This is a genomic window from Clostridium sp. CM74B_53 (assembly GCF_036318045.1).
Taxonomy (GTDB): Bacteria; Bacillota; Clostridia; order Lachnospirales; family Lachnospiraceae; genus Pilosibacter.
Genome location: NZ_JAWQDE010000004.1, coordinates 57,672 through 173,014 on the forward strand (window position 1 = coordinate 57,672; position 115,343 = coordinate 173,014).

The window sequence follows — 115,343 nt, forward strand, 5'->3', positions numbered from 1 at the left end:
AAAGGATTCACCTCCCACGATGTCGTGGCGAAAATGAGAGGGATCCTCGGACAGAGAAAGATCGGTCATACAGGGACTCTTGACCCGGCGGCGGAAGGCGTTCTTCCGGTGTGTGCCGGAAAAGGAACAAAACTCTGCGATATGCTGACCGATCATGATAAGACATACCGGGCTGTTCTTCTTCTGGGAACGGAGACGGACACGGAGGATACAACGGGGACAGTGATCGGGACAAAGGACACGTCAGGACTTACAGAAAGTCAGGTCCGTGAGGCAGTCCTCTCCTTTACCGGGGATTATGACCAGGTTCCTCCGATGTATTCGGCGTTAAAAGTCGATGGAAAGAAATTATATGAACTTGCAAGAGAGGGAAAGACCGTGGAGCGGAAGGCGCGCCCGGTAAAGATCTTCGATATTCAGATCGAGACGATGGATCTCCCGGAGGTCACAATGACCGTGTCCTGCTCAAAGGGAACGTATATCCGGACCTTGTGCCATGATATCGGCGCGAAGCTTTCCGTCGGCGGATGCATGAAGGAACTGCTCCGCACGAAAGTGGGGAGATTTGAGATCAAAGACAGCCTGAAGCTGGATGATCTTCAGAAGTTGAAGGAGGAAGGGCGCCTCGGTAAGGTGGTACTTCCGGTGGAGGAAGTCTTTAAAGATCTTCCGGAGATCCGATCGGAGACGGAGGAGCTGGATAAGCTCTTAAAGAACGGAAATCCGTTCCGCAGCCGCGCGGCGAAGAATGTAACAGACGGGGACATGTTCCGCGTTTACCATTCGGATGGAACGTTTATCGGCGTATTTCGGTATGACGCGGAAAAACGGATGTACTATCCGGAGAAAATCTTTCTGGGAGGAAATTGACATGCAGTACATCGCAGAAACCAGAGAGTTTCAGATCAAAGAGAAGACAGTTGTCAGCATCGGAAAGTTTGACGGACTTCACAGAGGTCACCAGAAGCTGATGCACGAGATGCTGAAATGGAAGGAACAGGGATTTAAGATCGCCGTGTTCACGTTCGCGACGCCTCCGTGGACGCTCGTGAAGGGAAAAATGCAGACCATGATCATGACGAACCCGGAGCGCGAGATGCTCCTGGAGCAGGTCGGCGTGGATTATATCGTGGAGTACCCGTTTGACGAGGAAGTCTGCCATATGGCACCGGAACAATTTATCTCCGATATTCTTGTCGGGAGGATGAACGCCGGAGTCATTGTCTCCGGACCGGACTGCCATTTCGGATACAAAGCGGCCGGGGACTGTGCGATGCTGGAGCGGCTTTCCGGAGAGTATGGTTATCGCTATTTTATCGTGGATAAAGAGCGCGATGAGGAAGGAAAGATCATCAGCAGCACCTATATCCGGGAAATGCTGGCGGATGGAAATATCCGGAAGGCGAATGACCTGCTGGGATATTGTTATTTTGTCACCGGAAAAGTGGAGCATGGAAATGCGATCGGGCATACAAAGCTGTATCCGACGGCGAATCTGATCCCGCCGGCTGTGAAGCATCTTCCGAAGTTCGGTGTCTATGTGACGCGGGTGACTGTGGACGGAAAGGTTTACGGAGGCCTTACGAATGTAGGAGCGAAACCGACGATCTCCGGGGATAATCCGATCGGTGTGGAGACATATCTCTATGATTTTTCGGGGGATCTCTACGGAAAAGAGATGAAAGTGGAGCTCCTCGATTTTGTGAGACCGGAGATGAAGTTTGCATCGATCGACGCGCTGAAAGCGCAGCTGGATCATGATATCAGGGAGTGCAGGGAACGCTATCACTCTTTTCAGAAAAGCCAGCTTGGCTGAATACAGATAAAACAGAGTCAGAAAAGGATGCGCCTGGATCTTGAAAGAAAAAAGGCGGCAGAATGACTGGAAAAGTGGAGAAGGAAAATTGGAGTTAGAAAATAAGCCGGATGGCGAGGAAAAAGGAACGTCCGGGCAGAAGCCGACGATGACATATGCGGAATTCAAAGCCCAGAAAGGAAGAAAACGGGGAAGAGACCGCGGACCTGGAATAAATAAGGATCTTGCAGTGAAGATCGCTGCCGTGTGCGGCGGCGTGGTCGTCCTCGTCGGAGCCGTTGGCGGCGGACTTTACTGGCATGAATCTTTAAAATACAAGACATGTTTTCTGCCGGGAACCATCGTTGACGGGATGGATGTGACAGGAAAGACGGCGGCGGAAGTGGAAGACGCGATCATGGAGCAGTTAAAGGGCTACAAACTCACGATCAACGGGCGTGAGGATCTCTCCGAGTCGATCACCGGGGAAGAAGTGGGACTCTACGCGGAGTTTGACGATACCCTGGCGAAGGCGATCGCGGCCCAGAAACCGATGGAGTGGGGAAAATACCGCTTCGGAAAATCCGTGAATGAGGTGAATACGGACGCGCTGATCCGATACAATGATGAGATGCTGGGCGAAGCGGTGGACAGTCTCTCCTGCATGGATAAGGAAAATATGAGAGAACCGCAGGACGCGAAGATCTCTGATTATACGTCCGGGGGCTACACGATCATCAAAGAAGATGAGGGAACGGAGCTTCTGGAGGACAAGGTGAAAGAGGCGGTGGCCGCTGCGGTCATGTCTCTGGCGGAGAGCGTGGATCTGGAGGAACAGGGATGTTATGTGTCTCCGTCCATCACTTCCGAGGACGAGGCGTTAAAGACGGCTTGTGAGACGATGAACAAGTATGTCGGGGCAAGGATCACTTATCAATTCGGTGACAAGTCTGAGACTTTGAGCGGAGATGAGATCCACAACTGGCTGACTGTGAACGGAACGAGTGTCAGAATCAATGAGGGAAAGGCGACTGAGTATGTCAAGAAGCTGGCTGCCTCTTATGATACTGCGTATAAAGCGAAGAGTCTGAAGACATCCTACGGGAAGACGGTTTCCATCACCGGCGGAAGCTACGGTTATAAGATCAATCAGGCGAAGGAGGCAGCGACGCTTGTGAGCCTGATCAAAAACGGGGAACAGACCTCGAGGGAGCCGGAGTATTCCCAGAAGGGCGCGAGCCGGACGGGGAATGATTACGGGAATACATATGTGGAGATCAACCTTACGGCACAGCATCTTTATTTCTACGTGAAGGGAAAGCTGGTGGTCCAGTCGGATTTCGTATCGGGAAATGCGGCGAAGGGCTGGAGTACTCCTGCAGGAGCATATTCGATCACTTATAAGCAGCGGAATGCGACTTTAAAGGGACAGGGATATGCGACACCGGTATCTTACTGGATGCCGTTTAACGGAGGGATCGGTCTTCATGACGCGAACTGGAGAAAGACGTTCGGTGGGACGATCTACAAGACGAACGGTTCTCATGGATGTGTCAATCTGCCGCCGGCGGTCGCAAAGACGATCTACGAGAATATTTCGGCGGGCGATCCGGTCCTGTGCTACCATTTAGACGGTACGGAGAGTGCTTCGACGAGCGGAACGAAGAAGGATGAGACGGCGGCGACTACGGCTGCTGCGACGACGGCAGCACCGGAGACGACAGTAGCGCCGACAACGGCAGCACCGGAGACAACGGCGGCTCCTACAACAGCGGCACCGACTACGGAAGCGCCGACAACGCCTGCGGCGGGCGGTGATCAGGAGAGTGTCGGACCGGGGTTTGCGCCGGAGACGGAAGGGACGACGGAGCAGGAGGTTGGACCGGGATTTTGAGGAGAGTGAAAGCTGGTTGGCGGGAGTACGCGGTGAGCTTCCGGGCTGGGGCGCCCGGGATGCGGGGATGGTTCCTCTAAGCCTGCATGAGAATGCTAAGTGCGGAGAAAAGAGGACACAACTCGCTGCGCTCAGACAAGTGTCCTCTTTCCTCCAACGCATTCTCCTGCGGGCTAAGAGGAACCAGATCCCCGGATCAAGGCGCCCCAGCCCGGAAGCTCACCGCTGGGAATCGTCGGTAAGAGGGGAAGGCGCTTCGCGCTTCCTGGTGGGAGATTACAATTGAAGCTAAAAAGTGATCTAAAGCAATAAAAAGTGATTTACTTTTGCAGACAGGTATGATATACTGTCGGAGTATGCGAAAAGCGCCGACGCTCGGTCTGCGGATAACTCCAACCGGGACCTGGTGATCGGTAAGTTTTAAGAATTTTAAGGAGGAAATCACAATGATTTCAAAGGAAAAGAAAGCAGCTATTATCGCTGAGTATGGCAGAAAACCGGGTGACACAGGTTCACCGGAGGTTCAGATCGCAATTCTTACAGAGAGAATCGCTGAGCTCACAGAGCATTTAAAAGTTAACCCGAAAGATCATCACTCCAGACGTGGTCTTCTTATGATGGTTGGTCAGAGACGTGGTCTTCTTGCATACCTGAAGAAGAAAGATCTTGAAGGATACCGTGCTCTTATTGAGAAGTTAGGCATCAGAAAGTAATAGCAAACTTATGGGTGGAGCGCATGTTTTTCGTGTACTCCACCTTTGTGTTATCTAAGTAAACAAAATATTGGCAGAAGAAACGTCCGAGACCGCTAAAGTGTGCATGAGAAACATCGGAAAAATCCTGCTGCAGTGCAGGGGCATGGAGTGCCCATGGATTGTAACTCGTGTCCAGTTTAGTAGTTTCGGATGGATGTCCGGCAGGTCCCGGCCTGTTGACGGACAGATCCATTTCGGCTTCTTCTGTCGCAAATGAATGAAAAGGAGACGAAGCCATGTTTAAGAGTTTTTCCATGGAACTTGCAGGACGTACCCTCACTGTTGAGGTTGGCCGTGTTGCAAAGCAGGCAAATGGTGCAGCTTTCATGCACTACGGCGATACTGTTGTTCTTTCTACCGCAACAGCATCTGACAAGCCGAGAGACGGGATCGATTTCTTCCCGTTAAGCGTAGAATATGAAGAAAAATTATACTCCGTAGGAAAAATCCCGGGCGGATTCACAAAGAGAGAGGGAAAGGCATCCGAAAATGCAACCCTTACTTCCCGTGTTATCGACCGTCCGATGCGTCCGTTATTCCCGAAGGACTACAGAAACGACGTAACTCTTGACAACATTGTTATGTCTGTTGACCCGGACTGCAGCCCGGAGCTTACAGCAATGCTCGGTTCTGCGATCGCTACATGCATTTCTGATATCCCGTTCGACGGCCCGTGCGCAATGACACAGGTTGGTTTAATTGACGGTGAGTTCATCATCAACCCGACTTCTGCACAGAAGAAGGTATCTGATCTTGCACTTACTGTTGCTTCCACAAGAGAGAAAGTAATCATGATCGAGGCCGGTGCAAAGGAAGTTCCGGAGCAGACCATGATCGATGCGATCTTCAAGGCACACGAAGTAAACCAGGAGATCATCAAGTTCATCGACCGCATCGTTGCTGAGTGCGGCAAGGAGAAGCACACTTACGAGAGCTGCGCGATCCCGGATGAGCTGTTCGCTGCGATCAAAGAGATCGTTCCGCCGGCTGAGATGGAAGAGGCAGTATTTACAGACGAGAAGCAGAAACGTGAGGAGAACATCCGCCAGATCACAGAGCGTCTCGAAGAGGCATTTGCTGAGAATGAAGAGTGGCTTCCGCTGATCGGACAGGCTGTCTACCAGTATCAGAAGAAGACCGTAAGAAAGATGATCTTAAAAGACCACAAGCGTCCGGATGGCCGCCGCATCGACGAGATCCGCCCGTTAGCTGCTGAGATCGACATCCTTCCGCGTGTACATGGATCCGGTATGTTCACCCGTGGACAGACTCAGATCTTAAATGCCTGCACACTCGCTCCGCTTTCCGAGGCACAGCGTCTTGACGGTCTTGATGAGAATGAGACAACTAAGAGATATATGCACCACTACAACTTCCCGTCCTTCTCCGTAGGCGAGACAAAGCCGTCCAGAGGACCGGGACGCCGTGAGATCGGTCATGGCGCTCTTGCTGAGCGTGCCCTTGTACCGGTACTCCCGAGCGAGGAAGAGTTCCCGTACGCGATCCGTACTGTATCTGAGACAATGGAGTCCAACGGTTCCACATCCCAGGCAAGCATCTGTGCATCTACCCTGTCCCTTATGGCAGCAGGTGTTCCGATCAAGACTATGGTAGCCGGTATCTCCTGCGGTCTTGTAACAGGCGAGACAGACGACGATTACATCGTTCTTACCGATATCCAGGGTCTTGAGGACTTCTTCGGAGACATGGACTTCAAGGTAGGCGGTACTCACGAAGGTATCACAGCGATCCAGATGGATATCAAGATCCACGGTTTAACACGCCCGATCATCGAGGAGGCGATCAGACGCTGCCGTGAAGCAAGACTTTACATCATGGATAACATTATGGCTCCGGTTATCAGCGAGCCGAGAAAGACTCTGTCCAAGTACGCTCCGAAGATCACACAGATCACCATCGATCCGGCTAAGATTGGCGATGTAGTCGGCAAGCAGGGTAAAGTGATCAATAAGATCATCGAGGAGACAGGCGTTAAGATCGACATCACAGATGACGGTGCAGTCAATGTCTGCGGTACTGATCAGGAGATGATCGACAAGGCGATCGCTACGATCAAGAACATCGTGACAGATGTTGAGCCGGGCATGATCTACACAGGTAAGGTTGTCCGCATCATGGAATTCGGTGCATTCGTTGAGCTTGCTCCGAACAAGGATGGTATGGTTCACATCTCCAAGCTTTCTGACAAGCGCGTCGCTAAGGTTGAGGATGTTGTCAACATCGGCGATGAGGTTACGGTAAGAGTCGTTGAGGTTGACCGCATGGGAAGAATCAACCTGACGATGAGACCGGAGGACATGACAGCTGATCTTGAGAAGCTGACTCGTCCGGAGAGACGCGAGAGAAGCGACCGTCCGGAGAAACGTGACGACAGAAGAGGCGGACGCCGCGACGACAGACGTGAGCGTTCTGATAAGAAAGAGGATAACGAGTAATCGAAAACTGGGAAGGTAATGAACAGTTATAGAAGATCACCCGCTATATAAAACATGGGCCGCAGCCTGCAGCGTTTTGCTTTGCAGCCTGCGGCCTGTTTTCGTTTTATAGGAAAGGAGAGTATCATGACATTTACATATCCTGCTGTGTTTACAAAGAAGGAAGACGGAACAGGTTTCCACGCATTTTTCCCGGATCTGGAGATGTGTGAGGCAGATGGCGCTGACTTAGAGGACGCGATCGAGAATGCCCGTGATGCGGCGCAGAACTGGATCAGTGTGGAGCTTGAGGAGTTTGAGGGCGATCTGCCGTTCGCGACTCATGTGGATGATATTGAGCTTGCGGAGAATCAGGTTGCAAAGCAGATCATGGTGAAGATCAAGTTTCTGCCGGACAGCGACTGAGGGAAAAGAACCGGTCGTCTCTGCGCTGAAATGCAGATATGAGGTTATTTTCACGGGCAGGAAGTGCCCGTGGATTGTAACGATGTGAGAGCATCATAATTTCAAGATCCCCGGAATAGGATTGTAACAAAATCCATGATGGGGATCTTATTTTATGTTCAGACGGTTGCCAAAACGCGCGAGAAAGGTGGTTACGGTGCTGGGAGTCCTGATGGTCATTTTGGGCGGGATCGCGGCATTTACTGGATGTCAGTCCGGGGCTTCGGAGGAGAAAAGGGGAGAGGATCTGGAGTTTACGGTCAGCGGGGAGGCGGATATTCCGGCAGCGCTGAAGGAGCTGATCGATAAGAAGAGGGAGAAAGCGTTTAAGCTTACATATGCGGACGGGCAGGAGATGTATATTGTGATCGGTGAGGGACCTCAGAAGGGCGGCGGGTACAGTGTGGCGGTGAAGGCGCTTTATGAGACGGATAATTCGATCGTGATCCGGACGGAGCTTCAGGGGCCGGAGGCCGGGGAGGCGAAGGGGACGGAAGAGTCGTTTCCGGTGTTGATCGTGAGGACGGAGTTTCGGGATAAGCCGGTGGTGTTTCAGTAGGATAGTTTAGCACTTTACTTTAGCGACGAATTCTGTTAAAATACTGGTAATTATTTTGGCGGATCTGCAAGCTGTCCGGAGGGGATTGTGCCGGAACGGGCTGGGTGATCTTTGATGGTTACGGATGAATGACAGAAGGAGAGGAAAAGGATGTTATTGAAGGATATCTGGCTTGATGTTAAGGCGGTGCAGGAGAGGGATCCGGCGGCCAGGAGTGCGCTGGAGGTTCTGTTGTTGTATCAGGGAGTTCATGCGCTGATCTGGCACCGGATCGCTCACTGGTTCTGGACGCATAATATGCGGTTTCTTGGGCGCCTGATCTCTCAGATTGCCAGATTTTTTACTTTGATCGAGATCCATCCGGGGGCAGTTTTAGGACATGGGATCCTGATAGACCATGGATGCGGGATCGTGATCGGGGAGACTACGGTTGTCGGGGATAATTGTACGATCTATCAGGGTGTGACTCTGGGCGGCGTCGGGACCAAGAAGGGAAAGCGCCATCCGACGATCGGAAATAATGTCCTGATCGGAGCCGGAGCGAAGATCCTCGGTGCTTTTGAGGTTGGGGATAATTGTCAGATCGCGGCGAATGCGGTCCTTCTGAAGCCATTGGAGGAGAACAGTACGGCTGCGGGAATTCCGGCGAGGCAGGTGAAGAAGGACGGTCTTCCGGTGAAGGATCCGGCGAAGAAGGTCAATATGGGGCACATCTGTAAGATCCAGGACACGATCGATGAGCTGGAGCGCCGGGTGTGGGAGCTTGAAAAAGAGCTGGAAGAGGCGAAGAAGGAGCTGTAAACAGCAGGTATAAAATGTTAAACGTCATCATACAATTTCCTGAAGCATAAACTGGAAAGGTATGGTGGCGTTTTTATGATGGAACTTTTGAAGAAGCATATCCACATGAATCGTCGCCGGGGGAACGTCACGTCCCAGATGACCCTGGATGACGATTTTAATGTGCCGGATTCCATGGATGATGTGGAGGAGCTGATCATGGAAAACGGGGAGGTAAAGATCGACTCGGTGAAAAATCCCGGTGAGAAGGCGGAGGTGAGTGGAAAGCTGGAGTTTCGGATCCTGTACCGGCGTCCCGGCGGGGAACTCACGGCGCTCGCGGGCAGCATTCCGTTTACGGAGACGGTACATATGCCGGGACTTTCGGAAAATGATTATGTTCAGGCGGGATGGGAGCTGGATGATCTGAACGTGAGTCTCATCAATTCGAGAAAGCTGAATGTCAAGGCACTCGTGACGCTGAACCTCAGGGCGGACGAGATCCGGGACATGGAGGCGGCGTCCGATGCGAAGTTTGACGGTGAGGTCGAGGTGTTAAAGAAGACGCTGACCGTGGCGGCGATCGCTGTGCGGCGGCGGGATACGTTCCGGGTGCGGGAGGTACTTTCAATACCGGGAAATAATCCGGATGCGGAGACTCTTTTGTGGCAGGATATGCGCCTTCAGGATGTGGAGACGAAGCCGCTCGACGGGAAGATCCATATCAACGGAGATCTTCTCGTGTTCGCAGTCTACTCGGCAGGCGGCGGGCAGATGCCGGTGCAGTGTTTTGAGGAGACTGTTCCGTTTTCCGGGGACGTGGAGCTTACGGAGTCGGCGGAGGACATGATCCCGTTTATCACGGTAAAGCTGGTGCACCGGGATCTGGAGCTGCAGCCGGATGCCGACGGGGAGATGCGGGAGATCGCCGTGGACGCGGTCATGGAGCTGGATATCAGGCTCTATGAGGAGGAAGAGGTGGAGCTTTTGAGCGACCTCTATGCGTTGGACCGGGAAGTGATCCCGGAGACAGGCACTGCATGTTTTGATACGCTGGCGGTCCGGAACCAGGCGCGGACAAAGCTCCAGGAGAAGATACAGCTCACCGGGCGACAGAGGATCCTTCAGGTGTGCCATGCTGACGGGGATGTGAAGATCGACGAGGTGCAGATCAGGGAGGACGGGATCCACATGGACGGGGTGCTGGAGGTCCGGCTTCTGTACCTGACGGCGGATGATCAGGCGCCTGTCGGTGCGGCGTCGGAGGTCCTGCCGTTTCATCTGATGGCAGCCGCGGACGGACTGCCGCAGGATGCGGTCTACGAGATCGCGCCGGGGATTTCCGGACTTTCCGCGGTCATGGCAGGCGGGGATGCCGTTGAGGTGAAGGCGCAGATCACGGCGGATGTGCTGGTGCTGACTCCTGTGTGTGTGCAGACTGTGGCAGCGGTGACGGAGGAGCCGCTTGATACAGAGAAGTTAAAGAAGATGCCGGGGATCATCGGATATGTGGTGAAGCCGGGAGATACGCTCTGGAAGATCGCAAGGATGTTCCACACCAGCGTGGAGCGGATCATGGAATTGAATCATCTGACGGACAGCACGATCCGGTCCGGTGACAGGCTGATCCTGGTAAAAACGGTACAGGGCTGAAATTTTTATTTTCCCCGAATGTCTGGTTGCAATTCGGGGAAAATTTTATATAATGGTATGAGTGGGATTTTTGTTACTTTTCGCGGGTAGGAATTTTCTGAACTGAAAATTCCGTATGATACCATTATGGTCGCGGATTTTTTGCGCACGCCGGAAAGAGAAAAGAATTGCTTCCGGAACCTTTCTGATGACGCCGCATAAAATAACAGTATCACAACAGAACAGGGCATCCCGATGCTTTCATATAGATTCCGCAGGCGCTGGCTTTCGGAGGACGGTAATGGATTCCATGGTCCCATTGCCGTTTACATAATATGTAAAAAGACGGAACGCGAAGCATCGGAAGATCGTGCTGCGGTGCGCGGGCAGGGAGTGCCTGGGTACCGGAACCTGAGAAAGAGAGAACGGCAGATGAACTACACATATCTTCTGGAGTGTTCGGACGGAACGCTTTACTGCGGATGGACGAATGATCTGGAAAAGCGGGTGAACGCGCACAATTCCGGGCGCGGCGCAAAATATACGAAACCGCGGCGGCCGGTGCGGCTGGTGTGGTATGAGACGTTCGAGACGAAGGAAGAGGCGATGAGCCGGGAAGCAAAGGTAAAACAGCTTTCCCGGAAACAGAAAGAGGAGCTGGTGGCCCAGGGGCCGAATAACCGGAACACAGGGAGAAAAAATTTATGATTCATACGTTAAAAAAGAAACTGGCAAAGGTACTCTGCGGCGTGCTCGTATTTGCCCAGATGGGGACGATACAGGCGTTCGCGAGACCGGACTGGCCGTCTGATACGGGGATCGAGGCGGAAGCCGGAGCTGTCATGGACGTGGACACGGGAACGATGCTCTTCGGACAGAACAGCCATGTGGAATATTATCCGGCGAGTATCACAAAGATCCTCACGGCGCTTGTAGTGCTGGAGCATGCGGACCTTACCGATACGGTTACTTACTCGGACAAAGCGATGAACTCCGTGGAGGCGGACAGCGGAAATAAGTTAAGCCTCGTGGCTGGCGATACGATGACGGTTGAGGACTGTCTCTATGCGCTGCTTTTGGCGTCCGTGAACCAGGCGGCCAACGCGCTGGCGGAACATGTCGCGGGCAGCATCCCGGATTTCGTGGATATGATGAATGCGAAGATCGCGGAGCTTGGATGCACGGAGAGCCATTTTGCGAATCCGTCAGGACTCAACAATGATGATCAGGTCGTCACTGCGTTCGACATGACAAAGATCGCAGCTGCGGCGTACAGCAATCCGAAGCTTTTAGAGATCAGCTCCGCGAAATCATGGAAGGTCGGTGCGACCACGAACAACCCGGACGGGGTGAGTGTGAGAAATGAGCACCGCCTTGTGATCACGGAGGATACCGAGAGCCCGTACTACTGTCCGGAGGCGGTTGCCGGAAAGACAGGGTATCTTTTAAAAGCGGGAAACACACTCGTTACATACGGAGAGAAGGACGGTAGACGTGTCGTATCTGTTATCTTAAAGGGAAGTCCGAGACAGTATTTTGTAGACGGAAAGAATCTCCTGCAGTTTGGACTGAACCGTTTCCAGAACGTGGACATCGCGGAGAATGAGACAAGATATGTCACAGGCGATGACCAGGTGGATGTCAACGGGACAAGCTATGCACCGTCTGATTTGGCGGTCCAGGCGGGAAAGAAGATCACACTCCCGAAGGATGCGAGCTTTGCGGACGCGGAGCTGAGTCTCGGTGCGGTTCCGGACGGAGCGCCGGAGGGAACGGTCGGCGTCCTGAACTATATTTATAACGAGAGAAAGATCGGATCTGCGTACCTGATGACGAAGGCGGGGGCGGAGGCGCTCGCGGCTGCGGAGGCAGCAGGCGGGACGGAGACCACGGCTGCGGAAGAACCGTCCGAAGAAAGTACGGACGCAGCGGATTCTTCGTCCGACGACGGAAATACCGATGACCAGACAGAGACGGAGACCATGGGAGAAACGGATGTGACGACTGCGGCAGACGGTGAAGACGCGTCGGACCAGGCCGGAAGCGGAGATGTAAGAGCTGCATTCCCGGTGAAGATCGTCCTGATCATTGTGGGGATCCTTGCGGCAGCAGCCCTGATCGGCGGCGGTATCTGGTTCAGGATCCAGAGCAACAAGAAAGAGGCGGAAGCGGAAGCACTCCGGCGTGAAAAGAGAAGGCAGCGTCTCATGGCGGAAGGCGGCGACGCGGAAGCCGAATTTAACCGGCTGCTCGAGGAGAAGCGGAAGCGGGACAAAGAGAGACGGAAACGATAAAAAGACAGGCAGGATCCGGAATATGGATCTTGTGAGGAAAAGCGCCCGGGGTAAGAATCCGGTCATGCATAAGAACAATAATAAAGGAGCAGAGCTTGCTGGCGAAATGCTGGCAGGCTCTGCTTTTTCTGTTTACGCGAACAACGAGCCAAAGCCCGCGCTTGCGCGAGACCTTGGCCGACTGTCGCGATAACAAGGGGAAACTCGCGAAGCGTGTTTTCACTTGTTTCATTTCACAGGAAATGCCGATGGAACTTTCTATGAAACCAGGCAGGATAACCGCCAAAACAGTTCAGAATGACAAAGCAGCCGAAGTCTGCTATACTGAAAAAGGCGCGGTTTTTAGCCGCGCCGGAAATGAAAACAATAGAAATTGGTGTAGTTGGAAAGTTTGTAACTGTTCAGTAGGTCTGCGCATTTACTGCGCTGACCGTAAGAAAACATGGGTTTGAAGGCAAAAATCCCATCGGCGCAGCCGATCTGGAATGGATTTTTGCGTGTAACTTGCCATGCATCCGAAGGGAAGCTCCGGGGGAGGTTCCTGTAGGTGTGAAGGTACTGAACAGTTACGAAAATTTTATGCAGCTGCCACATATCCGTACATCATCATATAGTGGCAGAAGCTTCCGCCCATGACGAAGAGGTGGAAGATCTCGTGGGAGCCGAAGTTTTTGTGCTTTGAGTTGAAGATCGGCAGTTTCAGAGCGTAGATCACGCCGCCGATCGTGTAGATGATCCCGCCGGCGAGGAGCCAGGCGAAAGCGGCAGGAGTCAGGGCTGCGACGATCTGACGGATCGCCATGACGCACACCCAGCCCATCGCGATATAGATCACGGAGGAGAACCACTTCGGGCAGTTGATCCAGAGGGCATTGATGATGATTCCCACGATCGCGATGCCCCAGACGAGGGACAGCATCCGGTATCCGGAACGGTTTCCGAGGACGATGAGGCATACCGGAGTGTAAGTTCCGGCGATCAGGATGAAGATCATCATGTGATCGATCTTTCGGAGAAGTTTATTGACATGCTCCGAGATATCGAAGGTGTGGTAGACCGTACTTGCGGCGTAGAGCAGGATCATACTGACGATGAACACGCTGAGCGCCTTTAAATGCATCGTCCCGGGGACGGATGCGGCTTTTACGAGAAGCGGCGCTGCGGCAGCCATAGCGGCCAGCATTGCGATAAAGTGAGTCAGCGCGCTTCCGGGATCTTTTATTTTCAGTTCCATAATCATTCCTCCAATCATGTGAATGAGTAACCTGTATTAAATACCAGAAACATGACATGTAGTTTTGAAAACTACTTATCATGTTTGAATATACTATACCACTTACGATAAAAATATGCAAGGGGAAATATTTTGATGTTAAAAGTATTATACGAGGATGACGAGATCATCGTCGTCGTAAAGCCGGCGGGAGTGGAATCCCAGGCGGCAAAACGATTCGCGCCGGATATGGTGAGTGAGGTAAAAAAACACCTGGTTATCAACAAATCATGCACACCGGGGAAGGAACCGTATGTGGGAGTTATCCACAGACTGGACAAGCCGGTTTCCGGTGTAATGGTGTACGCGAAGACGAAACGGGCAGCAGCGGCTTTGAGTGAGCAGGTTCAGAGCCATAAGATGAAAAAAATCTACACGGCAGTTGTCTACGGAAAGCCTGTGAATACGGTGGATAACTATGTGGATTATCTGGTGAAAACACCGGACGGGAATTATTCACAGGTTGTGGATAAGGGGATAACCGGAGCAAAGAAGGCGGAGCTCTCCTATGAGGTGTTAAAAACGATCGATGGGGAAGAGAATGGGATGCCCGGAAAAGGGCTGAGTCTCGTAAAAGTTGCATTAAAGACCGGAAGACATCACCAGATCCGTGTGCAGATGGCGTATCATGGAACGCCGCTTTATGGGGATATGAAGTATGGCATGGCGGCAGAAAAAAGAACATCAGCCGGAAATTTTTGCGGACAGAGAGAGTCGATCGCCCTTTGCGCATCATCGCTGACTTTTTTCCATCCGGTGACAAAAAAAGAAATGACGTTTGCGATGGAACCGGCGGGCGGTGTGTTCCAGCTTTTCAGGTGATGTGACCGCCCGGGGAATGCGATTCATGGAAAAAATGGAACAGGGAACCTGTTATCAGCGCGCATAGCAGGCGGATTTTGGACCATACTATGAGCAGTACAAAGGAAGTACAGAACAGAAAACAGGTGATTCCATGGTAAGCCCTGGGAAAGACTGAAGAAATATTTTAACAAGAGCAAGTAAGTCTCACGCTTTTGCTGCGTAAAGTAATAAGCAGTGGCAGGAAACTTGCACTGAGGATCACAGGGCGGGATGCAAAGGATCCCGGTGGATTTTCCTCCCTGTGGTCCTTACGCAAAAAATGACAGATTGTCTTGCAAAATATGCTGTGATACAATGATGAAAACAGGCCAGTGAAAAATATACATATGCAGGAGGATGAAATCCATGACAGAAGATACCTTTACGATCAGAAAAGCAGCTCCGGCCGATCTTCCGAGAATCCATGAAATCTACGCGGCCGCCCGCCAGTTCATGCGTGACCACGGGAATTTCAGCCAGTGGGACGGCGAAGATGCTCCGGAGCGTCTGCTTCCGGGGGATATTGAAGCAGGAAATCTGTACGTTCTCGAGGAAGCAGGCGAGATCCATGCGGCCTTTGCTTTTATCATCGGCGCAGACCCATGCTACGCGCTGATTGAGCAGGGCGAGTGGAAATCCGATGCCCCATACGCCGCGGTACATCGTGTCGCGAGCGACGGAACCCTTCACAATGTCATCGGGCGGATCATGGATTTTGCAAAATCCAACATCTCCCATATCAGGATCGATACCCACGAACATAATAAAGTCATGCAGAAAGCCCTGGAAAAACAGGGATTTGAGAGATGCGGGATCATTTACGTTCCGGATGGAACACCGCGGATCGCGTTTGAGTGGATGAAGTGAGATTGTTCGAAGAGCGCGGGAACAGGAACGATAAAACGTAATGATACCAGGATACCGAGTAGGCCATAGAGCTTAGTCGGTATCTTTTTAATATAATTGTCAACCATATAAAAACAATAGGTTGACAATGCGAAAATTCTGTGATAAGCTCCTTCTCAGTTCTTCTCTGTGATACCACCCGGGATCTGAGGATGGCGGCGGCTGTCCCAGAAGGTATGGGAGAGACGGGAAAAGCATGCGCATGTGCAGAAAGCTGAGACGCTCCGGATCGCTGGAGATTTCAGACATTTCAAGGGAAAATGTTCCGGATTGCCGGGACGTTCATGTATTTGAGGAGGAAATCATTTTGAAGCGTATGAAAACAAAAGACCTTGTGCTGTGCGCGATGTTTGTCGCGCTGATCGCAGTCGGGGCATTTATCAAGGTTCCTGTTCCGGTCGTTCCGTTTACCCTGCAGTTTCTGTTCACTATGCTGGCCGGGCTTCTTCTCGGCCCCGGAAACGGGGCGCTGGCGGTCGTGATCTACATCGTGCTGGGCCTGGCGGGACTCCCAATCTTTACGCAGGGCGGCGGGCCTGGCTACATCTTTCAGCCGAGCTTCGGGTACATCATCGGATTTGCGGCGGCCGCTTATGTGACCGGACGGATCGCGAATGAGAAAAGTCATCCCGGCTACGGACGGCTTCTGGCAGCAAATTTCATCGGCCTTTTTATCGTCTATGCGTTCGGCATGGTCTACTATTATGTGATCAGTAATTTCGTGCTGAACACGCCGATCGGTCTGTGGCCGCTGTTTTTATACTGCTTCTTGCTGGCAGTTCCGGGGGATATCGCGCTGTGCATTCTGGCTGCGGCGATCGGAAAACGGATGATCCCGATGATCAGGGAAGGGAGACTTGGATAAGAGATGAGCAGAAATATTTTTATCACAGGCACGGGAACCGATGTCGGAAAGACGTATGTGACTGGTTTGATCGTGAAAAAGCTGAAGGAGAGCGGAGCGGACGCGGCCTACTATAAGGCGGCAATGAGCGGGAATGAGAGGCGCCCGGACGGCAGTCTGATCCCGGGGGATGCTCTTCAGGTAAAAACAATGTCGGGGATCTGTCAGCCGCTGGAGGAGATGTGTCCGTACGTCTATGAGACGGCAGTCTCCCCGCATCTGGCATCGCGGCTGGAGGGAAATCCGGTCCGGATGGAAACGGTACTGGAAAAGTTCCATGAAGTCTGTGAAAAATACGAATATGTGACCGTGGAGGGAAGCGGCGGGATCCTGTGTCCGCTCTGCTTCGATGAGGCAGATCTCCGCCTCCCGGATGTTGTAAAAGCCTGTGACCTTGGCTGCCTGATCGTTGCGGACGCGGGGCTTGGAACGATCAACGGCGTGGCGCTGACTGCATATTACCTCAAAGAACAGGGGATCGCTTTGAAGGGGATCATTTTAAACCACTACAGACAGGGAGACGTGCTCTGTGAGGACAACCGGAAAATGTGTGAATTTTATACAGGAGTTCCGGTCATCGCCTGTGTGGCGGATGGTGACACGGAACTTTCCATCGGGGCGGAGGAATTGAAGTCCTTATATGACGATGGGAAATCATGCAGCGCGAAACAGGCGGAGCAGGAAACAAAGATGAGATAAGGAGAAGAGAAAAATGATCTGGTATCCATATGAACAATTAAAGACAATGAAGGCACCGTACGAGATCGTGGACGCAAACGGGGTGTACCTGTATACAAAGGATCAGAAAATGATCGATTCCGTTTCCTCTTGGTGGAGCGTGATCCATGGATATAAGAATCCCGTCATCAACCAGGCGATCATCTCCCAGGTGGAAAAGTTTTCCCACGTCATGCTCGGCGGACTGACCCATGAGCCGGCGAGAAAACTTTCGGAAAAGCTGGCATCCTGGCTTCCGGGAGATCTTGACTACTGTTTCTTCTCGGACTCCGGCAGTGTGGCAGTCGAGGTTGCGTTAAAAATGGCGCTTCAGTACTACATGAACCGCGGGGATGAAAGGAGAACGATGATCCTGGCTCTGGAACACGCCTACCATGGAGACACTTTTAAGACGATGGAAGCTGGGGATGATGAAGATTATCATTTCGTGCTGAAGGCGTACGGGGCAAGCCCATATGTCGTCCATATCCCGACGGAGATCACGGCGCTGGAGCAGGCGTTTGAGACATACCATGACCGGCTGAACTGTGTATTGGTGGAGCCGCTCCTCCAGGGAGCCGGAGGCATGCGGATGTATGATGTCTCATTCTTAAAAAAGGCGCGGGAGCTCTGTGACCGGTACGGTGTGCTCCTGATCTTTGATGAGGTGGCGACCGGATTCGGGCGGACCGGAAACCGCTTCGTGGCGGATCTTGTCCTTCCGGACATCCTGGTTCTCGGAAAGGCTCTGACAGGCGGATATATCGGCCATGCCGCTACCGTGGCGAACCGGAAAGTATTTGAAGGCTTTTACGATGACGTTCCGGAACATGCCCTGATGCATGGACCGACCTTCATGGGAAATGCGCTGGCCTGCAGCGCGGCTCTTGCATCGATCGAGCTGTTTGAGACGCAGAATTACATGGAAAAGATCAGAAAGATCGAGGAGATCACACGCCGCGAGATGGCAGGTTTCACAGACCCGAGGATCCGGGAAGTCCGGATCATGGGCGGATGTGTCTGCGTTGAGGTCTACGATCCGGCCGTTCTGAAAGGATATCAGGAGTATGCTTACCAGAGAGGTGTATTCAGCCGTCCATTTTTAAATTACCTCTACGCGATGGTTCCGTATGTGATCAAAGAGGAGGAACTGGTACAGGTCCTTCAGTGCATGAAGGATTGGTTTGCAAGGTAGACATGTGAGGCAGTGCGGCAGTCATGCAAAAAATTCCTGTTAAGATTTACAAAGCAGGGCCCTTATGCTATAATTTATAGTCGCGATGGACTTTTTTGCCGGAAAGCGGGAGTTACATCGAAAAAGTAAAAATTATGTACAGGAAAATTAAAGAAAGGCGAAGAGCCCTGCATGGAAAGGTTCTTCGAACAGGGATTAAAATAAAATGAAGCTTGGGATCGTCGGTCTGCCGAACGTAGGAAAAAGTACCTTATTTAACTCATTGACAAAGGCGGGTGCAGAATCCGCGAACTATCCGTTCTGTACTATCGACCCGAACGTGGGCGTTGTACCGGTACCGGATTTCCGTTTAAAACTTTTAACAGACCTCTATCACTCTGAGAAGACAACACCGGCTGTAATCGAGTTCGTTGATATCGCCGGCCTCGTAAAGGGCGCGTCCAAAGGTGAGGGACTTGGAAACCAGTTTCTTGCAAATATCCGTGAGGTTGACGCGATCGTTCATGTTGTCCGCTGCTTTGAGGACCCGAACGTCATCCATGTAGACGGAAGCGTTGACCCGCTCCGCGACATCGAGACGATCAACCTGGAGCTGATCTTCTCAGATATCGAGCTCATCGACCGCCGGATCGCAAAGATGGGAAAAGGCGCAGCTTCCAACAAGGCACTCGCGAAGGAATTAAATATCTTAAAGGCCGTAAAGGAACATCTTGAGAACGGCAACCTTGCAAAGAGCTTCGAGTGCGAGGACGAGGAGGAGCAGGCATTTGTCGCATCTCTCGACCTTCTCACCTGGAAACCGGTGATCTTCGCAGCGAACGTAGGTGAGGATGATCTCGCAGATGACGGTGCTTCCAACCCGCATGTACAGGCTGTCCGCAAGTTCGCGGCAGAAAACGACAGTGAGGTATTTGTCGTATGTGCCCAGATCGAGGAAGAGATTTCTGAACTCGACGATGATGAGAAGAAGATGTTCTTAGACGACCTCGGATTAAAAGAGTCCGGTCTTGACAAACTGATCGCTGCAAGCTACCGTCTCCTTGGCCTGATCAGCTATCTGACAGCAGGAGAGAAGGAGACACGTGCATGGACCATCAAGGTTGGCACAAAAGCTCCGCAGGCAGCAGGAAAGATCCACTCCGACTTCGAGCGCGGATTCATCAAGGCAGAGGTTGTCAACTACAAGGATCTTTTAGACTGCGGTTCCTACAACGGTGCGAAGGAGAAAGGTCTTGTCCGCATGGAAGGTAAGGATTACGTGATGAAGGATGGAGATGTTGTTCTCTTCCGCTTTAACGTATAATTTTCGGCTGGATGACAGGCTTGTTATAACAGATGGAGTAGCTGCGGAAAGTCCGAAAGCTTCCTGTGCGGATTGCAAGATCACAGGAACTGAACAGTTGTTATAAAGAAATATAAGAAAAGCCATGGAATGCGTATCATGTACGATTCCATGGCTTTTTTTGATCAAAATTTGTCTCAGTCAGATAAAACTCCCACATCTTTTGGATGTTAAGTAACACCAATTTGTCTCAGCTGCGTCCAATCTCCGGCTGAGATAAACACTCCTCGAAGGCGCATATGTCTGGAAGACAATGGGGTGCGCCGATCGAAACGGAGCGCAGAGCGCAATGTTCTGAAAGAAAGTTGTTGACTTTCACTAACTGAAATGGAGAGGAGTCTGTGCTGCCTTCTTCTATCTGTGCATGATCTCCCACACGGTGGAGACATAAAGCCGCAGCCCCGTGAGCAGGGACGACTCATCAAAATTAAAATGATCATTGTGGTGCGGAGCAGCAATATTGGAGCCGATGCACATATAAGCAGCCTTTCCGCCGTGGGACTGGACTTTTGCCATCAGGTAGGTGGCATCCTCAGACCCGGAGAAAGCGGCTTCCTTTACATAATTGGTGATCTCCGGGATTCTCGCGGCTCCGGCCCTGATGAACGGTTCCAGCTCTGCACTGCTGTCGGCACTCGAAGCGCTGCCCATGATCTTTGTATCCACGGAGCAGTCGAACATTTCGGCGGCCCCGTTTACCGCGTTCATCGCCTTTTTCAGGACAAGCTCCTGAATATCGGCGGTCTCCCCGCGTGTCTCAAAGCGGATCATGGCGTCCGCCGGGACCACATTCCGTCCGCTTCCGCCCTGGATCGTTCCGACGTTGATCCGGGATGCGCCTCTGGAGTCCTGGCAGGCGGTGTGCATGGCGAGAGTTGCCGAGCATGCCGCAAGGATTGCATTTTTTCCGTCCTGCGGGGACATTCCAGCATGAGCGGAGACTCCCTTAAATTCGGCATCGACCTTCGTTGTGGAGAGAAATCCTTTTGAGAGGGCGACGAGGGAACCGGTATTCCATCCCATCCCGAGGTGTCCGGTGAGAAGATAGTCCACATCATCGAGGATCCCGCCTTCCGCGATCGACTGTGCGCCGCGGACTCCTTCCTCGGCGGGCTGGAAGATGACTTTGATGGTCCCGCAAAGATCATTTTTGATCTCATTCAACGCGATACAGGTGTGGAGTCCCAGGGATGCGTGTCCATCATGACCGCACGCATGCATGGAGCCGTCATGGATCGAGCAGAATCCGTCTTTCACAGGCTGGCGGTCCGCATCGGTGCTCTCAGTGACATCGTTACAGTCGATATCAAAGCGGAGTGCGAGGACAGGTCCCGGCGTTCCGGTCTCGATCACGGCGCAGAGACCGGTGAAACCGTCCATTTTTTCGATGATTTCCGGGTCGGCGCCCTCTGCAAGCGCCCGGTCGATGGCGCTTTTCCGAACGCTTTCAGACGGGTAAGCCCAGAGATAATCCTTGTTGATGATCTCTTTTCCGTATTTCACCGGGATCCCGTGTTCCTTTAACTTCTTAATAAGAAGCGCGGTGGTGCGGTATTCGAGCCAGCCGGTCTCCGCGTGTCTGTGAAGATCGCGGCGCGTCCGGATCATGGAAGGTTCATATGATTTCAGTGTATCGAGATAGGATTGAATGTCCATGGCTGTTCCTCCTTGTAAGGGATAAATTCAGATGAATGTTTTCGAGTATTGTGGGAGCACGAAGTGCGGAACAATACGGTATCACAAGGGGTCAAAACCTTTTGACCCCAACATCTTATGGTTTCAGTATAAAAACTTATAAAATTGATGTCAATGGAAAGTATAAAATATACCGTAACAGGATTTTGCCGATGCTTCACATTCCGAATCGGCAAAACCCGCGGCCACAACGGTATCATACGGAATTTTCAGTTCAGAAAATTTCTGCCCGCGAAAAGTAACCGGAAAGTTCCACAGGAATCGTCAACTTTTGTCGAATAAACATGAGGAGTGTCTGGCGAATCTGTTTGCTTTTTGCATGTTTTCGGAGTAAAATAAAACTCACCAAAGAAATAAAGGAGAAAAAATACGATATGACAGGAGCAGATGTAAGCTTCGTTCACCTCGGGATCACGATCCCGCATATGGTGAAGAGCTTTTCGATCGGAGGGATCTCCTTCGCATACTACGGGCTGATCATCGGGATCGGTATGATCATGGGACTTCTGGTCGCCCAGTCCGACGCGAAGCGCAGGGGACAGGATCCGGATATTTATGTTGATTTCGCACTCTACGGGATTATCTTTTCCATCATCGGAGCGCGGATCTACTATGTTTTCTTTCAGTGGGGATATTACAAAGACCACCTGCTGGAGATCGTGAATTTAAGGAAAGGCGGACTTGCGATCTACGGGGGAGTGATCGCCGGGATCCTGACGCTGCTCGTATTTACGAAAAAACGCCATCTTTCCTTTTTGTCCATGGCAGACAGCGCCTGCCTCGGACTTGTAACCGGACAGATGATCGGACGATGGGGAAACTTTGTGAACTGCGAGGCCTTTGGCCGTTATACGGACTGTCTGTTTGCCATGCGGCTCAAACGTAGTATCGTGAATGAAAGCATGATCTCACAGAACCTCCTCGACCATCTGATCCTTGACAACGGGATCGAGTACATTCAGGTCCATCCGACGTTCCTCTATGAATCACTGTGGAATTTCGGACTTCTGATGTTTATGCTCTGGTTCCGCAAACGGAAAACGTTCACGGGGGAAATGCTTTGTATCTATCTTGCCGGATACGGGATCGGAAGAACATGGATCGAAGGCTTGCGGACGGATTCTCTCCTGATACCGGGTACCGGGATTGCGGTATCCCAGGCGTTATCTGTTGTGCTGGCGACGGTATCTCTTGTGGTACTGATCTACCACAGGAGAAAAGCGTTCGCCCAGAGAAAGGGAGCAAACTGATATGGAGAGCAGGGAAGAACTGGTAAATCGGATCGAAGAGGCGAGAAAACGCCTGAACGGAAGCATTGATGGAAAAGAGGCATATGATCTGATCTACCGGTATAGTGTGGAGCTTGACCGGCTGATCGAAGAGTATATGGATGCGGGATATTAAAGTCCGCAGTACATAAAAATCGAATATACACCTGATGAAATGAAAAAAGCTGTCCGGATGGGCAGCTTTTTTCATTTCATCAGGAAAATTCCTTTGCTTAGGTGTGAAATCAGTCACAGGCAGAGGGATCCGGCGCAGTTATATCCGGCACATATGGGATCTTTTCTGTGGAAAACTCTGAAAATATCCGGTTTTACACCGTTTCCCCGGCATGTGGATAACTAAAAAAGCGCACCTCCTTTTATACATGAAAAAGTGAAAAATTCCTTGCTATTTTAAAGTAAATGTACTAAGATTACATTAGAAGTGGTGGAAAGTGGATAAAAGTGGTTTAAAATGGTGGATCGGTGGATAAAAAACAGTCGCCGTCCAACGGGGAGAGTCATGTTCATAGGGGAGTACAGTCACACAATCGATGCAAAAGGTCGTCTGATCGTCCCTTCCAAATTCCGTGAGCAGCTGGGCGATGAGTTCGTTGTGACAAAGGGATTGGACGGGTGTCTCTTCGTGTACGAAAATTCCGAATGGAAATCCTTTGAAGAAAAACTCCACGCACTTCCTCTTACGAATGCCAATGCCAGAAAGTTTTCAAGATTTTTCCTGGCAGGAGCCTGCGCCTGCGAGGTGGACAGGCAGGGAAGGATCCTGATCCCTTCTGTTTTAAGAGAATTCGCACATCTGGAAAAAGACGTTGTCTTAGTTGGCGTCGGAAGCCGGATCGAGATCTGGAATAAGGCAGTCTGGAACGAGAAGAATGTCTATGATGACATGGAAGAAATTGCAGAAAATATGGAAGGTCTTGGCATATGATTTTTGAACACAAATCAGTCCTGCTGATGGAGACCGTCGACAGTCTGAACGTAAAACCGGACGGTATTTACGTGGACGGAACACTGGGCGGCGGCGGACATGCATACGAAGTATCGAGGAGACTTGGCGAAAACGGACGCCTGATCGGGATCGATCAGGACGCGGACGCGATCGCGGCTGCGACAGAGCGCCTTCTCCCATTTAAAGATAAAGTGACGATCGTCAGAAGCAACTACAAAAATATCCGGGAAGTGCTCTTTAACCTTGGAATCGAAAAGGTGGACGGCATTTACCTGGATCTTGGCGTGTCTTCCTACCAGTTAGACACGGCGGACCGTGGATTCTCCTACCGGGAGGATGCCCCGTTGGACATGAGAATGGACCAGAGAAACGATAAGACAGCGGCGGACATCGTAAACGGATACAGCGAGATGGAGTTGTATAAGATCATCCGTGATTACGGTGAGGACCGCTTTGCGAAGAATATCGCGAAGCATATCGTGAGAGAGCGGGAGATCCACCCGATCGAGACGACACTGCAGCTCGCGGAGATCATCCGCGGTGCGATCCCTGCAAAGATCCGCGCAGAGGGCGGACATCCGGCAAAACGGACATTCCAGGCGATCCGCATCGAACTGAACCATGAGCTGGATGTGTTGAACGATTCCATTGACACGATGATCGATCTCTTAAATCCGGGTGGACGCCTCTCGATTATTACGTTCCACTCTCTGGAGGACAGGATCGTAAAGACGAGATTCCGGACCAATGAAAATCCATGTATCTGCCCGCCGGACTTCCCGGTGTGCGTGTGCGGAAGAAAGAGCAAAGGCCGTGTCGTGACGAGAAAACCGATCGTCCCGTCGGAAGAGGAACTGGAAGAGAACAGAAGATCAAAGAGCTCGAAGCTTCGTGTGTTTGAGAGAAGCTAGAGAGCATCGCAAAAGAAGAATCCTATATAACTGTGAAGATACTGAGCAGTTACAGCCATTTTTAGAAAGGAAGTGATGGTATGGCAGCAAGGAGACGGAGAAGAGCCCCACAGGCAACCGAATATGTAGAGGGAAATACTGTCCGCAAGATCGAGCGTGCTCCGCAGTATGAGGGGCAGGAAAGAAGAAAGCAGAAGAAACGGAATTCATCCCATACCGTTACAGTTCGGAGAAATCAGGAAAAAGCGCTTCAGATGAATCTTTTTTCCGTATTACTGCTGACAGCGGCTATGATCTGCACGCTGTATATCTGTGTGAGCTATTTAAAGCTCCAGTCTTCCGTGACGGCGAGACTGAATCACATTGAAAGCCTGGAGGAGAGTATTGAAAAGCTGAAAGGGGACAACGACGCCCTTCTTACAAGGATCAACACGTCGGTGGACCTGGATTATGTGTATAAGGTAGCAACAGAGGAGCTGGGAATGGTTTATGCCAATAAGGACCAGGTCCGCTTATACAATAAGACGGAAAGCGAGTATGTAAGACAGTATGAAGACATCCCGGAACGGTAATAATAAAAGAGTTTTTACCATGAGTATGAAAGAAAAGCTGGCGGTTACGGTTCTCGTAACGACGCTGGCTTTGTTTGGTCTTGTCGTTGTTTTATACCGGATGATCAAGGATAAAAACGCAGACTACACCCAGATCGTATTGAACCAGCATTCCTCCTATGACAGCCGGACGATCCCGTACCGCCGCGGTGATATCGTGGACAGAAACGGAACGTATCTGGCGACGAGCGAGAAGGTCTACAACCTGATCCTCGACCCGAATCAGATCAACCAGGATAAGGATAACTATCTGGAGCCGACGGTGTCCGCCCTCTGCGAGGTGTTCGGGTACGACCGGGCGGACCTGATGGCTGTGATCTCCGCAAACGAGAATTCCTACTATGTGCCGTATGAGAAGCAGATCTCTGCGGATAAGAAGGAAGAATTCGAGGCAAAGAAGAAGGAACTGAATGATGCCTACGCAAAGTCGAAGGATGACAGCGGAAAGAAGGTCAAAGGTGTCTGGTTTGAGGATGAGTACCGGAGATTTTACCCGTACAACACGCTGGCCTGCAATGTGATCGGCTTTTCCTATGATAACGGAAAACAGGGAAGCGGCGGGATCGAGCAGTATTACAACGACCAGCTGACAGGAACAAACGGAAGAGAGTACGGCTATCTGGATGATGAGGCCAACATGGAGAAGGTCATCAAGTCCGCCGAGAACGGAAACACGATCGTTTCCACCATCGACGTGAACATCCAGCGCATCGTGGAAAAATATATCGATGAGTGGATGAGCGGGATCGGAAGCAAGACCGCGGCTGTCATCGCCATGGACCCGAGAAACGGCGAGATCCTTGCCATGTCCTCCAACAGGAGATTCGACCTGAATAATCCGAGAGATCTGAGCAGCGCCTACTCCCAGGAGGAGATCGCTGCCATGACGGATGAAGGCAGGATGGATGCCTGGAACCAGATGTGGAGAAACTACTGTGTAAACGATACCTACGAGCCGGGTTCCCCGGCAAAGCCGATGACAGTTGCAGCCGGTCTGGAGGAGGGCGTGATCGGACAAAACGATACATTCCTCTGTGACGGCGGACAGGATGTCGGCGGATACAGGATCAAATGTGTCAGCATCTATGGACACGGGATCCTCACGGTAGAGCAGTCCCTGATGAAATCCTGCAACGATGTCATGATGCAGATCGCGGCAAAACTCGGGATCCAGCGCTTTGCGAAATATCAGAAATTATTCGGTATGGGCCAGAAGACCGGGATCGATCTTCCGGGTGAGGCGTACGGACTGATCTACAATTCCGACAATATGGGACCGACGGACCTTGCGGTAAACTCTTTTGGACAGAGTTATAACTGCACGATGATCCAGATGGCAGCGGCATTCGCCTCTGTCATCAATGGCGGTTCCTACTATGAACCGCATGTGGTAAAACAGATCGTGAATGATCAGGGATCAGTCGTCAGAAAGATCGAGCCGAACCTGGTTCGGGAGACGGTATCCGAGTCCACCAGCGAATTTATCCGTCATGCACTGTTCATGACCGTCGATGACGAGGAAGGAACCGGAAAAGCGGGACGTGTTGCCGGATATAGGGTCGGCGGAAAGACAGGAACAGCGGAGAAGCTTCCGCGTTCTGCACACAACTATCTCGTATCTTTCTGCGGCTTTGCACCGGCGGATGATCCGCAGCTTCTTGTATATGTGGTCATCGATACCCCGAACCTTCCAGGAAAAGAGCAGGCGCACAGTACATTCGCTACAGAGGTTTTCCAGAAGATCATGACGGAGGCTCTTCCTTACCTGAATGTGTTCCCGGATACAGATACCGCAGCGGAGGACGCAAGTCTCGCGGACCAGAGTGAGGGGATCACGAACAACAATGAAGGCGGACTGGAGCCCGGAACAGGAGAGACTGAGGCGGAGACAGAAGCGCCGACGGACGCTGACGGAAATGTGATCCCGCAGGAGACAACACCGCAGGATGAAGTGGTCCCGTTTGATGACGGTCTCGGGCTGCCGGATGATATGCCGGCGGACACTTCCGATGGTTCAGATGCGGGCACAGCGGAAGCCCAGAGCATGGAAGCCGTTCAGGAGACGGAGACTGTGCAGGACGGAGCGGAAGAGACGATGGAGACGACGCAGGCTGCGCAGTAATTCCGGTGAAGACCGGTCAGCTTATGCCTGCTGCATGGAATTACGCAAACGATAAGCCGGAGTCCGCGCAATGCGCAGGGCTCTGGCTGCTGTCACAATAATGGGGAAATGCGCGGAGCGTGTTTTGCCACGTGGGGAGAAGACGATGAACAGAGAGATGGATATGGCAGAGGTTTCCGACGGAAAACTCTATGGCCTGGATGATATGGTGAAGGCGGACTGCGCCGGGTGCGAGGGCTGCCACGCCTGCTGTACCGGGATGGGGACCTCCGTGGTCCTCGATCCTTTTGACGCGTACCGCATGACAGCCGGGACCGGAAAAACGTTTGAGGCGCTTTTGGCGGGACCGCTGGAGTTAAATGTGGTGGACGGGATCATTCTCCCGAACCTTAAAATGAGCGGTGAGGAAGAGACCTGTTCTTTTCTGGACGCAAATGGACGATGCACGATCCATGCGTACCGTCCGGGGATCTGCCGACTGTTTCCTCTCGGAAGGATCTATGAGGACGGCGGATTCCGCTATTTTTTACAGGTCTACGAGTGTGCGAAGGAGACCCGCGCCAAAGTAAAAGTCAGGAAATGGATCGATATGCCGGAGCCAAAGCGCTATGACGCTTTTGTCTGTACCTGGCATTATTTTTTAAAGGATCTGGAGCGCGTGATCGGGAAAGATACGTCCGGACAGGCTGCGAAGACGATCAGCCTGTATCTGATCCGGCAGTTTTACCTGTCTCCTTATAAAAAAGAAGAGGATTTTTATCCGCAGTTTGAGGAGAGACTTACCGGGGCGAAACGGGCTATGGCCGGATTCCTTGCGATGTAGCGGATCGAACGGGAAAGAGGAAAATGCAGACCGGAAGCTGAGAACATGGATTTTTGCGCATGATAAAACGGGAAGTCCCGTATATTAGTTACCAAGACTTTTTATTGAAAGTTTTGGAGATGGCGGAATTTCTGACATATCACAGGAAAAAAATCCTGGTCGTTTTTGTGATCTCGGCGCTCCTGATGACAGGCTTATGTGGACAGCTGGGGTTCCTGATGATCGCAAGATCGGATCATTACAGCAAAATGGCGGATGCGCTCCATGAGCGGGAACGGACCATCAAGGCCTCCAGGGGTGAGATCGTGGACCGGAACGGGACCGTGATCGCGGCGAACCGGACGGTCTGCACGGTGTCCGTGATCCACAATCAGGTGAAGGAGCCGGAGAAAGTGATCCGGGAGCTTGCGCGGATCCTGGATCTTTCCGAGGAGGAAGTCCGGAAAAAAGTGGAAAAGTGGTCTTCCAGGGAGATCATCCGGACGAATGTGGAAAAGTCGGTGGGGGACGAGATCATGAATCTCGGACTTTCCGGCGTAAAAGTCGATGAGGACTACAGGCGCTATTATCCTTACGGAAGTCTCGCATCCAAAGTTCTTGGATTTACAGGGGCGGACAATCAGGGGATCATCGGTCTGGAAGTCATGTACGAGAAATATCTGAAGGGACAGGACGGTCTGATCCTGGCACTCTCAGACGCGAAAGGGACAGAACTTCAAAATGCCGCGGAGGAGCGGGTGGAACCGATCCCCGGAAATACCCTGACCGTGAGTCTGGATGTGAATATCCAGAAGTACGCGGAGCAGGCTGCATACCAGGTCATGGAGAAAAAAGGTGCAAAGGCGGTCTCCATCATCATCATGAATCCTCAGAACGGAGAGATCTACGCGATGGTGAATGCGCCGGAATTTGACCTGAACGACCCGTTTTCATTGAGCGGGGAAAGCAGCGGACTCACAGGGGCAGAGCTTCAGGATGCGCGGAACAAAATGTGGAGGAACCGCTGTATCAACGATACGTATGAGCCGGGATCCACATTTAAGATCATCACAGCCGCTGCCGGACTTGAGGCCGGAGTGGTCCATCTGGACGATAAATTTTCCTGTCCGGGATTCCGGATCGTGGAGGACCGGAAGATCCGCTGCCATAAAGTCGGCGGACATGGTGCGGAGACATTCCTCCAGGGCGCGATGAATTCCTGCAATCCGGTATTCATCGACGTGGGACAGAGACTCGGCGTGGATTCGTTCTACCACTATTTTGAACAGTTCGGACTTCTCGGAAAGACCGGGATCGATCTTCCGGGCGAGGCGGCGACGATCATGCATAAAAAGGAAAATATGGGGTTAGTCGAACTTGCGACGGTTTCCTTCGGTCAGTCTTTCCAGATCACACCCATCCAGCTCATCACGACGGCCTCCTCCATCATAAACGGGGGAAGGTGGATCACACCGCACTTCGCGGTCAGTGCGGAGAGCACGGACGGGATGTTTTACAGGACATTTTCTTACCCGGAAAGGACCGGCGTCGTATCGGGATCCACGAGTGAGACCATGCGCTATATTTTAGAGCAGGTGGTAGCGGAGGGTAGCGGAAAACGAGCAAAGCTCCCGGAATACCGGATCGGCGGAAAGACGGCGACATCCGAAAAGCTCCCGAGAAGCTTAAAGAAGTATATTTCTTCTTTCCTGGGTTTCGCGCCGGCGGATGATCCTCAGGTGATCGCCCTGATCACGATCGATGAGCCGGTGGGGATCTATTACGGCGGCACGATCGCGGCTCCGGTGATCGCGGATATCTTTTCAAATATCCTGCCGTATCTGGATGTGGAAAGAGTGGATCCTGCCGATCCGGAATGAATTTTTGCGCGTGGGCGTGAAGGTACGGAACAGATACAAATTTCGATTGATTATTAAGAGAAAAGGACGTATACTATTTACGCGGCAGACCGGAAAATGTGATGAAAAACAGGCCGGTCCCGCGATATTTACATAGGAAGTATGAGGTGCAACTGGAAATATGAGGTTCAGTATGGTAAATGAGACAATCCTGGCGATCATTATCGCCTTTGCGATCAGCGCGGCGCTCTGCCCGGTGGTGATCCCTTTCCTTCACCGCCTGAAATTCGGGCAGCAGGTCCGCGATGACGGCCCGCAGAGCCATTTAAAGAAACAGGGAACTCCGACAATGGGAGGACTCATTATTCTCACGGCGACCGTGATCACATCCTTATTCTATATCAAGAGCTATCCGAGGATCATTCCGATCCTGTTCGTGACAGTCGGATTCGGGATCATCGGTTTCCTGGACGACTACATCAAAATCGTCATGAAGCGGTCGGAAGGACTGAATCCGATCCAGAAACTCATCGGTCAGTTTATCATTACCGGGATCTTCACCTATTATCTGATGACCTCCGGGGATGTGGGAACAGGAATGCTGATCCCGTTCACCGGCGGATTTGAGAACGGATATTATCTGAATCTCGGCTGGCTGTTTGTCCCGGCGGTATTCTTTATCGTTCTCGGTACAGACAACGGCGTAAACTTTACGGATGGACTCGACGGACTCTGCACGAGCGTGACGATCCTCGTAGCGACCTTCTTTACAGTGGTCGCGATCGGCGAGGACAGCGGGATCAGCCCGATCACCGGTGCGGTAGTCGGAAGTCTGTTGGGATTTTTACTGTTCAACGTATATCCGGCGAAGGTCTTTATGGGAGATACAGGTTCCCTGGCTCTCGGCGGTTTCGTGGCATCCAGCGCGTTTATGATGCAGATGCCGATCTTTATCGCACTTGTCGGTCTGATCTACCTGGTGGAGGTCCTTTCCGTGATCATCCAGGTCACATACTTTAAAAAGACCGGCGGAAAGAGGATCTTCAAGATGGCTCCGATCCACCATCACTTTGAGCTCTGCGGATGGTCCGAGACGAGAGTTGTCGCAGTATTCTCGATCATTACGGCAATCCTTTGCCTGGTTGCCTATCTGGGATTATAAACATATAGGAGGAGAAACCATGTCACAGAAAGTATTAGTTGCAGGAACAGGGATCAGCGGTATTTCCGCAGCAAAACTTCTGCTTGCCCAGGGCGGCGAAGTGATCCTTTATGATGGAAATGAGAAACTTTCCGAAGAAAAACTGAAAGCAAAATTTGACGAAGGCGCGAAAGTGACCATCGTTCTCGGAGAACTGAAAAAGACAGACCTTGCAGGGGTAGAGTTATGCGTGATCAGCCCGGGCATCCCGCTTGAGGCACCGTTCGTTGCGGTGATCGACGAGGCGAAGATCCCGATCTGGAGTGAGATCGAGCTCGCTTACCACTGCTCAAAGGGAAAACTTGCCGCGATCACCGGTACAAACGGAAAGACAACGACGACAGCGCTCACCGGAGAGATCATGAAGAAGTTTTATAAGAGCGTATTCGTAGTAGGAAATATCGGAGATCCGTATACTGCCCACGCACTCGAGACAACTGATGAGTCCGTGACAGTCGCTGAGGTTTCCAGCTTCCAGCTCGAGACGATCATGGACTTCCATCCGAACGTGTCCGCGATCACAAACATCACTCCGGACCACCTGGACCGCCATAAGACGATGGAATGCTATATTCAGGTAAAGGAAGGAATTACAAGAAATCAGACAGAGGAAGATACCTGCGTATTAAACTACGAGGATCCGGTCCTCAGAGAGTTCGGAAAGACCTTAAAGTGCAAGGTCCTCTACTTCAGCAGCAAGGAGAAGCTCGACGAGGGCATCTTCATGGACGGCGATCTCATCATCTACCGTCATGACGGAAAGAGCGAGAAAGTCCTTGACGTCAACGAATTAAATATCATCGGAAGACATAACCATGAGAATGTGATGACAGCTGTTGCGATCGCGATCCGTTTAGGTGTCCCGATGGATATGATCCGCGAGGCGTGCAAGGAATTCAAGGCAGTCGAGCACAGGATTGAGTATGTGAGAGAACGTTTCGGCGTTACTTATTATAACGACTCCAAGGGAACAAACCCGGATGCAGCGATCCAGGCTATCAAGGCGATGCCGGGACCGACACTTCTGATCGCGGGCGGATATGATAAGCATTCCGAGTACGACGAGTGGATCGAGAGTTTTGACGGAAAAGTCCGCTATCTCGTTCTCATCGGTCAGACGAGAGATAAGATCGCTGAGTGCGCGAAGAAACATGGTATCACCGATATCATGTACGCGGAAGATATGCAGGAAGCTGTTCAGGTATGTGCTTCCTACGCAAATGCAGGCGATTATGTGCTGCTCTCCCCGGCATGCGCCAGCTGGGGAATGTTCAAGAACTTTGAGGAGCGTGGACGGATCTTTAAGGAATGCGTCAACGCCCTGTAATGGAGGCTTAGCGTGGCTCGAAAAAAGGTTCGAAAAGCCGGCGGCAGGGCACAGGCACAGAGACAGGCGGTACAGCGCCAGCAGGCAAAACGTCAGCAAATGCAGCGCCAGCAGATGTCCGGAAAGCAGGTGGAGCGCCAGCAGATCGAAAGAGAACGGGCGAAACGCCAGCAGGAAGGACAGCGCCGGGAACAGCTTCTGATGCAGCAGCGCCAGGAAATGCAGGAGAGGCAGGAGATGCTCCGCAGACAGCAGATGCAGATGCGGGGAGAGCCCGAACAGGAAGAGGAAAGACGGAAAAAGAAAGCCCGCCGCTTCTATGATTATGACCTTCTTGTGGTCATCATCTTCCTGACGGCATTCGGACTGATCATGATCTACAGCTCCAGTGCGTACAATGCGCAGGTGAGCGGGCAGCCGTCCACCTACTATATGATACGTCAGGGAGGAATCGCCGTTGTGGGATTCATCATGATGCTCATCATCTCAAAGATCGACTACCACTTTTTTGCGAAGTTTGCCGTTCCGGCAGTGGTCGTATCCTACATCTGCGAATTCCTCGTAACCTTTACTCCGCTGGGAATCGCAGTAAACGGTAAAAAAAGATGGCTGGGAACAAGATCTCTGCGTTTCCAGCCTGCAGAGCTCGTAAAGATCGTGATGATCCTGTTTCTTGCGGTCGTCATCACGAGACTTGGAAAACGGATCAATGAATGGCGCGTGTGGGGAATGCTTGCGGTGCTGCTCGGACCGCTGGCACTCTTTGTCATGCTGAACAACCTGAGTTCCGGTATTATCATCTGCGGGATCGCTTTTGTGATGATGTTTGTCGCATGCAAGAGAAAATGGCCGTTTATATTGGTCGTGGTGGTGCTGATCGTCGTGATCGTATTCGCCCCCCCTGTGGCCATAGCCATGGAGAAAGCGGGAATCCTTCACTCCTACCAGCTGAGCAGAATCCTGGTATGGAAAAATCCGGAGGCATACCCGAAGTCCGGCGGATATCAGGTCTTACAGGGACTTTATGCGATCGGTTCCGGCGGACTTCTCGGAAAGGGGCTCGGACAGAGTATCCAGAAATTAAGTTTCCTTCCGGAGCCGCAGAATGATATGATCTTTGCGGTGATCTGTGAGGAGCTGGGACTTTTCGGCGCGATCGCCGTGATCTTCATGTTCCTCTTCATGCTGTACCGTTTCCTTGTCATTGCGGGAAACGCGCCGGATCTGTTCGGTGCGATGCTGGTGACAGGCGTCCTGGCGCATATCGCGATCCAGGTTGTCTTAAACATCGCCGTTGTTACCAACGTGATCCCGAACACAGGTATCACACTTCCGTTTATCAGTTACGGAGGTACGTCGGTCCTGTTTTTGATGGTGGAAATGGGAATGGTCCTGAGCGTGTCCAACCGGATCCGGCTGGAACAGGCGTAAGCGTCCTGAAAATGTAAGGCGCAGAACAGGAACAAAAAATATTTTTCCGCATATACTGTTTTATAGCGGCATATGCGGGGGAATCGGTTTGCAGGTATATAAAGTTCAGGGGCTCAGGCCTCTGCGTGGAAAAATAAAGATCCAGGGTTCAAAAAATGCAGTACTGCCGATGATGGCGGCGAGTCTCCTCACGGAAGGATGCACCGAGATCCGGAATGTTCCGAGAATCTCGGACGTGTTCCTCATGGCGGAGATCATCAGAGACCTGGGATGCCGGGTGATCTTTGAGGATGATGTTCTTATGATCGATGCCTCAGGGCTTTCGGGGACAGTGATCCCGAAGGAGACAGTGGGGAAGATGAGGTCTTCCAGTCTGCTCTTAGGACCGCTGCTTTCCAGAGGCGGGGAGGTGACGACCTGGTATCCGGGTGGCTGCGTGATCGGAAAACGTCCGATCGATTTTCATCTGGATGTGCTCCGGGCAATGGGAGCAGAGATACTTGATGATGGCGGAATGCTGGTTGCAAAGGCGGAAACGTTTTGCGGAACAACATTCCGTTTTCCATATCCGAGTGTCGGGGCGACGGAGAATGCGGTGATGGCTGCTGTGCTGGCGTCCGGTACGACGAAACTCCTCAACTGTGCGCGGGAGCCGGAGATCGCGGAACTCTGCGGATTTTTGCGGTCCATGGGAGCGAAGATCAGCGGGGAGCGGACCGGGACCATCACGGTGACTGGAGTGGAAAAGCTCTTTCCGACAAACCATGTGACAGCGGGAGACAGGATCTGCGCCGGGACATACCTGGCGGCGGCAGCGGCATCCGGCGGCGAGATCGAGATCACCGGAGTGGAGCCGGTCGTCCTGGTGGAACCGTTAAAGGCACTCCGGAAAATGGGGGCCGGACTCCGGATCTTCGGGGCAGCCGGTCCGAAGGCGAGGATCCGCATGGTGATGGAACGGCGCCCGGCCGGGATCACGATCGATACCGGACCGTATCCGGGATTTCCGACGGATCTGCAGTCAGTCTTTCTCGCGGCGGAGGCGTCGGGAACCGGGGAGAGCCAGATCCGGGAGACCGTATACGAGGCGAGATTCGAGGCGGCGGTGCGTCTTGCGTCTTTTGGAGCCGATGTATCGGTTCACGGAGATACAGCCATAATAAAAGGAAGATATCCGCTTCTTCCCGGAGTTGTCGAGACACCGGATCTTCGCGGCGGAGCAGCGCTTCTCGTCGCAGCTCTGTCGGCAGACGGACTCAGCGTGGTCTCGGACCGGGGACACTTAAAGCGCGGATATGAAGATATCGGAAGAGATCTCAGAATACTGGGAGCGGACATTGAAGAGAATATTCTTTAAGAAAAAGAGATCATGCGGCGGCTGTGTACCGGAAATACTTCCCGGTACAGCAGGCTGCGATCAGGCAGATAACGGGTGAGAGGAATGTTATTTAGAAGAAGAGGACTTGGTTTTGGAAGGCGCGGCTTCGGGATCCATTTCGGGAGAAGGAGCAGCAGCGGTTTTGGAATGTATCATAGGAGAGGCGGAAGAAAGAAGGGGATCATTCTCGGGGTGATTCTGGGAATCCTCATCATTCTTCTCGTCCTCATCTTTTCGGTCCGCATCAAGGATGTGGAAGTGAGCGGCAACAAACAATATACAAAGGAACAGATCGAGTCGCTTTTGTTTGACGGGAAATGGTCGAGAAATTCTGCGTTCTGCTACTATCAGAACCGGTTTAAGGAACATAAGTCCATTCCGTTCATCGAGGAATACAAGATCAATTTCAAGAGTCCCACGAAGGTGGAGGTCGTTGTTTTCGAGAAGAGCGTTGTGGGCTGCGTTTCCTATATGAGCAGCTATATGTACTTTGATAAGGACGGGATCATCGTTGAGAGTTCTTCTGAACAGCTTCCGGGAGTTCCGGTGATCACCGGGCTGGAGTTCGGACATATCGTCCTGCACCAGCCGCTTCCTGTGGCGGATCAGGATATCTTCGGAGAGATCTTAAATCTGACGCAGGTACTGAACGTCAGCGGCATCCAGGTGGACAGGATCAATTACAGCAGCTACAAAGAGGCGGAGCTTGTGATGGGAGATATTACGGTGGAACTCGGGAACTCTGACAGCCTCGACGGAAAGATCGCGGAACTTCATGATATCATGCCGGAACTTTCCGGTCTCTCCGGTACTTTGTATCTGGATACTTACGATGAGACGAATTCCAGCCCGACATACCGTTTCGTGAAGAAAAACTAAAAAAAACCATCAAAAAACCATAAATTAAAGGTTGATATTTTTCAAAAAATCAAATATGATATATGTTAGATTAACTTGGGATTTTTATGCCATGCTAATGAAAATATAATAGATTGATAGATATTAAAGGAGGAGACATTCTTGTTAGAGATTAAGATAAACGAGGCAGAGAATGCCGCAAGAATTCTTGTGATCGGTGTCGGCGGCGCCGGAAATAACGCGGTAAACCGCATGGTAGAAGAAAATATTATGGGCGTGGAGTTTATCGGTATCAACACAGATAAACAGGCGCTTCAGTTCTGTAAAGCTCCGACTGCTATGCAGATCGGTGAGAAGCTCACAAAAGGACTTGGCGCCGGTGCAAAACCGGAGATCGGTGAGAAGGCAGCCGAGGAGAGCCAGGAGGAGATCTCCCAGGCATTAAAGGGAGCCGATATGGTATTCGTTACCTGTGGTATGGGCGGCGGAACCGGTACCGGTGCAGCTCCGGTGATCGCTCAGATCGCGAAAGATATGGGAATTCTGACAGTCGGCGTTGTAACAAAGCCGTTCCGTTTTGAAGCAAGACAGAGAATGAACAACGCGTTAAAGGGAATCGAGAACTTAAAGAACGCAGTTGACACTCTGATCGTAATCCCGAACGACCGTCTCCTTGAGATCGTTGACAGACGGACAACCATGCCGGATGCATTAAAGAAAGCCGATGAGGTCCTTCTTCAGGCTGTACAGGGAATCACAGATCTGATCAACGTTCCGGGTCTTATCAATCTTGACTTCGCAGATGTTCAGACTGTAATGACAGACAAGGGCATCGCACATATCGGTATCGGCAAGGCGAAGGGCGACGAGAAGGCACTCGAGGCTGTAAAACAGGCTGTATCCAGCCCGCTTCTTGAGACAACGATCGAGGGCGCTTCCCACGTGATCATCAACATTTCCGGTGATATCAGCCTGATCGAGGCAAACGAGGCTGCCGGTTATGTTCAGGAGCTCGCAGGTGATGATGCAAACATCATCTTCGGTGCAATGTACGATGAGAACGCAGAGGACGAGGTAACGATCACTGTTATCGCGACAGGTCTTGACGCTCACGGCGCAAACACACCGGTTGAGCGCGCAATGAAGGACTTTACAAACTATAAGACAAAAGTTCCGGCTCAGCAGGCTCCGATCCAGAGAACTGCTCCGACCGTAAAAGTTCCGTCTGAGGCAGCAGCTACAACAGAGTCTGCTCCGAAGTACAATATTCCGACCGGAAACGCACCGGTTTACCGTCCGGCACAGCGCGGCGAGACTCAGATCAACATCCCGGATTTCTTAAAGAACCGCAGATAAGATCCTGAGAATGGACAAGCTGCTTAAAAACAGTAAGGATGAACATATGAGGACCCAGGGAGAGAAATCTTCCCGGGTCTTTTTGGTTTCATAGAAAATTCCGATGGAACTTCCTGTGAAACTAAAAGGCACAGCATGGCTGAGATTTTATACATCACTTCTATAAAAATTCATCGCGGATCCCGACAGGAAAATGTCTGGATCCGCATTCTTTTTTTCCTCTGTTTTCACAGATCCTGCAAATATCAGCGAAAATTTCCAATTTTTACGAAAAAACAGGGAAGAATCTGTTGGAAGAACCCGATGAGTTTCCAGGGTTCGCGTCCCCGCTTTGACAAATTCCGGATAGGAAGACAGGTATACTGTTGGAAAACGATATCAGGATTTCGGGGACGGATGATCGGAACTGAAAATCCTGTCTGACGCAGTATGGGCGGTCTTTGACGGTCCGGAATGCGGAAAGGGGGAATCCCGGTGGAATATGAATGGTACGCCGATCTCTTTTTTCTGGAAGAGGCGTACCGGGATGTCTTGATCCTGTGGCTGGCGGCGGTGCTCGGGAGAAAGAAGATTTCTGTTTTCCGGCTTTTGGCGGCGGGAATTGCAGGCGGACTTTGCGGGACCGCAGTTTCCTGCCTTGAGCTGTCAGGAATCGCAGCACGGATTACGGGAAGAAGCCTGGCGGTCTGGATTTTCTGGGAAAGCGGAAAAGTTCTGATAAACGGTTTTTTGATTATAACGGCTGCGCTTCCCCCAAAAAGAGTGTCCGGATGGAAAAAAGCGTTCTTTCAAAGGGGAAAGGAGCTTGGGCTGCTGGTCTTGTCAGCGGGGATCCTGCAGAGCGGTCTTGCGGTCTTGCGGGAGCGCTGCTTTCTCACCGGGTGGAAAAGTCTTCTGTTTATGGGATTTTTCTGTGCGGGAGTCCGCTTCTTTGCGGAGGCGCTCGTGAAGCGGCCGGTGATCGGAAAAATGAGGTATCAGGTCCGACTTTTCCTGAACGGAAGATCGAAGGAGTTTACCGCGATGGAGGATTCCGGGAACCGTCTCGTGGAACCTGTGACGGGAAAGCCGGTCAGCATTATCGCAGCGGCAGATGCGAAAGAGTTTGGGAGCGAGCCGGCAGGCGTCCTGATGATCCCGTACCGGGCGGTAGGGACAAAAAGCGGAATGCTTCCGGGGATCCTGTTCGACCGGATGGAGATCATGGACGGAGAAAACAGGAGTGTCCGGATTGACAGACCGGTCGTGGCTGTCTCGAAGGAACCGCTGTTTTTCAGAAAAGATTTTACGATGATCCTGCCGGAAAGTCTTTTCACTGATAAGTTATGAAAGGGAGAAAATGAGTATGATCATGAGAATTTCTATGCCAAACCGGTTTCGGTTAAAAAAAGTGATGGGATTCCGGACAATGATCCGGCCGGAGCGCGGGGAAATCCATTATATCGGAGGCGCGGATATCCTCCCGGCACCGCTGTCCTTGAAGGAGGAGACGGAGGCGTTAAATAAGTTTGGAACGGAGGAGGAAAAAGAGGCAAAATCAGAGCTGATCGAACACAATCTCCGTCTGGTCGTTTACATAGCAAAGAAATTTGACAACACGAGCGTCGGGGTCGAAGACCTGATCTCTATCGGGACGATCGGTCTCATCAAGGCGATCAATACGTTCAATCCGACGAAGAATATCAAGCTGGCGACTTACGCGTCCAGATGCATCGAGAATGAGATCCTCATGTATCTCAGGAGAACCAGCAAGATGAAGCTGGAGGTCTCCATCGATGAGCCGTTAAACGTGGACTGGGATGGAAATGAGCTGCTCTTATCGGATATCCTTGGCACCGATGAGGATGTGATCTACAAGGACATGGAGGACGAGGTGGAAAAGGATCTCCTGAAAAATGCGGTGGGCCGGCTGAGTCCGAGAGAGCGGAAGATCGTGGAGCTGCGCTACGGCCTAAAGCGCCAGGACGGGGCGGAGATGACCCAGAAGGAGGTGGCGGATCTCATGGGAATCTCGCAGTCCTATATTTCGCGGCTCGAGAAGAAGATCATGATGAGGTTAAAGAAGGAAATCGTGAAATTTGAGTAGAGCAGAGCGTGTGACGAGTCATATCCGAAATGGTGAAAAAGACAGGTAGGAAATCCGCGGCCAGAACTGTATCATACAGAATTTTCAGTTCAGAAAATTCCTACCATGAAAAGTATCAAATAAAAGAACTGTCTGACTGAAAAATTATCAGCCAGACAGTCCTTTTTGTCTAATGGAAAATTACTCATCATACAGCTTCGCGTACAGCATCTCACACAGCGAATCTGCGTAGGCCTGGTCCGGAATATCGCGGCCGGTGATCAGAAAATCCTGGATCAGCTCGAAGCGCTTGAGACTCAGCTCTTCACCGGAAAGATCCGGATCTTCCATCAAGAGCTGCTCATCGAGTTCTTTTGCGGAATAATTCTTTAAGAACCAGTCGATGATCTCCTGAGTCTCCCGTTTTTCGTCGTCGGCTTCCACTTTTAACTCGGCGGCGCGTTTCCTTGAGGAGACGGCGACGACAAGGCTGGCGACGGCGAGAATGACAAGTGCCCCCTCAAAGATGTATTTCTGGAATCCCTCCATCGGGAGATGGAAGACGCCGAGAAGGCAGAGCGCTGCTCCCACGGCGAGAACCCCGCCGACCAGGAAAAATGCGGATGCGGAGGAGCTCATGTCCTCGTAGCGCTGCCCTTTATCGACGTAGGCATGGACGATCTCGTCAGCCGGCTTCTTTTTGGCGGAAGAGATTTCGTCGGGATCCGCGTCTTCTGTTTTGGCCATCTCACCGGAGAACGGATCCATCTCCTGCGCCATGACGGCAAGCTGTTCTTCTTTTTCTTTCTGTTTCATCGCGTCAGCGACTTCTTTTGATTCCACGAGAGGACCGCCGCAGTCGCTGCAGATCTTGATCCCCTCAACAAATTCCATATCACATTTCGGACAATAAGGCATAACCTTTCCCTCCAGAATTTAAAATAAAGTGCCAAACATGCAAGCATGTTTTTCACTCACTTACTGCTCAAACATATTACGGCTCGCACTTCGTGCTAAGCGCTGCTGCGCAGCTGCCGTAATCGGCTTCGCCGCTCGTGCCAAACATGCAAGCATATTTTTCACTCGCTTACTGCTCAGCATATCATATTTTTGAATATTCGTCCACAGTTTGGGTAGTTTTGGACTTCCATTTATATAGGAAATCGGTTAAAATAAGAAGAAGGTCTGTCTGCGTGGAAGAAAAGAAAAAACGCAGCGGGACAGGGTTACTTTTCAAAGGTAGGAATTTTCTGAATGGAAAAATCCGTATGATATAGTAACGGGCGAAGAGAAACAGAAAGGGGAAATTTTGTATGAAGATCGCAGTTGTTACAGACAGCAACAGCGGGATCACCCAGGCACAGGCAAAAGAGATGGGGATCACGGTCCTGCCGATGCCGTTTATGATAGATGGAGAAACGTATTATGAGGATATTACACTGACCCAGGAGCAGTTTTATCAGAGGCTGAAGGACAATTCCGATATCTCGACCTCACAGCCGACACCGGACTCCATCATGAAACTGTGGGATGAACTGTTAAAAGAGTATGATCAGATCGTCCACATCCCGATGTCCGCCGGACTTTCCGGATCCTGCGCGACTGCAATGATGCTGGCGGGAGAGGACGAGTACGAGGGAAAGGTATTTGTCGTTGATAATCACCGGATCTCCGTGACCCAGTATCAGTCCGTGAAGGACACGATGATGCTGGCAGATATGGGAATGGACGGCGCACAGATCAAAAAGTGCCTGGAGGAGACAGCGGCTGATTCCGTGATCTTTGTCACGGTGGACACCCTGAAATACCTGAAAAAAGGCGGACGCATCACACCGGCGGCCGCGGCTCTCGGCACACTTTTAAGGATCAAGCCGGTCCTGATCATCCTGGGAGAAAAGCTGGATTCCTTTGCAAAGGCCCGCACGATGAAGCAGGCGAAGACACTGATGATGAATGCGATCCAGAAAGAGCTGGATGAGAGACTTCATGACAGTGAGTGCAAAGACTGCCACCTTGCGATCGCCCATTCGGACAACGAGGAGGCGGCTCTGGAGTTTAAGAAGGAAGTGGAAGAGCGATTCCCGGACGCAGATATCTATCTGGCACCGCTTTCCCTGAGCATTGCCTGCCATATCGGACCGGGCAGCCTTGCGCTGACGGCAACAAGAAAGATGGAAGAGGAACATGAGAAAAATTAGGGAACGGATCCGGGAGATCTACCGGAAACATACGCCGAGCGTCAAACTTCCTCTGATCATCCTGACTGTTTTATTCTGTATGATCCCGCTCCTCGTGGAGAGCCGGATCCTCGCCCGCTCCTCGCGGCAGGAGCAGGTGGAGCGCAGAATCATCGATGTCCAGAACCAGTGTCAGATCCTGAGCAATAAGATGTCGAGAAGCGGATACCTCACAAACTCCGCGCTGGATAATGCGGCCATCGACACAGAATTATCGCTCCTGTCGGATATCTTCAGCGGGCGGATCCTGATCGTAAATTCCGGCTTTAAGATCGTTGAGGATACGTTCGCGATCTCTGACGGAAAGACGCTGATCTCGGACGAGGTGATCCGGTGTTTCCAGGGAGAGAACACGAGCCGGTACGACAGTCTGAAACATTACTTCGTCCTGGCGATCCCGATCCCGGAATTTGAGCAGGAGACGGGAACGATCACGACGGGAAAGACAGCCGGAGTGATGATCGTTACCGCGTCCACGGAGAGCATGTACAGCCTGGAGGAGAGCCTGAAAGATAAGGCATCCCTGTACGAGATGATGATCTTCGTCATCGTACTGATCGTGACAATCCTGTCAGTTCACCTGATCATGAAGCCGTTCGGAACGCTGATCGCGTCGATCCGGCGCGCGGGTGACGGAAATCTGGATGAGGATGTCAACGAGGAAGCATACCGGGAGACGAAGCAGATCTCCGGGACGATCAATAAGACGCTGGAGAAGCTAAAGGCTGTGGATCAGTCGAGGCAGGAATTTGTTTCCAATGTCTCCCATGAGCTCAAGACCCCGATCACGTCGATCCGTGTCCTGGCGGATTCCCTGATGGGAATGGAGGACGCGCCGAAGGAGCTTTACCAGGAATTTATGCATGATATTTCGGACGAAATCGACCGGGAGAGCAAGATCATCGATGATCTTCTGACTCTTGTGCGGATGGACAAGGCATCCTCGGAGCTTTCCTGCACGCAGGTCCAGATCAACGGACTGATCGAGATGGTCTTAAAGCGCCTGCGCCCGATCGCCAGAAAACGGAACATTGAGCTGATCTTTGAGAGTAAGCGCGATGTCACGGCCGATATCGATGAGGTGAAGTTCTCACTGGCGATAAACAATCTTGTGGAGAATGCGGTCAAGTATAACAAAGAAGATGGCTGGGTCCGGGTAACGCTGGATGCTGACCATAAGTTCTTCTATCTGAAAGTGGCAGATTCCGGGATCGGGATCCCTGCGGAATTTAAGGAAAGAGTTTTTGAGCGTTTTTACCGCGTGGACAAGGCGCGGTCCCGGGAGACCGGAGGTACCGGCCTCGGACTCGCGATCACGAGAAGCGTGGTCCTGATGCATCACGGCGCGATCCGGGTGGACAGCGTCGAGGGAGAGGGAAGCACCTTCATGGTGCGGATCCCGCTCATCTATATTCCGTAGGAGGGAAAAATGAAGAAATTGTTGAAGATTCGGGCATTTTTTCTCCTCTTCGCACTTCTGTTTGCTTTGAGCGGCTGTACAGGGGAAAAAGCTGTGGAGCAGAGCGGAAATGCCTATACGATCTACTATTTAAACGCATCCGGGATCCAGCTTGTCGGGAGTGAGTACCGGACGGAAACGGCGGATACAGACGCGCTGGTGCGGGAGCTGCTCGATAAGATGGGAAATGTTCCGGCGGATCTCGATTGTCAGAGAGCACTGCCGGAGCGGATCGAAAAGATCACCTATCGGATCGAAGGAAATGTTCTGTACCTGTACGCGGATGCCAATTATGCGCTGATGAATTCCGTGCAGGAGATCCTGTGCCGGGCGGCTCTCACAAAGACGCTGACCCAGATCCCGGGGATCGAGTATCTGAGCATCTACTGTGCAGAGCAGCCGATCACGGATGCAGCCGGAAACCCGGTCGGGATGTTGTCGGCGTCAGATTTCGTGGACAGTATCCGGGATGTCAACTCCTTCGAGCGGACCGAGCTGACGCTGTATTTTGCCAACGAGACAGGGGATCAGCTGGTGGAAGAAAAACGGGAAGTCATGCAAAACAGCAATACTTCTCTGGAACGTCTGATCGTGGAGCAGCTGATCGAGGGACCGCAGGAGCTCGGCCATTACGCGACGATCCCGTCGGATGTAAAGCTTTTGAATGTGTCCGTCAACGATTCCGTCTGCTCGATCAACTTTAATGCGGCGTTCCTGAACAGCAGTCTGGATGTGGCGGCATACATTCCGATCTATTCCATCGTGGATTCCCTCGCGGAACTTTCCACGGTGAGCCGTGTGCAGATCCGGATCAACGGGTCCCAAGACGATGTGTTCCGGGACCAGATCCCGTTGAGCACGGTGTTTGAACGAAACTACGATTATATCGCAGGAGGAAAAAACGATTAAAAGACCTTTGCTGTGTGTGACAGGGGGATTGGTACTTGGAGAGGCACTGAACCTGTGGATCCCGGCAGAGCAGATCATTTTTGGACTGGCAGTCTGGCTGCTCTTTTTGGTGTGCGCATTTGCGCGCCGGAAGAGCAGATACAGGCTGCCAGTCCTTCTTTTTATGGCGGGACTGGCTGTGGGGAGTCTCAGGATGGAGGCGGAACAGGCGGCATTTTTGCGGGAAGAGGGATTTTTTCTGGAGGAACAGGAGGATGGAGTGGTTTTAAACGGGACCGTCCGGTCGGTGAAGGAGAAGGACGGGACGCTGGAGGTTGTTCTCGGGGACTGTACCTCGGAAGAGGAAAACGGCGGACTGGTGGGGAGATTCCGGAGAGTTTTATGTTACCTTGAGATCGTGGAAGCAGAAACAAATGAAAGTGAAAGTGTGGGATGGAATTCAGAGTCACTTTCTGCAGGAAAAAGGATCCGTGTCTTTGGAGAGGGAAAGGCTGCGGATCCGGCGAGAAATCCGGGCGGGTTCGATTACCGTCTGTACTGCAGGTCCCGGGGGATCTCCGGGATCGTCTACGCGGACGGATATGCGGTGACCGGAGGAAAAACACGGATCATCGCCGATCGCCTGTACCGGATCCGCCGATCTCTTTCGGAACGCTTAAAGACGATTGCACTCCCGGAGGATGCCGGGATCCTGTCGGCGGTCCTGTTCGGGGAGAAAGAGGATCTGGACAGTGCCGTCTATGAACTTTACCGGAAAAACGGGATTTCCCACCTTCTGGCGATCAGCGGACTTCATGTCTCCATCGTCGGACTCGGAATCTGGAAAATATTCCGGAAAGGCGGGGCAGGATTCTGGTTTGCGGGAGTGGGTGCAGGCGGCTTTCTCTGCGTCTACGGGATGATGGTGGGCTCCGGTGCCTCTGTGGTACGGGCGGTCTCGATGGCGCTGCTCTCCTTTCTGGCAGCGGCTGTTGGGAGGACCTACGATCTTCCGACGGCGATGTGCATTCCGGCTGTGGGACTCCTGCTCGCTCATCCTTTTCTTTTGACGCAGGCCTCATTTCAGCTCTCTTTTCTCGCTGTGACATCGTTAGTCTACCCGGGACGATTGTTTTCGGCTCGCGGGGAAAAAATTTTTGCGGGGGAACGGTCTTCTGCGGCGGCGTCCGCCTTTTTTACAAGTCTTTCACTCCAGATGGTGACGGCACCCGTCATTCTCTGGCATTCTTTTGGAATCCCGCTCTACGGGGTGTTCTTAAATCTTATCGTGATCCCGCTGATGACGTATGTGGTCATATCGGGATTTCTTGGACTTGGTCTGTCCTTTTTATCAATATCGGTGGGGAGCGCCATGCTCGGAGGCGCACATTATATTTTGCGTTTTTATGAATTCGTCTGCAGCAGCACCGGAAAGCTTCCGGGGGCGGAGCTCATTTTTGGGCAGCCGGAGGTGTGGAAGATCGGTTTTTATTACGGATGTCTGATCCTGGGAGCGGTTATCTATGAGCGGGGAGAGAAAACCTGGGAAAAATTTGGGAAAATGATGGCAGAAAACGGTTGGGAAAGAGGAGAAAAAGACAGAGGAAAGATTGGAAAAAAAGATGTAGAAATGGCGGACGGACAAAAAACAGAAAATTCAGAAAAAAACATGATCAGAAAGAGAGTCTGTAAATCAGTCAGACAATTGGAACATCAGAGAAAATGCAGAATGCAGTTCGATAAAAGGAAGCGCCTGTTCGGTCTTACTGTCTGCTGGCTCGCCGCATTCTGTTTCCTTTTCCCATCCCGCCCCGCAGGTCTTTCCGTCACATTCCTCGACGTCGGGCAGGGCGACGGGATCGTTCTGCGTTCATCCGACAAAGCAGTCCTTGTGGACTGCGGCAGCAGCCAGCAGAAGACGGTCGGGGAGAAGACGCTGGTCCCGTATCTCAAGAGTCAGGGTGTGGCGCACCTGGATCTTGCCGTCATGACCCATGGAGACCAGGACCACATCAACGGGATCCGGTATCTTTTAGAACACCCGGAATCGGGGATCACGGTGGGCGGTCTTATGATGCCGGAAGCAGGAACAGATGAGATCTACGGGACGATGGCGGAGCTGGCAAAAAAGCAGGGGATTCCTGTGTTTTATGCCGAACGCGGCGATATATGGAAAGATTTTCCGGGAAAAGGAATGAAGCTGGAATGCCTGTCCCCGGACGGGGAGACGGAATTCGCAGACCGGAATGAGGAATCCCTGGTATTTCGCCTGACACTTAAACGGTTTTCGCTGCTTCTCACGGGAGATATGGAAGAAAGCGGGGAGAAAATACTTCTGGATTCCGGGATCCTGACTCCTGTGACGGTCTTAAAAGCCGGCCACCATGGTTCTGCGACATCCTCAGGGGAAAGGTTTATAGAAACCCTGTCCCCGTCGATCACAGTGCTCTCCTATGGAAGAAAGAACCGCTACGGCCATCCGGCACCGGAAGTGAAGGAACGACTGAAAGAAGCCGGTTCTGAGATCCTCGAGACCGGAAAATCCGGCGCCGTCATGATCCGGACGGATGGAAAGAAGATCCGGGTGCGGACGATGATCCGGGAGAAATGATAAGCCGGCCGCGACGATAAGCCGGCCGCGGCGGGAGCAAAGACGCTGCAGGGAATCCATGTGAAGAGGAACCAAGGTGCGGCATATACGAAAAGAAATTACATAAGTCACATATGTCCGATTGACCGTATGATGGATCATGGATGTATTTAAGGTGATCCCGAAGGAGGTGGACGGGGTCCGCCTGGTGAACGGGATCGAGGCGAATATTTTTGATGAACACGGCTCCATCGATGTGGAGGAGCCGATCCTCTCAAAGATGGATTACATCATTGCAAGTCTTCATACGCCGTGTATCGCAAATCTTGGGATCGTGAAGAATACGGCGGCGCTCGTGGGCGCTGCCGAGAACCTGAATGTGACGGTCATCGGTCATCCGGATGATGACCGGTATCCGATCGATCCGGATGAGGTTGCGGCTGCAGCTGCGGAAAACCATACGGCCATCGAGCTCAACAACGGGTCGTTAAATCCGCTTTCGACGAGGATCAACGGACCGAAAAATATCAGGAAGGTCCTGGAGGCATGCAAAAAGTATCACACCATGGTGCTCATGGGGACGGACAGCCATATCTGCTATGAGATCGGACATTTTGAGGATTCGATGGTGCTGTTAAAGGAACTTGATTTTCCGGCGGAGCAGGTGATCAATTTCGATGTGGACAGGCTGGGGTATGTGCTGAGAAAGCATTGAGAACAGGTTGGGAATAGAGCAACGAAAAAGGGCGATCATATTGTAACAATATGGTCGCTTTTCGTATATCAAGCGACAGGGGCCAGTGACAGGGGAAAAGGCGCAGCTTGACCGGCAGTGGCATCTCTGATAGAATGGATGGCAGAAAATGATCAAATGTACAGTTCACGGAGGCGGTTATGCAGACATTAAACCAGGATATCAAAGAGAAAACATTTAAGCGGGTCTATCTGCTGTTTGGGGATGAACCGTTTCTTGTGAACAGTTATAAAAAGCGTCTCCGGGAGGCGATTGCCGGGGATGACACGATGAATTACAACTATTTTGAGGGCAAGGGGCCGGACGTGAAGGAGATCATAAGTCTCGCGGACACCATGCCTTTTTTTGCTGAGCGGCGGCTTGTGATGGTCGACGGCAGCGGATTTTTCAAGAACAGTGCGCCGGAGGAGCTTGTGAATTATATCGCGGAGATCCCGGAATCGACCTGCATGGTCTTTGTGGAGAGCGAGGTCGATAAGAGGAACAAGCTTTATAAGAAGGTCAAGGACAATGGATATGCGGCAGAGTTAAAGAAGCAGGATGCGGATCAGCTCATGCGCTGGGCGGCGGGGATCCTCGCAAAGGACGGGAAGAAGATCACTCGCCAGGTCATGGAGTATTTTATGGAGCGGACCGGGGATGATATGGAGAATATCCGGATGGAGCTGGAGAAGCTGATCTGCTACACGATGGGGCGCGAGGTGATCACGAAGGAGGACGTCGAGGCGGTCGGGACGGTTCATGTCACGAACCGGATCTTTGAGATGGTGACGGCGATCGTCGCGGGGAATACGAGGAAGGCAATGGATCTCTATGAGGATCTTCTGACTTTGAAGGAGCCGCCGATGAGGATCATGTTTCTGATCGCGAAGCAGTTTAACCAGCTTCTGCAGGTGAAGGAGCTTGCGGGGAAGGGCGCCCAGAAGGGGGAGATCGCTTCGAAGGTGAAGGTGCCGCCGTTTGTGGCGGGGAAGCTGATCGCGCAGGCGAGGGCGTTTTCGCGGGAGCAGATCCTTTCGTATGTGGAGTTTTGTGTGGAATCGGAGGAATCGGTGAAGACGGGGAGGTTGTCGGATCGGTTGGCGGTGGAGTTGTTGATCGCTAGGAAGTATCGGTAGGTATGGCGGAAAGTTAGCTTTAGAAACTTGGCGAAAGGTACGCGCAGGTATGGCTTCAGCCACAGGCGCGAGTGGATTTCTGGGGCGGTTCCTCTAGGCTTGCGAAAAAATGCTAAGGGCGGAGTGCAGGGGACACAACTCGCTGCGCTCAGACAAGTGTCCCCTGTTCTCCAACGCATTTTCCCGCGAGCCAAGAGGAAGCCAAAGCCCCTGGAATCAGGCGCCTGAGTCTGAAGGCAGACCGGCGCTGGGTGTTGGATTGGCGAGGGGACGCGCAGGTATGGCTTCAGCCACAGGCGCGAGTGGATTTCTGGGGCGGTTCCTCTAGGCTTGCGAAAAAATGCTAAGGGCGGAGAACAGAGGGCACAACTCGCTGCGCTCAGACAAGTGCCCTCTGTTCTCCAACGCATTTTCCCGCGAGCCAAGAGGAAGCCAAAGCCCCCGGAATCAGGCGCCTGAGTCTGAAGCCATACCTGCGCTGTGTAGTGGCGGGAGTGAAAAAAAGAACCGCCGGTTCCGACACACCCTCGGAATCAGCGGTTCTTTTTTATTTATGCGTAATAATCCAGTTCGATGATAATTAAGCCATTGCGCTTACAGCTTTAGCCAAACGGGATACTTTTCTGGAAGCGGTATTCTTGTGATATACGCCCTTGGAAGTAGCCTTGTCGATCTCGCTTGTAGCAGCAAGAAGTGCAGCCTGTGCAGCAGCCTTGTCGCCAGCAGTAATTGCAGCTTCTACCTTCTTAACGAAAGTTTTCACTTTGGATCTGATTGCTTTGTTTCTAGCAGCTCTTGTCTCTGCTACTACGATTCTTTTCTTTGCAGATTTGATGTTAGCCAATCTGTACACCTCCATATTATTTTAAAAATTATCTCTGTTTGTTTTGCATCAAAGCCTGGACACGGACAGTTCAATGTAAACATACTATTACATTCTAGCGAATATTTCCCAGGATGTCAATACATAAATTGCTTTTTTCGAGAGAAAAATAAGAGAGTCTGGTTACTTTTCTTTGGTAGGAATTTTCAGAACTGAAAATTCCGTATGATACAGTGGAGACCGCAGATTTTGCCGATTTGGAATGCGAAGCATCGGCAAAATCGAGTTATAGTGCGCGGGCACTATAACTGAGTCTGGTTACTTTTCTTTGGTAGGAATTTTCAGAACTGAAAATTCCGTATGATACAGTGGAGACCGCGGATTTTGCCGATTTGGAATGCGAAGCATCGGCAAAATCGAGTTATAGTGCGCAGGCACTATAACTGAGAATGTTTACTTTTCGTGGGTAGGAAGGAGAAGATGCTATGAGGCAGGCGGATGTTGATTTTGTGGTGCGGACGGATCTGGCGATCGAGGAGCGGCATCGGGTCTGGGAGAGCGGGAGTGAGATCGCGGGGGTCCGGATGCGGGAGTGGGAAGCGGCGGACGCAGGGATCCGGGTGACGGAGGTCTTGGTGTGTGATGAGAGAGGGGAAGAGGCGCTCGGAAAGCCGGTCGGTGTGTATCTGACGCTGGATGCGCCGTCGCTTGCGAAGAAGGACGAGGATTACCACAGGGAGGTCTCGGAGGAGTTATCGGGGCTTTTGCGGGGGATGTTTGTGGATCATGGGCTTGAGGCGGAGCGGATGGAGCGGCCGGTGAGGACGCTGGTCGTGGGGCTTGGAAATCCGGAGGCGACGCCGGATGCGCTGGGACCGAAGGTGCTGGAGCATCTCCAGGCGACGCGGCATCTGGCGATGGAGTACGGGACGGATTTTTGCTGGAAGCATGGATATCCGATCCTGAGTGGGATCACACCGGGAGTCATGGCGCAGACGGGGATGGAGACGGCGGAGATCGTAAAGGGGATCGTGCGGGAGACAGAGCCGGATGCCGTTATCGTTGTGGATGCGCTGGCGGCCAGGAGTGCGGGGAGACTCGGAGTCACGGTGCAGCTTGCCGATACGGGGATCCGACCGGGATCCGGGGTCGGAAATCACCGGAGCGGGCTGACGGAGGAGACGCTGGGGATCCCGGTCTTTGCGATCGGGATTCCGATGGTTGTCGGGGCGGCGGCGATCGTGTACGACACGGTCGGGGCGATGACGGAGATGCTGAGAGAGCGGGTGGAATGCGGATCCGGTGATGAGGAGAAAGGAACAAAGAAAGAAAAAACGAAGAAAGAAGCAATCAAGACCGAAGAAACAGAGGAAGATAAGGAAACGCGAAAAAACGGTGGAAAATGGACGAAGGAAGAGCCCCGGAGAAGAGAGGAAAAGCGGATGATACCGGAAATGCTCCGGGTTGAGGAGGCTTTTGAACTCGTCAAGGAACTTTTAAAACCGGATCTTGGTCCCATGTATGTGACTCCGCACGATATTGATGAGCGGGTGGATTTTCTGAGCTATACGATATCGGAGGCAATCCATGGGGCGCTGTTTTACAATAAATGAAAAAGGGTAACTGTTCAGCAGATCTGTGCACTTGCTGCGTTGACTGTAATAAATCTGCTATGCATCCGAAGGAAGCTCCAGGGGAGGTTCCTGTAGGCGTGTAATGAACAGTTACGAAAAATGATTCCGTTACAGGAGCTGATGGAAAGTGTGTGCGAAATTTATCCGAAATGAGATAAGAAAAATCCAGTGAAGAAAATGCGATTTCTTCAGCAGCGATAGCGTGATGTACTCGAAAAAAGCAGCAGACTTGATTGGTATCCGGCGATCGGGCGTAAAGGTACTGAATCACCGCTCTTGCACATAAAATGTAAGGAAACGGCGGGCCGGGCGGTAAGGATGAGGCGGAGATGGTACTATTTTAAGCGGATGCTTCAGGCGGACCGCCGGTTTGTCGTGCAGATGTTCGGGAATTTACTGGGAGTCCTCCGGTATGCCGGGCTGTGGATCGGGATCGCGGCGGTATGTGCGGCAGTTTTATATCTGGGGAGAAAAGTTTTTTCGGTTTCGCTGGGTAAATTTTATGAGGATCATGCGGTACAGATCGCTGACGATATTGTGCGGGGATTTCTTCCTGCGTGGAAAGAAGATGAAGGCGTATCGTTTTTCCGGGAAAGTCGGAAAAATGAAAACAGCGGGCTGAATGCGGAGTATGAAGAAATCTTCGGGATCGAAAATGAGAACGAGGCGATGCGGGCGGAATGGATCGCAGGCAGGGAGGCTGGAGAGGAAGAATACAGGGACGAAAGCGGGAAAATGATACAGGAAAACGGGGACGAAAGCGGGCAAACAATACAGGAAGGCGGAAATGCGAACGAGGGAATAAAAGAGGGGATGAACGGAGGACTAGACGAAAGCAGTCTGTCAGAACAAACCGAAAGCGGGCAGCTTCATGAGGAAAGAGCTGTATCGGATGACAATCTCCTGGCATCCGGAATTTTCAACACCGGAAATTCCGGCATTATATTAGAAAAACTGAATGATTATGACTATCTGATGAAAAAATTCTATAATGTCCATCCGACCACGACGGCGAGCCGTGATCTGATGCAGGCAGAAACATTTCTGTCCACCGATCTTTCCATCGAAAAGAATGCGGACAGTCCGCAGATCCTGATCTACCACACCCACTCCCAGGAGACTTACGCGGATTATCCGGAAAATCCGGAGGCGGATGTGATCCATCTGGGAGAGGAGCTGGCGGTCCTTTTGCGGGAACGCGGTTACAACGTGTTTCATGATGAGAGTGTTTACGATTATCGGGACGGAAAGCTGGACCGGAGTGCGGCGTATACCTATGCACTTGATGGGATCACGGGACTTTTACAGAAATATCCGTCCATCGAAGTGGTTTTAGATATCCACAGGGACGGCGTTGCGGATGGGACGAGACTTGTGACGGAACTCGGCGGGAGCGAGACGGCAAAACTCATGTTTTTCAATGGGACGTCCATGAGCCCGGACGGACCGATCGAATATCTTCCGAATCCGAATCTCAGAGAAAACCTGGCATTCAGCTTCCAGATGCAGCTTCTGGCGGATGGAAAATATCCGGGACTGATGAGAAAGATCTATTTAAAAGGCCTCCGCTATAATGAGCATGTCCGGGCGCGCTCCGCCCTGATCGAGGTGGGCGCGCAGACAAACACATACGCGGAGGCGAAGGCGGCGATGGAGCCGCTTGCAGATATCCTGGATCTTGTGTTGGATCATGGACAGGGAGATTAAAAAATCCGAAGGCCAGGTGACTGCCGGGATTTCCTTACATACTGATCTTCTTTTCCCACTTTCCGGACATATAATAAAGCTCGACGAGAATGGATGCCACGATCCATCCGATCGGATAACCGAAGCCGACAACTGCGGCCGTGTTGCAGATCGAGGTTGCAATATAGAGATAGATCTGGCGGAACAGGACAAAGGAGAACAGCATGATCAGCATCGGAGTCCTGGAATCACCGGCTCCTCGCATGGCTCCTGCGACAACCTGGTTCGGGCAGCAGAACGCGAGCATGAAGACGTTCATCCGGAGAAACATGGTTCCGTAGCGGACCACATCCGGCTCCTGGTTAAAGATCGCGACAAGGCTCGGGGCGAACAGGAAGAGGACGGCGGCGCTTGCGAACGTGATAATGAGAGCGAGGCGCATCGCGACACCGGTACCTTTTTTGGCCCTCGGAAGGTTTCCGGCACCGAGGTTCTGACTCATGAAGGTCGTGGAAGCCTGACCGATACTCTGCATCGGAAGAAAGACGAACTGGTCGATCTTCGAATAACTGCTCCATCCGGCCATACAGCTCGAACCGAAGGTGTTGATGTAGGACTGGACATACACGTTTGAGAATGAGGTCAGCGACTGCTGGAATCCGGTCGGAAGTCCGATCATGAGGATCTGCTTGAAGATTCCTTTGTCGATCCGCAGATCACGCCAGGTAAGTCTGTAATTTTCCGTGCTGCGGGAGAGGACGACGAGTACCAGGGCAGCGGAGATGAACTGGGAGATGATCGTCGCGTAGGCAACGCCCTCGATCGCCATTCCGAAGCCGACCACAAAGAGGAGGTCGAGCGCGATGTTCATGACGCTGGAGAGACAGAGAAAGTAGAGGGGACGTTTCGTATCGCCCACCGCGCGCAGGATCGCACTTCCCATATTGTATACAAGAAGACCGAACACGCCGGAAAAATAGATTTCAAGGTACACGGACGCAGACGGAAGGACATCCTCCGGTGTGGACATGAATTCCAGCATATACGGGGTGACCCAGATGCCGAGTCCGGTCAGGAGAATTCCGCAGATGAAAGTCAGCGCCATCGTCGTCTCGACTGCGATGTGGAGTTTTTCATCATCGTGCGCTCCGTAGTAGCGGCTGATCACGACGCCGGCGCCGACGGAAGTTCCTGTGAAGAACATGACGATCATGTTGATGATACTTGTTGTGGACCCAACAGCGGCGAGGGCGTGGGAGCCGACGAAGTTTCCGACGACGAGGCTGTCTACGGTGTTGTAGAGCTGCTGAAAGAGATTTCCGATCACAAGCGGAACCGCGAACATGATGAGAAGTTTCGTGATGGAACCGGATGTCATGTCCATGGATTTTTGTTTTTTAGGGGTATGGTTCATAGCGGGTTCTCCTTGGCGTGACGCAAAAGGCTGCAGTAGTTACCGGATATGTTTCCAAAATGGAGAGTCATGCAGGATCCTGTCCGGATATCGCAGCAGGAAAATGGTGGACGGGTGACAAAAGAGGGACCGGGAGCAGAAATCCCAGTCAATGAAATGAATGTCAAGTTCATGTAAAGAATGTTAATTAAAGTCTAAATCAGAACGGTTGGAATGTCAATTGCTTTAACAAAACCTGTAAAAATGAAAAATTGCAAGGTAAATATTTGCGAAGGAAGACCCGGGATCATAAATACTGAAAGTGAGACCATGGCTCCCGGAAAAACCGGCAAAATCTGCGGGCGGTCATGTTCAGAACTGCTTGCGCATGAAGGCAAATAATGCTATATTTAATATGATAAATTGCCATTTCTGCCCCCATCAGCCTGCTCAGGGAATCTGATGGGAAAATGAATGCGATAAATATAGAAGAAAGGTAATTATTCAGTAGGTCTGCGCACTTGCTGCGCTGACCGTAACAAAACACAGGCTTGAAGGCAAAAATCCCATCGGCGAAGCCGATTTGGAATGGATTTTTGCTCGTAACTGTGAGGGACTGAACAGTTACGAAGAAAGATGTGCAGGAAACCGGCTGTCTCAGGGCGCCGGATCCCTGCAGAAGTAAAAAAGAAGAGAGGAACATGAATGGTTCATTATTCCCAGGATAAAATCAGAAATTTCTGTATCATTGCCCACATCGATCACGGTAAATCCACGCTGGCGGACCGCATTATCGAGAAGACCGGTCTTTTAACGAGCCGTGAGATGCAGGCGCAGGTTCTCGACAATATGGAGCTCGAGCGCGAGCGCGGCATCACGATCAAATCCCAGGCTGTCCGTACTGTCTATAAGGCGAAGGACGGCGAAGAGTATATCTTCAACCTGATCGATACCCCAGGTCATGTGGACTTTAACTATGAGGTATCCCGAAGCCTTGCGGCCTGTGACGGCGCGATCCTTGTCGTTGACGCGGCCCAGGGAATCGAGGCGCAGACACTTGCGAACGTCTACCTCGCCCTTGACCATGACCTCGACGTTGTCCCGGTCATCAATAAGATCGACCTTCCGAGCGCCGATCCGGACCGTGTGGCGGAGGAGATCGAGGACGTGATCGGACTTGAGGCTCACGATGCGCCGAGGATCTCCGCAAAGATGGGCTTAAATATCGAAGATGTTTTAGAGGCGATCGTCCACAAGATCCCGGCTCCGAAGGGAGATCCGGAGGCACCTCTCCAGGCCCTGATCTTCGACTCCCTCTACGATTCCTACCGCGGCGTTATCGTGTTCTGCCGTGTGAAAGAGGGAACCGTTAAGAAAGGAACCCCGATCCAGATGATGGCGACGGGCGCTTCCTACGATGTCGTGGAGGTCGGATACTTTGGCGCAGGCCAGTTTATCCCGTGCGATGAGCTCCGCGCCGGTATGGTAGGTTATATTACCGCCAGCATCAAGAACGTAAAAGATACCCGTGTCGGCGATACGGTGACGAACCGCTTAAATCCATGTGCAGCACCGCTTCCGGGATATAAGAAAGTCACTCCGATGGTCTACTGCGGTCTCTACCCGGCGGATGGAGCGAAATATCCGGAGCTTCGTGACGCCCTGGAAAAATTACAGTTAAATGACGCGTCCCTGTTCTTTGAGCCGGAGACATCCATCGCTCTCGGATTCGGATTCCGCTGCGGATTCCTTGGACTTTTACACTTGGAGATCATCCAGGAGCGCTTAGAGCGCGAGTACAACCTCGACCTTGTCACAACGGCTCCGGGCGTTGTATACCGGATTCACAAGACGAACGGAGAGGTGATCGACCTCACGAACCCGTCCAACATGCCGGATCCGTCCGAGATCGACTATATGGAAGAGCCGATCGTCTCCGCAGAGATCATGGTCACGACCGAATTTGTCGGTGCGATCATGCAGCTGTGCCAGGAGCGCCGCGGCGTTTACCTCGGAATGGAATATATGGAAGAGACTCGTGCACTCTTAAAATATGAGCTTCCGTTAAACGAGATCATCTACGATTTCTTCGATGCGCTGAAATCCAGATCCCGCGGTTACGCGTCCTTCGACTACGAGTTAAAGGGATACGAGAAGTCCGAGCTTGTCAAACTCGATATCCTGATCAACAAAGAGGCGGTCGATGCCCTTTCCTTCATTGTCTTCGAAGGTTCCGCCTACGAGCGCGGAAGAAAGATGTGCGAGAAGTTAAAGGATGAGATCCCGAAACACTTATTTGAGATCCCGATCCAGGCGGCCGTCGGCGGAAAGATCATCGCGCGTGAGACCGTCAGAGCGATGAGAAAGGATGTCCTCGCGAAGTGCTACGGCGGCGATATTTCCCGAAAGAAGAAACTTCTCGAGAAGCAGAAGGAAGGAAAGAAGCGTATGCGCCAGGTCGGAAATGTGGAGATCCCGCAGAAGGCGTTCATGAGCGTCCTGAAGCTGGATGAGGAGTAGACGGCAGAGGGAAGAACAGCGATTTTAAAAATCAGAGATCGATTGGCAGGATAGATTCCGCCGGATTCTGGAAAAAGCTGAAAAAATACAGTCTGACAGACAAAAGGATATAGTCCAGAATACTCCCTGCCTGCGCCGCAGCAGGGGAAAAACGCAAAAGTCCATTTCCGGTATAAGAAATGGACTTTTCCTGTATCCGGACCGGAGATCGAATTCCTGACTGCAGGGCCTGTCACCGGCGGTTCTTTTCAAATCTATGGAAACGGACCGATTTTGCCGTTACTTATCTCCTGAAAGGAGAACGGTTTCCCTGACGGAGACAGACCCTGAAAAAACAGAGTGAGGTACACAATGAAACTTACAACTCTTTGTTATATCGAAAAAGATGAAAAATATCTGATGATCCACCGGATCAAAAAGAAACATGACGTCAATAAGGACAAATGGATCGGCATCGGCGGAAAGTTTGAACGCGGGGAGAGTCCGGAGGACTGTATCCTCAGGGAGACGAAGGAGGAGACCGGTCTGACGCTCACAGACTACCGGCTCCGGGGCGTCCTGACTTTTGTATACAACGATGACGATGAGGAGATGGAGTACATTTTCCTCTACACGGCGGACGGCTTTGCGGGGGAGCTCGCGGAATGCAATGAGGGAACGCTGGAGTGGGTCCCGAAAACGCAGATCGACCGCCTGAACCTGTGGGAGGGCGACCGGATCTTCCATTATCTTCTCGATGAAGATGCGCCGTTTTTCTCCTTAAAACTCCGCTATCAGGATGATCTTTTAAAGGAGGCGGTCCTCGATGGAAAGCCGTTGGAGCTTCTCGATCTGCTCCGTGAAGACGGGGAACCGTCCGGTCAGGTGCGCTGGCGGACTCTGGTCCATCTTCACGGAGACTGGCACCGGACGAGCCATGTCTGGGTCGTGAGAAAACGCGCGGATGGAGGACATGACCTGCTTTTACAGAAGCGGAGCGGGGAAAAGGATTCCTTCGCAGGCTGTTATGACATCTCCAGCGCCGGACATATCCCGGCGGGACAGGACTACCTGGAATCGGCGCTGAGAGAGCTGAAGGAAGAGCTTGGGATCACAGCGAAACCGGAAGAGCTGCGGCTTGTGGGAGTCCACGACGGGCGCTATGAGGGCGAATTTGGCGGACAGATCTTTAAAAACCATGAAAAGAGCCATGTCTTCGTCTATGAGAAAACGGTGGAGATCGAAGACCTGAAACTTCAGAAGGAAGAAGTGGAGTCCGTAAAGTGGATGAAGATCGAAGATGTCCTTGCGTCGGTAAAAGCGCATGATCCGGGATACTGTCTGTTTGAGGATGAGATCGAAATGCTCTGCGGGGTGCTCAAATGAGCGGGGGCATGGAATTATATCTGCACATGCCGTTCTGTGTGAGAAAGTGTGCCTACTGCGATTTCCTGTCATTCCCGTCAGGAGCCAAGATGCAGAGAATGTATGCAAAGCGGCTGATGGAAGACATCGGTGTCATGGGAAAACGATACGGGGAGATCCCGGTCGAGACGATCTTTATCGGGGGCGGAACCCCGTCGGTGCCGGACTCTGGGCTGATCGTGGAGATCATGGAACATGTCAGACATGCGTTTCATGTCGCGGATGGCGCGGAGATCTCCATGGAGGCGAATCCCGGGACGGTGACGCGGGAGAAACTTACGGATTACCGGAAAGCTGGGATCAACCGGCTGAGCTTCGGTCTCCAGTCGGCGAATGACCGGGAGTTAAAACTTCTGGGGCGGATCCACACCTGGGCGGAATTTCTGGAGAGCTTTACGCTGGCCCGCGAGTGCGGGTTTGCGAACCTGAATATCGATCTCATGTCGGCGCTTCCGGGACAGACCTGTGAGTCATGGAAGAAGACGCTCTCGCGGGTCACGGATCTTGATCCGGAACATATCTCCGCATACAGCCTGATCATCGAGGAAGGAACGCCGTTCGGTGAACGATATGGGAGCGAAGAGGGGCGGAAACTTCTTCCGGATGAGGACTCCGAGCGGGAGATGTACCATGAGACGAAGCGGTTTTTAAAGGACTGCGGATACGAACGGTATGAGATTTCCAATTATGCGAAGCCGGGGCGGGAGTGCCGCCACAACATCGGCTACTGGACCGGAGTTCCGTACCTGGGACTCGGACTCGGGGCGTCCTCCTATCTGGACGGCTGCCGGTTCACCGTGAACCCGGATATGAAGCAGTATCTCGAAGAAAAGCCGGGAATGTTTGCAGATATCGAAAAGCTGACGAAGAAGGATATGGAAGAGGAATTCTTCTATGTAGGGCTCCGGATGACGGCCGGGGTGTCGCTTTCAGAATTTGAAAGACGATTCGGGATCTCCGCAAAGGAAGTCTACCCGGGGCTGATGGAAACATTCGTGAAAGAAAAGGCCGCGCATTTTGAAGGCGACCGCTTTGTACTGACTGATTACGGGCTCGATGTGAGCAACTATATCATGGCGCAGTTTCTGCAGGACTGAAGTTCCTGCGGAGGCTGCGTTTTTTAGATTTATGGGAAATTTTGACTTTATGAGTATAAAGTAATACAGAAATATATAGGCAAAGTAAAAGTATGGTAAAAATGTATAAAAAGCTATCAAAAACGGCGAAAATGTGCTATAATTTATACAATCCTTGAGAATGCGATTTTATGCATTTTGCACGGAGAATACCGATCCAGAAATACAGGGGGATATTTTTATGGCTAAGGAAATGATCGCAATGCTCCTTGCCGGCGGACAGGGCTCCAGACTCTACGCGCTGACACAGAAGCTTGCAAAACCGGCAGTTCCTTTCGGCGGAAAGTATCGGATCATCGACTTCCCGCTCTCGAACTGTGTAAATTCAGGAATCGATACCGTTGGAATTCTGACCCAGTACCAGCCGATGGTGTTGAATGAGTATATCGGAAACGGTCAGCCGTGGGATCTTGACCGTCTCTACGGGGGAGTCCATGTACTGCCGCCGTACCAGAAAGCGTCCGGCTCCGACTGGTATAAGGGAACCGCAAACGCGATCTATCAGAACATTCCGTTTATCGAGCGCTACGATCCGCAGTATGTGATCATCTTATCAGGTGACCAGATCTGTAAGCAGGATTACAGTGATTTCCTCCGCTTCCACAAGGAGAAAGGAGCGGAGTTCAGCGTTGCCGTTATGGAGGTCCCGTGGGATGAGGCATCCCGCTTCGGCCTGATGGTCGCAGACGATGATGACCGGATCACGGAGTTTCAGGAGAAACCGAAGAACCCGAAGTCCAACCTGGCTTCGATGGGAATCTACATCTTCAACTGGGATATCTTAAAGAAGTACCTGATCGAGGACGAGGCGGATCCGAACTCCGAGAACGACTTCGGAAACAACATTATCCCGAACCTTCTGAAGGACGGACGAAAAATGTACGCCTACCACTTTGAGGGATACTGGAAGGATGTCGGAACGATCTCTTCCCTCTGGGAGGCAAATATGGAGGTTCTGGATCCGGAGCATAGCGGGATCAACCTCTTTGATGAGAATTGGAAGATCTACAGCCGGAACAGCGGCATGACCGGACATAAGATCGGCTCCAACGCGGTCGTTGAGAACTGTATGATCACAGACGGCTGCCGGATTGATGGAAATGTAAAGCATTCGATCCTGTTCTCCGGTGTTAAGGTAGAAAAAGGTGCAAAGGTCGAGGATGCCGTTGTCATGGGTGGAACCGTCATCAAGGCCGGTGCCGTTGTGGAACACTGCATCGTTGCCGAGAACGTTGTGATCGGTGAGAATGCGATCGTCGGTTCCATGCCGAAGGATGAGGGACACGGTGTCGCGACGATCGGATCCGGGATCACAATCGGAAAGGGCGCAAAGATCGGCCCGAACGCCATGGTCAATAAAAATGTGGAGGACGGTGAAGAACAATGGTAAATTCCAATGCAAATGCGATCGGTATTATTTTCCCGAACAGTTATGACAATCTGGTGCCGGAACTTGCGGGCGACCGCCTGATGGCATCCATCCCGTTCGCGGGACGTTACCGGATCATCGATTTCCTCCTTTCGAGTCTCGCAAACTGCGGGATCAGCAATATCTCCATCGTGGTCCGCGAGAATTACCATTCCCTGATGGACCATCTGGGATCCGGCCGTGAGTGGGATCTTCTCAGAAAGAACGGAGGTCTCAGCATCTTCCCGCCGTATGCGGAGAAGAACATGAAGGTCTACAGCGGCCGTGTCGAAGCGCTGGAGAGTATTCTGCAGTTCCTTAAAAATAAGAAAGAAAAGTACGTTATCATGACCGACGCAAATATTGCGGTCGATTTTGATTTCAATGATATGTTAAGGGCACATATCGAGAGCGGCGCCGATGTGACTGTCGCTTACGCGGAGCAGGAGATCCCGGCGGAGCTGATCCACGCGGGCGCCCATGGGGACATGTATTACACGTTAAAGCTCGAGGACGGGCGTGTGAAAAGGATCTTCATGAATTCCGAGGAGAGCGGAAAACAGAATCTTTCCATGAACATCTATATTATGGAAAGAGAAGCTCTGATCGAGAAGATCCATGCGGCGTTTGTACGCGGCTATTCCTATTTTGAGCGTGATATCCTTGCACCGCGCCTGGAGAAATATAACGTCCGCGCGTACAAGTATGAAGGATATTATGCAAGGATCTGCGGACTGAAGAGCTACTTTGACGAGAATATGAAGCTTCTTGACGATGAGAATCTGGAAGCGCTGTTTACCGGCGGTCCGGTCTACACAAAGATCCGTGACGACAACCCGACGAGATACATTACCGGATGTAAGGCGAAAAATAACCTCGTTGCAGATGGCTGTGTGATCGAGGGAGATGTTGAGAACTGTATTCTTTTCAGAGGCGTCAAGATCGAGAAAGGCGCGAAGATCAGAAACAGTGTCCTGATGCAGGATACGGTCGTGAAGGCCGGCGGACGCTTGGATTACGTTGTTACCGATAAGAACGTTACGATCGAGGTCGGACAGGAGCTTAAGGGAACGGATACACAGCCGTTTTATGTTGCCAAGGGACATACGGTTTAAAAAAGCAAAGGATAAAAGGGAATCTTCCGTGAGAGACTGGATGCTCCATGGAGATTCCCTTTTTGTGTATATGAGAACATAGAAAAAATGAAATCGGAAAGGCAGAGCGCTAAAGTCTGTGAAGCGCGGATTTTCCTGTAAAAAAAGGTGACCTGCGCAATGGCAGATCACCTTTTTGTAAGAAAACGGAGCATCAGGACTGGATCAGATAGACCTCAGAACGTTCCACGCCGTGATTTTTTGTTTCCGAATGTGTGTTGTAAAAAATATCGATGTGTTTTCCTTTGACGCCGCCGCCGACGTCCTCAGCGATATATTCGACGCCGTCGATGAGAAGATGGCTTCCGAGCGGGATGACGCGCGGGTCAACGGCTACGGTGCGGCTCGCGGTGGCCTGGGTTCCTGTTTTTGTGAGGCGTCCATATCCTTCGGAGCAGCTTCTGCATGGGCAGTAGGCGGTTGTCTTGAAGGTTCCTAAGGAGACGAGAGTCGCGTTTTTGATGATGCCTGTCTCGGTATCGTACTGGTAGGCGATCGGAAGTGCCTGTCCGTTTACGCTGAGTTTTATCATGTAGGTGTTGTCCGGAATGGAGGACCAGTCGATCATGATCTCAAAGCCGTGGGCGCCGTTTCCGATGCCGCTTGTCTTTAAGTCATCGCGTTCGATATCTGCGGTGGCGGTCTCTGCTAAGAGAGAGTCGCCTGTATGGGCGTTGACCACGGTGACAGTGACGGAGACCGGGGTGTCCGGGGCCGCGGAGTTCCACGCCCATCCGGAGATCTTATTTCCGTCGATGCTGTCGAGGTGGCCAGAGTTTTTCGAGGTGCTTGCGAAGGCGCATACGGTGTTTAGGAGCATCGCGAGGATGGTTATTAAAACACTGATGGTCATTCTGATTTTCTTCATATAACATATCCTTTCTTTTTTGTTTCATATCTGTTACAAAGTATATGCTGTGATGTAACAAATATGTAACAATTTGGAAACAAATATGTATTATACACGGATTTTTTTATTTGTCAAGTTTTCGGGGGGTACGCGGTGAGGCTCCGGGATAGCGTGCAGGGGATGCGGGGATGGTTCCTCTAAGCTCACGGGCGGCTGCTAAGGGCAGAAAATCGACGACACAACTCGCTGCGCTCAGACAAGTGTCGCCGATTTTCTAACGCAGCCACCCGTGAGTTAAGAGGAAGCCAGATCCCCGGATCAAAGCACGCCATCCCGGAGCCTCACCGCTGTGGAGTAGCGGGAGGAAGGAAAAGGATACAACTCGCTGCGCTCAGACAAGTGTCACCGATTTTCTAACGCAGCCACCCGTGAGCTTAGAGGAAGCCAGATCCCCGGATCAAAGCACGCCATCCCGGAGCCTCACCGCTGTGGGATGGCGGGAGGAAGGGAAGAGGTATAACTCGCTGCCTGCGCTCGGACGTGTACTATTTTGTATTCAACACAGTCAGCTGCGGATTAAGAGGAAGTGTATATCTGGAGCAAAGCACTTTTGCCCGGAGCCTCACCGCTGGGGAGTTGCGGGAGTGAGTGTGAAGAATCGATATCTTATAAGGAAATAGTTTGGTTGGGGAAGATTACTGTCGGTAAAGTGCGCGGGAAATTATGGGGTTTCCGGGAGATTTCTGGATAAAACAGGAATTATTCCTATATTTGTGAAAAAAATGTGAAAATTATCAAAAGCCCTTGACAAAAAACTTGCGAAGTAATATAGTAGCAACTGTAGATGTTAGCACTCCTCAAAAGAGAGTGCTAGCAAATCAAAGAGAAGAGGTGAGAGGTTTGGAACTGGATGAGAGAAAAGAGAAAATTTTGAAAGCGATTATCCAGACGTACCTGGAGACCGGTGAGCCGGTCGGATCCAGAACGATTTCCAAATACTCGGATCTGAAGCTCAGCTCCGCTACGATCCGAAATGAGATGTCTGATCTGGAAGAGCTTGGTTACATTCTTCAGCCGCATACTTCAGCCGGAAGGATTCCTTCCGATAAGGGTTACCGGTTTTATGTTGACCAGATCATTAAAGAGAAGGACAGTCAGGTCGAGCACATGCAGGAACTGATGATCCAGCGGGTTGACCGCGTGGAACTGCTTTTGAAGCAGCTTGCAAAGGTTCTCGCAAAGAATACAAATTATGCGACTCTGATCAGCGGACCGAGTTACAGCCAGACGAAGCTTAAATTTATCCAACTCTCCAGAGTTGAGGAACATAAGCTTCTCGTGGTAATTGTTGTGGAAGGAAATATTATCCGGAACTCTTTTGTTACGGTTGATGAGGAACTCAGTGATGAGGAGATCCTGAATCTGAATATTCTCCTGAACAGCAATCTGAACGGTCTGACGATCGAGGAGATCAATCTTGGTGTGATCGCGAAGATGAAGGAGCAGGCCGGAAGCCACAGAAGAGTGGTGGATCTGGTCCTGAATGAGGTCAGCGAAGTGATCCGTTCCCAGGATGAGGATCTTCAGATCTATACGAGCGGGGCAACCAATATTTTCAAATATCCGGAACTTTCCGATACAGAGAAAGCGAGTCAGCTGATCAGCACGTTAGAACATAAGGAACTTCTCCGTGGGCTGATCGATGAACAGCAGCAGAATAAGACCGATGACCCGGACAATGAGATCCAGGTCTACATCGGAGATGAAACTCCGGTCCAGAGCATGAAAGACTGCAGCATCGTAACCGCAAATTATGCGCTCGGTGATGGAATGCGAGGAACGATCGGTATTGTAGGACCAAAGCGGATGGATTACGAGAAAGTCGTAACAACCTTGCGATCGCTTGTCGCGCAGCTGAACGAAACATTTAAAAATGAAAGGTGAAGAGAGCAGTGGAAGAGAAAGAGTTAGAAAAAGAGAACCAGGAGACGGAAGCTTCCGAAGAGAAAGAAGCGAAAGCCTCTGAGACTGATAAAGAAACTGAGAAGTCCGAGGATGCCGGAAAGAAGGAAAAAGCTCCGGAAAAGAAAAAGGATCCGAAGGACGAGAAGATTGATGAGTTAAATGACAAACTCAGAAGATCGATGGCGGAATTTGATAATTATCGCAAGAGAACGGACAAGGAAAAGTCCGCGATGTATGAGATCGGCGCGAAGGACGTGATCGAAAAGATCCTTCCGATCGTTGACAACTTTGAAAGAGGTCTTAACACAATCCCGGAGGATGCGAAAGGAACCGCATTTGCAGAGGGAATGGAAAAGATATATAAGCAGTTTGTAAAGACGCTCGATGATCTCGGCGTAAAGCCGATCGAGGCCGTCGGAAAGCCGTTTGATCCGAATTTCCACAACGCAGTGATGCATGTGGAGGATGAGAATCTCGGCGAAAATGTTGTGGCAGCTGAGCTTCAGAAGGGTTACACCTACAAAGAGTCGATCGTCCGTCACAGCATGGTACAGGTTGCGAACTAAGGATCGTGAGAGCACGTAAGTGCGGATCGATCCGGTATCAAAATTAACATTGAAATTCACTTAATTCCAAATATAACAGGAGGAAAAAATCATGAGCAAGATCATTGGTATTGACTTAGGTACAACAAACAGCTGCGTAGCAGTTATGGAAGGCGGTAAACCAACAGTTATCGCTAATACAGAAGGTGTCAGAACAACACCGTCTATCGTTGCATTTACAAAGACAGGAGAAAGACTTGTCGGTGAGCCGGCAAAGCGTCAGGCAGTTACAAACGCTGACAGAACCATCTCCTCCATTAAGAGACATATGGGTACTGACTACAAGGTAGACATCGACGGCAAGAAGTACACACCGCAGGAGATCTCCGCGATGATCCTTCAGAAGTTAAAAGCAGATGCTGAAAGCTACCTCGGTGAGAAGGTAACAGAAGCTGTTATCACAGTTCCGGCTTACTTCAACGATGCCCAGCGTCAGGCAACAAAGGATGCAGGTAAGATCGCCGGTCTTGATGTAAAGCGTATCATCAACGAGCCGACAGCGGCAGCCCTTGCTTATGGCCTTGACAACGAGAAAGAGCAGAAGATCATGGTATATGACCTCGGCGGCGGTACATTCGATGTTTCCATCATCGAGATCGGTGACGGCGTTATTGAAGTTCTTGCGACGAACGGTGATACACACCTCGGCGGTGATGATTTCGATAACCGTGTCACACAGTGGATGATCGATGAGTTCAAGAAGACAGAGGGCGTAGATCTTTCCGGTGATAAGATGGCACTTCAGAGATTAAAAGAAGCTGCTGAGAAAGCAAAGAAGGAACTCTCTTCCGCAACAACAACAAATATCAACCTTCCGTTCATCACAGCAACTGCTGATGGCCCGAAGCACTTAGATATGAACCTTACAAGAGCAAAATTCGATGAACTCACAAGCGACCTCATCGAGAGAACAGCGATCCCGGTACAGAATGCATTAAGAGATGCCGGCTTAACAGCAGCAGATCTTTCCAAGGTTCTCCTTGTAGGTGGTTCCACACGTATGCTTTCCGCACAGGAGAAGGTAAAACAGTTAACAGGCAAAGAGCCGAGTAAGTCCTTAAACCCGGATGAGTGCGTAGCCATCGGTGCAGCGATCCAGGGTGGTAAGTTAGCAGGCGATGCTGGTGCCGGCGACATCCTTCTTCTCGATGTTACTCCGCTTTCCCTTGCAATCGAGACCATGGGCGGCGTAGCAACAAAGCTGATCGAGAGAAATACAACCATCCCGACAAGAAAGAGCCAGATCTTCTCCACAGCCGCTGATAACCAGACAGCTGTAGATATCCACGTTGTACAGGGTGAGCGTGAGTTCGCAAAGGACAACAAAACTCTTGGCCAGTTCCGTCTTGATGGTATCCTTCCGGCAAGAAGAGGTGTTCCGCAGATCGAAGTTACATTCGATATCGATGCAAACGGTATCGTAAATGTATCCGCTAAGGATCTTGGAACAGGCAAAGAGCAGCACATCACGATCACATCCGGTTCCAACATGTCCAAGGATGATATCGATAAGGCTGTTAAGGAAGCTGCAGCTTACGAGGCTGAGGATAAGAAGAGAAAAGAAGCGATTGATGCGAGAAACGAAGCTGACTCCATGGTATTCCAGACAGAGAAAGCTCTCGAGGAAGTCGGCGACAAGATCGATGCAAACGACAAGACTGCTGTTGAGGCTGACTTAAATGCCCTCAAGGAAGCAATCGCAAAAGCTCCGGCAGATCAGATGACAGATGCTCAGGTCGATGAGATCAAGGCGGCGAAAGAGAAACTCATGAACAGTGCCCAGAAGTTATTCTCCAAGGTTTATGAGCAGGCTCAGGCAGCTCAGGGCGCAGCAGGTGCCCAGGGTCAGGCTGGTCCGCAGGCAGGTCAGAGCGCAAGCCAGGCAGGCTACGGCGATGATGTCGTTGACGGAGACTACAAAGAGGTCTAAGACGAAAAATAAATTGACAGACTGAAAATAGTCTGTCAGGCAAAGCAGATCCGGAAGGACGCCCGCAAAAGGGCGTTCTTTCGGCTGCCTTGTTTCCGGACGATGAATGATCCGGAGAAAATTTATCACGGCAGAAGATAAAACCGTGATGTCTGGAATGGGTTCTGGCGTTATCTGGTTACGGCGTGTGAAGGCAGATCTTCCGGCGGCAGAATTCCGCAAAAGGTACGTGGTACCGTTCATTAACAAGAAAGGTAAAGAAAGCAATGGCAGAGACCAAGAGAGATTATTACGAAGTCCTCGGCGTGCCGAAAGATGCGGACGAAGCGGCGTTAAAGAAAGCATATCGAGTTCTTGCAAAGAAATATCATCCGGACGCAAACCCGGGAGACAAAGAGGCAGAGGCAAAGTTCAAGGAAGCTTCCGAGGCATACAGTGTCTTAAGTGATCCGGAAAAGAGAAAGAAGTACGACCAGTTCGGTCATGCGGCTTTCGACGGAGGTGCAGGCGGAGCCGGATACGGCGGATTCGACTTTAACGGAGCCGATATGGGAGACATTTTCGGAGATATCTTCGGAGATTTCTTTGGCGGACGTTCCGCATACGGAAGAAGCAGCAATGGTCCGATGCGCGGAGCAAATTTGAGAACGGGTGTCCGTATCACGTTTGAGGAGGCGATCTTCGGATGTGAGAAGGAGATCGAGCTTACCCTGAAGGATGAGTGTCCGAAGTGTCACGGAACCGGCGCAAAGCCTGGTACATCCCCGATCACCTGTCCGAAATGTAACGGTAAGGGTAAGATCGTCTATACACAGCAGTCGTTCTTTGGCCAGGTACAGAATGTCCAGACATGTCCGGACTGCCGCGGTACCGGTAAGGTTGTCAAGGAGAAATGCCCGGATTGCTACGGCACCGGATATATCTCCAGCAAGAAGAAGATCCAGGTTAAGATCCCGGCCGGTATCGATAACGGACAGAGTATCCGTATCGCCGGGAAGGGTGAGCCGGGTACGAACGGCGGCGAGAGAGGAGACCTTCTCGTTGAGGTTACTGTATCCAGAAGCCCGGTATTCATGCGTCAGGAGACTTCCATCTTCTCGACTGTACCGATTTCTTTCGCAACGGCAGCTCTCGGCGGTCCGATCAAGATCAAGACCGTTGACGGTGAGGTTGAGTACGAGGTAAAACCGGGAACTCAGACTGACACGAAGGTACGTCTCCGCGGTAAGGGTGTTCCGTCCCTGAGAAATAAGAATATCCGCGGTGATCATTATGTAACGCTTGTTGTTACAGTTCCGGAGAAGCTGAATGAGGAGCAGAAGGAGGCTCTGAAGCGGTTTGATGACGCGATGAAGGGAATTGCGCCGGAGGAAGGGAAGAAGAAAGGGTTCTTTAGTAAGCTGAAAGAGGATCTGAAGAACGAGTAATAGAGATTGGATTAGAAAACGCACGTTTTGCATGCAGGGAGGATCGGTATGCAGGGCGTGCGTTTTTTGTGTATGTGCTTGCTTGGGGTGTTGGCGAGGGTACGCGGTGAGATTCCAGACAGGAGTGCCGTGAAAATCTGGAAAAGGATTTTGAGGTGTGTTGGCGAGGGTACGCGGTGAGCTTCCGGCCAGGAGTGCCGGGGATGCGGGGATGGTTCCTCTAACCTCCCGAGAGACTGCTAAGGGCAGAAAATCGACGACACAACTCGCTGCGCTCAGACAAGTGTCATCGATTTTCTAACGCAGTCACCCGCGAGCTAAGAGGAAGCCAGATCCCCGGATCATGCACTCCTGTCCGGAAGCTCACCGCTGGGGGATGGTGGGATCGCAAATAATGGTCACAATAATGGGAAATAATCTGCTTGTGGAACCTGAAGAAGTCTGTTATAATGGGGGCAGCTGAAAGCGAGAAATTACCTTTGTTTCTGCGACAAATATGAACAAACTGTGAACATGCCAAAAATCACCTTCAAAAAAGCCTTTTTCAGAATATTCTGGAAAATACTTGCAAAAACGAGTCCGCAAAGCCTTTATTTATGCGGGTTCCCAGAGGCAAGTGTAGAAATGGAGGTCGCCCCTTTCAGGGCATTGACACATTATATCCGCATACTGCGTAATTTCCGAAATATTCGTAGAAATGGAGGTCGCCCCTTTCAGGGCATTGACACAACCCATTGGGAAAGCTTTATTGCAGACGAAATCCGTAGAAATGGAGGTCGCCCCATTCAGGGCATTGACACCAAAAAACGGAATTATATTTCTGTACTGTTTGTGATAGTAGAAATGGAGGTCGCCCCATTCAGGCCATTGACACAGTGTTACAATTGCAACAACCAGCGTGATGTGGATTCCGGTAGAAATGAAGCTCGCCCCACTCAGGGCATAGTTACCGAAGTTGAACAGACCAGAGAACTTTCTTTTTGAACAAGAAAGTCCTCTGGTCTTTTTCCATTCGTAAGATTGCAAGTGTAAAAAAATCGTGAACTGGCTATCGTAAAATAAAAACATAAAGACAGAGAGTTCAAAAGAGGATAACAGCAACATAAAATTTTCATACATTTTAAATCAACGGTTGGAGAAGTTTTTTGTTGTCTCTGTTAGAATAAAAGCAGGATCAAATTGAAAGCTCTGATGGACTCTGGCTGTGAAAGCAGGAGGCAGGGGAAGCGCTGACAAGCAGAAAGGAACGAGTATGTACGCAGACGATAAATATAAGATTGTCGGGACCATTTCTATTCCGGAGGAGAAACGGGAAGAGTTCAACAGGAATGTAGAAAAGGTTCTGGATGTGTTCGGGATCAGGCAGACGGAAAAGCGAATGGTTGGGGACAGGGAGATCACGGTGTTAAAAAAGCCGGAGGCAGATGAAGATGGAATCGTAAGGTTTAATTATTCCATGTTCGAGAAGAGGGTCCGGGAAGGTGACAGTTATAACACGAAAACATGTCAACTGATCTGTCCGGACCGTGGATGGGATGAATTCGGCGTTGCCATGAACAGCATTTTGATCATGCAGGAAGCGTATTCGGAGACACCGTGTTTCCTGATGAGTGATGATGCATTATGTCCGGTTGGAAGTTACGCTGCGATGATCGAGGACATGACCGGGGTAAAGCTGGACTTTCCTCACAGGGGAAGGATCCTGGATGTTCTGGCATTCCTGAAGCAGAGGGACGAGTACCGGGATGTGGATGAATATAAATTATGGAACAGGATATGGGATGATACGATCCCGTTTACGACGGACGATATCATAGAACTGTTACATGTAAAATTTATGCCCAGTGAGGAGAGACAGAAGAATCCGTTTTGTGGAACAAAAAGTGAGATTAAGGATGCGACTTTAGTTGATCTGGAAGATTACCTCGTAAAAGAAATCAAGGAATACCTGGCGGACGGATCCGATGAAGTGCTTCGGGATTTTTACAGGGAGCTGATCTCTTCGGAACTTCCGGAACGCCGGAAAATGGCAGAACAAGACGGAACATTCGGGATCATTGCCGAAATATCACTCCGTGCTCCATGTACCTACCTTGTTTCTGCATATGCGGAAGCGGCTGACATTCCTTTCTGGGAACTATGGTTTAGTCTTCAGACGAAGGGCTACCGGACAAAGACGAAAATGTACCATGATGATCTCAGCAATTCAGCGGAACATAGAAAAAGAAGAGAGCTTTATCAGATATACCGGCGCGATAATGAAGATGAATTTCTGGAATTTGGAGCCGGACATCTCTCCAAAAAGCTTCTGGGACAGATCGCAGAGTGGAAAGAAGAGGTCCTGGAAATTCAGGTGCCGGAAGAGTTTGATGCGGAGCGTGCTGCTGGACAGATCCTGTGGGAGATGGAACATGTATGGAACTGTCGTTATGTGAGCGAAGAGGCAGTGGAGATCGTTCAGAAGAACAGGGATGATGTGCGTTGGCAGAAAGCATTGCTGGCGTTTCGGAAATATATGAATGCGTATCAGGAATATTTCCCGGAGCTGCCTCCGGAGCTGGTAACGGAGCAGATCCTTGTCAGAGAGCGTGACTACTATTGCCGCACGATCATGGCTGCATTCTGGTCGCTCATGATGAATGAAACATTAAGGCAGGATACGTTCAGATTCTGAGAAAGGCGACGGCTGTTCACTGGATCTACAGGTTTCATGTACGGACGATGAAATCACTGGTAAGCAGAACGCACGTCAACAATGGCAGAAATTCGGCCTGTAATTATGGAGACGTGAACAGCTGCGAAAGGGTGAAAAAATGGGAACATTTATGGGTTATAAAGGAAGAATGGCGGTTCCGGACGATAAGAGGGAACTGTTTACAGAGCAGATGATGAAGGTGTTTTATTACGGCGGCATGATGTCGTTTGATGACGTGAAGCTGTATGGACATGAGATTTCTCTGCTCTGCCCGGTGAAAAAGACGTATGGAAAGGAAGTGCGTTTCCATTACAATTACTTTCAGGACGATGCCTGGGAGACGGTGGAGTATGATGAAAAGGGAAATCGTCTGTGGTCAGGAAAGGTCGGCAGTAATGAATTTCTCGATGTGATGGCGGCGGCTTATATGCTGTATGAACTCTATTCGGATGAAGCGGGGGCGGCGATGGTCGATGGCGATATTCTTGATGGTGGAGAGGCAGTCGGATGGCTGAACCAGATCCTGAAAACGGAGTTTACGAGAGAAAAGCGCCTGGATCGGTTGTGGGAGCTGGGCGAAAAATTGGGACTGGAGTCTGCGGATGGCGATTACGATGCGCCTGATGTCCGGAAGATCATGGAGCTGATTCCCGAGGGACTTCGGTTTGCGGCGGGTGGAACAGACCTGGCCGATCTTATCTATATCGCCAATGGAACTGAATGTTTATGCGGAAAAGAGCCGGATGGAACGTATCCGGCGGAAGTTTATCACTGCAAGATGGCGCTCAGGAAGTATTTTGAGAAAAAAGGAGAGAGCGGGATCGATGATCTGTGGGCGCTTGTAAAGATGGAGCGGAAAGAGAGAGAGGCGGTGACGGATACTGCATGGAAGGAGATCGTGGGATATACGGAGTTTCTTCCGGCAAGAGTGATCGTGTTTCTGACAGCGGAACTCATGGGGCGAGAATTCTGGAAAGAGTGGGCGAAACTGCGGGAACATGTCTATCATGATGAAACGAGGAAGGTTTATGCGGCACCGGAGATCCTGAAGTTCCGGGAGAAAAAACGCAGGGAGCCGGCAGTGCCTTTGAGAACGAGCGATTTTCTGCGTCAGGATGGATTTTTTGCTTTTTTTGATACTCCAAAGGAACTCAAGGGAAAGCCGAATTATTATATCAGCGATGCGGACCGCCTGTACTGGTGGGATGGATCCGATGAGGTGGAGATCCCGGAGGAGACGGACCAGTGGCTGAGGAAGCTCGGGGAACGGTATCGGAAGCTGCTGGAAGTGCAGGAAACGGAGAATGTGGACTTTTTGGAGTATTTTTTCGGGCTTCTCGAGCAGATCAATGAGTTTTACAAACGGGTATTTCCGTTTCAGGAGATGTTTTATGATTTCCTCCAGAACGACAGCCGCAGGGAGTACCAGGCTGCATTGAAGCTTTTGGAAGAGCTGGATCAGGAAAACCGTGAGGATGGAAGGATCATAGAGAAATTGTCCGGGAGCTGGGATCTTAACAGTTATAATGTGACGCACAATGCAGGACGGATGCGGATGAAGAGGTATCTGGCGGTTCTGGCGAATCGGGGGCTGCGGGAGATGTATTTTGGGTTTTAGGGAAGAACCTCCCGGGCGGCTGCTAAGGGCGGAGAACGTGGAGACAGCTGCTATGGGCATATAGGATTTTCTGAACTGAAAATTCCGTATGATACAGTTGAGGCTGCGGATTTTGCTGATTTGGAATGCGAAGCATCGGCAAAATCCTGTTCCAGTGCGCAGGCAAGAAAGCCTGTGTACTGGGACACAACTCGCTTTGCTCAAATAAGTATCCGCTGTTCTCCAACGCAGTCACCTGTGAGCTAAGAGGAAGCCAGATCCCCGGATCATGCACTCCTGTCCGGAAGCTCACCGCTGGGAGATGGTGGGATCGCAAATAATGGTCACAATAATGGGAAATAATCTGCTTGTGGAACCTGAAGAAGTCTGTTATAATGGGGGCAGCTGAAAGCGAGAAATTACCTTCGTTTCTGCGACAAATATGAACAAAGTGTGAACATGCCAAAAATCACCTTCAAAAAAGCCTTTTTCAGAATATTCTGGAAAATACTTGCAAAAACGGGTCCGCAAAGCCTTTATTTATGCGGGTTCCCAGAGGCAAGGGTAGAAATGGAGGTCGCCCCTTTCAGGGCATTGACACACTCAGGATTTCAAATCTCACTATTCATATCCTGCAGTAGTAGAAATGAAGGTCGCCCCTTTTAGGGCATTGACACACTAATCGTTGTTACTTCCTATGGTTCATTCTTGCTACAGGTAGAAATGAAGGTCGCCCCTTTCAGGGCATTGACACAACCGACTCTTTTTGAATTCAAAGCATGGAAAAGAAGTAGAAATGAAGGTCGCCCCTTTCAGGGCATTGACACAGTAAATTACATGCAGCCCCTTCTCATGAATATCATGATGTAGAAATGAAGGTCGCCCCTTTTAGGGCATTGACACACCAGATTCAACTTTGAAACAATCAGACTTTACATCGATGTAAAGACGATCAAACATGTCAGCGGATTTTTACTTGAGGTCGTTGTCCTCACGGCGATGGCAACTCTAGATATCGACCTGATCAGTACATATATCGTACCGATCGTTGTCTACACAGCAATCTGCTGTGCACTGACACTTGCGATCGCCCTCGGCTTCTGCAAACTCTTCTGTAAAGATGAGTGGTTCGAGAAAGCGATCATGGCATTCGGCGTAGGTACCGGAAACACAGCGACAGGTCTTGCGCTTGTCCGTGCGGTTGACCCGGATTCCAACTCCAGTGCACCGGATAACCACGGTGTGTACAGCGCAGTTATGTGCTGGAAGGAAGCATTCGCAGGTCTCGTTCCGATGTGGACGATGACAGGCGTCGGAATGACGATGGGCGTCGGCGGAGCGATGTTTGCGATCTGCATCATCGTGGGATGCATCTTATTCGTCCGTCCGAACAAAAAGACGGCATAATATTTCGTATCGATTCAGCAGGCCTGAACATTTACAAAATTTCATAGCATTCACTTCGCGGGACAGGGCAGAAAGCTCTGTCCCGCTTTGTATATGACGCAGTAAAGTCCCACCTTGCAAAGCCTGTGAAACTATGTTATGATATCATGTGATTTCGTCTGCATCCATATAGGATACAGGCATATGTGCGGAAAGCCGGATATGACAGAACGGAATAAAACGATTGGTCCTGACCGGCGATCATAAAAAAGGAGAAACAGCATATGAAATGGAAGAAATTCACTCTTGAGACGACCACGGACGCAGTGGACTATCTCGGAAGTATGTTCGATGATATCGGGATCGAAGGAATGGAGATCGAGGACAACGTGCCGCTCACAGAGAGTGAGACAAAGGGAATGTTTATCGATATTCTCCCGGAACTCCCGCCGGACGACGGTACTGCCCGTGTAAGCTTCTACCTCGATGAGGATGAAGATACGGAAGAAAAGTTAAAAGCAGTCCGCGAGGGACTTGAGGAGATCAGCCAGTTCGTAAATATCGGAACCGCAAAGATCACAGAGTCCGAGACGGATGATAAGGACTGGATCAACAACTGGAAACAGTATTTCAAACCGTTTACCGTGGACCATATCCTGATCAAGCCGACCTGGGAGGAGATCCCGGAAGAACATAAGGACAAGCTCCTGATCCAGATCGACCCGGGAACCGCCTTCGGAACCGGAAAACATGAGACAACGCAGCTCTGTATCCGCCAGCTTGAAAAATATGTAAAGCCGGGCGTAAAGGTCCTTGACCTCGGAACGGGAAGCGGAATTCTCGGGATCGCGGCTTTAAAACTGGGCGCTGATTATGTATTCGGAACTGATCTTGATGAGAATGCGATCACGGCTGTCCATGAAAACCTGGCTGCGAACGAGATCCCGGAGGAGAAGTTCGGCGTGATCCAGGGAAACATCATCGACGACAAGGCAACCCAGGACGCAGCTGGATACGAGTGCTACGATATCGTTGTGGCAAACATTCTCGCCGACATTATCATCCTGATCCAGAAACAGGTTCCGTTCCACTTAAAGAAAGGCGGGATCTTCATCAGCTCCGGTATCATTGATATGAAGGAACAGGCGGTCCGCGAAGCTCTCGAGGCAAACGAAGCGTTCGAGATCCTTGAAGTGACAAGACAGGGCGAGTGGGTATCCTTTACAGCGAGGAAGAAATAGTGTACCATTTTTTTACGGAAACAGAATTTTTTACAGGGACGGAGGCCGTGATCACCGGCCCGGATGTGAATCATATTAAAAACGTGCTGCGGATGAAGCCGGGTGAGAAGATCCTGCTCAGCGACGGAAAGGGAACGAACTGCCTCTGCGAGATCACGGAGCTTTTTCCGGACAAGGTTCTCGCGAAGATCCTGCCGGAAGAGGTGGACGATACGGAGCTCCCGGTACAGGTGACTCTGTACCAGGGACTTCCGAAAGCAGATAAAATGGAATTTATCATCCAGAAATGTGTAGAACTCGGCGTCACAAAGATCGTTCCGGTGGATACCGACCGCGCGGTGGTGAAGCTCGACGCAAAGAAGGAAGAAGCGAAGAGAAAACGCTGGTACGGGATCTCCGAGAGCGCGGCGAAACAGTCGAAGCGCATGATCGTGCCGGAGATCGGAAATGTGATGAAATTCAAGGCGGCGATCGAGGCGGCGAAAATGGATGACCTGGCGATCATTCCTTATGAGGATTCGGAAAGTCTCCCGGGTGCGGGCGGAATGGCGCTCACGAGAGAGCTGATCGGAAGCTTAAAGCCGGGACAGAAACTGTCCATCTTTATCGGACCGGAAGGCGGATTTTCGGACGGGGAAGTGGAGATTGCGATGAACTCCGGCGTGAGACCGGTGACACTCGGAAAGCGGATCCTGAGAACCGAGACGGCCGGAATGTTCGTGATGGCGGCGGTCGGATTATTGCTGGAATCATGAAGAAACGTGGAATACGAGAATAAGGAGAACGGTCAGGATAACGGAAAAATGACAGCAGGAAAACTGTGTGCATGGAGTTATTGCTGACAAACTGGGAGTAATAAAACTCATGGATAAGAGAGAAGTTTATTTTGACAACTCCGCGACTACCCGCGCGTTCGATGAGGTGCGCGATATCGTCGCTGAGACAATGACCGTGGATTATGGAAATACGTCCTCCAGACATATGAAAGGTGTGGAGGCGGAAAACTACATTAAGACTGCCCGCGAGGAGATCGCGAAAACGTTAAAGGTAAAGGACAAGGAGATCCTCTTTACCTCCGGCGGAACGGAGTCCAACAACATGGCGCTGATCGGTACGGCGCTTGCAAACAAGCGCGCCGGAAACCACATCATTACCTCCTGCGTGGAACATGCGTCCATCTACAATACGACAGCATTTCTTGAAGAGCTTGGTTTCCGCGTGACCTACCTTCCGGTCGACCACAACGGACATGTCTCCCTGGATGCACTCCGCGAGGCGATCTGCGACGATACGATCCTGGTGTCCGTCATGTATGTGAACAACGAGATCGGCGCTGTGGAGCCGATCGAGGAGATCGCGAAGATCATCAAGGAGAAAAAGCCGTCCGTCTACTTCCATGTTGACGCGATCCAGGCTTACGGAAAATATGTGATTCGCCCGAAAAAACAGGGGATCGATCTGTTATCTGCCAGCGGCCACAAGATCCACGGACCGAAGGGAACCGGCTTCCTCTATATCGATGAGCGCGTGAAGATCAAACCGATCATCTACGGAGGCGGTCAGCAGAAAGGTATGCGCTCCGGAACCGAGAACGTTCCGGGCTGTGCAGGACTTGGCCTTGCGGCAAAGATGGTCTATACAGACCATGACGCGAAGATCGATAAGCTCTACGCGATCAAGGACCGCATGGTGAAAGGCCTGCAGGCGATGGACGGCGTTACGGTCCACGGACTTACCGGACGTGACAGTGCACCGCAGATCGTGGCGGCAGGATTTGAGGGCGTGAGAGCGGAAGTGCTTTTACACGCATTGGAAGATAAAGGGATCTACGTTTCTTCCGGTTCCGCATGTTCATCCAACCATCCGGGTGTGTCCGGAACCTTAAAGGGGATCGGCGTGAAGGATTCCCTGCTCGATTCCACACTCCGCTTCTCCTTCGGCGCATTCAATACGGAGGAAGAGGTGGACTACTGCCTGGACGTGTTAAAAGAGCTTGTTCCGATGCTGCGGAGATACCGCAGAGCGTAAATATAGAAAACCAATGGAGGAAATTCCGTGAAATACAGATCATTTTTAATTAAATACGCGGAGATCGGCGTAAAGGGAAAGAACCGTTACCTCTTTGAGGACGCCCTTGTAAAACAGATCCATCACCGTTTAAAGAACCTGGAAGGAAAGTTCGAGGTTACAAAGGAAGCCGGAAGAATCTATGCGGAGGCATCTGAAGATTTCGATTACGATGAAGTGATCGACGCTCTCCAGCATGTATTCGGTATCGTCGGGATCTGCCCGATGGTCCAGATCGAGGACAACGGCTACGAGGACTTAAAGGCCCAGGTGGTCAAGTATATCGATGACGCATATGAAGATAAACACTTTACGTTCAAAGTTGTCGCGAGACGTGCGAATAAGCAGTATCCGGTCGTTTCCGACCAGATCAACCGCGACCTCGGCGAGGTGATCTTAAACGCATTCCCGGAGACAAAAGTAAATGTCCACACACCGGACGTATTACTCCGTGTGGAAGTCCGCCACAAGATCAACATCTTCTCCGAGACGATCCCGGGACCGGGCGGAATGCCGATCGGAACCGCAGGACGTGCGATGCTGCTCTTATCCGGCGGTATCGACAGCCCGGTTGCCGGCTGGATGATCGCGAAGCGCGGCGTTACGATCGATGCGACTTATTTCCATGCTCCGCCGTATACAAGTGAGCGCGCGAAGCAGAAGGTCGTTGATCTCGCAAAACTTGTCGCAAAGTACACAGGTCCGATTCGCTTAAATATCATCAACTTTACCGATATCCAGCTCTACATCTACGACCAGTGCCCGCATGACGAGCTTACAATTATCATGCGCCGCTATATGATGAAGATCGCGGAGACGATCGCGAAGGAGAATGACTGTCTGGCACTCGTCACCGGCGAGAGCATCGGTCAGGTTGCATCCCAGACGATGCAGTCCCTCGCCGTTACAAATGAAGTCTGCGAGCTTCCGGTCATGAGACCACTCATCGCGTTCGACAAGCAGGATATCGTGGATATTTCCTTAAAGATCGGAACTTACGAGACATCCGTTCTTCCGTATGAGGACTGCTGCACGATCTTCGTCGCAAAGCATCCGGTCACAAAGCCGAGCTTAAAGAAAATCAAAAATTCCGAAAAGAAGCTGGATGAGAAGATCGATGAACTGATGAAGACGGCACTTGAGACGAGAGAAGTGATCCGCTGCATCTAAAAAAAGGTGCAAAAAAACTGCCGGAAGTAAGATTCCGGCAGTTTTTAAAACCTTGTAACTGTTCAGTACCTTTACAGTTACACCCTTTTTTTCTTATGCTTCAATGATATACGGAGCAAGTACGGTAAGGATCTCTTCTGTGTTTCCGCCATCGTGGATATTCAGATCGATCGGCTTGGAAAGATCCAGGCTGAAGATTCCCATGATGGATTTTGCGTCGATGACGTATCTGCCGGAAACAAGGTCGAAATCGGTATCAAACTTTGTAAGGTCGTTTACAAAAGACTTCACTTTATCGATGGAGTTTAAAGAAATTTTAACGGTTTTCATGTCAGTGTTCCTCCCAATACTCGAATATTTGTTATTCTGATAAAATAGAAAAACCTACTTTCATACTAAATGGACATGCATGAAAAGTCAAGAGGTATCTTGAATAATGTTTAACAAGAATCAGCAAGAATTCTCCCACCTCTATAGGTGGTGAGATGAATTGCCATCTCTTGCATAGTGCGATAGTTGGTATGTAGATATCAGATTATTGCACATAGCTGTGCTGTGTATTGTAAACTTCTCATATATTGATTTTTGTAGTCGTGCTATATCATCAATTCTGCATACAATGAATAAGCCTGAAGGGAAAATAGATTGCAGATTAAGCAGAACAAATGTTCTGAAATGTAATAGACAAATGATCTCAGTTGTGATATAATTAAATCAGTCGAAATAGAAAGAAAGTCCGATAAATATGAGAGAACTTGACAATAATGCACATTCAGTATTTTTACTCTATTATCATCTGATCCTGGTCGTAAAGTACCGGAAAAAGGTCCTGAATGATCCGATCTCGGATCGCGCACGAGAAATCTTTGAATACATTGCGCCCAAATATCATATCACCCTGGAAGAGTGGAATCACGATGAGGACCATGTTCATATCATGTTCCGTGCCCATCCGAAGTCGGAACTCAGTAAATTTATCAATGCCTATAAAAGTGCCAGCAGCCGTCTGATCAAAAAAGAGTATCCGGAGATCCGGCAGAAGCTTTGGAAGGAAATGTTCTGGAGTCAGAGCTTCTGCCTCCTGAGTGCCGGCGGAGCTCCGATCGAAGTGATCCGCCAGTACATCGAGACACAGGGGGAGAAAAAACATGAACGTAGTATACCGGTTTCGGATCTATCCCAATAAAATACAACAGGAACTGTTTGCAAAAACATTTGGATGTGTCAGGTTCGTATATAACCGGATGCTGTCAGAAAAGAAGGAATGCTATGAAAAGACCGGAAAAAATCTAAAGGTCACTCCGGCAAAATATAAGGCAGAATTTCCATGGCTAAAAGAAGTGGACAGCCTTGCTCTGTGCAATGCCCAGCTGCACCTACAGATTGCATATAAAAACTTTTTCCGGGATCCATCGTTTGGTTTTCCGAGATTCAAGTCAAAAAAGAATCCTGTTAAAAGCTATACCACAAACAGTGTCAATGGAAATATCCTGTTAAAAGAGGGGAAACTGAAGCTCCCCAAAACTGGCTGGATCCGGATCCGGCAGCATCGTAAGATCCGGGAAGATGCCTGCCTGAAAGGCGCAACCGTCTGTATGGAAGCTGATGGGCGGTATTATGTTTCTCTTCTGTATTTTTGTGAAGAAAAGCCGGTGGAAACAAGGAATATAAGGCAGGCCGTCGGACTCGATTTTTCCATGAAAGAACTATATGTAGATTCCAATGGAAAACATGCAGGTTATCCGCACTATTTCAGAAACAGCGAGGAAAAACTGGCGAAAGCGCAGAGAAAACTGAGTCATTGCCGGAAGGGGAGCAATCGTTACAAAAAACAACAGAAAAAAGTGGCGCGGATCCATACGCATATCGCTCACCAGAGAAAAGATTATCTACATAAAGAATCAAGAAAGATAACCAATTTCTATGATATCGTATGTATTGAAGATCTGGATCTGAAGACGATGAGCGGGGAACATCATTTTGGAAAAAGTGTTCATGACAACGGTTGGAGAATGTTCACAGATTTTTTGCAGTATAAACTGGAACGGGAAGGAAAGAAACTTGTCCGCATCGACCGCTGGTATCCCAGTTCCAGAACATGCAGTTGTTGTGGAAAAATAAAACATGATCTGAAACTGGAAGAGCGGGTATATCTTTGCAGCTGCGGAAACCAGATGGACCGTGATGAAAATGCGGCGATTAATATCTGCCGGGAAGGCCTGAGAATATCCGGGATCATATTAGAAAAAAGCGAAAAAGCATCATAAAAAGATATCAGCCAAAAAGAACCGTGGGACACACGGGGATCGCTCGTGAATGCTTTGCCCAACGGGGTAATCGAACGAGAAGCCCCCACTTCAAGCGTGAGCTAAGTGGTGGGAGTATGTCACGTGTTACTGTATGTTACTGTACACGGTAGAAATTTTCTGAACTGAAAATTCCGTACAATACAGTTGTGGCAGCAGATTTTGCCGATTCGGAATGCGAAGCATCGGCAAAATCCGGGTATAGTGACAGAAACTGATTATATAATATGAGGAGATAGAATATGAGAAAAGCAGCGCTTCACAATCTTGGCTGCAAGGTAAATGCGTATGAAACGGAGGCGATGGAACAGCTTCTGGAGGCCGCTGGATATGAGATCGTGGGATTTGAGGAGAAAGCGGACGTCTATGTCATCAACACCTGCTCCGTGACGAATGTGGCAGACAAGAAATCACGCCAGATGCTGCACCGCGCGAAGGCGAAAAATCCGGACGCGGTCGTTGTCGCGGCAGGCTGTTATGTGCAGGCGGCAGCGGACAAACTGAGAGAGGACGCCGCTGTCGATCTGATCATCGGAAATAACCGCAAGGCGGATCTCGTTCCGCTTTTAGACGCCTGGTTTGCCGGAAAAGAGATCAAAGAGTCCATCACGGACCTCGCGGGATCCAATGAGTACGAGAAGCTTCACATTAAAAAGCAGGCGGAACACACCCGTGCGTTCATCAAAGTCCAGGACGGATGCAACCAGTTCTGCAGCTATTGCATCATCCCGTACACGAGAGGCCGCGTCAGAAGCCGCCGGCCGGAGGACGTGGAGGAGGAAGTAAAGATCCTGGCGGAGGAAGGTTACAAGGAAATTGTCCTCACAGGCATCCATCTGACTTCCTACGGCATCGACTTCAAGGATGAGGGGATCGACTTTCTGACACTGATCAAACGGCTGCATGCGATCGATGGGATCGAGCGGATCCGCTTCGGCTCCCTGGAACCGCGTGTGATCACGGAAACGTTCGCGGAGGAGCTTTCAAAGCTTCCGAAGATCTGCCCACATTTCCACCTCTCTTTACAGAGCGGATGCGATGACACCTTAAAGCGCATGAACCGCCATTACACCTGTGAGGAGTACGCGGAGCGCTGCGCGATCCTCAGAAAATATTTTGAGAATCCGGCGATCACGACGGACGTCATCGTGGGATTCCCGGGTGAGACGGATGCGGATTTTGAGACGACAAGGGAATTCCTTGAGAAGGTCCACTTCTATGAGATGCATGTGTTCCCGTACTCCAGACGTGCCGGAACCCGCGCGGACCGGATGCCTGACCAGGTGCCGGAGCCGGTGAAGAAGGAGCGGAGTGCCGTTCTCTTAAAACTCGAGAAAAAAATGTCCGGGGAATACCGGGAATCATTCCTCGGGACGGAGCAGGAGATCCTCCTCGAAGAGCCGGTGACGATCGACAGCGAGGTCTGCATGACCGGATATACGAAGGAATATGTGAAGGCAGCGGTCCGACTTGACGGGCGCGATCCGAAGATGCTGAAAAATACATTTGTCAGGGGAACCTTGAAGGAATTCCTGACGGAGGAGATCATGCTGCTCTCATAGAGCGGCGGAGTTACTTTTCACGGATAGGAATTTTCTGAACTGAAAATTCCGTATGATACCGTTGTGGTCGCAGATTTTGCCGATTCGGAATGCGAAGCATCGGCAAAATCACGTTACAGTGCGCGGGCATGGAATGCTCGTGTACCGTAACGCAGCGCCGCCGATGGTCAGCCGGGCAAGTTTGTATTGCAGAAACGATAAAATTAGAGTAGAATAAAGAATAGCAACAAAAGGGTTGATATAAATCTGATTTATATCAGCACAAGAGGACGTGAGGATATTTATGGGCGATATCAGTAATACACAATATTTTAAAGCGGTACAGGAAGATAAGAAGCTTGAGGTCGGCGAGGTCCTTCGTGAAGTCTACGAAGCACTGACCGAAAAAGGGTATAACCCGATCAACCAGATCGTCGGCTATATCATGTCCGGCGATCCGACCTATATTACGAGCTATAAGAGCGCGCGAAGCCTTATCATGAAAGTAGAACGTGACGAGATCCTGGAAGAGCTGATGGAGAACTATATCGAGACGAGACTCCGCTAGTCTTTCCGCAAAGGATGAGATGTCAGGTACTGAACAGATACGACGCCAGAACAAACAGCCGGGAAGGAACATATCCGGCTGGTTTTGGTATGAGGAAAAATAACAGAGGACAGAGTTTATGAGAATACTCGGACTGGATTTCGGTTCAAAGACTGTGGGAGTCGCGGTCAGTGACGGACTTCTTCTGACAGCCCAGGGCGTGGAGACGATCGAGCGCAAGGATGAGAACAAACTGCGCAAGACGTGTGCCCGGATCGAGGAGCTGATCAGGGAGTATGAGATCACGGAGATCGTTCTGGGACTCCCGAAAAATATGAACAATACAGAGGGCGAGCGCGTTGAGAAAACGAAAGCCTTCGGAGAAATGTTAGAGCGCCGTACCGGACTTCCGGTGCATTACTGGGATGAGCGTCTCACGACCGTTGCTGCGGAACAGATCCTGATGGAGAGTGGAGTGCGCCGCGAGAACAGAAAAGCGGTGATCGATAAAGTTGCCGCGGGCCTGATCTTACAGGGATATCTGGACTGCTTAAAGACGAAAGAAGATCGTCAGGAAGACTGAGAACGAAACGTGTAACTACGAAAACAGGAAACACTCGGCAGATGGCCCGGCTGTGGGCTGCAGCAAACAGGAGAATATGTATGGAAGAGAGAAAGATCACACTGGTCGACGATGACCAGACACTCGAATTTTACGTTGTGGAAGAGACAAAATTAAACGGAGCGAACTATCTTCTCGTCACAGATGCGGAAGATGACGATGAGGAAGGTGACTGCTATATCTTAAAGGATATGTCCGGCGCTGAGGAGGCGGATGCCCTCTATGAGTTCGTGGAAGATGAGGACGAGCTGGAAGGACTCATGAAGATCTTCGCAGAGCTTCTTGACGACGTGGATCTGGAAAAACAGTAAAATAAGACAATGCGCGCCCACAACGGGCGTTTGACCCGGTCTTATCTGACGGAGATAAGACTGAGTAAATTTTTGCGGGATAGATGTTGGGAGACGAGAAAATGAACGATGAGACAGTAAAAGGACTGCTTCGCAAGGCAGGATTAAAAGTGACAAATCAGCGTATGATCGTGCTGGATATTATTGCGTCGCACCCGGCGGAACATCTGACCGCGGAAGAAATCTATGATCTGGCGAAAGTAAACAGCCCGGAGATCGGACTGGCTACGATATACAGGACTGTCCAGGTCCTTTTAGATCTGCATGTAATCGACAAAGTCACATTTGATGACGGTTTTACCCGGTATGAGCTGAACGGTGAAGAAAGCGCATCGGGACACCGCCATCACCATGCCATCTGCACAGGCTGCGGAAAGGTGTATTCCCTGGAATCGGACCTTTTAGACAGCCTGGAGGCGGAAGTGATGGAGAAACTGGGCTTTCTCGTGATGAACCACGAGGTAAAGCTCTACGGACTTTGCAGTGAGTGCAGGAAAAATGAAGAAAAAAAGAAAGAGGTTATGAATCGTGAAGAACGTGAAAAATGATACAGAAAACTATAAAGTCAAAATTATCCCTCTCGGGGGACTGGAACAGATCGGAATGAACATGACAGCCATCGAGTACGGCGACAGCATTATCGTGATGGACTGCGGACTCGCATTTCCGAGCGACGATATGCTTGGAATCGACCTTGTCATTCCGGATGTAACCTACTTAAAAGATAACTATGAGAAGGTAAAAGGATTTGTCATCACCCACGGCCATGAGGACCATATCGGTGCGCTTCCGTACGTGTTAAAAATGGTGAACGCGCCGGTCTATGCGACCAAGCTGACTATGGGACTGATCGACCATAAACTCGAAGAGAACAACATGCTGCGCAGCGTAAAGCGCAAGGTTGTAAAACACGGACAGTCCATCAATCTCGGCTGCTTCCGCGTGGAATTTATCAAGATGAACCACTCGATCGAGGACGCGGCTGCTCTTGCTGTATTTACACCGGCGGGAATCATCTTAAATACCGGTGACTTCAAGATCGACTACACGCCGGTATTCGGTGACGTGACCGATCTCCAGAGACTTGCGGAACTCGGAAAGAAAGGCGTGCTCGCACTTTTATGTGATTCCACGAACGCGATCCGTCCTGGCTTTACGATGTCCGAGAAGACGGTCGGAAAGACGTTCGATGCGATCTTCGCTGAGCACCAGCAGAACAGGATCATCGTTGCGACATTCGCTTCCAACGTGGACCGCGTGCAGCAGGTCATCAACTCCGCCTGCAAGTACGGAAGAAAAGTCGTTGTGGAAGGCCGCAGCATGGTCAATGTCATCGGAACCGCACAGGAACTCGGATATATCAACATCCCGGACGGAACCCTGATCGATATCGAGCAGTTAAAGAACTATAAGGAGGAGGATACCGTCCTCATCACGACAGGAAGCCAGGGTGAGTCCATGGCGGCTCTCTCCAGAATGGCGTCCTCCATGCACAGAAAAGTATCCATTACCCCGCGCGATGTTGTCGTTTTAAGTTCTACCCCGATCCCGGGAAATGAGAAAGCCGTATCGAGAGTTATCAACGAACTCTCCATGAAGGGCGCGACCGTAATTTCCCAGGATACCCATGTATCCGGGCATGCATGCCAGGAGGAGATCAAACTCGTTTATTCTCTGGTACGTCCGAAATATGCGATCCCGATCCACGGTGAGTACCGCCACAGAATGGCACAGAAGGAGCTTGCGATTTCTCTCGGCATCCCGAAGGAGAACGTTGTGATGCTCCACACAGGAGATGTGCTCGAGATCGGTGAGAGCGGCGCAGATGTGATCGATCATGTACAGGCCGGCGGCGTTCTCGTTGACGGACTCGGTGTCGGCGATGTCGGAAATATTGTTCTCCGTGACCGCCAGAACCTTGCCCAGAACGGTATCATTATCGTTGTCCTGACACTTGAGAAACACTCCAATCTCCTGCTCTCTGGACCGGATATCGTGTCCCGCGGATTTGTCTACGTGCGTGAGTCTGAGGATCTGATGGAGGAGGCACAGGCGATCGTGGATCAGGCTGTTGCAGACTGCTTAGAGCGCCACGTATCCGACTGGGGCAAGATCAAGAACATTATCCGCGACAGCTTAAGCGACTTCTTATGGAAGCGCATCAAGAGAAACCCGATGATCCTTCCAATCATCATGGAAGTTTAAATGAACCCAGTTAGCCGTGCACTGAGCTGGGCTGAAAATTGTGTTGCAAGCTTGCTTGCATAAGCAATTTTTGGCACAGCTCAGTATAGGGGGAACGCCCCCGGCTTCTTGTTTTCATGCACATGAAAACAAGAAGATACACGGCGGAGCTACCTGCAAGGGGAATGATATGAGCAAGATAACACGAGAAATCAACAAGATCAGCCTGTTTGTCATCAGCACATCCGGACGGATCATCCTGTATGGACTTGCTGCCATCCTGATCGTCACCGGGGCGAGAAGTGCCTACTCCTTTGGCCACGGGATCTTCTATGCGCCGGCGATGGAGGCGGAGCCGGGAACAGAGAAGAGCGTGAAGCTCACCGGAAACGAGTCGGTGGAAGAGGTCGGAAAGATCTTAAAGAAAGCCGGCCTGATCCGTGACCCGCGTACCTTTACGATCCAGGCAAAATGCTATGGATACGAGGTGAAGGCCGGAACCTATGAGTTAAATACATCGAAGGACTCCAAAGAGCTGATCGATATTTTAAAGGAAAGCCCGGAAGATGCTGCGAAGGAAGATACGAAATCATGATCACGGAAAACAGACTTACGGCTTATATAAATTCCCTGGATCAGGGGGATGGGGAGCTCATTGAACAGATCGCGGAGACTGCGGTAAAAAACAGAGTTCCGATCATCCGCAGGGAGACGGCGGCACTTTTAAAGACAATGGTGACGCTTGTTTCCCCTGCCAGGATCCTGGAAGTCGGAACGGCGGTGGGGTATTCAGCGCTTTTGATGGCGTCTGTAATGCCGGAAAACTGCCGGATCACGACAATCGAAAAATATGAAAAAAGGATCCCGGAGGCGAAGGAAAATTTCCGCCTCGCAGGGATGGAAGAAAAGATCACGCTGCTGGAGGGCGACGCCGGGGAAATCCTCGCGGGGCTTTCCGGCTCCTTTGATTTTATCTTCATGGACGCAGCAAAGGGGCAGTATATCAACTGGCTGCCGGATATCCTGCGCCTGCTGAGAGACGGCGGACTCTTAATGTCTGACAATGTCCTGCAGGACGGGACGATCATGGAATCCCGCTACGCGGTGGAGCGTCGGGACCGCACGATCCATGAGAGAATGAGAGAGTATTTGTACACATTGAAACATATGGATGAATTTGAGACTTCGATCCTGCCGGTGGGCGATGGGGTCGCGCTCAGTGTAAAAAACAGGTCAGGAAAGGATTAGTTATGAGAAAAACAGAACTTCTGATTCCGGCAGGAAGCCTTGATGTCTTAAAGACGGCCGTGATCTACGGCGCCGATGCCGTATATCTCGGCGGTGAGGCATTCGGACTCCGCGCCAAAGCGAAAAACTTTACGAACGAAGAGATCATGGAAGGGATCAAATTTGCCCATGACCACGGCGTAAAGGTATATATCACGGCGAATATCCTCGCACACAACGATGACCTCCCGGGCGTGGAGGCATATTTTGAGGAATTAAAGACGATCCGTCCGGACGCGCTGATCATCTCGGATCCGGGTGTCTTTACGATCGCTAAGAGAGTTCTCCCGGATATGGAGATCCATATCAGCACACAGGCGAACAATACAAACTATGGAACTTACCTTTTCTGGCATGAACTCGGCGCAAAGCGCGTCGTATCCGCCAGAGAGTTATCTTTAAAGGAGATCAAAGAGATCCGCGCGCACATCCCGGAGGACATGGAGATCGAGAGCTTTATCCACGGCGCCATGTGCATCTCCTATTCCGGAAGATGTCTGCTCAGCAACTTCTTTACGGGGCGCGACGCGAACCAGGGTGCCTGTACCCATCCGTGCCGCTGGAAATATTCCGTTGTCGAGGAGACAAGACCGGGCGAGTACATGCCGGTCTATGAGAATGAGCGCGGAACTTATATCTTCAACTCCAAGGATCTCTGCATGATTGAACATGTGCCGGAGATGATCGATGCGGGGATCGACAGCTTTAAGATCGAGGGACGCATGAAGACGGCCCTCTACGTGGCGACTGTCGCGAGAACCTATCGCAAAGCGATCGATGATTATCTGGAGGACCCGGAAAAATATAAGGCGAACATGGAGTGGTACAAGGAAGAAATCGGAAAGTGTACGTATCGTGAGTTTACCACAGGCTTCTACTTCGGAAAACCGACTTCCGAGACCCAGATCTATGACAGCAATACTTACGTGAAGAACTATATCTACCTCGGAACCGTGGAAGAGCGGGATGCGAGAGGATTCGCGAAGATCGAGCAGAAGAATAAATTCTCTGTCGGCGAGACGATCGAGATCATGAAGCCGGATGGAAGAAATATTTCCGCGCTTGTCCGCGGCATCTACACAGAGGAAGGCGAGAGTCAGGAGAGCGCACCGCATCCGAAACAGATCCTTTATATCGATCTGGACGGGGAAGTGGAGCAGTACGATATTCTCCGCAAGAAAGAGGCGGAGTAAGATCCGGATCCGGAAAGAAGACAAAGCTGAATGGCTGCGTGCAGGATTTAGAAAGGAGGCATGATCGTGACAGTAATTTTTGGCATCCTGGGAATATTGTGTCTCATTTATTATGGTGTGATCGTGATCTACTCCGGTGCGGGAACCTCATTTTCCGCCATCTGGATCGTGCTGGCGCTGGGATTTTTTATCATGGCGGCCGTGGGAAAGTTTTATCCGCGGATCCGTGACAGAGTACCGGTGCAGATCGAAGTAGCTGTGATCACATTCTTTTCAGCGATCGCATTTATCTTCATCGTTGTGGAGCTCCTTATGGGATTCGGCGCGCTGTCTTTTCAGAAAGAGAGCGTCAATTATGTGATCGTTCTCGGTGCGCAGGTGCGCGGAAATACGATCAGCCGCACGCTGGAGCGGCGTCTGGAAAAGGCTGTGGAGTACGCGGCATATCATCCGAACACGGTATTTGTGCTTTCCGGCGGACAGGGGGATGACGAGGACGTGACGGAGGCATCCGCCATGTACCGCTACATGAAGAGCCGCGGAGTCCCGGATTACCAGCTGCTTCTTGAGGAATCATCCCGCAGCACTTACGAAAATATGGTATACAGCAAAATGCTGATTACAGAGCGTGAGCGGATCCGCCGTGCGACACTCCGCGCCGCCATGGCGGAATCCGGATATCTTCTCCCCCCGGATGAGGAGATCGTGATCCGGGTCGGGATTCTCACCAGCAATTTCCACGAACTCCGCGCCAAAGGGATCGCCCGCCACGTTGGTCTCCCCAACGTCAGCGGCATCTCCGCAAAGTCGGATCCCGTGCTGTTTGTACATTTTTGCGTGAGAGAGTGTTTTGCGATATTAAAAGATAAATTTGTGGGGAATATGTAACCAAGGGGATCAAGCTTAGAAGCCCGACGCAAGCTTGCTTGCAGGCGGGATTATAAGTTTGAGACCCACTCCCCACATGAGTAAGTAGCCATTTTTTCGAAGAAAAAATGAGCGGATTACGAATGTGGGGGGCAGGATTGCGGGAGCACGAAGTGCGGAGCAATTCGGTTACGACTATAGCGTAAAAAAGAAAGGATTTTTTCAGACATGGAGAGCCAGATCGAATCAGTCAAAGCCCTTGACGCGTATCGTCTTCGGCAGGTAAAACATATCCCGGAACTGAATTCCGACGGTATGATCTTAGAGCATAAAAAAACAGGGGCAAATATTTTCCTCATGAGCAACGAGGATGACAACAAAGTATTCTGCATCGGTTTCCGGACACCGCCGGCGGACAGCACCGGTGTTCCGCACATCATCGAGCACACCGTGCTCTGCGGATCTGATAAATTCCCGGTGAAGGACCCGTTTGTGGAACTTGTAAAGGGATCTTTGAATACATTCTTAAACGCGATGACCTACCCGGACAAGACCGTGTACCCGATCGCGAGCTGCAATGAGACGGATTTCCAGAACCTTATGGACGTATATATGGACGCCGTCTTCCATCCGAATATCGGAAAAGAGAAGAAGATCTTCATGCAGGAAGGCTGGCACTATGAGCTCGAGAGTCCGGAAGATGAGATCACCTACAACGGCGTTGTATACAACGAGATGAAAGGGGTATTTTCCTCCCCGGAGAGCGTTCTGGACAGCTTCATCCACACGGCAATGTTCCCGGATACCTGCTATGGCGTTGAGTCCGGCGGAGACCCGGAGGACATCGTAAAGCTGACTTACGAGGATTACCTTGCGTTCTATCATAAATATTATCACCCGTCCAACAGCTATATCTACCTCTACGGAGATATGGACATGGCGGAAAAATTAAAATGGCTCGATGAGGAATATCTCGGAAAGTATGACAGAAAAGAGATCGATTCCGAGATCCGGATCCAGAAAAAATTCAAGGAGCCGATCGAGCGGGAGATCTTCTATTCCGTCTCCGAGTCCGAGAGCCTTGACCATGCGACTTACCTCTCGATCAACACGCAGGCCGGAAACGAGCTCTCCCCGAAGGAGTATGTGGCGTTCCAGATCCTGGAGTATGTGCTCTTAGATGCGCCGGGCGCACCGCTTAAAAAAGCACTCTTAGACGCGGGGATCGGCGACGATATCATGGGCGGCTACGAGTATGGGATCCTGCAGCCGTATTTCTCCGTGATCGCAAAGAATGCAGAGCGTGAGCAGAAAGATGAGTTCGTGAAAGTTGTAAAATCCACACTGAGAAAACTGGTGGACGGCGGCATCGAGAAAAAGAGCCTGAAGGCCGGGATCAACAACTACGAATTCCAGTACCGCGAGGCGGACTACGGTTCTGCGCCGAAGGGACTCATGTACGGTCTCCAGTGCCTGGACAGCTGGCTCTACGGCGGCGATCCGATGATGCACTTAGAGTATGAGGAGACCTTCGCAGCCTTAAAAGAAGGCGCTGACCATGGATATTTTGAAGGACTTATCAGGACATACCTTCTCGACAACCCATATGAGGCGGTTGTGATCGCAAGCCCGAAGAAGAACCTTACCGCCCGGATCGAAGAGCAGACTGCAAAGAAGTTAAAGGAATACAAGGACAGCCTCTCCAAAGAGGAAATCGATGCGCTGATTCGCCAGACAAAGGAATTAAAAGAGTACCAGGACACCCCGTCCCCGAAGGAAGACCTCGAGAAGATCCCGATGCTGACGAGAGATGAGATCGGAAGAGAGCCTGCGAAGCTGATCTTTGAGGAGACAAAGCTTGACGGCATCACCGTGGTCCGCCACGAGATGTTCACATCCGGGATCGGATATCTGAAAGTCCTCTTCAATACGAACCGGGTTCCGATGGAAGACCTGCCGTATCTCGGACTCTTAAAATCCGTCCTCGGATATGTGGATACAAAAAATTACAGTTACAGTGATCTGAGCAGTGAGATCTTCTTAAACAGCGGCGGTGTTTCCTTCTCCGTAACCTCCTACCCGGATCTTGCGAAAGCGGGAAGCTTCACAGGAGTTTTCGTTTGTAGCGCGAGAGTCCTCTATGAGAAACTTGACTTTGGATTCGAGATCCTGGAAGAGATCATCAACCGCTCGGTTCTCGATGATGAAAAGCGCTTAAATGAGATCTTGAGCGAAGGAAAGTCAAAGTCCCAGATGAAACTCATGGGATCCGGTCACACGGCGGCCGTTGCGAGAGCGACCTCCTACTTCTCCGATACTTCCTATTTCAACGATATGACAGGTGGGATCGGATACTATAAATTCTTAGAGGACCTGGCAAAGAACTTTGAGACAAAGAACGACGAGATCATTGCCGGCCTGAAGCGTGTGATGGCAGTGCTCTTTACGAGAGAGAACATGACAGTCAGCTACACAGCTGACCAGGAAGGATTCTCTTATCTGGAAGGCGCGATGAAGAAGCTTTCTGAGAAGATCCCGGCAGGAACCGGAAAAATCTATCCGTTCACAGCACCGAAGGAGAACAGAAATGAGGGCTTTACTTCCTCCTCCAAGGTCAACTATGTGGCACACTGCGGAACCTTCGCGGGAAGCGGATATTCCTACACAGGCGCGCTGCGGATCTTAAAAGTGATGTTAAGCTATGATTATCTCTGGATCAACATCCGCGTGAAAGGCGGTGCATACGGCTGCATGAGCGGCATCGGGCGTTCCGGTGAGGGATATTTTGTCTCCTACCGTGATCCGGAGGTGAAGAAGAGTGATGATATCTATCTCGGAATCCCGGATTATCTGGAGAATTTCGAGGCGGATGAGCGCACGATGACAAAATATGTCATCGGAACCATCAGCGATATTGATACTCCGCTGACTCCGTCCTTAAAGGGAAGCCGCGGACTCTCCGCATGGTATTCCGGAGTGACGGATGAGATGCTGAAAAAAGAGCGCGAGGAGATCTTAAACGCGACCGTGGAAGATATCCGCGCCCTCGCACCGATCACAAAGGCAGTCCTTGAGACAGGAGCTGTGTGTGTAGTCGGAAATGAGGATAAGATCAAGGCGGACAGGGAACTGTTCAAGGAGATCAAACCGTTATTTGAGTAAGAAAAAAGACTGCAAAGGGAACTGTTCGGCAGGTCTGCATACCATCTGCACCGACCGGAACAGAACCTGGGACAGGAAGAAAAAATACAGGGAAAAGTACGGAAACGTTTTTGAAAAAGCTAAGGAGAATTCATGAAAAAAGGATATAAATCAGGTTTTGTGACACTGATCGGCCGTCCGAATGTTGGAAAATCCACATTGATGAACCATCTGATCGGACAGAAGATCGCGATCACGTCGGAAAAACCGCAGACCACGAGAAACAGGATCCAGACCGTGTATACAGACGAGCATGGTCAGATCATCTTCCTCGACACACCGGGGATCCACAAAGCGAAAAACAAGCTCGGTGAGTACATGGTAAACGTTGCGGAGCATACACTCCGTGAGGTCGACGTGATCTTATGGCTCGTGGAGCCGGGAACCTACATTGGTTCCGGTGAGCAGCATATCTTAAAAGTGCTGCAGACCGTAAAGACACCGGTCATCCTCGTCATCAACAAGATCGATACGGTGAAGAAAGAGGATATCTTAAAGACCATCGAGACCTACAAGGATGCATACCACTTTAAAGAGGTGATCCCGGTATCGGCGATGAAGAAGACGAACACCGACACGCTGATCCACACGATCTTCCAGTATCTGCCGGAGGGACCGCAGTACTATGATGAGGACACCGTGACCGACCAGCCGATGCGCCAGATCGCTGCGGAACTGATCCGTGAGAAAGCGCTGCGTATGATGTCGGATGAGATCCCGCACGGGATCGCAGTGACGATCGAGCGGATGACGGAGCGCGACAACGGCATGTTCGATATCGACGCGACGATCATCTGTGAGAGAGAGTCCCACAAGGGGATCGTGATCGGAAAAGGCGGTCAGATGTTAAAGCGCATCGGAACCTCCGCGAGGATCGAGATCGAGAACCTCATGGACACGAAGGTCAACTTAAAGCTCTGGGTCAAGGTCCGCAAGGAGTGGAGAGATTCCGAGCTGTATATGAAGAACTACGGATATAATTCGAAAGATATCTGATCACTCTGCTGCAGCATGGCTGGTCAGGCAGACAGATTTCTGTCTGCGGCCGTAGCAGGAAAGCTCTGGATCAGATGCAAGAGGTTATTAAAGGAACGAAGAAATGAGAGAACAGGTAGTCCTGACCGGGATGGTCATCAAATCTGCCCCGGCGGGCGAATATGACAGAAGACTCGTGATCTTAACCTGCGAGCGGGGAAAGATCACGGCTTTTGCAAGAGGTGCGAGAAGACCCGGAAGTACGCTGATGGCGTCCTCATCCCCCTTTGTGTTCGGCACATTCTCCCTCTATGAGGGCCGGGACGCCTATTCCCTCGTCTCTGTGGAGGTACAGAATTACTTCCGGGAGATCACGGAAAATATGGAGGCGGCATGTTACGGATCCTATTTTCTGGAGTTCGCGGACTATTACGGGAGAGAGAACCTGGAGGCGGTCGAGACCTTAAAACTTCTCTACCAGTCACTCCGGGCACTCTTAAAGAGCACGATCCCGAACCGGCTCGTGAGGGCTGTCTTTGAGTTAAAGCTCATGGAGATCAACGGCGAGTACATGGAAAAGCCTCTGGGAAGGCTGGAAGACTCCACGATCTATACGTGGGAATACGTTCTCGCGTCTCCGGTGGAAAAGCTTTACACCTTTACAGTCACGGAGAAAGTCTTGGAAGAATTCATAAAGTGCGTGGCGGAAAATAAGCGGCGATTTGTGGATAAAACCTTCCATTCACTTGACATTTTGGATGTTCTTGTATATAAATGATGTTAAAGGTTTTTTGACTTTTTTTGGCAATGGATTATTCGTTGCTTTTCACGGGTAGGAATTTTCAGAACTGAAAATTCCGTATGATACAGTAGCGGTCGCGGATTTTGCCGATTTGGAATGCGAAGCATCGGTATCATAAACAGGTTTATCCTTAAAAATCGTTTTTGAGGATCAAGGAGGAATTATGAAAAAAGGACAGACGGCGGCAGCCATTCTCCTTCTCGCATTTGCCTTAAACGGCTGCGGCGGCGGAGTGGGAAAGACCGCATTTGCCCCGACGGAGACCAGCCTTTATGTCACAAAGGAAGGCACCGTCACCAGCGCAGATGTGGAAATCTGCGAGAATGATTATTACAGCGCCGATGAATTAAAAGCCTATGCGCAGGAGATGCTGGACGCATTCGAGAGCGAAAACCAGTCCGGAAGCAGTGAGAAAAAGGCTGAGATCACGGAATGTACCGTGAAGGATGGGACTGCGAAACTTCTCATCACCTTCCCGGATGCGGAGGAATACCTTCGCTTTGCGGCGGAGTATCCGGATGAGGAGAGCGGGATCCAGGTCGAGAGTCTGGATGTGGTTTCCGTGCAGGACGGAGTGGAAAAAGGCTATATCGTCGGTTCAAATTTCTATAAAGCAGGCGATGAAAAGACGGAAGTATCCGCTGTGGACATCACAAAACAGAAAAAGTTCTATGTGGTCTGTGTGACCGGCAGCGCGAAGATCCAGACGGACGGTGCGATCCAGTATGTGTCCGAGGGCGTGACCTTAAACGGGAATACGGCCGAGACGCCGAAAGGCGAGACGTCTTATATTATCTTCAGATAAAAGGATCCGGCGGAAATCCGCGGATCTTAGAGAGACGGGATCTTCAGTTTAAGATCCTGTGATCATGGCAATACGCCGGATGGGATGGAATTACCCCGAAATCCCAGGTGGTTGTAGATAGAATTACTTTCCGCATAAACCAGTGCGGAAGAGATCAAGAGGAGAGTCACAATGGAAAAGACAATGGAAAAAATTGTAGCACTTGCGAAATCCAGAGGCTTTGTTTATCCGGGTTCCGAGATTTACGGAGGTCTTGCAAACACATGGGATTACGGCAATCTGGGCGTAGAGCTTAAGAATAACGTAAAACGTGCGTGGTGGAAGAAATTCATCCAGGAAAATCCGTACAACGTAGGTGTGGACTGCGCGATCTTAATGAACTCCCAGACATGGGTGGCATCCGGACATATCGGCGGTTTCTCAGATCCGTTAATGGACTGTAAGGCATGTAAAGAGCGTTTCCGTGCCGACAAGCTCATCGAGGACTACATGGCAGAGAAAGGCGTTGAGCCGGAGACTCCGATCGACGGCTGGAGCCAGGAGCAGATGAAGAAGTACATCGATGATAACCAGATCCCGTGTCCGAGCTGCGGAAAGCATGACTTCACAGATATCCGTCAGTTCAACTTAATGTTCAAGACATTCCAGGGTGTTACTGAGGACGCAAAGAACACGGTTTACTTAAGACCGGAGACAGCACAGGGTATCTTCGTAAACTTCAAGAATGTACAGAGAACATCCAGAAAGAAAGTTCCGTTCGGTATCGGACAGATCGGTAAGTCCTTCCGTAACGAGATCACACCGGGTAACTTCACATTCCGTACCAGAGAGTTCGAGCAGATGGAGTTAGAGTTCTTCTGCAAACCGGGTACAGACCTTGACTGGTTCGCATACTGGAAACAGTACTGCATCAAGTGGCTGCAGGATCTCGGCATCAAGCCGGACGAGATGCGCGCCCGCGACCATTCTCCGGAAGAGCTTTGCTTCTACAGTAAGGCAACCACAGACCTTGAGTTCTTATTCCCGTTCGGCTGGGGCGAGCTCTGGGGAATTGCGGACAGAACCGACTACGACCTGACACAGCATCAGACTGTATCCGGTCAGGATATGTCCTACTTCGATGATGAAGTAAATGAGAAGTATATCCCGTACGTTATCGAGCCGTCTCTTGGTGCAGACCGTGTGACACTTGCATTCCTTTGCTCCGCATACGACGAAGAAGAATTAGAGGGCGGAGATGTGCGTACCGTTATGCATTTCCATCCGGCGATCGCACCGGTGAAGGTTGGTATCCTTCCGTTATCCAAGAAGTTAAACGAGGGTGCAGAGAAGGTATATGCAGAGCTTTCCAAGTACTATAACTGTGAGTTCGATGACAGAGGAAATATCGGTAAACGTTATAGAAGACAGGATGAGATCGGTACTCCATTCTGCGTAACCTATGACTTTGATTCTGAGACAGACGGAGCTGTAACCGTTCGTGACAGAGATACCATGGAGCAGGTTCGTATCCCGATCGCAGAGTTAAAGAGCTATTTTGAGGATAAATTAAGTTTCTAATGGAGTCCGGAACGTGCAAAGCACATGACTGGCTGCGGAGCGGATCTGCAGACGGCGTGTGAGCCGCATGTGATTTAGGACTTTATGACAGGATGAGGCGGCTGGATCTTATGTCAGACCGCCTCTTTCTTCTATAACAGGAAATGACAGACAGGAAAGAAAAATGGAAAAAAGTAAGATCATTCTGGCATCCGGTTCCCCGAGACGGAAAGAACTGCTTTTGCAGATCGGGATCGTCCCGGAGATCATCGTGAGCCATGTGGAAGAGAAGATCACATCGGACGTCCCTGCTGAGGTCGTGATGAGTCTCGCAGAGCAGAAAGCCGTCGATGTGGCAAAAGAGATGCCGGAGGGAACCGTGATCCTTGGGTCCGATACGGTCGTCGCGGCGGACGGAAAGATCCTCGGGAAGCCGAAGAGCCACGAGGAGGCGTATGAGATGATCAGGCGTCTCGCGGGGCGCAGCCATCAGGTCTATACGGGCGTCTGCCTCGTGAAAAAAGGACCGGAGGGAGAAGCGGATACGGTCGTTTCCTTCTATGATGAGACGGACGTGAATGTTTCCCCGATGACGGAAAAAGAGATCCGGGAGTATGCGGATTCCGAGGAGCCGATGGACAAGGCGGGATCGTATGCGGTCCAGGGATTTTTTGCAAGATATATCGACGGATTAAAGGGATCTTACGCGAATGTGATGGGACTTCCGGTGCATCTTGTATATCAGGAATTGAAAAAACTTGGTGCTTTATAAATGTGCAGACGGGTTGATTCAGCAGGTCAGCGCATCTTGCTGTGCTGACCGTAATAAAACATACTTGCAGACAACGATCTGTGAGGTCTGCGTACCTGTTGCGGGAGACACAGGAAAACATAAGCTTGAGGACAGAAATATGGGAAAATGGAACCGGTGGGGAAGGACGCTTGCGGCGGTCGTCCTCACGGCAGTGATCGTCTGCGGATGCGGCGTGAAAGAGACGCTGCTTTCCGGCAGAAAAAGTGAAAGAGAGTACGGGAAAGCCGAGAGCATGGTGATCGTCACCACGGAGCGGTTCCGTTATGAAGAATTATATACAGACAAGATCTGGGATGTCGCGGTGGACGAGTCCGGAACTACGTTTGAGGAGACTCTGGTAAACCAGATCCATGATTTTTTAAAGGAATTAAAGACGATGAGCCGCATGGCCGACGAGGAGAACGTCACACTCTCGGGAAAAGAGCGGGAGCTTGTGAAGCAGGCGGCGGCTCAGTATATGGAAAATCTGAAAAACGCCGGGGACAGCTTCGAGATCACCCAGGATGTGGCAGAATCCTTATATGAGGACTACTGGAAAGCGGAAAAACTGGTGGAGACCCTGACGGAAAATGTCAATCTGGAGGTCAGCGACAGCGAGGCGAAGGTCATCACGGTCGATGAGATCGTACTTTCCGACAAAGATCAGGCGGATGAGACCTTAAAAAAGGTCCGGACGGAGGGAACGGATTTTATGACGGTCGCAAAAGAGGTGTCCGAGGACCAGGAGATCGAGAAAAAGATCTCCAGAGGCATGAGGTCAGAAGAATATGAGCAGGCCGCTTACGCGCTGGCTTCCGGGGAGATCAGCGATGTGATCGGGGCAGACGGAAAATATTATATTCTGCGCTGCGTGAGCGATTACGATGAGGCCGCGACGAAGATCCGGAAGGAAGAGATGGTCCGGGAGAAGAAGAACGAGGCGTTCTATGAGACATACTCGGAGTACGCGGCGAAGGTCCATCTCGCGAAGGATGACAGTCTGTGGAAAAATCTTTCCATCACAGACGGGGAGAAGACATCGGCAGATTTCTTCGAGATCTTTGAGACGGTATGTAAGGAGACGGAATGACGGTCCCTCTGGTCTGCGCATCTGTTTGCGGACTGTGAGATCACATAGACGGAACGGCGTAACTATTCAGTAGGTCTGCGCACTTGCTGCGCTGACCATAATAAAGCACAGGATTGGAGGCAAAAATCCCATTGGCGAAGCCGATCTGGAATGGATTTTTGCTTGTAACTTGCCATGCATCCGAAGGAAAGCTCCAGGGGAGGTTTCTGTAGGTGTGAGGGAGCTGAACAGTTACGGAACGGCAAAAAATATATGGAGGTAAGCAATGGTAGCGTTAAAGGTCGAAGAGCAGAAAGCATTTACGGAAGGGCTTTTTATCGGGGAGATCTTTGATAAATTTCTTGTCAGGGAAGCGGAGATCGTGACCTGGAACCGGTTTTCCATCGACGGAAAGATCCGTCAGGGATATTTTTCGGAAGAAGAGCTCGAGGAGAACCGGATCGAAGAATATTCTTCCTGGAAGAGCTTAAAGCCGATCTGCTACTCCCTGATCAGGGGAAAACGGCTGCCGGAGAGCTTCCGGATCGTATTTCTGATGCCGCCGTCGGCAAGAGACCGGTTTGTTTCCGGGAGAGTTCCGGGGATCAGTCCGGATCAGGTCGGAGGACTTTACATCAATGTCCAGTATGAAAACCACGAGATGATCTGCGTCACGGGGACATCCATGAAACAGTTTACCATGGATCGGACGCTGGAGAATGAATGGGACGAGAATGTAAGGAAATTCCTCCGGAAAAACGGGGTAGCAGTCAGCTAGGACCGGCTGCGGTCTGTAAAATATGGGGAACAGACCGGAAAGCAGCATCATTTTGGGAAAGGGGTTACTATCATGGAAAAATTTGCGGATCTTCAGTATGTCCGTCCGGACATGGAAAAAGTCTTTGCGCGCGTATCGGTGGATATCGCAGCGTTAAAGGAAGCAAAGAGCTATGAGGAGTTTAAAAATGCCTACATGGACTTCGTGGAGGCGGATACGGAGCTTGAGACGGCAAAGACAGTCGCTCATATCCGGAACACGATCAACCTTTTAGACAGCTTCTACGAGGGCGAGATGGCATATTTCAACAGCCAGATGCCGAAATACGGGATCCTGAAAAAAGAGATGGGAGAGGTCATTGTGGCATCCCCGTTCAAAGGCGAGATGGAGAAAGAATTCGGCTCCATCCTCCTGCAGAACATGGAAGCGCAGAAACAGCTCTCCGACGAGTGCATTGTGGACGATCAGGTGGAGGAAGCCGAGCTTGTCAACCAGTACATGAAGACCCAGGCGGCGGCCACCGTGGATTTCCGCGGAGAGCAGCTCGGGACATACGGACTCTTAAAACACATGCAGAGTACGGACCGCACTGAGAGAAAAGCGGCGTTTGAGGCGTGGGCGAAGCTCTATGCGGGGATCGCCCCGAAGCTCGACGAAGTCTATGACGGTCTCGTGAAGGTGCGCTCCGGAATGGCGAAAAAGCTCGGATTTGAGAGCTTTATCCCGATGGGATATCTGCGCCGCCGCCGTTTCGACTATACGGCGAAAGACCTGGAAGTGTTCCGGAAACAGGTGCGGGAGATCATTGTCCCGGCTGCGAAGGAGCTCTATGAGCGCCAGAAAGAGGCACTCGGCATCGCGCATCTCTATTATTACGATGAGTCCCTGACCTCCCCGGACGGAAATCCGGTCCCGGTCGGTGATAAGGAATACCTGGTCGGTGAGGCTCAGAAGATGTACCGCGAACTCTCGAAGGAGAGCGGAGAGTTTTTCGATTTCATGATCGAACATGATCTCTTCGACCTGGAGTCGAAACATGGAAAGCGCGCGGGCGGATACTGCACGACACTTCCTCTCTACCATGCACCGTTCATCTTCTCCAACTTCAACGGCACGGACGCCGATGTGAATGTCCTGACCCACGAGGCGGGCCATGCGTTTGCCGGTTTCACAGCGGCAAAATTCCAGAAGATCCCGGAGCTCTGCCACTCCACAAGTGAGATCGCGGAGATCCACTCGATGAGCATGGAACTCTGGACTTACCCCTGGATGGAGAAATTCTTCGGGGACCGCGCGGAGCAGTACCGGAAAGAGCACCTCGCGGACGCTCTCATGAAGATCCCGTATATGGTCTGCGTGGATGAGTTCCAGCACAAGGTCTTTGAAAATCCGGAGATGACCGCGATAGAGCGGAGAGCAGTCTGGAGCAGCCTGGAAAAGATCTATATGCCGTGGAGAGATTATGACGGCAACGAATTCCTTGAGGGCGGCGGATTCTGGATGCAGAAGCAGCACATCTTCTTGTATCCGTTCTACTATGTGGACTACGCGATGGCCCAGATGGGGGCGTTTGAGTTCTACACAAAGATGAAGGAAGACCGGAAAGCGGCATGGGCAGACTACTACAAACTCTGCGCAGCCGGCGGTTCCATGGGATATTTCGATCTCTTAAAATACAGCGGACTCCACAAAGTCCTGGATGACGGTTCTGTGAAGATCATCATGAAGGGCGTGTTTGAGGAGCTGGGATTATAAAAAGAAAGATAAGCAGCGGAACTTATTCTCTGAGAGTAGTTCCGCTGCTTTTTTCATCGAGAAGAATACAACATGCAATATGGCATAAATTGGTTACTTTTCACGGGTAGGAATTTTTTGAACTGAAAATTCCGTATGATACCGTTATGGCCGCGGATTTTGCCGATTTGGAATGCGAAGCATCGGCAAAATCCTGTTATAGTGCGCGGGCATGGAGTGCCCGTGTACTGTAACATAAATTGTAAAAACTTCCTCTTAGTTTTCAGAAAAAAGTAAGGAAAAAAGGGTCGAAATATGGTAGGATGATACTAGGGTCAAAAGGACGAAAATCCGATGCAAGCTTGCTTGCAAGAGGATTTCCGACCTTGGGACCCGCCAAAAACATGAATAAGCAGCCATTTTTCGTAGAAAAATGAGCGGATTATGAATGTTTTTGAGTATTGTGAGAGCACGAAGTGCGGAACAATACGGTATCATAAGAAACCTAAAAAGGAGGACAAATCATGGAACAGATCGCAATCCTTGTTGTGGATGATGAGAAAGAGATCGCGGACCTTGTGGAGATCTACCTGGTCAGCGATGGATATAAAGTATTTAAGGCAAACAATGCGAAAGAGGGACTGGAGATCCTGGAAAAGGAGGAGATCCATCTGGTGCTCCTGGACATCATGATGCCGGGAATGGACGGACTCGAGATGTGCAGAAAGATCCGGGAGACGAACAACATCCCGATCATCATGCTGAGTGCGAAATCAACGGATCTCGACAAGATCCTGGGACTTGGGACCGGCGCGGATGACTATGTGGTAAAACCGTTCAATCCGCTTGAACTCACGGCCCGCGTGAAATCCCAGCTCCGCCGTTATACCCAGTTAAACCCGAACAGCAATACCGGAAAGGCGGCAAAGAACGAGATCACGATCCGCGGACTCTCGATCAACAAAGACAACCACAAGGTCATCGTGTACGGGGAGGAGATCAAGCTGACTCCGATCGAGTTCGATATCCTGTACCTTCTCGCGTCGAATCCGGGCCGCGTGTTCAGCACGGATGAAATCTTTGAGAAGGTGTGGAACGAAAAAGTATACGAGGCAAACAATACCGTCATGGTACATATCCGGAGACTGCGCGGAAAGATGAAAGAAGACACGAGACAGGATAAGATCATTACGACGGTCTGGGGGGTAGGATACAAAATTGAAAAGTGACTGGAGCAGAAACTTTTACACGCAGATCGCGGTCAATATCTTTTACAGCGCTCTGATCGCATGTCTGGTGGATGCGTTCCTGATCATGAATATCAACCTTCTGCTGGCATATCTGGACCAGACCAGGTACGCGAATATGATGATCTTCCAGATCTTCCGGATGGGGACGATCACGACGATCCTCTATGTCCTCATCGGGATCGGAGTCTTTTCCCTCACGCTTCTGCTGCTTGAGAGAAAGACGATGAAATACATCGGAAAGATCGCGATGGCGATCCAGAACATCTCCGAAGGCGATCTGAATACCCAGATCGAGGTCGTGGGAGACGATGAATTCTCTGCAATGGCATCCAATCTGAACAGGATGGAAGCAGATATCCGGAAGCTTATGGATAAGGAGCGCGAATCGGAGCGGACGAAGAATGAGCTGATCACGAACGTCGCCCATGACCTTCGGACACCGCTCACGTCCATCATCGGCTATCTGGAGCTTCTCTCCTCCGGACCGGCGATCAGCCAGGAGATGCAGAAAAAGTATATCGATATCGCCTATGTGAAGGCAAAACGCCTGGAAAAACTGATCGAAGATCTCTTCGGCTTTACGAAGATGAACTACGGCAGGATTTCCATGAACGTCGGAAAAGTGGACATCGTTAAGCTTCTCGGGCAGCTTTTGGAGGAATTTTATCCGAGTTTTATGGATAAGGACCTGACTTACGAGTTAAAGAGCAATGTCCCGTCCCAGGTGATCACGGCGGACGGAAATCTCCTCGCGAGACTTTTCGACAACCTGATCAACAACGCGATCAAATACGGGGCCGAAGGAAAGAAAGTCCTGGTCCAGGTGCTCGCGAAGGACGATATAGTCACGGTGTCCGTCACGAACTACGGCTATGTGATCCCGGCGGAGGAGCTGCCGCTGATCTTCAATAAATTTTACCGCGTGGAGCAGTCCCGCTCATCAAAGACCGGAGGAACCGGTCTGGGACTCGCCATTGCAAAGAGCATCGTGGACATGCATGGCGGAACGATCAGCGTGGCCAGTGACTTGAACGGAACGGTGTTCACCGTAAAGCTGAAGGTGGATTTTGATGTGAATAAGGAAAATTTTGCAGGCAATGCTTCACGCTAGGAACATCAGGGGAAATATATGAATCAGACGAAAAAATATCTGCTTTTTGGGTGTATGGCTGCCGTCCTTGTGACGGCGGACAGCTTTCCCGCTTTTGCCGGGGATTCGGAACTCTACGGAGTCAGCCTGGATCAGGAAGAACAGGCGAAAGCTCCGGTCGCTCTGGACATCACGGCCGTGTATGGGAAGACGGCCAGGCTCGGGAGTTTTGTCCCGTTAAAGATCCGCCTCTACGGCCAGTCGGAGAGTGCGTTTCAGGGGACTCTTACCGTGTCGACGCTGGAGAGCGTAAACAACGGGACGGCGGAACCGTATGAATATTCCTGGTCGGTCGAGGTTTCGCCTGCGGAGACAAAGAACATGGAGCTCTACGTCCCGCTGGGGCAGAAAAACGGCAGGATCTATCTGACATTAAAAGACGCGAAAAACAGGACCATGGGGGAAACCTCCATGGATTTTGACGTTTCAAAGGAAGAGAGCCGTCTCCTTGCGGGCGTTATCGAAAACAGACCGGGAAACTTAAACTGGCTCGACGGAGTCGGTCTGAATTACGGGATGGTCCAGTCGAAAACGGTCGAGATCGCGAAGGAGGACTTTCCGGATGACCCGAGAGGACTTTCGATGTTCGACCTGCTCATTGTAAACGGGATCGACTGCGGGACTCTTGACCAGGCACAGAAAGAGGCCGTGGCGGACTGGGTGAGCGACGGTGGTACCCTGATCCTCGGCACCGGAAAAAACGGCGGGAAAACACTGGAACTCCTGAGTGAAATGCAGACGGATATCACGCTGGAGGACGCGAAGACCGTGTGGATCGGAATGGGAACCGAGTACGCGGATCAGAATCCGGCAGAATCTGAGGTGCGCTTAAACTATGCGCAGGCGGAGATTCCGGGTGCTTCGGAACGGATGGTCACAGACGGGACCCCGCTCTTAAAGATCATGAGCTGCGGAAACGGACGGATCGGCGTTCTGGGGATCGATCTTTCGGAGATCACCGGCTTCGTGAAACGAAATCCTTCCTACGCGGCCTGGTTTCTCGGGGAGGTGTTCCGGGAGGAAGAACTGAACAGGATCTATTACTATTCCTATGGCCGGGATGCCGGCTACTGGAATGCCCAGAATCTTGTGAGCGGAGGAAATGCGAAGCGGCTTCCGAACCTTGTCCTCTACGGCTTTGTGATCTTTGGATATCTGGTCATCGCGGGGCCGGGTCTCTATCTGATGCTGAAAAGAAAAGGACTGAACAGGTATTATGGCGGTTCTTTGCTTGTCTTTTCGGCAGCAGCCTGCGTTGTGATCTGGGCGATGGGGGGAAAGACGAGATTCACGAGTGAGTTCTGTACAAGTGCGACGATCCTGGATGCGGAGAACGATACCGTCCGTGAGAAGACATTCTTAAATATCCGGACGCCGGACAGCAGCGGATTTTCCGTGAAGCTCACGCCGGACTACCGGGTCTCCCCGCTGACAAGGAGCGGACGGTATGATACGGTCCGCGTGGAGAACTTTGAAAAGAACATTCAGGCTGCGATTGGGATCCGGAAAGAGGCGGATGACACCGTGATCTTCAGCAGAAGATCAAAAGCGTTTGACTCCCGGTATTTTCTTCTGGAACGGGAGACAGAGATGCAGGGCAAAACGGATGCCAGTCTCACGGTATCGGGCGGAAAGATCAGCGGTTATGTTGAGAATCATCTGCCTGTGAAGCTGGAAAATGCGGCGGTCTATCTCTACGGACAGGTCGTGATCCTGGGCGATCTGGAGCCGGGACAGAGGATCGAACTGGAGAATGAGAAGCTTCTGGTATGGCCGGTCGGAATGACATGGCTGCTCGCGGATCGGGTCTGCGGCTATCCGGACCGCGCGGACGATTCGAACGAGGAATACATGGAAAATATTCAGAAATCCGGTCTCGGAGGATATTTTGCGGATCATTATTATTCCAGATATAACCCGGAAGTCCGACTCGGCGGCTTTATTCCGTCATCCTACGCGGGATCGGCCGGAATTCCTGCTGACAACCAGGACGGAAAGACGTTCTATACGGAACCGGTGAGCTGTCAGATGGGAAAGGACGGGGAGATCTACCGCTGTGGTCAGATGGCGGAGCCGTCTGTGAGTACCGGAATGGGCGTCAGCTACGGAAACGCCATGGTCCTGTACGGAACGGATCCGGTGATCGTGGAATATGATCCGGGAACGGATATTCAGATCGGGACATATTCCTTCCTGCCTGTTTCGGAGCAGTTTTTCGAGGATGCGAGATATTCCTATATCGGTCGGTTTTCCGGAGAAGCGTCATTCTATAATGAGAAGACGGGAACCTACGATCCGGTCGATATCCGGAAACAGGATTTTACGAGGGAGGAACTGAGCGATTACATTGCCGCGGACGGAAAGATCACGGTCCGCTATTCCGGCGGGAATGACGCGGAGAATGGAACCAGTCAGGCACTTCCGCTCCTGATGGTCACGGGGAGGGAAAACTGATGCTGAAGATACAGGGACTGAAAAAGAAATTTGGCAATTTTGAGGCGCTCTCCGGACTCGACATGGAAGTTGCGGAGGGAGCGCTTTACGGCTTTGTCGGACCGAACGGAGCCGGAAAGACCACAGCGATCCGCATCATCACGGGACTCCTGAATGCGGATGAAGGTTCTGTCCTGATCGACGGAAAAGATGCGTTCTGCTACCGGGACCAGGTGAAGGATCTGTTTGGATACGTTCCGGATGAATTTGGTCTGTATGACAATCTGAAAGTCTGGGAATACATGGACTTTTTTGCCTCCTGTTACGGGCTTTCCGGCCTGGTGGCGAGAGAGCGGTGTACAAACCTCCTGGAACAGGTAAAGCTTGCGGATAAGGAAGACTTTTTCGTGGACAGTCTTTCGCGCGGAATGAAGCAGCGGCTCTGTCTGGCCCGCGCAATGATCCACGATCCGAAGCTTCTGATCCTGGACGAGCCGACCTCCGGGATGGACCCGAGAGCGCGTGTGGAATTCAAGGAGCTCTTAAAGGAGCTGTGCGCGGAGGGAAAGACGATCCTTGTGAGCTCCCATATCCTCTCGGAGTTGGCGCAGATGTGTACCGATATCGGGATCATTGATGCCGGAAAGATCGTTCTGTCCGGAAACATGGGGGATATCTTAAAGCAGGTCAATGATTCGAACCCGATCCGTGTCCAGGTTGTCGAGAATGTCCGGGAGGCGGTACAGTTTCTCAGGGCAGAGCCGGAGGTCCGGACGATCACGGTGGAAGGAAACGACCTCGTCGTGGGATTCCACGGCGGAAAGGACGCGGAAGCGATGCTTCTCGCAAAACTGGTAGCGCATAACATCGGGATCTGCGGATTCTGGAGAGAACAGGGGGACCTGGAGAGCATCTTCATGCAGATCACGGATCATGATATGGAAAAGGTGGTGATGACGAGTGAAGAATAATCCGGTCTATAAGAGGGAAATGCTGGTCCGGTCGAGAAGTTTCCGGATCCCGCTTATCATCATGATCTTTAACGGGATCCTGGCTCTGGTGGCGCTCTTAAACATGTACCAGAGCATCGCGCAGGTAAAGGTGAGCGGATCCGTCACCTATGAGAATTTTTTACAGCTCTACACGTTTGTGGCTGCCCTGGAGTTTATGATGCTGATGTTCATCATGCCGGCGCTGACGTCGGCCAGCATCAGCGGGGAGCGGGAACGCCACACGCTGGAGCTGATGTTTACGACAAAGATCCGCCCGGTCGACATTGTGATCGGAAAACTCGCGTCGGCGTTCACGCATCTGATGATCCTCGTGTTCTCGAGTCTTCCGGTCCTGATGCTGACCTTCATCTATGGGAGCATCAGTTCGCAGGATCTCTTCCTGCTGCTGTTCAGCTATGTGACCGTTGCATTGTACTGCGGAAGTCTCGGAATCTTTGCTTCTTCGTTGATGAAGCGCTCGACATTTTCGAATGTCATCACCTACGGGATCATGCTGGTCCTCGTGGTGGGGACGTACATGCTGAATGTGTTCCTGCTGAGGATCTCGGAGACAGAGATCAATATGATGGTGCTGGGGGCGGGGGAGACGATCCCTGAGCCGACTTCCGGGGCGGCCGTCTATCTGCTGCTCGCGAATCCGGCGATCACGTTCGCGCAGATCCTGGAAGGCCAGGTTGCGGGAGGCGGAGGAAACTTTAAGATCCGGAACTTTCTCGGAAGTCAGGCTGGGAATCTGATCACGGATCACTGGGTCTTCTTTAGCCTCATCCTGCAGCTTGTCCTGTCGGCGATCTTCATATGGGGAGCCGTCTTTTTCCTGGAACCGGTGAGAAGACAGAAAAAGGCTGATCTTCAGAGTACCCGCTGAGTTACTTTTTACGGGCGGAACAGTCAGAGAGAAAAAATTCATGTGGAGGTAACAGGAATGTTTTATATCGGATGCCATCTCTCCTCTGCGAAGGGGTTCCTCGCGATGGGAAAGGACGCGGAAAAGATCGGAGCGACGACGTTCCAGTTTTTCACGAGAAATCCACGGGGCGGAAGTGCAAAGCCGCTCGACCATGAGGATATCCAGGCATTTTTAAAATTAAAGGAAGAGCTGGGGATCGGAACACTGGTGGCCCATGCTCCGTATACATTAAACGGCTGCTCAGCGGACGAAAAGATCCGTGATTTCGCGAAGCGGACCATGGCGGATGACCTGGAGCGCATGGAGGCGATCCCGGGAAATCTCTACAATTTTCATCCCGGAAGCCATGTAAAACAGGGCGTGGAAGCCGGGATCACTTATATCGCAGAAATGTTGAATGAGATCCTGCGTCCGGATCTCCACACGACGGTACTCCTCGAGACGATGGCCGGAAAGGGGAGCGAGGTCGGGAGAAGCTTTGAGGAGCTTCGGGAAATTCTTGACAGAGTCGAACTTTCTGATAAGATGGGAGTATGCATGGATACGTGTCATGTCTGGGATGCCGGGTATGACATTGTAAATGATCTTGACGGCGTGCTGGCGGAGTTTGACCGGATCGTGGGTCTCGACCGTCTGAAAGCGGTCCATTTGAACGACAGCATGAATGTGCGGGGAGCCGGAAAGGACCGCCACGCGCGGATCGGGGAAGGCGAGATCGGTGCGGAGGCGCTTGTCAGGGTGATCAACCACCCGGCGCTGCGCGATCTGCCGTTCTGTCTGGAGACTCCGAATGAGCTTCCGGGATATGCAGAAGAGATCCGCTTTCTGAAAGAACACAGACAATAAAAAGGAGAACATGGGATATGGGTATTTTAAAAGTTGGTGTTGGCGCGTTAAAGAGCGTACTGGAGGATTCCTGGCGCGAGTATTTCTACTGTCCGGCGATGGAACCGGATGTCCTTGTCAAAAAAGGGGAAAACAGAAAGTCAAATAGAAGCTATAACACAAAAAACAGTGACAACCTGATCTCCAACGGATCCATCATTGCGGTCAATGAGGGACAGTGCATGATGATCGTGGATCAGGGAGCGATCGTTGAGGTCTGCGCGGAAGCCGGAGAGTTTGTGTACGATACCTCCGCGGAGCCGAGTATCTTCTACGGAAATCTCGGAAAGAGCATCGGGGACAGCTTTAAGCAGTTCGGAAAGCGTTTCACGATGGGCGGCGACACGGCGAGAGACCAGAGAGTCTACTTTTTTAATACAAAGGAGATCGTCGGAAACAAGTACGGCACGGCGAATGCGGTCCCGTTCCGCGTGGTGGACCAGAACATCGGTCTCGACATGGATATTGCGATCCGCTGCCACGGTGAATATTCCTACCGGATGGTGGATCCGATCCTCTTTTATAAGAACATCTGCGGAAACATCGAGGAGGATTATACGAGAGACAAGATCGATTCCCAGCTTCGCAGCGAGCTCCTGACAGCCCTGCAGCCGGCATTCGCAAAGATTTCCGGGATGGGAGTCCGCTACAGCGCACTTCCGGGGCATACGGTGGAGCTTGCAAATGCGCTCCGTGAGATCCTCTCCGACAGCTGGGACGATGTCTACGGGATCACGGTGAGCAAGATCGGAGTGAGCTCCGTGAAAGCCTCCGAGGAAGACGAGAAGATGATCAAGGAGCTGCAGAGAAATGCGACATTCCGCAACCCTGGAATGGCGGCAGCGCAGCTCGTAAATGCACAGGCGGAGGCGATGCAGAGTGCGGCGAAAAACACTTCGACCGGTCCGATGATGGCGTTCGCCGGAATGAACATGGCTGCACAGAACGGCGGATTTAATGCCCAGGGACTGTTTGACATGGCAGCTGCCCAGGGACAGCAGGGTGCTTCCAATATGGCTGCCCAGGCTCCGCAGACATCCGGCGGACCGGCAAAGATGGCGCCGTTATCCGGCTGGACCTGCTCCTGTGGTCAGGAGGGAAATACCGGAAACTTCTGCTCCAACTGCGGAAAGAAGAAGCCGGAGGAGAGCGGTTCCTGGACCTGCTCCTGCGGACAGGTAAATACGGGCAATTTCTGTTCAAACTGCGGAAAGAAGCGCCCGGACGCTGTCTGGACCTGCTCCTGCGGTCAGGAAAATAAAGGAAACTTCTGTGCGAACTGCGGAAAGCCGAGACCATAAAAGAATTAGCTCCCGGATTGTTTCGGAATGACAGTCCGGGAGTTATGCCAGATACAGGGGGAAAAAGAGATGGCACTTGTAAGTTATAAATGCCCCAACTGCGGCGGCTCAGTGGTCTTTGATCCGAAAAAGCAGAAATTCTGCTGTGAGTTCTGCATGTCAGAATTTACGGAGGAAGAGATGAAAGCCGCGGCTCTGAGTTCAACAGAGACCAGCGGTGTGCAGGATGGGGGTGATACCTCCGGGACAGCGGGAACGGAGGCACAGGCAGAAAGCGGGGTTAATGCGAAAGCAGGCACCGAAACAGGTGCAGATCAAATATCCGATATGGCACAGAGTGGCCGTGCAGGCAGCACAGATCAGAATGAGGACGCTCTCGTCTACATTTGTCCGAGCTGCGGTGCGGAGGTCGTGACGGATGCCACGACAGCGGCGACGTTCTGCTATTACTGCCACAACCCGGTCGTCCTCTCCGGAAAGCTTTCCGGGGAATTCCTGCCGGACTATGTGATCCCGTTTGCGATGGATAAGAAACAGGCGACGGGGATCTTCCTTGACTGGATCAAAAAGAAAAAATATATCCCGGATGACTTTTTCTCAAAAAGTCAGATCGAGAAGTTCTCCGGCGTGTATTTCCCGTACCTGATGTACAGCTGCAAGGTGGACGGAAAGATCCAGGCGGAAGGTGAAAAACAGCGGACCTGGGTTGCAGGAAATATCCGGTATACGGAGCATAAAAAATACCGGATGGAGCGCGCAGGGGAACTCGATGTCAGAAATGTGACGAGAAATGCCTTAAAGAAAAATAACAGCGCACTCGTGGAAGGCGTTCTGCCCTTCGATATGGAAAAGCTGAAATCGTTTGATATGGGATACCTCTCGGGGTTCCAGGCGGAAAAGCGGGATATGGAGAAAGAAGCTCTGACGCCGGAGGTGGAGCAGGAAGTAAAGCAGTACACGGTGGAACAGCTGAAAAACGACGTGATGGGACAGTACTCCGCAGTCCGCGTGGATCAGAGTGACACAAATATCCGGGACGCAAAGTGGCAGTATGCCCTGCTCCCGGTGTGGATCCTTACATATAGGGATAAGGCCAGAAAAGACGAACTCTATTACTTTGCGATGAACGGGCAGACAGGAAAGATCTGCGGAAAGCTTCCGGTCGCAAAAGGAAAGCTTGTGAAATTGTTCCTGGAGATCTTTGTGCCGGTTGCGGCGATCCTGATGATCGGAGGGTGGTTCCTGTGATGAAAATGAAGTGGATAACTGAAAAGACGGGGAAGAACAGTGGGAAAAACAGGGGCATTCTGGGAGCGGCAGGAAGATCGCTGAAAGTTTTCCTGGCAGCAGGCGTCCTTGGGATCTTCCTCTCGGGAACTGCCTTCGCAGCGTCCGGTGAGGACGCGTACCGCATGGCGGAGGGAACGGAAAACTATGCCGATGTCTACGATATGGCGGATCTTTTTACGGACGAAGAAGAACAACAGCTCTCCGGACAGGCGCAGACGCTTTCTGAGAAGATGAAGATGGAGGCGGTCATCGTCACGACGGAGGAAAATTCTGACTCCGCGCAGGTGTTTGCGGACGGATTTTACACGGAGGGCGGCTTTGGAACAGGCTCTGACCATTCGGGAATCCTATTCCTCATCGACATGGACAACCGGGAGCTCTATATTTCCACGACCGGACAGATGATCCGGTACATGACGGACAGCCGGATCGAGGACGTCCTGGATGATGTTTACGGGTATGCGTCGGATGCCGATTATTACGGGGCGGCTTCAGCATTTCTTGCAGATACGGAAACGTGTTATGCGAACGGGATCTCGAAAGATCAGTACAATTATGACACGGAGACGGGAAAGATCAGCCGTTACCATCATCTGGAATGGTATGAGATCCTGTTTGCGATCGGCATTGCGGCAGTCTGCGGCGGCGCGGCGGTGGCCTCTGTGCTCAGAAGCTACAGTCTTCACGGGGAAGATAAGCGGATGGCTGCGAACTTTAAGCTCTCTTATCGGCGTGACAGCCGGTTTACCATGGGAAATATTCTCGCGGATGCCCTGCTGACTTCGTATATTACGCAGCAGGTGATCGCATCACAGAAAAATAACCGTCCGGGCACCGGAGGAGGAAGTTTTTCCGGCGGCGGCAGGTCATCCACCCACAGTTACGGTGGAAACAGCCACGGCGGCGGGGGAAGGAAGTTTTAAGGAATGGAGATCAGGACGATCGGGATCATCGGACAGGGCGCGCTCGGCGTCATGTACGGAAATCATCTGACAAAGAAGCTCGGAAATGGGCATGTATTTTTTATCGCGGACGAAACGCGTGTGGAACGATACCGCAAGACGGGCATGAGCTGCAACGGGGAGAAATGCGGATTTACATACCGCTCCCCGGCGGAAGCAGTGACGGCAGATCTCATCATCTTTGCCGTCAAATTTATGGGAATGGAGAGTGCGATCCGGACCGTGAAGCCGTTTGTCGGGGAGAATACCCTGTTCTTGTCGGTGCTCAACGGGATCTCCAGCGAGGGGATGATCGAGGAAGTATACGGGGCGGATCATGTGCTCTATGCCTGCGTTCAGGGAATGGACGCTGGAAAGGATGGGAGCGCGGTCACTTACAAAAATATGGGCTACATCACCATCGGAAATAAGGATAAGAGCCGCGATGAGAAGTTAAAAGCGGTGACGGATCTGTTTGACCGGACCGGACTTTCCTACCAGGTTCCGGACGATATCCTGAGGGAACAGTGGAACAAACTCATGTTAAACACCGGCGTCAACCAGGTGACGGCAGTCTACGGCGCACCGTACAGCCTGATCCAGAAAGAGGGAGAGGCGCGGACCATGATGATCGAGGCCATGCGCGAGGTTCTCCGCGTGGCGGACACTCAGGATGTGGATCTTTCGGAGGCGGACATTTCCTACTGGCTGGACCTTCTTGCAACCCTGAATCCGGATGGACATACGTCCATGTGCCAGGACGTGCTCGCGGGACGGCCGACGGAGGTGGAGCTGTTTGCGGGGACGATGTTAAAGATCGCGGAGGAAGAGGGACTTTCTCTTCCGGTGAACGCGTTTTTGTATGAGCGGCTGAAGGAGCTGGAGACAGCTGAAGATTGAAAGTAAGGAGAGCTGCGGGAACGCTCCGGCAGGTCTTTGTGCCTGCAGTGCTGAAACATGGCAGGAAGGTGAAAGAAGGAGAAATACATGACGATCATGGTAATTGACGGCCAGGGCGGAAAGATGGGAAAAGGTCTGGTGGAAATGTTGAAGAAAAGCTGCCCGGAGGACGAGATCCTAGCAATCGGGACGAACAGCATCGCTACGGCGGCGATGTTAAAGGCGGGGGCAGATGCCGGTGCGACGGGAGAAAACCCGGCGGTCGTCACAAGCCGCACGGCGGACATCATCGTGGGCCCGATGGGGATCGTTATCGCGGACTCCCTGATGGGGGAGATCACCCCGAAGATGGCCGTTGCGATCGGCCAGAGCCCGGCAAAAAAGGTTCTGATCCCGGTGAACCGCTGCCAGCATTTTGTTGTGGGCTGCAGGGACGTTTCGATGGGAGAATATGTAAAGCTCGCGGTGGAGGAAGTGCTGAAGATCCGGCGCGGGGAGCTGTAAATAAGCGCTGATAAAAAGACGAAGACACCTGATTTTTGATGATCTGGGTGGATTCGTCTTTTTTTATTGTTTAGTTCTTCCATATCATCCAGAGCTTTTTCTGTGATTCTTGCCAGCGTGTCCACTGCGCATATTCTTCTGCCTGTCCGCATACACTGATGTGTATGCAGGCGCATCAGGCGCGTGCGCGTAAAGGTGACGGAAGGAGTGTCTGCCATGGGGAAAAAGATGCATCCGGGATCGGGAGCTGTGATCGGAGCGCAGCTTGTGATCCTTTTGATCCTGACGGCTTCCCTGTGTGTCCAGAGCAGGAAAGCGGCGGCGGAGAATACATATGCGATCATGGAGGAGAGCGGCGGGGAAAAGAAAGACTATATCCACTGGGTGGAATTTACCGTCCCGGCGGAAGTCATGCAGAAAGCATTCCGCCTGGACATGGGAAGTATCCAGGAGGATGTTCATCTGAACTGGGTGGAACTGCTTGCATATCTCGGAGCAAAATACGGCGGGGATTTCGAGCGGTTCCGGCAGGCAGATCTCGACGCGGTGACGGAAAAACTGAAGTCCGGGATGACGATGGAGGAGCTCACGAAGGACATGAAATACTATGCCTATTACCGGGAGGCATACGGTGCAGTCCTCGACGGGATGGTCGGATATTTTGAGCAGGAGACGGAGGCGCCGGAAGACCTCACACAGAGCGGAACGGGTGAAAATGGAAATGCGAAGACCGTCTGGCTCAGAAAATATGGTCTGAAAGCATTCTCACCGATCGCGAAAAACTTCCCGTACAGTGATTTCGACGATTTCGGTGCATCCCGATCCTACGGATTCAAGAGAAAACACCTGGGTCATGACATGATGGGGCAGGTGGGGACGCCGGTGATCGCGGTGGAATCCGGATATGTGGAGGCACTTGGCTGGAACCAGTACGGCGGATGGCGGATCGGGATCCGGAGTTTCGATAAAAAACGGTACTATTATTACGCCCATCTGCGCCAGAATTACCCATACCAGTCAAATCTCAAAGAGGGCAGTATCGTGACGGCGGGAGATGTGATCGGATACCTGGGCAGGACCGGATACAGCACCACGGAGAACACCAACAACATCACAACTCCGCACCTGCACTTCGGGATCCAGCTCATCTTCGATGAATCCCAGAAAGAGGGAAACAACGAGATCTGGATTGACTGCTACGAGATCGTGAAGTTCCTGCGGCTGAATCAGAGCGAGACTGTGAAGGTGGAAGGGACTAAAGAGTGGACGAGAGTCTACGGGATGAAAGATCCGGATGTACCGGGAGAAGAGGAAAATTCAGAGAGAGGTCATGGATAAAATCTTAAGAATCTCCCCATAATAATCAGAGTAATAAGGCACTGCCTGCAAAACTAAC

At 51.2% G+C, this 115,343-nt stretch carries 98 protein-coding genes (1 of these 98 only partly in view); 91 read left to right on the forward strand and 7 right to left on the reverse strand.

Translation table 11 applies throughout. The annotated features are described in order from the left end of the window. From truB to V2546_RS04570, 11 genes are all read left to right on the forward strand, one after another. Positions 1 to 870: the 3' portion of a tRNA pseudouridine(55) synthase TruB gene (truB, locus tag V2546_RS04520; RefSeq protein ID WP_118530696.1), read on the forward strand. 33 nt of this gene lie to the left of the window's left edge; only the last 870 of its 903 coding nucleotides appear in the window; its start codon lies beyond the left edge, outside the window; the stop codon is at positions 868 to 870. 1 nt (position 871) lies between these two features. Then, complete coding sequence (locus tag V2546_RS04525; RefSeq protein WP_215703316.1) at positions 872 to 1,816, forward strand: bifunctional riboflavin kinase/FAD synthetase; 945 nt, start codon at positions 872 to 874, stop codon at positions 1,814 to 1,816. Between the two features lie 88 nt (positions 1,817 to 1,904). Next, positions 1,905 to 3,689, forward strand: coding sequence for a L,D-transpeptidase family protein (locus V2546_RS04530; RefSeq protein WP_329751661.1), 1,785 nt, complete (start codon positions 1,905 to 1,907; stop codon positions 3,687 to 3,689). Between the two features lie 446 nt (positions 3,690 to 4,135). Beyond that, positions 4,136 to 4,402, forward strand: a complete 267-nt coding sequence (gene rpsO / locus V2546_RS04535) for a 30S ribosomal protein S15 (RefSeq protein ID WP_118298984.1) — start codon at positions 4,136 to 4,138, stop codon at positions 4,400 to 4,402. A gap of 278 nt (positions 4,403 to 4,680) precedes the next feature. Further along, positions 4,681 to 6,900 (forward strand): polyribonucleotide nucleotidyltransferase, encoded by a 2,220-nt coding sequence (locus V2546_RS04540; RefSeq protein ID WP_329751662.1) that lies wholly within the window; start codon positions 4,681 to 4,683, stop codon positions 6,898 to 6,900. Positions 6,901 to 7,026: 126 nt separating this feature from the next. Beyond that, positions 7,027 to 7,305 carry a type II toxin-antitoxin system HicB family antitoxin gene (locus V2546_RS04545; protein ID WP_118298987.1) on the forward strand — a complete coding sequence of 93 codons (279 nt, stop codon included), beginning with the start codon at positions 7,027 to 7,029 and terminating at the stop codon, positions 7,303 to 7,305. Between the two features lie 154 nt (positions 7,306 to 7,459). Continuing rightward, on the forward strand, positions 7,460 to 7,903 hold the full coding sequence (locus V2546_RS04550; RefSeq protein ID WP_329751663.1) for a protease complex subunit PrcB family protein: 444 nt from the start codon (positions 7,460 to 7,462) through the stop codon (positions 7,901 to 7,903). A 150-nt stretch (positions 7,904 to 8,053) separates the two neighbouring features. Further along, positions 8,054 to 8,704 (forward strand): serine O-acetyltransferase, encoded by a 651-nt coding sequence (gene cysE / locus V2546_RS04555; protein ID WP_215703320.1) that lies wholly within the window; start codon positions 8,054 to 8,056, stop codon positions 8,702 to 8,704. A gap of 75 nt (positions 8,705 to 8,779) precedes the next feature. Continuing rightward, positions 8,780 to 10,336, forward strand: a complete 1,557-nt coding sequence (locus V2546_RS04560; protein ID WP_486463560.1) for a DUF3794 and LysM peptidoglycan-binding domain-containing protein — start codon at positions 8,780 to 8,782, stop codon at positions 10,334 to 10,336. 411 nt (positions 10,337 to 10,747) lie between these two features. Further along, positions 10,748 to 11,023 carry a GIY-YIG nuclease family protein gene (locus tag V2546_RS04565; RefSeq protein WP_329751664.1) on the forward strand — a complete coding sequence of 92 codons (276 nt, stop codon included), beginning with the start codon at positions 10,748 to 10,750 and terminating at the stop codon, positions 11,021 to 11,023. Next, a complete protein-coding gene (locus V2546_RS04570; protein WP_329751665.1) occupies positions 11,020 to 12,609 on the forward strand; it encodes a D-alanyl-D-alanine carboxypeptidase family protein in 1,590 nt (529 codons plus the stop codon). The genes V2546_RS04565 and V2546_RS04570 overlap by 4 nt, the downstream gene beginning before the upstream one ends. 577 nt (positions 12,610 to 13,186) lie before the next feature. On the opposite strand, the gene trhA is transcribed toward V2546_RS04570, so the two are convergent. Further along, positions 13,187 to 13,843, reverse strand: a complete 657-nt coding sequence (gene trhA, locus V2546_RS04575) for a PAQR family membrane homeostasis protein TrhA (RefSeq protein WP_118298993.1) — start codon at positions 13,841 to 13,843, stop codon at positions 13,187 to 13,189. 135 nt (positions 13,844 to 13,978) lie between these two features. Here trhA and V2546_RS04580 point away from each other — a divergent pair, with 135 nt between their 5' ends. The 6 genes from V2546_RS04580 (at position 13,979) to ychF (ending at position 19,750) form a co-directional block, all read left to right on the forward strand. Next, the gene (locus V2546_RS04580; RefSeq protein WP_118530718.1) at positions 13,979 to 14,704 is read left to right on the forward strand and encodes an RluA family pseudouridine synthase; all 726 of its coding nucleotides are present in this window, start codon (positions 13,979 to 13,981) and stop codon (positions 14,702 to 14,704) included. A 387-nt stretch (positions 14,705 to 15,091) separates the two neighbouring features. After that, positions 15,092 to 15,592: a GNAT family N-acetyltransferase gene (locus V2546_RS04585; protein WP_118530720.1), complete on the forward strand. Its 501-nt coding sequence runs from the start codon at positions 15,092 to 15,094 to the stop codon at positions 15,590 to 15,592. A gap of 355 nt (positions 15,593 to 15,947) precedes the next feature. Continuing rightward, complete coding sequence (locus tag V2546_RS04590; RefSeq protein ID WP_118299020.1) at positions 15,948 to 16,496, forward strand: biotin transporter BioY; 549 nt, start codon at positions 15,948 to 15,950, stop codon at positions 16,494 to 16,496. Positions 16,497 to 16,499: 3 nt separating this feature from the next. Continuing rightward, positions 16,500 to 17,234 carry a dethiobiotin synthase gene (gene bioD, locus V2546_RS04595; RefSeq protein WP_329751667.1) on the forward strand — a complete coding sequence of 245 codons (735 nt, stop codon included), beginning with the start codon at positions 16,500 to 16,502 and terminating at the stop codon, positions 17,232 to 17,234. Positions 17,235 to 17,247: 13 nt separating this feature from the next. Continuing rightward, positions 17,248 to 18,447, forward strand: coding sequence for an adenosylmethionine--8-amino-7-oxononanoate transaminase (gene bioA / locus V2546_RS04600; RefSeq protein ID WP_118530724.1), 1,200 nt, complete (start codon positions 17,248 to 17,250; stop codon positions 18,445 to 18,447). Between the two features lie 205 nt (positions 18,448 to 18,652). After that, positions 18,653 to 19,750 (forward strand): redox-regulated ATPase YchF, encoded by a 1,098-nt coding sequence (ychF, locus tag V2546_RS04605; protein ID WP_118530747.1) that lies wholly within the window; start codon positions 18,653 to 18,655, stop codon positions 19,748 to 19,750. Positions 19,751 to 20,143: 393 nt separating this feature from the next. Here the strand turns inward: ychF and V2546_RS04610 are convergent, their stop codons facing one another. Beyond that, entirely contained in the window at positions 20,144 to 21,445 is a 1,302-nt protein-coding gene (locus V2546_RS04610) for an amidohydrolase (protein ID WP_118606182.1), read from the reverse strand. Between the two features lie 413 nt (positions 21,446 to 21,858). On the opposite strand from V2546_RS04610, the gene lgt reads away from it, so the two are divergent. The 16 genes from lgt to sigE all read left to right on the forward strand — a co-directional run bounded on the left by lgt (position 21,859) and on the right by sigE (position 39,661). Continuing rightward, positions 21,859 to 22,734: a prolipoprotein diacylglyceryl transferase gene (lgt, locus tag V2546_RS04615; protein WP_118322479.1), complete on the forward strand. Its 876-nt coding sequence runs from the start codon at positions 21,859 to 21,861 to the stop codon at positions 22,732 to 22,734. A 1-nt stretch (position 22,735) separates the two neighbouring features. Next, positions 22,736 to 22,888: an aspartyl-phosphate phosphatase Spo0E family protein gene (locus tag V2546_RS04620; RefSeq protein ID WP_118530749.1), complete on the forward strand. Its 153-nt coding sequence runs from the start codon at positions 22,736 to 22,738 to the stop codon at positions 22,886 to 22,888. Between the two features lie 384 nt (positions 22,889 to 23,272). Continuing rightward, the gene (gene mraZ / locus V2546_RS04625) at positions 23,273 to 23,698 is read left to right on the forward strand and encodes a division/cell wall cluster transcriptional repressor MraZ (protein WP_118322480.1); all 426 of its coding nucleotides are present in this window, start codon (positions 23,273 to 23,275) and stop codon (positions 23,696 to 23,698) included. Beyond that, positions 23,695 to 24,630, forward strand: coding sequence for a 16S rRNA (cytosine(1402)-N(4))-methyltransferase RsmH (gene rsmH, locus V2546_RS04630; protein ID WP_118299003.1), 936 nt, complete (start codon positions 23,695 to 23,697; stop codon positions 24,628 to 24,630). Before mraZ ends, rsmH begins: the two co-directional genes overlap by 4 nt. 80 nt (positions 24,631 to 24,710) lie before the next feature. Beyond that, positions 24,711 to 25,202, forward strand: coding sequence for a septum formation initiator family protein (locus V2546_RS04635; RefSeq protein WP_118530750.1), 492 nt, complete (start codon positions 24,711 to 24,713; stop codon positions 25,200 to 25,202). A 19-nt stretch (positions 25,203 to 25,221) separates the two neighbouring features. Then, complete coding sequence (locus tag V2546_RS04640) at positions 25,222 to 27,363, forward strand: peptidoglycan D,D-transpeptidase FtsI family protein (protein WP_486463561.1); 2,142 nt, start codon at positions 25,222 to 25,224, stop codon at positions 27,361 to 27,363. Between the two features lie 145 nt (positions 27,364 to 27,508). Continuing rightward, positions 27,509 to 28,186 carry a YkgJ family cysteine cluster protein gene (locus V2546_RS04645; RefSeq protein ID WP_329751672.1) on the forward strand — a complete coding sequence of 226 codons (678 nt, stop codon included), beginning with the start codon at positions 27,509 to 27,511 and terminating at the stop codon, positions 28,184 to 28,186. A gap of 119 nt (positions 28,187 to 28,305) precedes the next feature. Then, positions 28,306 to 30,045, forward strand: coding sequence for a penicillin-binding transpeptidase domain-containing protein (locus V2546_RS04650; RefSeq protein WP_329751674.1), 1,740 nt, complete (start codon positions 28,306 to 28,308; stop codon positions 30,043 to 30,045). A gap of 172 nt (positions 30,046 to 30,217) precedes the next feature. Next, complete coding sequence (gene mraY, locus V2546_RS04655) at positions 30,218 to 31,186, forward strand: phospho-N-acetylmuramoyl-pentapeptide-transferase (RefSeq protein ID WP_118299008.1); 969 nt, start codon at positions 30,218 to 30,220, stop codon at positions 31,184 to 31,186. Positions 31,187 to 31,205: 19 nt separating this feature from the next. Then, the gene (gene murD / locus V2546_RS04660; RefSeq protein ID WP_118299009.1) at positions 31,206 to 32,552 is read left to right on the forward strand and encodes a UDP-N-acetylmuramoyl-L-alanine--D-glutamate ligase; all 1,347 of its coding nucleotides are present in this window, start codon (positions 31,206 to 31,208) and stop codon (positions 32,550 to 32,552) included. Between the two features lie 12 nt (positions 32,553 to 32,564). Then, positions 32,565 to 33,983, forward strand: coding sequence for an FtsW/RodA/SpoVE family cell cycle protein (locus V2546_RS04665; RefSeq protein WP_346011270.1), 1,419 nt, complete (start codon positions 32,565 to 32,567; stop codon positions 33,981 to 33,983). 88 nt (positions 33,984 to 34,071) lie between these two features. Then, positions 34,072 to 35,340 carry a UDP-N-acetylglucosamine 1-carboxyvinyltransferase gene (gene murA, locus V2546_RS04670; RefSeq protein ID WP_329751676.1) on the forward strand — a complete coding sequence of 423 codons (1,269 nt, stop codon included), beginning with the start codon at positions 34,072 to 34,074 and terminating at the stop codon, positions 35,338 to 35,340. Positions 35,341 to 35,424: 84 nt separating this feature from the next. Next, positions 35,425 to 36,240, forward strand: coding sequence for a cell division protein FtsQ/DivIB (locus tag V2546_RS04675; protein WP_346011271.1), 816 nt, complete (start codon positions 35,425 to 35,427; stop codon positions 36,238 to 36,240). Between the two features lie 141 nt (positions 36,241 to 36,381). After that, positions 36,382 to 37,575 carry a cell division protein FtsZ gene (ftsZ, locus tag V2546_RS04680; protein WP_118515276.1) on the forward strand — a complete coding sequence of 398 codons (1,194 nt, stop codon included), beginning with the start codon at positions 36,382 to 36,384 and terminating at the stop codon, positions 37,573 to 37,575. 474 nt (positions 37,576 to 38,049) lie between these two features. After that, a complete protein-coding gene (locus V2546_RS04685) occupies positions 38,050 to 38,904 on the forward strand; it encodes a sigma-E processing peptidase SpoIIGA (RefSeq protein WP_329751677.1) in 855 nt (284 codons plus the stop codon). Positions 38,905 to 38,920: 16 nt separating this feature from the next. Further along, a complete protein-coding gene (gene sigE, locus V2546_RS04690; protein WP_329751678.1) occupies positions 38,921 to 39,661 on the forward strand; it encodes an RNA polymerase sporulation sigma factor SigE in 741 nt (246 codons plus the stop codon). A gap of 180 nt (positions 39,662 to 39,841) precedes the next feature. Here the strand turns inward: sigE and V2546_RS04695 are convergent, their stop codons facing one another. Beyond that, positions 39,842 to 40,558 (reverse strand): hypothetical protein, encoded by a 717-nt coding sequence (locus tag V2546_RS04695; protein WP_215703329.1) that lies wholly within the window; start codon positions 40,556 to 40,558, stop codon positions 39,842 to 39,844. Positions 40,559 to 40,953: 395 nt separating this feature from the next. Here V2546_RS04695 and V2546_RS04700 point away from each other — a divergent pair, with 395 nt between their 5' ends. From V2546_RS04700 to holA, 6 genes are all read left to right on the forward strand, one after another. Continuing rightward, on the forward strand, positions 40,954 to 41,838 hold the full coding sequence (locus V2546_RS04700) for a DegV family protein (protein ID WP_329751679.1): 885 nt from the start codon (positions 40,954 to 40,956) through the stop codon (positions 41,836 to 41,838). Continuing rightward, a complete protein-coding gene (locus tag V2546_RS04705; protein ID WP_182426776.1) occupies positions 41,825 to 43,297 on the forward strand; it encodes a sensor histidine kinase in 1,473 nt (490 codons plus the stop codon). The genes V2546_RS04700 and V2546_RS04705 overlap by 14 nt, the downstream gene beginning before the upstream one ends. Positions 43,298 to 43,306: 9 nt before the next feature. Next, entirely contained in the window at positions 43,307 to 44,245 is a 939-nt protein-coding gene (locus tag V2546_RS04710) for a GerMN domain-containing protein (protein WP_118299017.1), read from the forward strand. 28 nt (positions 44,246 to 44,273) lie between these two features. Further along, a complete protein-coding gene (locus V2546_RS04715; protein WP_329751680.1) occupies positions 44,274 to 46,835 on the forward strand; it encodes a ComEC/Rec2 family competence protein in 2,562 nt (853 codons plus the stop codon). Positions 46,836 to 46,974: 139 nt separating this feature from the next. Further along, complete coding sequence (locus V2546_RS04720; protein ID WP_329751681.1) at positions 46,975 to 47,529, forward strand: phosphatase; 555 nt, start codon at positions 46,975 to 46,977, stop codon at positions 47,527 to 47,529. A gap of 179 nt (positions 47,530 to 47,708) precedes the next feature. Further along, positions 47,709 to 48,686 (forward strand): DNA polymerase III subunit delta, encoded by a 978-nt coding sequence (gene holA / locus V2546_RS04725; RefSeq protein ID WP_329751682.1) that lies wholly within the window; start codon positions 47,709 to 47,711, stop codon positions 48,684 to 48,686. 580 nt (positions 48,687 to 49,266) lie between these two features. Here the strand turns inward: holA and rpsT are convergent. Beyond that, positions 49,267 to 49,530, reverse strand: a complete 264-nt coding sequence (rpsT, locus tag V2546_RS04730; protein WP_021905348.1) for a 30S ribosomal protein S20 — start codon at positions 49,528 to 49,530, stop codon at positions 49,267 to 49,269. Between the two features lie 464 nt (positions 49,531 to 49,994). On the opposite strand from rpsT, the gene gpr reads away from it, so the two are divergent. Then, positions 49,995 to 51,122, forward strand: a complete 1,128-nt coding sequence (gene gpr, locus V2546_RS04735) for a GPR endopeptidase (protein WP_329751683.1) — start codon at positions 49,995 to 49,997, stop codon at positions 51,120 to 51,122. Between the two features lie 339 nt (positions 51,123 to 51,461). Continuing rightward, positions 51,462 to 52,850, forward strand: a complete 1,389-nt coding sequence (locus V2546_RS04740; protein ID WP_329751684.1) for a stage II sporulation protein P — start codon at positions 51,462 to 51,464, stop codon at positions 52,848 to 52,850. A 34-nt stretch (positions 52,851 to 52,884) separates the two neighbouring features. Here the strand turns inward: V2546_RS04740 and V2546_RS04745 are convergent, their stop codons facing one another. Further along, complete coding sequence (locus tag V2546_RS04745) at positions 52,885 to 54,243, reverse strand: MATE family efflux transporter (protein WP_118530780.1); 1,359 nt, start codon at positions 54,241 to 54,243, stop codon at positions 52,885 to 52,887. Positions 54,244 to 54,927: 684 nt separating this feature from the next. Between V2546_RS04745 and lepA the strand changes: the two genes are divergently transcribed. The 5 genes from lepA (at position 54,928) to glgD (ending at position 61,805) form a co-directional block, all read left to right on the forward strand. Then, positions 54,928 to 56,742 carry a translation elongation factor 4 gene (gene lepA, locus V2546_RS04750; protein ID WP_118515568.1) on the forward strand — a complete coding sequence of 605 codons (1,815 nt, stop codon included), beginning with the start codon at positions 54,928 to 54,930 and terminating at the stop codon, positions 56,740 to 56,742. A gap of 351 nt (positions 56,743 to 57,093) precedes the next feature. Then, the gene (locus V2546_RS04755) at positions 57,094 to 58,107 is read left to right on the forward strand and encodes an NUDIX domain-containing protein (protein WP_329751685.1); all 1,014 of its coding nucleotides are present in this window, start codon (positions 57,094 to 57,096) and stop codon (positions 58,105 to 58,107) included. Then, entirely contained in the window at positions 58,104 to 59,243 is a 1,140-nt protein-coding gene (hemW, locus tag V2546_RS04760; RefSeq protein WP_486463562.1) for a radical SAM family heme chaperone HemW, read from the forward strand. The genes V2546_RS04755 and hemW overlap by 4 nt, the downstream gene beginning before the upstream one ends. A 220-nt stretch (positions 59,244 to 59,463) precedes the next feature. After that, a complete protein-coding gene (locus V2546_RS04765; protein WP_118530796.1) occupies positions 59,464 to 60,672 on the forward strand; it encodes a glucose-1-phosphate adenylyltransferase in 1,209 nt (402 codons plus the stop codon). Beyond that, on the forward strand, positions 60,666 to 61,805 hold the full coding sequence (gene glgD / locus V2546_RS04770; protein WP_118530799.1) for a glucose-1-phosphate adenylyltransferase subunit GlgD: 1,140 nt from the start codon (positions 60,666 to 60,668) through the stop codon (positions 61,803 to 61,805). Before V2546_RS04765 ends, glgD begins: the two co-directional genes overlap by 7 nt. 193 nt (positions 61,806 to 61,998) lie before the next feature. Here the strand turns inward: glgD and V2546_RS04775 are convergent, their stop codons facing one another. Further along, positions 61,999 to 62,712 (reverse strand): 3D domain-containing protein, encoded by a 714-nt coding sequence (locus tag V2546_RS04775; protein WP_118299194.1) that lies wholly within the window; start codon positions 62,710 to 62,712, stop codon positions 61,999 to 62,001. 873 nt (positions 62,713 to 63,585) lie between these two features. Between V2546_RS04775 and hrcA the strand changes: the two genes are divergently transcribed. From hrcA to thiI, 12 genes are all read left to right on the forward strand, one after another. Next, complete coding sequence (hrcA, locus tag V2546_RS04780; protein WP_118299193.1) at positions 63,586 to 64,638, forward strand: heat-inducible transcriptional repressor HrcA; 1,053 nt, start codon at positions 63,586 to 63,588, stop codon at positions 64,636 to 64,638. 8 nt (positions 64,639 to 64,646) lie between these two features. Continuing rightward, positions 64,647 to 65,225 carry a nucleotide exchange factor GrpE gene (gene grpE, locus V2546_RS04785; protein ID WP_243022267.1) on the forward strand — a complete coding sequence of 193 codons (579 nt, stop codon included), beginning with the start codon at positions 64,647 to 64,649 and terminating at the stop codon, positions 65,223 to 65,225. Between the two features lie 91 nt (positions 65,226 to 65,316). Next, on the forward strand, positions 65,317 to 67,194 hold the full coding sequence (gene dnaK / locus V2546_RS04790; RefSeq protein WP_118299191.1) for a molecular chaperone DnaK: 1,878 nt from the start codon (positions 65,317 to 65,319) through the stop codon (positions 67,192 to 67,194). Positions 67,195 to 67,460: 266 nt separating this feature from the next. Then, positions 67,461 to 68,621, forward strand: a complete 1,161-nt coding sequence (gene dnaJ / locus V2546_RS04795; RefSeq protein WP_118299190.1) for a molecular chaperone DnaJ — start codon at positions 67,461 to 67,463, stop codon at positions 68,619 to 68,621. Positions 68,622 to 69,134: 513 nt separating this feature from the next. Next, positions 69,135 to 69,605 carry a hypothetical protein gene (locus V2546_RS15650; protein ID WP_486463563.1) on the forward strand — a complete coding sequence of 157 codons (471 nt, stop codon included), beginning with the start codon at positions 69,135 to 69,137 and terminating at the stop codon, positions 69,603 to 69,605. Positions 69,606 to 69,873: 268 nt separating this feature from the next. Continuing rightward, complete coding sequence (locus V2546_RS04800; RefSeq protein WP_329751687.1) at positions 69,874 to 71,295, forward strand: hypothetical protein; 1,422 nt, start codon at positions 69,874 to 69,876, stop codon at positions 71,293 to 71,295. Positions 71,296 to 71,434: 139 nt separating this feature from the next. After that, positions 71,435 to 72,934 (forward strand): hypothetical protein, encoded by a 1,500-nt coding sequence (locus V2546_RS04805; RefSeq protein ID WP_329751688.1) that lies wholly within the window; start codon positions 71,435 to 71,437, stop codon positions 72,932 to 72,934. Between the two features lie 978 nt (positions 72,935 to 73,912). After that, positions 73,913 to 74,320, forward strand: a complete 408-nt coding sequence (locus V2546_RS04810) for a hypothetical protein (protein ID WP_215703607.1) — start codon at positions 73,913 to 73,915, stop codon at positions 74,318 to 74,320. 263 nt (positions 74,321 to 74,583) lie between these two features. Further along, positions 74,584 to 75,540 (forward strand): 50S ribosomal protein L11 methyltransferase, encoded by a 957-nt coding sequence (gene prmA, locus V2546_RS04815; protein WP_118297097.1) that lies wholly within the window; start codon positions 74,584 to 74,586, stop codon positions 75,538 to 75,540. After that, a complete protein-coding gene (locus tag V2546_RS04820) occupies positions 75,540 to 76,295 on the forward strand; it encodes a 16S rRNA (uracil(1498)-N(3))-methyltransferase (protein ID WP_329751689.1) in 756 nt (251 codons plus the stop codon). The genes prmA and V2546_RS04820 overlap by 1 nt, the downstream gene beginning before the upstream one ends. A gap of 109 nt (positions 76,296 to 76,404) precedes the next feature. Continuing rightward, entirely contained in the window at positions 76,405 to 77,568 is a 1,164-nt protein-coding gene (locus V2546_RS04825) for a cysteine desulfurase family protein (protein ID WP_118297095.1), read from the forward strand. Between the two features lie 27 nt (positions 77,569 to 77,595). Further along, positions 77,596 to 78,777, forward strand: a complete 1,182-nt coding sequence (gene thiI, locus V2546_RS04830) for a tRNA uracil 4-sulfurtransferase ThiI (protein ID WP_118297094.1) — start codon at positions 77,596 to 77,598, stop codon at positions 78,775 to 78,777. 93 nt (positions 78,778 to 78,870) lie between these two features. On the opposite strand, the gene V2546_RS04835 is transcribed toward thiI, so the two are convergent. Beyond that, entirely contained in the window at positions 78,871 to 79,107 is a 237-nt protein-coding gene (locus V2546_RS04835; RefSeq protein WP_015555013.1) for an HPr family phosphocarrier protein, read from the reverse strand. Positions 79,108 to 79,522: 415 nt separating this feature from the next. Between V2546_RS04835 and tnpA the strand changes: the two genes are divergently transcribed. From tnpA to V2546_RS05000, 33 genes are all read left to right on the forward strand, one after another. Beyond that, positions 79,523 to 79,963, forward strand: coding sequence for an IS200/IS605 family transposase (gene tnpA / locus V2546_RS04840; protein ID WP_117483318.1), 441 nt, complete (start codon positions 79,523 to 79,525; stop codon positions 79,961 to 79,963). Beyond that, a complete protein-coding gene (locus V2546_RS04845) occupies positions 79,926 to 81,044 on the forward strand; it encodes an RNA-guided endonuclease TnpB family protein (protein ID WP_329751690.1) in 1,119 nt (372 codons plus the stop codon). The genes tnpA and V2546_RS04845 overlap by 38 nt, the downstream gene beginning before the upstream one ends. Positions 81,045 to 81,325: 281 nt before the next feature. Then, the gene (mtaB, locus tag V2546_RS04850; protein WP_118321137.1) at positions 81,326 to 82,645 is read left to right on the forward strand and encodes a tRNA (N(6)-L-threonylcarbamoyladenosine(37)-C(2))-methylthiotransferase MtaB; all 1,320 of its coding nucleotides are present in this window, start codon (positions 81,326 to 81,328) and stop codon (positions 82,643 to 82,645) included. Between the two features lie 283 nt (positions 82,646 to 82,928). After that, positions 82,929 to 83,192 carry an IreB family regulatory phosphoprotein gene (locus V2546_RS04855; RefSeq protein ID WP_118297092.1) on the forward strand — a complete coding sequence of 88 codons (264 nt, stop codon included), beginning with the start codon at positions 82,929 to 82,931 and terminating at the stop codon, positions 83,190 to 83,192. Positions 83,193 to 83,310: 118 nt separating this feature from the next. Then, positions 83,311 to 83,754, forward strand: a complete 444-nt coding sequence (gene ruvX, locus V2546_RS04860) for a Holliday junction resolvase RuvX (RefSeq protein ID WP_118297091.1) — start codon at positions 83,311 to 83,313, stop codon at positions 83,752 to 83,754. An 80-nt stretch (positions 83,755 to 83,834) separates the two neighbouring features. Further along, positions 83,835 to 84,104 (forward strand): DUF1292 domain-containing protein, encoded by a 270-nt coding sequence (locus tag V2546_RS04865; protein WP_118297090.1) that lies wholly within the window; start codon positions 83,835 to 83,837, stop codon positions 84,102 to 84,104. 101 nt (positions 84,105 to 84,205) lie between these two features. Beyond that, positions 84,206 to 84,691: a Fur family transcriptional regulator gene (locus tag V2546_RS04870; RefSeq protein ID WP_118297089.1), complete on the forward strand. Its 486-nt coding sequence runs from the start codon at positions 84,206 to 84,208 to the stop codon at positions 84,689 to 84,691. Next, positions 84,681 to 86,348 (forward strand): ribonuclease J, encoded by a 1,668-nt coding sequence (locus V2546_RS04875; RefSeq protein ID WP_329751753.1) that lies wholly within the window; start codon positions 84,681 to 84,683, stop codon positions 86,346 to 86,348. Before V2546_RS04870 ends, V2546_RS04875 begins: the two co-directional genes overlap by 11 nt. A gap of 169 nt (positions 86,349 to 86,517) precedes the next feature. Further along, the gene (locus V2546_RS04880; RefSeq protein ID WP_118297088.1) at positions 86,518 to 86,922 is read left to right on the forward strand and encodes an endolytic transglycosylase MltG; all 405 of its coding nucleotides are present in this window, start codon (positions 86,518 to 86,520) and stop codon (positions 86,920 to 86,922) included. Beyond that, positions 86,919 to 87,575 carry an O-methyltransferase gene (locus tag V2546_RS04885; protein WP_118532889.1) on the forward strand — a complete coding sequence of 219 codons (657 nt, stop codon included), beginning with the start codon at positions 86,919 to 86,921 and terminating at the stop codon, positions 87,573 to 87,575. Before V2546_RS04880 ends, V2546_RS04885 begins: the two co-directional genes overlap by 4 nt. A gap of 2 nt (positions 87,576 to 87,577) precedes the next feature. Next, entirely contained in the window at positions 87,578 to 88,807 is a 1,230-nt protein-coding gene (locus tag V2546_RS04890; RefSeq protein WP_118321136.1) for a peptidase U32 family protein, read from the forward strand. Positions 88,808 to 88,873: 66 nt separating this feature from the next. Beyond that, positions 88,874 to 89,695, forward strand: coding sequence for a YdcF family protein (locus V2546_RS04895; RefSeq protein ID WP_486463526.1), 822 nt, complete (start codon positions 88,874 to 88,876; stop codon positions 89,693 to 89,695). A 207-nt stretch (positions 89,696 to 89,902) separates the two neighbouring features. Continuing rightward, positions 89,903 to 92,836 (forward strand): insulinase family protein, encoded by a 2,934-nt coding sequence (locus V2546_RS04900; protein ID WP_329751692.1) that lies wholly within the window; start codon positions 89,903 to 89,905, stop codon positions 92,834 to 92,836. A gap of 132 nt (positions 92,837 to 92,968) precedes the next feature. Continuing rightward, positions 92,969 to 93,871 carry a GTPase Era gene (gene era / locus V2546_RS04905; RefSeq protein WP_015555002.1) on the forward strand — a complete coding sequence of 301 codons (903 nt, stop codon included), beginning with the start codon at positions 92,969 to 92,971 and terminating at the stop codon, positions 93,869 to 93,871. A gap of 103 nt (positions 93,872 to 93,974) precedes the next feature. After that, complete coding sequence (gene recO, locus V2546_RS04910) at positions 93,975 to 94,628, forward strand: DNA repair protein RecO (RefSeq protein ID WP_329751693.1); 654 nt, start codon at positions 93,975 to 93,977, stop codon at positions 94,626 to 94,628. 187 nt (positions 94,629 to 94,815) lie between these two features. Further along, positions 94,816 to 95,457, forward strand: a complete 642-nt coding sequence (locus tag V2546_RS04915; RefSeq protein WP_118532885.1) for a hypothetical protein — start codon at positions 94,816 to 94,818, stop codon at positions 95,455 to 95,457. Between the two features lie 171 nt (positions 95,458 to 95,628). Next, positions 95,629 to 97,017, forward strand: coding sequence for a glycine--tRNA ligase (locus V2546_RS04920; protein WP_329751694.1), 1,389 nt, complete (start codon positions 95,629 to 95,631; stop codon positions 97,015 to 97,017). Positions 97,018 to 97,180: 163 nt separating this feature from the next. Then, positions 97,181 to 97,768 carry a Maf family protein gene (locus V2546_RS04925; protein ID WP_118532881.1) on the forward strand — a complete coding sequence of 196 codons (588 nt, stop codon included), beginning with the start codon at positions 97,181 to 97,183 and terminating at the stop codon, positions 97,766 to 97,768. A 139-nt stretch (positions 97,769 to 97,907) separates the two neighbouring features. Next, positions 97,908 to 98,879, forward strand: a complete 972-nt coding sequence (locus tag V2546_RS04930; protein WP_329751695.1) for a peptidylprolyl isomerase — start codon at positions 97,908 to 97,910, stop codon at positions 98,877 to 98,879. 265 nt (positions 98,880 to 99,144) lie between these two features. Then, positions 99,145 to 99,636, forward strand: coding sequence for a DUF5721 family protein (locus tag V2546_RS04935; protein WP_118321129.1), 492 nt, complete (start codon positions 99,145 to 99,147; stop codon positions 99,634 to 99,636). A 72-nt stretch (positions 99,637 to 99,708) separates the two neighbouring features. Further along, on the forward strand, positions 99,709 to 101,391 hold the full coding sequence (locus V2546_RS04940; RefSeq protein ID WP_329751696.1) for a M3 family oligoendopeptidase: 1,683 nt from the start codon (positions 99,709 to 99,711) through the stop codon (positions 101,389 to 101,391). A gap of 503 nt (positions 101,392 to 101,894) precedes the next feature. Further along, positions 101,895 to 102,599 carry a response regulator transcription factor gene (locus V2546_RS04945; RefSeq protein ID WP_118297076.1) on the forward strand — a complete coding sequence of 235 codons (705 nt, stop codon included), beginning with the start codon at positions 101,895 to 101,897 and terminating at the stop codon, positions 102,597 to 102,599. Beyond that, positions 102,589 to 103,731 (forward strand): sensor histidine kinase, encoded by a 1,143-nt coding sequence (locus tag V2546_RS04950; protein ID WP_118532873.1) that lies wholly within the window; start codon positions 102,589 to 102,591, stop codon positions 103,729 to 103,731. Before V2546_RS04945 ends, V2546_RS04950 begins: the two co-directional genes overlap by 11 nt. An 18-nt stretch (positions 103,732 to 103,749) precedes the next feature. Then, positions 103,750 to 106,224 carry a hypothetical protein gene (locus V2546_RS04955; protein WP_329751698.1) on the forward strand — a complete coding sequence of 825 codons (2,475 nt, stop codon included), beginning with the start codon at positions 103,750 to 103,752 and terminating at the stop codon, positions 106,222 to 106,224. Continuing rightward, a complete protein-coding gene (locus V2546_RS04960; protein WP_118321126.1) occupies positions 106,224 to 107,174 on the forward strand; it encodes an ABC transporter ATP-binding protein in 951 nt (316 codons plus the stop codon). The genes V2546_RS04955 and V2546_RS04960 overlap by 1 nt, the downstream gene beginning before the upstream one ends. Beyond that, complete coding sequence (locus tag V2546_RS04965; RefSeq protein ID WP_215703614.1) at positions 107,164 to 108,084, forward strand: ABC transporter permease; 921 nt, start codon at positions 107,164 to 107,166, stop codon at positions 108,082 to 108,084. Before V2546_RS04960 ends, V2546_RS04965 begins: the two co-directional genes overlap by 11 nt. Before the next feature lie 57 nt (positions 108,085 to 108,141). Next, positions 108,142 to 108,972 carry a deoxyribonuclease IV gene (locus tag V2546_RS04970; protein ID WP_118297071.1) on the forward strand — a complete coding sequence of 277 codons (831 nt, stop codon included), beginning with the start codon at positions 108,142 to 108,144 and terminating at the stop codon, positions 108,970 to 108,972. Positions 108,973 to 108,989: 17 nt separating this feature from the next. Beyond that, the gene (locus V2546_RS04975; protein WP_118603310.1) at positions 108,990 to 110,312 is read left to right on the forward strand and encodes an SPFH domain-containing protein; all 1,323 of its coding nucleotides are present in this window, start codon (positions 108,990 to 108,992) and stop codon (positions 110,310 to 110,312) included. A 69-nt stretch (positions 110,313 to 110,381) separates the two neighbouring features. Beyond that, positions 110,382 to 111,560 carry a TFIIB-type zinc ribbon-containing protein gene (locus V2546_RS04980; protein WP_329751699.1) on the forward strand — a complete coding sequence of 393 codons (1,179 nt, stop codon included), beginning with the start codon at positions 110,382 to 110,384 and terminating at the stop codon, positions 111,558 to 111,560. Beyond that, a complete protein-coding gene (locus V2546_RS04985) occupies positions 111,560 to 112,525 on the forward strand; it encodes a TPM domain-containing protein (protein WP_252197620.1) in 966 nt (321 codons plus the stop codon). Before V2546_RS04980 ends, V2546_RS04985 begins: the two co-directional genes overlap by 1 nt. 3 nt (positions 112,526 to 112,528) lie before the next feature. Further along, on the forward strand, positions 112,529 to 113,443 hold the full coding sequence (locus V2546_RS04990; protein WP_329751700.1) for a ketopantoate reductase family protein: 915 nt from the start codon (positions 112,529 to 112,531) through the stop codon (positions 113,441 to 113,443). 87 nt (positions 113,444 to 113,530) lie between these two features. After that, positions 113,531 to 113,947: a DUF3842 family protein gene (locus V2546_RS04995; RefSeq protein ID WP_118297066.1), complete on the forward strand. Its 417-nt coding sequence runs from the start codon at positions 113,531 to 113,533 to the stop codon at positions 113,945 to 113,947. Positions 113,948 to 114,163: 216 nt separating this feature from the next. Further along, a complete protein-coding gene (locus tag V2546_RS05000) occupies positions 114,164 to 115,285 on the forward strand; it encodes a M23 family metallopeptidase (RefSeq protein ID WP_329751701.1) in 1,122 nt (373 codons plus the stop codon). Positions 115,286 to 115,343: the final 58 nt, after the last annotated feature.

What these genes read in the sequence shown, in the direction of transcription:
- V2546_RS04525 (WP_215703316.1), top strand. Translation starts at nt 872, where the DNA reads ATGCAGTACATCGCAGAAACCAGAGAGTTTCAGATCAAAGAGAAGACA.
- rpsO (WP_118298984.1), top strand. Translation starts at nt 4,136, where the DNA reads ATGATTTCAAAGGAAAAGAAAGCAGCTATTATCGCTGAGTATGGCAGA.
- V2546_RS04540 (WP_329751662.1), top strand. Translation starts at nt 4,681, where the DNA reads ATGTTTAAGAGTTTTTCCATGGAACTTGCAGGACGTACCCTCACTGTT.
- V2546_RS04545 (WP_118298987.1), top strand. Translation starts at nt 7,027, where the DNA reads ATGACATTTACATATCCTGCTGTGTTTACAAAGAAGGAAGACGGAACA.
- V2546_RS04550 (WP_329751663.1), top strand. Translation starts at nt 7,460, where the DNA reads ATGTTCAGACGGTTGCCAAAACGCGCGAGAAAGGTGGTTACGGTGCTG.
- cysE (WP_215703320.1), top strand. Translation starts at nt 8,054, where the DNA reads ATGTTATTGAAGGATATCTGGCTTGATGTTAAGGCGGTGCAGGAGAGG.
- V2546_RS04560 (WP_486463560.1), top strand. Translation starts at nt 8,780, where the DNA reads ATGATGGAACTTTTGAAGAAGCATATCCACATGAATCGTCGCCGGGGG.
- V2546_RS04565 (WP_329751664.1), top strand. Translation starts at nt 10,748, where the DNA reads ATGAACTACACATATCTTCTGGAGTGTTCGGACGGAACGCTTTACTGC.
- V2546_RS04570 (WP_329751665.1), top strand. Translation starts at nt 11,020, where the DNA reads ATGATTCATACGTTAAAAAAGAAACTGGCAAAGGTACTCTGCGGCGTG.
- trhA (WP_118298993.1), bottom strand. Translation starts at nt 13,843, where the DNA reads ATGGAACTGAAAATAAAAGATCCCGGAAGCGCGCTGACTCACTTTATC.
- V2546_RS04580 (WP_118530718.1), top strand. Translation starts at nt 13,979, where the DNA reads ATGTTAAAAGTATTATACGAGGATGACGAGATCATCGTCGTCGTAAAG.
- V2546_RS04585 (WP_118530720.1), top strand. Translation starts at nt 15,092, where the DNA reads ATGACAGAAGATACCTTTACGATCAGAAAAGCAGCTCCGGCCGATCTT.
- V2546_RS04590 (WP_118299020.1), top strand. Translation starts at nt 15,948, where the DNA reads ATGAAAACAAAAGACCTTGTGCTGTGCGCGATGTTTGTCGCGCTGATC.
- bioD (WP_329751667.1), top strand. Translation starts at nt 16,500, where the DNA reads ATGAGCAGAAATATTTTTATCACAGGCACGGGAACCGATGTCGGAAAG.
- bioA (WP_118530724.1), top strand. Translation starts at nt 17,248, where the DNA reads ATGATCTGGTATCCATATGAACAATTAAAGACAATGAAGGCACCGTAC.
- ychF (WP_118530747.1), top strand. Translation starts at nt 18,653, where the DNA reads ATGAAGCTTGGGATCGTCGGTCTGCCGAACGTAGGAAAAAGTACCTTA.
- V2546_RS04610 (WP_118606182.1), bottom strand. Translation starts at nt 21,445, where the DNA reads ATGGACATTCAATCCTATCTCGATACACTGAAATCATATGAACCTTCC.
- lgt (WP_118322479.1), top strand. Translation starts at nt 21,859, where the DNA reads ATGACAGGAGCAGATGTAAGCTTCGTTCACCTCGGGATCACGATCCCG.
- V2546_RS04620 (WP_118530749.1), top strand. Translation starts at nt 22,736, where the DNA reads ATGGAGAGCAGGGAAGAACTGGTAAATCGGATCGAAGAGGCGAGAAAA.
- mraZ (WP_118322480.1), top strand. Translation starts at nt 23,273, where the DNA reads ATGTTCATAGGGGAGTACAGTCACACAATCGATGCAAAAGGTCGTCTG.
- rsmH (WP_118299003.1), top strand. Translation starts at nt 23,695, where the DNA reads ATGATTTTTGAACACAAATCAGTCCTGCTGATGGAGACCGTCGACAGT.
- V2546_RS04635 (WP_118530750.1), top strand. Translation starts at nt 24,711, where the DNA reads ATGGCAGCAAGGAGACGGAGAAGAGCCCCACAGGCAACCGAATATGTA.
- V2546_RS04640 (WP_486463561.1), top strand. Translation starts at nt 25,222, where the DNA reads ATGAGTATGAAAGAAAAGCTGGCGGTTACGGTTCTCGTAACGACGCTG.
- V2546_RS04645 (WP_329751672.1), top strand. Translation starts at nt 27,509, where the DNA reads ATGAACAGAGAGATGGATATGGCAGAGGTTTCCGACGGAAAACTCTAT.
- V2546_RS04650 (WP_329751674.1), top strand. Translation starts at nt 28,306, where the DNA reads ATGGCGGAATTTCTGACATATCACAGGAAAAAAATCCTGGTCGTTTTT.
- mraY (WP_118299008.1), top strand. Translation starts at nt 30,218, where the DNA reads ATGGTAAATGAGACAATCCTGGCGATCATTATCGCCTTTGCGATCAGC.
- murD (WP_118299009.1), top strand. Translation starts at nt 31,206, where the DNA reads ATGTCACAGAAAGTATTAGTTGCAGGAACAGGGATCAGCGGTATTTCC.
- V2546_RS04675 (WP_346011271.1), top strand. Translation starts at nt 35,425, where the DNA reads ATGTTATTTAGAAGAAGAGGACTTGGTTTTGGAAGGCGCGGCTTCGGG.
- sigE (WP_329751678.1), top strand. Translation starts at nt 38,921, where the DNA reads ATGATCATGAGAATTTCTATGCCAAACCGGTTTCGGTTAAAAAAAGTG.
- V2546_RS04695 (WP_215703329.1), bottom strand. Translation starts at nt 40,558, where the DNA reads ATGCCTTATTGTCCGAAATGTGATATGGAATTTGTTGAGGGGATCAAG.
- V2546_RS04700 (WP_329751679.1), top strand. Translation starts at nt 40,954, where the DNA reads ATGAAGATCGCAGTTGTTACAGACAGCAACAGCGGGATCACCCAGGCA.
- V2546_RS04705 (WP_182426776.1), top strand. Translation starts at nt 41,825, where the DNA reads ATGAGAAAAATTAGGGAACGGATCCGGGAGATCTACCGGAAACATACG.
- V2546_RS04710 (WP_118299017.1), top strand. Translation starts at nt 43,307, where the DNA reads ATGAAGAAATTGTTGAAGATTCGGGCATTTTTTCTCCTCTTCGCACTT.
- V2546_RS04720 (WP_329751681.1), top strand. Translation starts at nt 46,975, where the DNA reads ATGGATGTATTTAAGGTGATCCCGAAGGAGGTGGACGGGGTCCGCCTG.
- holA (WP_329751682.1), top strand. Translation starts at nt 47,709, where the DNA reads ATGCAGACATTAAACCAGGATATCAAAGAGAAAACATTTAAGCGGGTC.
- gpr (WP_329751683.1), top strand. Translation starts at nt 49,995, where the DNA reads ATGAGGCAGGCGGATGTTGATTTTGTGGTGCGGACGGATCTGGCGATC.
- V2546_RS04740 (WP_329751684.1), top strand. Translation starts at nt 51,462, where the DNA reads ATGAGGCGGAGATGGTACTATTTTAAGCGGATGCTTCAGGCGGACCGC.
- V2546_RS04745 (WP_118530780.1), bottom strand. Translation starts at nt 54,243, where the DNA reads ATGAACCATACCCCTAAAAAACAAAAATCCATGGACATGACATCCGGT.
- lepA (WP_118515568.1), top strand. Translation starts at nt 54,928, where the DNA reads ATGGTTCATTATTCCCAGGATAAAATCAGAAATTTCTGTATCATTGCC.
- V2546_RS04755 (WP_329751685.1), top strand. Translation starts at nt 57,094, where the DNA reads ATGAAACTTACAACTCTTTGTTATATCGAAAAAGATGAAAAATATCTG.
- hemW (WP_486463562.1), top strand. Translation starts at nt 58,104, where the DNA reads ATGAGCGGGGGCATGGAATTATATCTGCACATGCCGTTCTGTGTGAGA.
- V2546_RS04765 (WP_118530796.1), top strand. Translation starts at nt 59,464, where the DNA reads ATGGCTAAGGAAATGATCGCAATGCTCCTTGCCGGCGGACAGGGCTCC.
- glgD (WP_118530799.1), top strand. Translation starts at nt 60,666, where the DNA reads ATGGTAAATTCCAATGCAAATGCGATCGGTATTATTTTCCCGAACAGT.
- V2546_RS04775 (WP_118299194.1), bottom strand. Translation starts at nt 62,712, where the DNA reads ATGAAGAAAATCAGAATGACCATCAGTGTTTTAATAACCATCCTCGCG.
- dnaK (WP_118299191.1), top strand. Translation starts at nt 65,317, where the DNA reads ATGAGCAAGATCATTGGTATTGACTTAGGTACAACAAACAGCTGCGTA.
- dnaJ (WP_118299190.1), top strand. Translation starts at nt 67,461, where the DNA reads ATGGCAGAGACCAAGAGAGATTATTACGAAGTCCTCGGCGTGCCGAAA.
- V2546_RS15650 (WP_486463563.1), top strand. Translation starts at nt 69,135, where the DNA reads ATGCCAAAAATCACCTTCAAAAAAGCCTTTTTCAGAATATTCTGGAAA.
- V2546_RS04800 (WP_329751687.1), top strand. Translation starts at nt 69,874, where the DNA reads ATGTACGCAGACGATAAATATAAGATTGTCGGGACCATTTCTATTCCG.
- V2546_RS04805 (WP_329751688.1), top strand. Translation starts at nt 71,435, where the DNA reads ATGGGAACATTTATGGGTTATAAAGGAAGAATGGCGGTTCCGGACGAT.
- V2546_RS04810 (WP_215703607.1), top strand. Translation starts at nt 73,913, where the DNA reads ATGGCAACTCTAGATATCGACCTGATCAGTACATATATCGTACCGATC.
- prmA (WP_118297097.1), top strand. Translation starts at nt 74,584, where the DNA reads ATGAAATGGAAGAAATTCACTCTTGAGACGACCACGGACGCAGTGGAC.
- V2546_RS04825 (WP_118297095.1), top strand. Translation starts at nt 76,405, where the DNA reads ATGGATAAGAGAGAAGTTTATTTTGACAACTCCGCGACTACCCGCGCG.
- V2546_RS04835 (WP_015555013.1), bottom strand. Translation starts at nt 79,107, where the DNA reads ATGAAAACCGTTAAAATTTCTTTAAACTCCATCGATAAAGTGAAGTCT.
- tnpA (WP_117483318.1), top strand. Translation starts at nt 79,523, where the DNA reads ATGAGAGAACTTGACAATAATGCACATTCAGTATTTTTACTCTATTAT.
- V2546_RS04845 (WP_329751690.1), top strand. Translation starts at nt 79,926, where the DNA reads ATGAACGTAGTATACCGGTTTCGGATCTATCCCAATAAAATACAACAG.
- mtaB (WP_118321137.1), top strand. Translation starts at nt 81,326, where the DNA reads ATGAGAAAAGCAGCGCTTCACAATCTTGGCTGCAAGGTAAATGCGTAT.
- V2546_RS04855 (WP_118297092.1), top strand. Translation starts at nt 82,929, where the DNA reads ATGGGCGATATCAGTAATACACAATATTTTAAAGCGGTACAGGAAGAT.
- ruvX (WP_118297091.1), top strand. Translation starts at nt 83,311, where the DNA reads ATGAGAATACTCGGACTGGATTTCGGTTCAAAGACTGTGGGAGTCGCG.
- V2546_RS04865 (WP_118297090.1), top strand. Translation starts at nt 83,835, where the DNA reads ATGGAAGAGAGAAAGATCACACTGGTCGACGATGACCAGACACTCGAA.
- V2546_RS04870 (WP_118297089.1), top strand. Translation starts at nt 84,206, where the DNA reads ATGAACGATGAGACAGTAAAAGGACTGCTTCGCAAGGCAGGATTAAAA.
- V2546_RS04880 (WP_118297088.1), top strand. Translation starts at nt 86,518, where the DNA reads ATGAGCAAGATAACACGAGAAATCAACAAGATCAGCCTGTTTGTCATC.
- V2546_RS04885 (WP_118532889.1), top strand. Translation starts at nt 86,919, where the DNA reads ATGATCACGGAAAACAGACTTACGGCTTATATAAATTCCCTGGATCAG.
- V2546_RS04890 (WP_118321136.1), top strand. Translation starts at nt 87,578, where the DNA reads ATGAGAAAAACAGAACTTCTGATTCCGGCAGGAAGCCTTGATGTCTTA.
- V2546_RS04900 (WP_329751692.1), top strand. Translation starts at nt 89,903, where the DNA reads ATGGAGAGCCAGATCGAATCAGTCAAAGCCCTTGACGCGTATCGTCTT.
- era (WP_015555002.1), top strand. Translation starts at nt 92,969, where the DNA reads ATGAAAAAAGGATATAAATCAGGTTTTGTGACACTGATCGGCCGTCCG.
- recO (WP_329751693.1), top strand. Translation starts at nt 93,975, where the DNA reads ATGAGAGAACAGGTAGTCCTGACCGGGATGGTCATCAAATCTGCCCCG.
- V2546_RS04915 (WP_118532885.1), top strand. Translation starts at nt 94,816, where the DNA reads ATGAAAAAAGGACAGACGGCGGCAGCCATTCTCCTTCTCGCATTTGCC.
- V2546_RS04920 (WP_329751694.1), top strand. Translation starts at nt 95,629, where the DNA reads ATGGAAAAGACAATGGAAAAAATTGTAGCACTTGCGAAATCCAGAGGC.
- V2546_RS04925 (WP_118532881.1), top strand. Translation starts at nt 97,181, where the DNA reads ATGGAAAAAAGTAAGATCATTCTGGCATCCGGTTCCCCGAGACGGAAA.
- V2546_RS04930 (WP_329751695.1), top strand. Translation starts at nt 97,908, where the DNA reads ATGGGAAAATGGAACCGGTGGGGAAGGACGCTTGCGGCGGTCGTCCTC.
- V2546_RS04935 (WP_118321129.1), top strand. Translation starts at nt 99,145, where the DNA reads ATGGTAGCGTTAAAGGTCGAAGAGCAGAAAGCATTTACGGAAGGGCTT.
- V2546_RS04940 (WP_329751696.1), top strand. Translation starts at nt 99,709, where the DNA reads ATGGAAAAATTTGCGGATCTTCAGTATGTCCGTCCGGACATGGAAAAA.
- V2546_RS04945 (WP_118297076.1), top strand. Translation starts at nt 101,895, where the DNA reads ATGGAACAGATCGCAATCCTTGTTGTGGATGATGAGAAAGAGATCGCG.
- V2546_RS04955 (WP_329751698.1), top strand. Translation starts at nt 103,750, where the DNA reads ATGAATCAGACGAAAAAATATCTGCTTTTTGGGTGTATGGCTGCCGTC.
- V2546_RS04960 (WP_118321126.1), top strand. Translation starts at nt 106,224, where the DNA reads ATGCTGAAGATACAGGGACTGAAAAAGAAATTTGGCAATTTTGAGGCG.
- V2546_RS04970 (WP_118297071.1), top strand. Translation starts at nt 108,142, where the DNA reads ATGTTTTATATCGGATGCCATCTCTCCTCTGCGAAGGGGTTCCTCGCG.
- V2546_RS04975 (WP_118603310.1), top strand. Translation starts at nt 108,990, where the DNA reads ATGGGTATTTTAAAAGTTGGTGTTGGCGCGTTAAAGAGCGTACTGGAG.
- V2546_RS04980 (WP_329751699.1), top strand. Translation starts at nt 110,382, where the DNA reads ATGGCACTTGTAAGTTATAAATGCCCCAACTGCGGCGGCTCAGTGGTC.
- V2546_RS04985 (WP_252197620.1), top strand. Translation starts at nt 111,560, where the DNA reads ATGAAAATGAAGTGGATAACTGAAAAGACGGGGAAGAACAGTGGGAAA.
- V2546_RS04990 (WP_329751700.1), top strand. Translation starts at nt 112,529, where the DNA reads ATGGAGATCAGGACGATCGGGATCATCGGACAGGGCGCGCTCGGCGTC.
- V2546_RS04995 (WP_118297066.1), top strand. Translation starts at nt 113,531, where the DNA reads ATGACGATCATGGTAATTGACGGCCAGGGCGGAAAGATGGGAAAAGGT.
- V2546_RS05000 (WP_329751701.1), top strand. Translation starts at nt 114,164, where the DNA reads ATGGGGAAAAAGATGCATCCGGGATCGGGAGCTGTGATCGGAGCGCAG.